This is a genomic window from Streptomyces spinosus (genome assembly GCF_020400655.1).
GTDB classification, from domain to species: domain Bacteria; phylum Actinomycetota; class Actinomycetes; order Streptomycetales; family Streptomycetaceae; genus Streptomyces; species Streptomyces argyrophylli.
This window is the reverse complement of record NZ_JAINRC010000020.1, coordinates 1-115,343: the sequence shown is the minus strand read 5'-3', so window position 1 is coordinate 115,343 and position 115,343 is coordinate 1. Positions and strand designations below refer to the sequence as shown.

The following is a 115,343-nucleotide window of genomic DNA, read 5'->3' as shown; positions in this document are numbered from 1 at the left end:
CGCCCGGCCTCACGGGCCAGCGCGGCGGCCTCCGGGTGCCCGGCGGCCAGCAGGTCCCGCACGTCCGAGCCGGAGGCGGCCGGCACCCCCGCGGCGGCCAGCCGGCGGGCCACGGCGCCGCCGCTCGCCACCGCCGCGAGACAGCCGTAGGAGCCGCACCGGCACAGCGCGTCGGCGCCGACGCGGATGTGCCCGATGTCGCCCGCGCCGCCGTCGACGCCCCGGTAGAGCGAACCGTCCACCACCACCCCGGCACCGATGCCCGTCGACACCTTGACCAGGACGAAGGCCCGGCAGTCGGGGTGCCCGGTGCGCTGTTCGCCGTACGCCATGAGGTTGGCGTCGTTGTCGACCAGTACCGGGACCGCGGGGGCTCCGGTGCGGTCGGTGAGGGCACGGGAGAGCCGGCCCGGTATGTCGTAGCCGTCCCAGCCCGGCATGATCGGCGGCTGGACCACCCGGCCCGTCTCGCTGTCCACCGGGCCCGGCACCGCCAGCCCGATCCCGCACACCTCCCCGGCGCTCCGCCCCGCCTTGGCCAGCAGCTCGGCGAACCAGTGGCCCAGCTCGCCGAGGACCGCGTCGGGGCCGTCCTCGACCACCAGCGTGCCGGCCTGCTCGGCGAGGATCTCGCCGGTCAGGGTGAGGACGGCCGCGCGGGCGTGCCGGGTGTCCAGGTCGGCGGCGAGGACCACGGCGTGGGAGTCGTCGAACTCCAGGGTGATGGAGGGGCGTCCGCCGAGCGGCGAGTCGACCGGGCCGCCGGCGCCCTCGCGCAGCCAGCCCGCCCGGAACAGCCGGTCCAGGCGCTGGCCGACGGTGGCCCGGGACAGTCCGGTCGCCTGCTGGAGCGCGCCGCGTGTCACGGCCCGCCCGCTGCGCACCAGTTCGAGCAGGTCGCCGGCACCCGCCTGGCTCCCGCTCTTGCCGGTCCTTCCCGGACGTCCGGTCATGCGCACCCCCTTGTGCTTCTCAAGTTTGCCTTACATATTGAGTTTTGCGTGTTAAATAGGCGTAACCCTACGGTGGCCGGGGCTGAACCGCGTCGGCCGGACGTCTTCGGGGAGCCCCGAGTGGACCGCACCGCCCAGCTCACTGCCCGTTCCACCCCGTACGAGACGGCATACGATCCACCGGCCACGGCCGCCACCCCGGTCCCGACGTCCCTGCCCGCGAGGGCCGCCGGGGTGCTGGAGGCGAACTGGACCGGCGCGTCGACGGTGCCCTCCCGCGCCCTGTACCCGCACCAGTGGTCCTGGGATTCGGCGTTCATCGCCATCGGGCTGCGGCACGTCTCGCCCCGGCGGGCCCAGACGGAACTGGAGACGCTGCTCGCGGCCCAGTGGGCCGACGGCCGCGTCCCGCACATCGTGTTCAACCCCTCCGTACCGCTCGACGCGTACTTCCCGAGCCCCGACTTCTGGCGCTCCTCCACCGCCGGGCGCACGGCGGGCGCCTCGCGCACGCTACAGACCTCCGGCATCGTGCAGCCACCAGTGCACGCGCTGGCGGCCTGGCTGGTGCACCGCGCCGACCCCCGGCTGTCCCGGGCCCGCGGCTTCCTGGCCCGCGTCCACCCGCGGCTGGCCGCCTGGCACCGGTACCTGCTGCACCGCCGGGACCTGGGCGGTGCCGGACTGGTCTGCGTGGTCCACCCCTGGGAGCAGGGCATGGACAACAGCCCCTGCTGGGACGCCCCGCTGGCCCGGATCACCCCGGCCCCGGCCCACTCCTTCCGTCGCGCCGACCTCGAGCACGGCGCGGCCGGGGACCGGCCGACGGACCTGGACTACGGGCGGTACGTGCGGCTGGCCGCGGACTACCGGGACGCCGGGTACGCGGACGGCGGCGGCGAGTTCGCCGTGGAGGACCCGGCGTTCAACGCCCTCCTCATCGCCTCCGAGCTCGCGCTGGCCCGGATCGCCGAGGAACTGGGGGCGTCCGGCTCCGCCCGCCGGGCCCGCGCGCACCGGCTGACGGCGACGCTGGTGGAGCGGCTGTGGGACGCGGAGGCGGGGATGTTCCTGTGCCGGGACCTGCGGGACGAGGACGCCGCCCCCGTGCGGGGTCACTCCGGTCCGGGGCAGGATCCTTCCGGCACCGGCCCCGCGCCCCTCCCCTCCCCCGGGCACGGCGGCTCGGGGCGTTCCCGCCTCCTCCGCGAGCGCGCCGTCTCCGGATTGGTGCCGCTGGTCCTGCCCGGACTCCCCCGCGGCATCGCCGCCACCCTCGTCCGTACCCTGCGCGGGCCGCACTTCTCGGTCGGTGACCGCACCCGGCTCGTGCCCAGTTACGACCTGCTCGGCGCGGCCTTCGACCCGCACCGCTACTGGCGCGGGCCGGCCTGGTTCAACACGGGCTGGCTGCTGGAGCGGGGCCTGCGCACCCACGGTGAGACGGCGGCGGCCGACGCCCTGCGCCGGGCCGTGCTGGACCTCGCCGGCGCCACCGACTTCGCGGAGTACGTCGACCCGTACACCGGCGCGCCCTGCGGAGCCGGCGGCTTCAGCTGGACGGCGGCCCTCGCGCTCGACCTGTGCCACCGGCCGGCCGCGCACCACGAGCGTCAACATCTGGACAAGAGCGGACAAAAAGGCGTACCCCCCACGGACACCGGAACGTTCGACAGGAGTGACAGAGGAGGGGACCGGGAATGACGGACCGGCATCATCTGCTCGTGCACGGCGCCACCTTCGCCGCCGTGGGCGACCGTGGCGACATCAGCGGGGTGCGGGGCGGCAGTTCCCCGGACGGGTTGTTCGTCCGGGACGCCCGGCACCTCAGCCGCTGGCAGCTCACCCTCGACGGCGCGGTGCCCGAGGTGCTCACACCGGTCACGGACGGGGACGAGGCCCGCTGTGTGCTGGTCCCGCGCGGCGGCCGGCAGGAGCCCCCGGCGTACACCCTCTTCCGTGAACAGGCCGTCGGGGACAGCTCCTTCGTGGAGTCCGTGAAGGTCACCAGCAACCGCCCGGTGCCCACCACCGTGCGGCTCGCGCTCACCGTCGACGCCGACTTCACCGACCAGTTCGAGCTCCGCTCCGACCACCGCACCTACGCCAAGCCCGGCGCCCTGCGCTCCCGCGACGTCCTGCCGGACGGCATCGAGTTCACCTACCGGCGCGCCGAGTGGCGGTCCTGTACGACCATCACGGCCGACCCGGCCCCCGACGCCGTGGAGGAGACCGGCACCGGCGCCCGCCGCCTGGTGTGGACCCTCGGCCTCGCGCCCCACGGCACGACCGAGCTGCTGCTGCGGGTGATCGCCCGCCCGCACGGCGAGAAGCGCGCCCTGCGCGTGCCCCGCGCCCCCGCCGCCGTACAGGAGCACCTCCTCGCCGAGGAAGCCCGCTTCACGGAGGGCGTGGCCTTCCCGACCGGCTGGCCTGAGCTGGCCGCCGCCTGCGCCCGGGGCCTCGCCGATCTGGCGGCGCTCCAGGTCCCGGCCACCGGGCCGGACGGCGAGGACCTGCGCGTACCGGCGGCCGGCGCCCCCTGGTTCCTCACCCTGCTCGGCCGCGACGCGCTCCTCACCTCCCTGTTCGTGCTGCCGTACCACCCCCGCTCCGCCGCCGCCACGCTCCTCGCCCTGGCCGCCACCCAGGCCACCGGCACCGACGGGTCCCCGGTCGCCCAGCCCGGCAAGATCGTGCACGAGGTACGCCACGGCGAGCTGGCCCACTTCGGCCAGGTGCCGTTCGGCCGCTACTACGGCTCGGTCGACGCCACCCCGCTCTTCCTGATCCTGCTCGGCGCGTACGTCGAGCGGACGGGGGACACGGAGCCGGCCCGGCGCCTGGAACCGCACGCCCGGGCCGCCGTCGGCTGGATGCTCGACCACGGCGGCCTGACCTCGCGCGGCTACCTCGTCTACCGCGCCGACGAGGGCGGCCTCGCCAACCAGAACTGGAAGGACTCGCCCGGCGCGATCTGCTGTGCCGACGGCACCCGGCCCACCGGCGCGGTGATGGCGGCGGGCGCCCAGGGCTACGCTTACGACGCGCTGCGCCGCACGGCCGGGGTGGCGCGGACGGTGTGGGGGGACGAGACGTACGCCGCGCTGCTGGAACAGGCGGCGGCCGACCTCCGGGACCGGTTCCAGCGGGACTTCTGGATGCGGGAGCGGTCCTTCCCGGCGCTGGCCCTGGACGGGCGGGGCCGGCAGATCGACGCGCTGGCGTCCGACGCCGGGCACCTGCTGTGGTCGGGGCTGCTGGACAAGGAGTACGGCGAGGTGGTGGGCCGGCGGCTGCTGGAGCCGGACTTCTTCTCGGGCTGGGGCGTCCGCACGCTGGCCTCCGGCCAGGCCGCGTACCACCCGCTGTCCCACCACCGGGGGTCCGTCTGGCCCCATGACAACGCGCTGATCGCGCTGGGCCTGGCGCGGTACGGGCTGCACGACGAGGCCCGCACGGTCGCCCACGCCCTGATCGACGCGGCGACGGTGGGCGGGCACCGGTTGCCGGAGGTACTGGCCGGGTACGGGCGTGCTCCGCACGGTTCGCCGGTGCCGTATCCGCACGCGTGCGGGCGGGGTGCCCGGTCCGCCGCCGCACCGCTCGCCCTGCTGACGGCGGTGGGGGGCGCCTAAGGGTCTTTCGTCCGGATCAGGCCGGATCAGGCCGGATCAGGGAGCGGTGCCAGGGCCCGCGGGCCCGGAACGATCCGAACGAGAGGCCCCGGTGCTCCGGCGTCACCACCATCCGGCAGTTCCTCGACGCCGGCCTCGTCGACACCGTGCAGGTGGCGGTCTCGCCGGTGGAGCCGGGGTCCGGACTACGTCACCGGGAGTCACCCGATGAGCTGCTCGACCGGTTCCGCCTGGAGGCCCTCCCCAGCCCGAGCGGCGTGGCGCGCCACCTGTTCCGGCACAGATGAGGCGAGGGCCATCCGAGTCCAGGCTGCGACGGGTCGTACCGCCCGCTGTGTTGACCAGGTGTTTGCCCGGCGGTCCTGAACGGTGCCCGGCCGTGGGCCGTACGGGAGGGCATGAGCGCGCTCCAGCCTGCCTCTGCCGCCGCCTCTGCCGATTCCTCCGCCGAGGGTGTGCCCGAAGAGGTCACCGAACCCGCCGTACGCACGTTCCGCCGTCCCTGGGCCGCGTGGTCGGCCTGGCGCGGGCGCTGGCGGGAGGGGCACCCGGAAGCCGCGCGGGCCCTGTCCGTCACCGTCACCGTGCTCGCCGCCGCGCTGGTCGTCGCCGCGCTGGTGATGCCGAACACGGTCGTCCGGCTGGGGCCCGCGAAGTTCCTCCGCATACCCGCCGAGGCCGTCATCGGGGCGGCCGTGCTGCTCGCGCTGCCGCGGCGGCCCCGGGTGGTGCTGGCGGCGGTGTCCGGGGTGCTGCTCGGGGCCATGACCGTGCTCAACGCGCTGGACATGGGGTTCGGCCAGTACCTCGGCCGAGACTTCAACGTCGTACTGGACTGGGGTCTGTTCGGGGACGCGGAGTCGTATCTGGAGGACTCCCTCGGCCGGACGGCCACCCTCGCCGCCGTGGCCGGACTGATCGTGGCCGTCCTGCTGCTCTTCGTGCTGCTGGCCCTCGCGATGGTCCGGCTGGGCAACCTCCTCGCCCGGTACCCCGGCACCGCGACCCGCGGCACCCTGGTCGCCGGGGTCGTCTGGATCACCTGTTCCTCGCTCGGGCTCCAGGTGGCGGGCGTGCCGATCGCCTCGTCCCGCACCGCGAACGCGCTGAAGGTCCAGGCCCGCCGGGTGTCCGACACGCTGAAGGACGAGGCGGAGTTCCGGAAGGTGGCCCGGGTCGACGCGTTCGGGAACACGCCGGGCAGCCAGCTGGTCCCCGACCTGCGCGGCAAGGACGTGATCTTCACCTTCATCGAGAGCTACGGCCGCAGTGCGATCGAGGACCCGATCATGGCGCCCGGCGTGGACCGGGCCCTCGACGTCCGCACCAAGGCGCTGGCTAGGGCGGGCTACCACGCCAAGAGCGGCTGGCTGACCTCGGCGACGTACGGGGGCAGCAGCTGGCTCGGCCACTCCACCACCATGTCGGGCCTGTGGATCAGCAACCAGCAGCGCTACCGCACCGTGATGGCCAGTGACCACCTCAGCCTGACGGAGGCGTTCCGGAAGACCGGCGCGTTCGACACGGTCGGGGTCATGCCGGGGGTGCAGAAGGGGTGGCCCGAGCAGAAGTGGTACGGCCTGGACAAGGTCTACAACGCCTTCCAACTCGGCTACCGGGGGCCGAAGTTCAGCTGGTCCACCATGCCCGACCAGTACGCCCTCCAGCAGTACCAGGAGCGGGTGCACAGCAAGCCGCCGGCCGCCGGCAAGGCACGGATGTCCCTGCTCATCCTGACGTCCAGCCATCAGCCCTGGGCGCCCATCCCCAAGAGGGTCGACTGGGACCGGCTCGGCGACGGCTCGGTCTTCAAGGACATCCAGGCGGCGGGGAACAAGCCGGCCGACGTCATCGCCGACACCACCAGGTCCCGCGAGGAGTACGGCAAGTCGGTCCAGTACTCGGTGACCGCGCTGACCGAGTGGCTGGAGCGGTACGGCACCGAGGACACCGTGCTGGTCTTCCTCGGCGACCACCAGCCCATCGCCCGGGTCAGCGGCAACCACGCCAGCCGTGACGTGCCGGTGTCGATCGTCGCCAAGGACCCCAGGATGCTGGACAAGATCGCCGACTGGAACTGGACGGACGGGCTCCGTCCCGCCCACGACGCCCCGGTGTGGAAGATGAGCTCCTTCCGCGACCGCTTCCTGACGGCCTACGGCTCCACTCCGCACCCGAAGAACGGCTGAGGCGGCCGGGGTCCGGGAGCGGAGCCCCGGCGGGGGCCGGGGCGCAGCCCCGGGGGCGCTCACCCACCCGACGTGTCGAGCTCCGCTTCCTCGGTGATCCCGGAGCAGTCGTACGGATCCTTCAGCCACCCGTCCGGCAGCACCACCCGGTTGTTGCCGGACGTACGCCCCCGAGGCCCCTCCGCACCGGCCGGCCACGCCTGGTCCAGATCCAGCTCGTCCAGCCCCGCCCGCAGTTCCTGGAGCGACGACGTGATCGCGAGCCGCTTGCGCATCTCGGACCCGACCGCGAACCCCTTCAGGTACCAGGCGACGTGCTTGCGGAAGTCGACCACACCCTTGGACTCGTCCCCGAGCCACTCCCCGAGCAGGGTCGCGTGCCGCACCATGACGTCGGCGACCTCCCGCAGCGTGGGCCGCAGGAAGTCGTCCCGTCCCTCGAACGCGGCGACCAGGTCCGCGAAGAGCCAGGGCCGCCCCAGGCACCCGCGCCCCACGACCACGCCGTCGCACCCGGTCTCCCGCACCATCCGCAGCGCGTCCTCGGCCGACCAGATGTCACCGTTGCCGAGCACGGGGATCTCCGGCACGTGCTCCTTCAGCCGCGCGATGGCGTCCCAGTCGGCGGTGCCGCCGTAGTGCTGGGCGGCGGTGCGGCCGTGCAGGGCGATGGCCGTCACGCCCTCCTCCACGGCGATGCGGCCGGCGTCGAGGTAGGTGATGTGGTCGTCGTCGATGCCCTTGCGCATCTTCATCGTCACCGGCAGGTCACCGGCCCCGGACACCGCCTCCCGCAGGATCGCCCGCAGCAGGTTCCGCTTGAACGGCAGCGCGGACCCGCCGCCCTTGCGCGTCACCTTCGGCACCGGGCAGCCGAAGTTCAGGTCGATGTGGTCGGCCAGGCCCTCCTCCGCGATCATGCGGACGGCCTTGCCGACGGTCGAGGGGTCGACGCCGTACAGCTGGATCGAGCGCGGCTGCTCGCTCGGGTCGAACCTGATCAGCTGCATGGTCTTCTCGTTGCGCTCGACCAGCGCCCGAGTGGTGATCATCTCGCTGACGAACAGCCCCTTGCCGCCGCTGAACTCCCTGCACAGGGTACGGAAGGGCGCATTGGTGATCCCCGCCATGGGTGCGAGCACGACGGGCGGTGTCACGGCGTGCGGGCCGATGGAGAGCGGGTGGGTCATCGTCAGGACTCCGGAGGATCTACGGCACGGGACGGACAGGGGAACTCTGGGCAAGCACCCATTGTCCCTCACCCGCCGGGCGGCTCCGCCGGCGCCACCGGCCGGCACCCGGAGACCATGTATGACTCATTAGTTAGACGCACTATTGAGTTCGGCGTACGATGGGACCCATGCCAGAGCTGAGCCCTCGCCGACGCCTGCTCGTGCTCCTGATCTGCTGTATGAGCCTGCTGATCGTGAGTCTCGACAACACCGCGCTGAACGTGGCCCTCCCCTCCATGCAGCGCGACCTGCACGCCACCACCTCCGGCCTGCAGTGGACGATCGACGCCTACACGCTGGTCCTGGCCTCGCTGCTGATGCTGGCGGGCTCCACGGCCGACCGCATCGGCCGCAAACGCGTCTTCATGGCGGGCCTGGTGGTGTTCACGGCCGGCTCCGCGCTGTGCTCCGTCGCCCCGAACCTGGAACTGCTGATCGTGTTCCGCATGGTCCAGGCGGTGGGCGGCTCGATGCTCAACCCGGTCGCCATGTCGATCATCACCAACACCTTCACCGACGCCCGCGAACGCGCCCGCGCGATCGGGGTGTGGGGCGCGGTGGTCGGCATCTCCATGGCGGCGGGCCCGCTGGTCGGCGGGCTGCTGGTGCAGTCGGTGAGCTGGCGCTCCATCTTCTGGGTCAACCTCCCGGTCGGCCTCGCGGCCCTGCTGCTCACCCTCCGCTTCGTCCCGGAGTCGCGCGCGCCCAAGGCCCGCCGTCCCGACCCGGTCGGACAGGTACTGGTGATCGCCCTGTTCGGCTCGCTGACGTACGCGATCATCGAGGCGCCGGAGTCGGGCGCCGGCCCGGTGGCGCCGTTCGCCGTGGTCGCCGTGGCCGCGCTGCTGGCCCTCCTGTGGTACGAACCCCGCCGCGACGAACCCCTCATCGACCTGCGCTTCTTCCGCTCGGCCCCGTTCAGCGGCGCCACCGTGATCGCGATCAGCGCGTTCGCGGCCCTCGGCGGCTTCCTGTTCCTGTCCACCCTGTACCTGCAGAACGTCCGCGGCCTGGACGCCCTGCACGCGGGCCTGTGGATGCTCCCGATGGCCCTGCCGACGTTCCTGTGCGCCCCGCTGTCCGGCCGCCTGGTGGGCAGCCGCGGCCCACGCCTGCCGCTGCTGGTGGCGGGCACGGCGATGACCGCGAGCGGTGTGCTGTTCGCCGCGTTCGAGGCGGAGACCTCCGACATCACCCTGCTGCTCGGCTACGTTCTCTTCGGCATCGGCTTCGGCTTCGTGAACGCGCCGATCACCAACACGGCCGTCTCCGGCATGCCGCGCACCCAGGCCGGTGTCGCCGCCGCCGTCGCCTCCACCAGCCGGCAGCTGGGCCAGACACTCGGCGTCGCGGTCGTCGGCGCCGTCCTGGCCTCCGGCATCGGCTCGTCCCCGTACCGGCAGGTGTTCGTCTCGGCGGCCCGCCCCGGCTGGTGGATCCTCACCGCCTGCGGCCTGGCCGTCCTGATCCTCGGCTTCCTGACCAGCGGCCACTGGGCCCGCCGCACCGCGGAACGCACGGCAGAGAGCCTGAGCTCCCCGGAGGTCCGCCAGGTCGTGGAAACCGCGAAGCAGGCGTAGCGGCGAGGCCCGGCGGCCGCCGTCCGGGAAGCCGGCCGGCGCGGCCCGCGCCCCCACCGCCACCGGGGTGGCAGACCGAGGGGTCAGCGGGCGCGGGCGATCTCGTACAGCCTCTCCAGCCGCTCCCGGGTCTCCTCGTTCCTCGGTGTGTACGTGACCATCCGGGCGCCCACCTCGGGGGCGAGCCACAGGTCCGTGTGCTCCAGGCTGAGGAGGCCGACGTGGGGGTTGAGGAACTCCTTGGACTTGGAGCGGGTGTCGACCACCTCGTAGCGCCGCCAGTTCTCGCGGAAGGCGGGTGACTCGTCCAGCCGTTTCAGGAGCACCTTCCAGGCGGGCTCGCCGAGATGGCCGGCCAGGGCGGCGCGCAGCCGGGCCGCCATCAGGCGCTGGGTCTTCTCCAGGTGGACCACCGCCGCCTGCCACTCCCTGTTGGTGTGGACGAGCAGCATGCAGTTGCGGTCCTCGGGCGGCACCGCGTCCAGGTCGCCCAGGAGGCGGGCGTAGGTGCGGTTGTAGGCGAGGATGTCGTACCGGCTGTTCTGGATGCAGGCCGGGATCGGCTCCAGCCCGGTCAGCATCGCGCGCAGCGCGGGGGTGACGCTCGGGCAGTTCGCCGCCGGGGTCGGGTCCGTCGCGCCGGCCAGCTGGAAGAGGTGGGCGCGTTCGCTGGCGTCCAGGCGCAGGGCGCGCGCGAGGGCGTCGAGGACCTGGACGGAGACCTGGATGTCACGTGCCTGTTCGAGCCAGGTGTACCAGGTGACGCCGACCGCGGAGAGGTGGGCGACCTCCTCGCGGCGCAGCCCGGGGGTGCGCCGGCGGGCCCCGCGCGGCAGGCCCACCTGCTCCGGTGTGATGCGCTCGCGTCTGCTGCGCAGGAACGCGGCCAGCTCGTGCCGACGGATCTCCGCTCCCCGGGCGGGCGCCCGGGTTTCCTGGACCGAGGTCGTCATGGGTCCAGGGTGCCGGTCGGGCCAAGCTGTTTCCAGGTGCTTCCAGTACCAGGACAAGGACCGCCGACCACCAGCATGACCCGGAGCCCGGCCCGGAATCCGCCCCGGCCCCCGGGTGGTGCCGGGTAGTCCGGCTACCAGGATGAGGAGACTCTGGTACCAGCCTGGGCGGTCTTCCAGGCTCGGGAGCATGAGTGAAACCGTCACCGCCCCCGCCGTCCGGCCGACGGCGGCGCCGCCCGCGCTGACCGGGCCCGGGCTGTTCACCGTCCTGCTGGCCGCGGCGCTGCCGCTGGTCGACTTCTTCATCGTCAACGTCGCGCTGCCGACCATCGGCGCCGATCTCGCCGCGGGCGAGGCCGTGCTGGAGCTGGTCGTCGCCGGGTACGGGGTCGCGTACGCCGTGCTGCTCGTGCTCGGCGGGCGGCTCGGGGACCTGTTCGGCCGGCGCCGGCTGTTCCTCGCCGGGATGGCCGCCTTCGGGCTCACCTCACTGGCCTGCGGGCTCGCGCCCGGCGCCTGGAGCCTGGTCGCGGCCCGGGTCGCGCAGGGCGCCTCGGCCGCCGCGATGCTGCCGCAGGTGCTCGCCACCATCCAGTCCGCCACGAGCGGCACGCGCCGGGCCAAGGCCATGAGCCTGTACGGCGCCACGGCGGGGCTGTCCATGGTCGCCGGGCAGATCCTCGGCGGGGTGCTGGTCGCCGCCGACATCGCCGGGACCGGGTGGCGGGCCATCTTCCTCGTCAACGTGCCGGTGGTCGTGCTGGGACTCGTGCTCGCCGCCCGGTTCGTGCCGGAGACCCGGTCGCACCACCCCGAGCCCGTGGACGGGCCGGGCACCGTGCTGCTCGCGGTCTCCCTGCTGACGCTGCTCGCGCCGCTCACCGAGGGGCGGGCGGCCGGCTGGCCGCTGTGGACCTGGCTGTCGCTGGCCGCGTTCCCCTTCGCTGCGGGCGCGTTCTGGATGGTGGAGCGGCGGGCGGACCGGTCGGGGCGGACGCCGCTGGTGCCGCCGAGCCTGTTCCGGGTGCCGTCGATGCGGCGCGGTCTGGAGCTGATGGTGCCGTTCTCCATCGGCTTCAGCGGGTTCATGTTCATGATCGCGCTCGCGTTGCAGCAGGGTGCCGGGCTCGGTCCGGTGCCGGCCGGGCTGGCGCTGGCGCCGATGGCCGTGGCGTTCCTGCTCGTCTCGCTCGCCGGGCCCCGGCTGATCGCCCGCTTCGGCACCCGCGTGGTCACGGCCGGGTCGGTGCTCCAGGGGGTGGGCGTGCTGCTGATCGTGCTGGCCGCGTGGCGGGACTGGCCGCGGCTGGACATCGTCTCCCTGCTGCCGGGCGCGGCGGTGGCCGGCGCGGGGCAGGCGCTGCAACTGCCCAACATCATGCGGCTGGTGATGTCGGAGGTGCCGCCCGCGCGGGCCGGGGTCGGCAGCGGGGTGATGGTGACCACGCAGCAGTCGGCGCTGGCGCTGGGCGTGGCGACGCTGGGCACGCTGTTCCTGACCCTGGTACCGCACGTGGGCATGCGGGACGCGCTGGTCGGCACGTTGCTGGTGCAGCTGGCCGGGATCGTGCTGACGGGGCTGCTGAGCCTGCGGCTGCCGCGGACCGTGGGCTGAGGCGGTTCGCCTCCGGCTCAGCCCTGGCCGTCGGCCGTGCGCAAGCCCCGTACCAGCAGGTCCACGACCGCCTCGAACTCCTCGTCGATGCCCGGCGCGGTCCACTCCCGGGCGTGACCGGGGTCGTGGAAGCGGCTGGTGGCGTGGAAGACGGCACGGGCCGCGATGGCCGGGTCGGACAGCGGGAAGGCGCCCGCTTCGACGCCCGCGGCGATGATGCGGGTCAACTGGCCGGTGAGGTCGGCTATGTGGTCCCGGACCACGCCGCCGAGTTCCTCCACCAGCACGCTGTAGGTGGCGAACAGCTCGGGATCGTCGCCCGCCTTGTGCCGCTTGGCGGCGAACAGGGCGGCGAGCCAGTCCCGCAGCCGCTGCTCCGGTGACCGGTCGTCGGCGCCGGCGATCCCGGCGAGCCGCTGCGCGGTCCGGTCCAGCCAGCGCTTGGTGACCGCTTCGCGCAGCGCCGCCTTGGTGCGGAAGTGCCGGTAGACGCTGCCGTGGCTGACGCCGAGCGCGCGGGCCACGTCGACCACGGTGGCCTTGGCGGGCCCGTGGCGGCGCAGCACCTCCTCGGTGGCTTCGAGGATGCGCTCGGCGGTCAGGGTCTCGCTGGTCGGTGGCATGACTAGACGGTACCCGGCGTGCCGGTCACCGCTCGCTGTCGAGCTGGGCCATCTGTTCCGAGGCGTACCGCTCGCCGGCCGCCGCGTCCGCCGGTACGGCGCGTTCGATGGCGGCGAGGTCGTCCGCGTCCAGCGTCACGTCCAGCGCGCCCAGCGCTTCGCCGAGCCGCTCGCGGGTGCGGGCGCCGACCAGCGGCACGACGTCCTCGCCGCGCGAGAGCACCCAGGCGATGGCGATCTGCGCGACCGTGACGCCCTTCTGCTCCGCGACCTTGCGCAGGGACTCGACGAGGGTGAGGTTGTGCTGGAGGTTGTCGCCCTGGAAGCGGGGCGAGTGGGCGCGGAAGTCGTTCGCGGCGAACTGCCGGCCGGCCGTGACGTGGCCGGAGATCAGTCCCCGCGAGAGCACGCCGTACGCGGTGACGGCGATGCCCAGTTCCCGCAGGGTGGGCAGGATCTCCCGCTCGGGGCCGCGGGAGATGAGCGCGTACTCGATCTGGAGGTCGCAGATCGGGGCGGTGGCGGCGGCCCGGCGGATGGTGTCCGCGCCGACCTCGCTGAGGCCGATGTGCCGGACCCAGCCCTTCTCGACCAGTTCGGCGATCGCGCCGACGGTCTCCTCGATCGGCACGTCCGGGTCGAGCCGGGCCGGGCGGTAGACGTCGATGTGGTCGACGCCGAGGCGCTGGAGGGAGTACGCGGCGAAGTTCTTCACGGCGGCCGGGCGCCCGTCGTAGCCGGACCAGCCGCCGTCCGGATCGCGCAGGGCGCCGAACTTCACGCTCAGCAGCGCGTTGTCGCGCAGCCCTGCCGGGGCGGAGCGGAGCGCCTCGGCGATCAGCAGCTCGTTGTGTCCCATGCCGTAGAAGTCGCCGGTGTCGAGCAGGGTCACTCCGGCGTCCAGCGCGGCGTGGAGGGTGGCGATCGACTCGGCGCGGTCCGCCTCGCCGTACATGCCGGACATGCCCATGCAGCCGAGGCCGAGGGCGGAGACCTGGGGGCCGGTGGTGCCGAGGGTTCGGGTTCGCATCGTCATGACACCACTCTCGCATGACAGCTGACAGATTTCAATATCTGTCACTCCAATCTTGTCAGCGGCTCCCCGCGCCCACCGGCGCCCCTCTCGATCGATTGGTCCAGACCTATTGACGAGAGGTCTGGACCACCCGCACTGTCATGACTACGACACCTCACCGCACCCCCACCGGGAGGCTCCGCATGATCAGACGACTGCTCGCCACCGCGCTCACCGCGGCGTTCCTCGTCCCCCTCGGCATCGCCACCGCGCCCACCGCCTCCGCCGCCGAAACCTGCGCGGTGAAGCCGAAGCCGGCGGGGAAGGTGCTCCAGGGGTACTGGGAGAACTGGGACGGCGCTGCCAACGGGGTCCACCCGCCCTTCGGCTGGACGCCGATCACCGACTCCCGCATCGCCGCGCACGGCTACAACGTGATCAACGCGGCCTTCCCGGTGATCCGCTCCGACGGCACGGCCCTGTGGGAGGACGGCATGGACGCCGGCGTGAAGGTGGCCACGCCTGCCGAGATGTGCGCGGCCAAGGCGTCCGGCCAGACGATCCTGCTGTCCATCGGCGGCGCGGCGGCCGGGATCGACCTCAGCTCCTCCGCCGTCGCCGACCGCTTCGTGGCGACGATCGTGCCCATCCTGAAGAAGTACAACTTCGACGGCATCGACATCGACATCGAGACGGGCCTGGTCGGCAGCGGCAGCATCGGCCAGCTGTCCACGTCCCAGGCCAACCTGATCCGCATCATCGACGGCATCCTCGCGCAGATGCCGTCCGGCTTCGGCCTGACGATGGCCCCGGAGACGGCGTACGTCACCGGCGGCAGCGTCACCTACGGCTCCATCTGGGGCGCGTACCTGCCGATCGTCAAGAAGTACGCCGACAACGGCCGTCTGTGGTGGCTGAACATGCAGTACTACAACGGCAGCATGTACGGCTGCTCCGGCGACTCCTACGCAGCCGGCACGGTGCAGGGCTTCACCGCCCAGACCGACTGCCTGAACAAGGGCCTGGTGGTGCAGGGCACCACGATCCGGGTGCCGTACGACAAGCAGGTGCCCGGCCTGCCCGCCCAGTCCGGCGCGGGCGGCGGCTACATGTCCCCGTCGCTGGTCTCCCAGGCGTGGAAGCACTACGGCACGTCGCTCAAAGGCCTGATGACGTGGTCGGTCAACTGGGACGGCGCGAAGAACTGGACCTTCGGCGACAACGTCAAGGCGCTCCAGGGCCGCTGAACCAGGGGCGGACACACGGATGCCGGGCGGCCCCGCATCGGCGGGCCCGCCCGGCATCCGGTGGTGTGACTAGGCGCCGACGAGACGCTGGGCCAGGTAGCCCTCGATCTGGTCGAGCGACACGCGCTCCTGCTTCATGGAGTCACGCTCGCGGACGGTGACCGCGTTGTCCTCGAGGGTGTCGAAGTCGACGGTCACGCAGTACGGCGTGCCGATCTCGTCCTGGCGGCGGTAGCGGCGGCCGATGGCACCGGCGTCGTCGAACTCGATGTTCCAGTTCTGCCGCAGCGCCTGGGCGAGGCCCTTGGCCTTCGGGGACAGCTCGGGGTTGCGCGACAGGGGCAGCACGGCGACCTTCACCGGGGCCAGGCGGTGGTCGAGGCGCAGCACCGTGCGCTTCTCCATCTTGCCCTTGGCGTTGGGAGCCTCGTCCTCGACGTAGGCGTCGAGCAGGAAGGCCAGCATGGTGCGGCCGACACCCGCCGCCGGCTCGATGACGTACGGCGTCCAGCGCTCGCCGGCCTCCTGGTCGAAGTAGGAGAGGTCCTGGCCGGAGGCCTTGGAGTGCGCCGAGAGGTCGTAGTCGGTGCGGTTGGCGACACCCTCCAGCTCACCCCACTCCGAGCCGCCGAACTGGAAGCGGTACTCGATGTCGGCGGTGCGCTTGGAGTAGTGGGAGAGCTTCTCCTTCGGGTGCTCGTACCAGCGCATGTTCTCCTCGCGCAGCCCCAGGCCGGTGTACCAGTTCCAGCGCTGCTCCATCCAGTACTCCTGCCACTGCTCGTCCTCGCCCGGCTTGACGAAGAACTCCATCTCCATCTGCTCGAACTCGCGGGTGCGGAAGATGAAGTTGCCCGGCGTGATCTCGTTGCGGAAGGACTTGCCCATCTGGGCGATGCCGAACGGCGGCTTGCGGCGCGAGGTGGTCTGCACCTGGGCGAAGTTGGTGAAGATGCCCTGGGCGGTCTCGGGGCGCAGGTACGCGACCGAGCCGGAGTCCTGGGTCGGGCCGAGGTGCGTGGAGAGCAGACCCGAGAACTGCTTGGGCTCGGTGAACTGGCCCTTGTTGCCGCAGTTCGGGCAGTTGATGTCCGCGAGGCCGTTCGCCGGGGCGTGGCCCTTCTTCTCCTCGTACGCCTCTTCCAGGTGGTCGGCGCGGAACCGCTTGTGACACGCGGTGCACTCGGTCAGCGGGTCCGTGAAGGTGGCGACGTGGCCGGAGGCCACCCAGACCTCGGGGGCCAGGATGACGGACGAGTCGATACCGACGACGTCCTCGCGCGACGTCACCATGTAGCGCCACCACTGACGCTTGATGTTCTCCTTCAGCTCGACACCGAGCGGTCCGTAGTCCCAGGCGGCACGCTGTCCGCCGTAGATCTCACTGCAGGGGAAAACGAAGCCACGGCGCTTGCTCAGGCTGACGATGGTGTCGATCTTGTCGGCGGCCACGGTGCTCTCTTCATTACGACGACGGGCGTTGAAGCGAGATGCTTCCAGCGAATGATTCAGGTTACCGGCGCATGCTCCCCCACGGCCAAATCGGCCCCTGCCCAGACCGCCTGACGAGCGTTGTTGACAACGGTTTCCATCTTTGTTGAAAATGACTGTCATGAACGTACGACGACGCACCCGGTCCCGCGCGCAGCGCCTCATACCCGCCGCCGCGGTCGCCGCGGTCACCGCCCTCGGGATCGGCACGCTGTCCGCCTGCTCCGGCGACAAGGCGGTCGCGGCCAACACGAGCAAGTTCGACGTCGTCGCGTCCTTCTACCCGATGGCCTTCCTCGCCGAGCGGATCGGCGGGGACCACGTCCACGTCACCACCCTCACCTCGCCCGGCCAGGAGCCCCACGACCTGGAGATCAGCCCCCAGCAGATCGCCTCGCTGGAGGAGTCCGACGCGGTGCTCTACCTGAAGAACCTCCAGCCGTCCGTCGACGACGCGGTGGCCCAGTCCTCGGTCGGCACGAAGATCGACGCGGCCTCCCTGACCACGCTGGAGAACCACGGCAGCGAGGTCGGCGGCCACGCGGCCGGGCACGAGAGCCACGAGGACGGGGAATCCACCGGCAAGGACCCGCACATCTGGCTCGACCCGGTGCGCTACGCCCAGGTCGCCGAGGGCGTCGGCAAGGCCTTCGAGAAGGGCGACCCGAAGCACGCGGCCGACTACAGGAAGAACACCGCGGCCCTGGTGAAGCAGCTGAACGACCTGAACACCGCGTTCGAGAACGGCCTCGCCCACCCCAGGAGCAAGGTCTTCATCACCACGCACGCCGCCTTCGGCTACCTCGCCGAGCGCTACGGCCTCACCGAGGAGGCCGTCAGCGGCCTCGACCCCGAGTCCGAGCCGAGCGCCGCCCGCGTCCGGGACCTGGAGAGGATGGCCAGGGCCGACGGCGTCTCCACGGTCTTCTACGAGACGCTCGTCAGCGACAAGACCGCCAGGACCCTCGCAAAGGACACGGGTCTGAGGACCGACGTCCTGGACCCCATCGAGGGCATCACCGGCAAGTCCCGCGGCAAGGACTACTTCGCGGTCCAGCGGGCCAACCTCAAGGCGCTCCAGCAGGCGCTGGGCGCCAAGTGACAGGAGACGAGATGACCAGCGAGCCTGTCATAGCCCTGCGCGGCGTGACCGCCGAACTCGGCGCGCGTCCCGTGCTGCGCGGCGTCGACCTCACCGTCGGCCGCGGCGAGGTCGTCGCGCTGCTCGGCGCGAACGGTTCCGGCAAGTCCACGGCGATCCGCACGATCATCGGCCAGGTGCCGGTGAGCGGCGGCACGATCGAGCTGTTCGGCACCCCGCGCCGGTCCTTCCGGGACTGGGCGCGCGTGGGCTACGTACCGCAGCGGACGACGGCCGCGGGCGGGGTCCCGTCGACGGTCACCGAGATCGTCTCCTCGGGCCGCCTGTCCCGCACCCGCTTCGGCCTCTTCCGCAGGAGCGACCGGGAGGCCGTGCGCCGGGCCCTGGAGCTGGTCGGCATGGCGGACCGCGCCAAGGACTCCGCGGGCGCCCTCTCCGGCGGCCAGCACCAGCGGGTGCTGATCGCCCGCGCGCTGGTCGCCGAGCCCGAGCTGCTGATCATGGACGAGCCGATGGCGGGCGTCGACCTGGCCAGCCAGGAGATCCTCGCGCGCACCCTGGAGCAGCAGGTCGAGGCCGGTACGACGGTCCTGCTCGTGCTGCACGAACTGGGCCCGCTGGAGCCCCTGATCGACCGGGCGGTCGTCCTGCGCGACGGCTGCGTGCTGCACGACGGCCCGCCCCCGCGCGCGGTCGGCCAGCACGCGCTGCCCGGCCACGACCACGTACACCCGCACGCGCCGGCGGGCACCGAACCGATCCGCACGGGACTGCTGAGCTGATGGACTTCCTGAACTACGCCTTCATGCAGCGGGCGCTGCTGGCCGCCGTGCTGGTCGGCATCACCGCGCCCGCGATCGGCATCTACCTGGTCCAGCGCCGCCAGGCCCTGATGGGCGACGGCATCGGGCACGTGGCCATGACGGGTGTCGGCCTCGGCTTCCTGCTGTCCACGTCCCCCGTGTGGATGGCGACGGCCGTCTCCGTCCTGGGCGCGGTCCTGATGGAACTGATCCGCTGGTACGGCAGGACCCGCGGCGACATCGCCCTCGCCATGCTGTTCTACGGCGGTATGGCCGGCGGCGTCATGCTGATCAACCTGGCGCCGGGCGGCTCCACCGCCAACCTGACGTCGTACCTGTTCGGCTCCCTGTCGACGGTGTCCGAGTCCGACGTGACCGCCATCTGCGTGCTCGCCGCGCTCGTCCTGCTGGTCACCCTGGGCGTGCGCCGCCAGTTGTTCGCGGTCAGCCAGGACGAGGAGTTCGCGCGGGTCACGGGCCTGCCGGTGCGCGCGCTGAACCTGCTGACGGCGGTCACCGCGGCCGTCACCGTGACGGTCGCCATGCGGGTCGTCGGTCTGCTGCTGGTGTCCGCGCTGATGGTCGTCCCCGTGGCGGCGGCGCAGCAGCTCAGCCGCAGCTTCACCGTCACCTTCGTGATCGCGGTGGCGATCGGGGTGGTGGTGGCCGTCAGCGGCACGGTCACGTCCTACTACCAGGACGTCCCGCCCGGCGCCACGATCGTCCTGCTGACCATCGCCGCGTTCCTCGCGCTGACCGCGCTGGCCGGTCCGCTGGCCCGGCGACGCGCCCGCGCGGCCGCCGCGGCCCAGCCCGCCGGGGACCCGGCGGAGTGCGTGATTCCGCCCGCGCGGGGCGCCGGAGACGAGGTCGGCGTCTGACCGCCGACGGCCCGGACTGGCACAATGGCCCGGGCAGCAGCAGACGTGAGGAGGCAACGGTGACGACCGCTGGACCGCCCGTGAAGGGCCGCGCGACCCGCCAGCGTGCAGCCGTGGCGGCGGCCCTGGACGAGGTCGACGAGTTCCGCAGCGCGCAGGAACTGCACGACATGCTCAAGCACAAGGGCGACTCCGTCGGCCTGACCACGGTCTACCGCACCCTCCAGTCCCTCGCCGAGGCCGGCGAGGTCGACGTCCTGCGCACGTCCGACGGCGAGTCCGTCTACCGCCGCTGCTCCAGCGGCGAACACCACCACCACCTGGTCTGCCGCGCCTGCGGCAAGGCGGTGGAGGTGGAGGGCCCGGCGGTGGAGAAGTGGGCCGAGGCGATCGCCGCCGAGCACGGTTACGTCAACGTGGCCCACACGGTGGAGATCTTCGGCACGTGCGCCGACTGCGCCGACTGCGCCCAGGGCTGACCGCCGGGCTCCCGCTCCGGCTCACCACCGCCCGAAACAGCGCTCCAGCTCGTCCAGGTCGTAGAAGGCGCTGCCCTTCGCGACCGGACGGCAACCCGCCTTGAAGGGCGTCTCCTTCTCGTTGTAGAGCATCCGTACCAGCCAGCGGCTGCCCCCGCGGTAGACGTCCCACTGGATGTTGGCGCCCAGCGGGGAGACGGCGGCGCCCCGCCACGCGTTGTCCGCGTAGGTGTACGGCTCCCCCGGCGTCGCCGGCTTCGTGCTGCCCGGCAGACCCATCAGCGCGGCCAGCGGGATGATCTCCTCGGCGTGGGTGAAGCGCAGCTCGGCGCCGATCCGGCCGGTGCCGGCGCGCTTGGCCTCGACCTGCCGGAACAGGTCGTCCAGCAGGACGTCCGCCATCCTGTAGGTGATGTCGCTGTCGGCGAAGCCGGGACCCTTCTCGTAGAAGTCCTCCGCGTCCCCGAGATACCCGAACCAGGCCGCGTCCGCGGCGGAGACGAACCGCTCCATGCCCCAGCCCGCGCCGCCGGGACTCTCCTCGGTCATCGCGGGGGCGATGGCGTACAGGTTGTAGACGGCCTCCGCGGCGCCCGTCTGGTCGGCGATCCGCTCCACGAAGGCGTCCTTGAAGATCTTCCGCAGCACGCTGCGGGCGGCCCGCTTCGTTCGGGGCTGACCGGTGATCCGGCTCAGGGTGTCCTTGAGGCGCTGGTCGTTCGCGATGTAGTCGCGGTAGGCGGCACCGCCCGCCGCCTTGTGGAAGTACAGCAGGTCCTTGTCGGTGCGGGCCGGCCCGATGAGCGGCTCCAGCGCCGGGTCGGCCTCGGCGAGGGCGTCCGTGAACGCGGTGCCGCTGTCCACGGCCCGTCCCTGCCCCGAGCTGACGACGTCGATCCGCTCCCCGGCGTCCGCGATCTCCTTGAACAGGGCGGGCAGCCGCCGCTGCATGCGGACGGCCGTGTCCGTCAGTTCCCGCTTGCCGCGCCCGCTGAGGCTGCCGTAGCCGACCCTGGCCATGGCGGCCTCCAGGGCGCGGACCGTCGGGCCGAACTCCTCTCCCCTGCGGGTGAGTTGTCCCTCCGCCTCGGCCTGGTCCCACAGCGCGAGGACCAGTTCCCCGTCCTCGCCGTCCGTGGCCGCGCGGGAGCCGTGCCGGGAGACGCTCTCGGTGAAGACGGGCTCGAAGCCGACCGGGGGCCGCTGGTAACCGTGCGGGTCCTGCTGCGGCGCGTAGGGCGCCTTGGTGCCGTAACTCTCGCGGTGCGCGGGACCTTCCGCCGCGTGCGCGGGCAGGGCTGCGAGCAGCAGGGCGCCGAGGGCGAGGACAGGGGTCAGACGTCTCATGAGTCCCGTATCCTCGGCGGCCCGCGTGAACCGACGATGGCTACGAGGTGGAATCACCCTTCATGGCGGCTTCCATGGCGAGCAGTTCCTCGTTCGGGACGGCGCCGCCGAAGCGGCGGTCGCGGGAGGCGAACTCGACGCAGGCCCGCCACAGGTCACGGCGGTCGAAGTCGGGCCACAGCACGTCCTGGAAGACCATCTCGGCGTACGCGCTCTGCCAGAGCAGGTAGTTGGACGTGCGCTGCTCACCGCTCGGCCGCAGGAACAGGTCGACGTCCGGCATGTCCGGGTAGTACAGGTACTTCTGGAGGGTCTTCTCGTTGACCTTGGACGGGTCGAGCCGGCCCGCCTTCACGTCCTCGGCGAGCCGCTGCGCCGCGTCGGCGATCTCCGCACGGCCGCCGTAGTTCATGCAGAAGTACAGGGTGAGCAGGTCGTTGCCCTTGGTCTGTTCCTGCGCTACCTGGAGCTCCTTCGCCACCGACTTCCACAGCTTCGGCATCCGGCCCACCCAGCGCACCCGCACGCCCAGTTCGTCGAGCTGGTCGCGGGTCTTGCGGATGAAGTCGCGGTTGAAGTTCATCAGGAAGCGGACCTCCTCGGGCGACCGCTTCCAGTTCTCGGTGGAGAAGGCGTACAGGGAGATGTTGCGGACGCCGACCTCGATGGAGCCCTGGAGCACGTCCAGCACCCGCTCGGCGCCGACCTTGTGCCCCTCGGTGCGCGGCAGCCCCCGTTCCTTGGCCCACCGCCCGTTGCCGTCCATGACGATCGCCACGTGGTTCGGGACCAGCTCACCCGGGAGCTTGGGCGCGCGGGCACCGGAGGGATGCGGCTCCGGCGCCTTGTACTCGCGCCGCTGGCGCCCCAGGATCCCGCGTACGACCATGTGCTTCTCGTCTCCTCGAACGTGCCGTGCTTACTTCTCTACGTACCGCAGGGAGCGCAGTCCGCGCTCCAGGTGCCAGTGCAGGTAGGCGGACACCAGCCCGCTGCCCTCGCGGACGTACCGTGCCTCGCACGCGTCCGCCGTCTCCCAGTCTCCCGTAAGCAGCGCCCCCAGCAGCACGAGGGTCTGCGGGGACGGTACGACACTGCCGGGCACCCGGCAGTCGGCGCAGACGGAGCCGCCGGAGGCGACGGAGAAGAACCGGTTGGGGCCGGGCATCCCGCACTTCGCGCAGTCGCCGAAGCTGGGCGCGTAGCCGTTGACGGCGAGGGAGCGCAGCAGGAAGGCGTCGAGGACGAGGTGCGGCGCGTGCTCGCCCCGGGCGAGCGTCCGCAGGGCCCCGACCAGCAGCAGGTACTGCTGGACGGCCGGCTCGCCCTCGTGGTCCGTGAACCGCTCGGCCGTCTCCAGCATGGCGGTCCCGGCGGTGTAGCGCGCGTAGTCGGTGACGATGCCGCCGCCGTAGGGCGCGATGGTCTCGCTCTGCGTGCACAGCGGCAGTCCGCGTCCGACCAGTTCGCTCCCCCGCGCGAAGAACTGCACGTCGACGTGGGAGAAGGGTTCGAGCCGGGCGCCGAACTTGGACTTCGTACGCCGCACGCCCCGGGCGACGGCCCGCACCCGGCCGTGACCGCGGGTGAGCAGCGTGATGATCCGGTCCGCCTCACCCAGCTTCTGGGTGCGCAGCACGATGCCGTCGTCGCGGAACAGGCTCATGGACCCATTCTCGCCCATGCCGGGGGCGGCACTGTCGCGCGCGGGGCGGGGAGGCCGGAACCGGCGCGGGTGCGGCCGGGCCGGCGGTGCGCGGGACCGGCACGGCCGGGGTGAACGGGGCCGCCCGGACTCCGCCGGACAGCTCGGCCGGACCCGGCGCCCGGCACGGGCGGGCCGCCGGCGTGCTGCCCGCTGGCGGCCGGAGGCGAGCCGCGTGCGTCGGTGCGGAGGCCGGAACCGGCGCGGATGCGGCCGAGCCGGCGGCGGCGCCGGCCTGCTGCCCGCTGGCCGCCGGACACGAGCCGCGTGCGTCGGTGCGGAGGCCGGAACCGGCGCGGGTGCGGCCGAGCCGGCGGTGCGCGGGACCGGCACGGCCGGGGTGAACGGGGCCGCCCGGACTCCGCCGGACAGCTCGGCCGGACCCGGCGCCCGGCACGGGGGGCCGCCGGCGGCGCCGGCCTGCTGCCCCCTGGCGGCCGGAGGCGAGCCGCGTGCGTCGGTGCGCGGTCGCTCGGCCGGCGGCGCGGGCCGGCAGGACGCGCGGGATCGCCGGCTCCCCGCCGGGTAACCAGGACGGGCGCGAACACGGACGACGATCCGGCGGGAAGGCCACCGGCGCCCCGCCGCATGCGACCGACCGGGGCCCTCGCCCCCCGGCCGTCCGGGACGCGACGCCGGCTAGGGCCCGGGCACCTGCGAGACGCCCGCCGGCGCTCAGCAGCCGCGCGGCCCTCGTCCGGGCGGGGTCCGGTGTCCATCCCGTCTCGCCGCCCGCCCATGGGGGCGGCCTCTGGCGGATGCCCCATTCGTGTGCGCCGTCTTGACCGGTCCCGGGGGCGCTCCTATGGTCGCGCTACCGGCCGGACGTAGGACGTAGGACGTCGTATCACCCCCGCTCTCACCCCTCCCCCACCCACCCGCTGGAGGACCCGTGCGCGACGACGACGTGAACCCCGGCGCACCGGCACCGCTTCGCCGGCAGTTCCTGAAGTACTCCGGCGCGCTCGGCGCCGCCGCCGCCCTGACCCCCGCGCTGGCCGCCTGTTCCGCCGGTCCGGAGTCGACGAACGACACCGGGGGCGGTGGCGGCAAGGACCGCACGCTGACCGCCGTGATCGGGTACGGCAACGACGGCAGCTGGGACCCCACGCAGACCGCGTCGGCGTTCGCGATGGCCGCCAACAACCACATCTACGAGGGGCTGCTGGACACGGACCCGATCACCCGGGAGCCGTATCCGGCGCTGGCCACCGCGATCCCCCGCGACCCGTCCGCCACCACCTGGCGTTTCTCGCTGCGCCCCGGCGCCACCTTCCACGACGGCACGCCCGTCACCGCCGACGACGTCGTGTTCGTCTTCGACCGGATCCTCGATCCGCACACCCAGACGCTCGCCAAGGGTTTCTTCGCCCCCTGGCTGGACTCCGTGCGGAAGACCGACGCCCGGACGATCGAGCTCGTCCTCAAGTTCCCCTTCCCGGACGGTCTGGCCCGCCTCACCCTCGCCAAGGTCATGCCCCGGCACGTCTTCTCCCGGCCCGGCGCCTGGGACGACGCGGTCAAGGGGCTGGCGGTGGGCTCGGGGCCGTACCGGCAGACCGCGCACCACCCCAAGTCGAACACCACCTTCGAGGCGTTCGCCGCCTACAACGGACCCCGCAGGCCCGCCTTCCACAGGATGAACTGGCTGACCATCGTGGACGCGGCACCCCGCGTCGCGAAGATCTCCGGGACCGGCGCCGGCGCGCAGATCGCCGACAACATCCCCTACGCCAACATCCCCCGGCTGGAGCAGGGCGGGCTGAAGGTGGCCGGCGGCGCCGGGATGAACAACCTCTTCCTGATGTTCAACACCCGGCACAAGCCCTTCGACGACGTCCGCGTCCGCCAGGCGCTGCACTACGCCATCGACACCGAGAAGATGGTGCGGGTCGCGCTGAAGGGCCACGGCAGGCCCGCGTCCTCGTTCCTCAACGAGGGAAATCCCGGCTACCGCCGGGCGAAGACCGTCTACGACCACGACCCGGACAGGGCCAGGGCCCTGCTGAAGGCCGCCGGGGTCACCGACCTCAGCGTCGAGATCCTCGCCGTCAACGTCAGCTGGATCGTGGACTGTCTGCCGACCGTCAAGTCCTCCTGGGACGCGATCGGAGTGCGGACCACCCTGGCGCCGCAGGAGACCACGGCCGTCTTCACCAAGATGGACCAGAAGCAGGACTACCAGGTGGTCGCGGCGGCCTCCAACCCCAACCAGTTCGGGCGCGACGCCGACCTGATCATGCACTACAACTACGGGCCCGGGAACCTGTGGATGCGGTACACGCGGTGGGAAGGCCACCCCGTCGCCCGGCGGCTCTTCAGGGACATGGACCGGGCGACCCGGGAGCCGGATCCCGCGAGGAAGAAGGCGATGATCCAGGACTACGTCGACGTCGTCGCCGAGCAGGCGGTGCTCTACCCGGTCGTCCACAACGAGCTGATGACCGCCTGGGACCCGCGTCAACTCAGCGGGATAAGGGCCCAGCCGTACCCGGGCCTCAACCTGCTCCAGGCCACGTGGGCCTGACGGCATGACGGCCGTCGTACGCATCCTGCTGCGCCGCATCGCCCTGCTCGTGCCCCTGCTCCTCGGCATCGTGCTCTTCGTGTTCCTGGTGATGCGGTTCTCGGACACCGACCCGGCGTCGGCGTTCTTCCAGGGCGCCAACCCGACCCCCGGGCAGCTCCACGAGTTCCGGGAACGCAACGGGCTGCTGGACCCGCTGCCCCTGCGGTACGTCCACTTCGTCGGCGGCCTGCTCCACGGCGACCTCGGCACCAGCGCCCTGACCCGCGCGCCCGTGGCCGACCAGGTCACCACCGCGCTGCCGCTCACCCTCCAGCTGACCTTCCTCGGTCTCGCGCTCGCGGTCGTGCTGGCGCTGGCGGGCGGGGTGACGGCGGCGGTGTACCGGGACCGGCTGCCGGACCAGGCCATCCGGGTCGTCTCACTGGTCGGGGTGGCCGCGCCCGGCTTCTGGCTGGCGCTGCTGATGATCCAGTACCTGGCCGTGGACCGGGGCTGGTTCCCGACCGGCGGCTACGTCAACCCCGCCGACTCCCTCACCGGCTGGCTGAGGACCATGGCCCTGCCCGCGTTCGCGCTGTCCCTGCCGGTCGCCGCCCAGCTCACCCGGATCGTGAGGACCTCCGTGGTGGAGGAGCTGGACAAGGACTACGTCCGGACGGCGATCGGGAACGGGCTGCCGCCCCGGGTCGTCGTCGGCCGGAACGTGCTGCGCAACGCGCTCGTCAATCCCCTCACCGTGCTCGGGCTGCGGGTCGGCTACCTCCTCGGCGGTGCCGTCGTCATCGAGACGATCTTCTCGCTGCCCGGCATGGGGAAGCTGATGATCGACGCCGTACAGAACGGCGACCCGGCCGTCGTGCAGGGGGTCGTACTGACCACCGCGACCGGATTCGTCGTCGTCAACCTCGTCATCGACATCCTGTATCTGCTGGTCAACCCACGTTTGAGGGCGGCCTGATGGTGACGCGCGCGCATCTCGGCAAGCGGCTCTCCCGGCCCGGCGGAGTCCGGCCGCGCGGCCTGCGCCGGCTGCCGCCGCTGTCCAGGGCCGCCGTCTGCTTCCTGGCCGTCGTCATCGTCGTCGCCGTCCTCGCCCCCGTCCTCGCCCCGCACGACCCGCTCGACCAGCAGGACCCGGCCGGCGGGACCGGGGCGCCGTCGGCGGCGCACTGGCTGGGGCAGGACAGCCTCGGCCGGGACGTCCTGAGCCGGCTGATGTACGGCGCCCGCTGGTCCCTCGCCATCGGGCTGGGCGCGACCGCGCTCGCGCTGGCCGTCGGCGCCGTCGTCGGCGCGCTGGCCGCCACCTCCCGCAAGGCGGTGGACGAGACGCTGATGCGCTGCCTGGACGTGGTGATGGCGTTCCCGGGCATCGCGCTCGCGGCCGTGCTGGTGGCCGTGTTCGGCGGCGGCATCGGCGTGCTGATCTGTGCCATCGCGTTCCTCTTCACCCCGCCCGTGGCGCGGGTCGTGCGCGCCAACGTGCTGGACCAGTACGGCGAGGACTACGTCACCGCCGAGCGGGTCATCGGCGCCCGCACCCCGCACATCGTGCTGCGGCACGTGGCCGTCAACTGTGCCGCGCCGGTGCTGGTGTTCTGCACGGTCCAGGTCGCCGAGGCCATCGTGTTCGAGGCGTCGCTGTCCTTCATCGGCGCGGGCGTGCGGCCCCCGGACCCGTCCTGGGGCAGTGTCATCGCCGACGGCAAGAAAATGGTGCTGACCGGCGGCTGGTGGGCGACCGTCTTCCCCGGGCTGCTGATCCTGCTCACCGTGCTGGCGCTGAACATCCTCTCCGAGGGCGTCTCGGACGCGTGGGCGGCGCCGGCGCCCCGCGAGGTGGACGCGCCCCCGGCGGACCGGCTGGAGACCCCGGAGCCCGGCACCGGCGAGGTGCTGCCGCTGCCCGGTCTCACCGAGGCCGCCCGGCGGCTGCGCTCCCGGGCCCGGCCGCTGCCGGACCGCGGCGGACAGCCGGTGCTCGCCGTGGAGGACCTCGCCATCGGCTTCCCGGACCGGCACCGGGGCGTGGACGTCGTGGCCGGGGTCGGCTTCGAGGTGTACCCCGGTGAGGTGCTGGGGCTGGTGGGCGAGTCGGGCTGCGGTAAGTCGCTGACCGCGCTGACCGTCATGGGGCTCCAGCCGAAGGGCGCCCGGGTCGCCGGCCGCATCCGGTTCCGGCAGCGGGACCTGCTCGCCGAGCCGGCGCGGGCGCGGCGGCGGCTCCTCGGCCACGAGATGGCCATGGTGTACCAGGACGCCCTGTCCTCCCTGAACCCGGCCATGACCGTCCGGGCCCAGCTGAAGCAGCTCGTCCGGCGCGGCGGCAGGCGCGGTCCGCGCGAACTCGTGGAGCTGGTCGGCCTGGACCCCGACCGCACCCTGCGCAGCTATCCGCACGAGCTGTCCGGCGGGCAGCGCCAGCGCGTGCTCATCGCGATGGCCCTCTCCCGCGACCCGAAGCTGATCGTCGCCGACGAGCCGACCACCGCCCTGGACGTCACCGTGCAGGCCCAGGTCATGGAGCTGCTGCTGCGGCTGCGGGCCGAGCTGGGCTTCGCACTGGTCCTGGTCTCGCACGATCTGGCACTGGTCGCCGACGTCACCGACCGGGTGATGGTGATGTACGGCGGGCAGATCGTGGAGACCGGGGTGACCGCCGGCCTGGTCGCGGCACCGGCCCACCACTACACGCGCGGGCTGCTCGGCAGCGTGCTCTCGCTGGAGTCGGCCGAGGAGCGGATGACCCAGATCAAGGGGGTCGTACCGGCCCCGGCCGACTTCCCGGCGGGCTGCCGCTTCGCCGACCGCTGCCCGCTGGCCACCGAGGTGTGCCACACCACCGCCCCGGTCCTCACGGGCACCCCCGCCCACACGGCCGCCTGCCACCACCCGGCGGTCGACCTGACGTCGGCGCAGAGCGAGGAGGCCCTGCGGTGAGCGCTGTCGCGGAGGTGCGGGAGGCGCACGTCGTCCACCGGGCGCGCAGCGGCGGCCTGTTCCGCCGGGACCGGGTGTACGCCCTGACCGGCGCCGCTCTGCGCGTCGCGCCCGGTGAGACGGTCGGGGTGGTCGGCGAGTCGGGGTGCGGGAAGTCGACGCTGGCGAAGGTGCTGGTGGGCATCGAGCGGCCGGTGTCCGGGACGGTGGCGTTCCGGGGGCGGGACCTGTGGGCGATGCCGGCCGCCGAGCGCAGGGCCACGGTCGGCGCGGGCACCGGCATGATCTTCCAGGACCCGTCGACCGCGCTGAACCGCCGGCTGACGGTCCGCCGGATCCTGCGCGATCCGCTGGACGTCCACCGGCGCGGTACGCGGGCCGAACGCGAGGAACGGGTACGGGAGTTGATGGCCCTCGTCGGCCTGCCCCGGGCGCTCGCCGACGCCCTGCCCGGGCAGCTCTCCGGCGGACAGCGGCAGCGGGTCGCCATCGCCCGCGCGCTCGCCCTCGACCCGGAGCTGGTCGTCGCCGACGAGCCGACCAGCGCCCTGGACGTCTCGGTCCGCGCGCAGATCCTCAACCTGCTGCTCGACCTGAAGGAGCGCCTCGGTCTCGCCCTGGTGTTCGTCTCGCACGACATCCAGACCGTACGGCGGATGAGCGACCGGGTGATCACCATGTACCTCGGCCGGATCGTGGAGGAGACCCCGGCGGACCGGGTCACCGCCGCGGCCCGGCACCCGTACACCCGTGCCCTGTTCTCGGCCACGCCGGGCCTGCTGGACCCCGTCGACCCGATCCCGCTGACCGGGCCGGTCCCCTCGGCGACCCGCCCGCCGAGCGGCTGCCCGTTCCGCACCCGCTGCTGGAGGGCCGACGAGGTCTGCGCCGCGTCGATGCCGGACTTCTCGGCCGCGTCACGGCCCGGACACCGCTACCGGTGCCACCATCCTGTCCAGGAGGACCAGCCGAACCGAGACCCAGCGCCCCAGGAGCCGTGAATGTCCCTTCCGACCCCGCTCACCGGTGTCGTCCCGCCCGTCTGCACGCCCCTGACACCGGAACGCGAGGTGGACGTGCCCTCGCTGCTGCGCCTGGTGGACTTCCTGGTGGAGGCCGGGGTGCACGGGCTGTTCCTGCTGGGCTCGACGTCGGAGGCGGCCTTCCTGACGGACGCGCAGCGCGAGCGGGTGGTGGCGGCCGTGACCGCGCACGTGGGCGGTCAGCTGCCCGTGCTCGCCGGGGCCATCGACATGACCACCCCGCGCGTCCTGGAGCACGTCGCGGCGGTCGCCTCGGCGGGGGCGCGGGCCGTCGTCGTGACCGCGCCGTTCTACGCCCGCACCCACCCGGCGGAGATCGTCCACCACTACCGCCGGATCGCCGCCGCCAGTCCGGTCCCGGTGATCGCCTACGACATCCCCGTCGCCGTGCACACCAAACTCCCCGCGGACCTGCTGCTGGGGCTCGCCGGGGACGGCGTGCTGGCCGGGGTCAAGGACTCCAGCGGGGACCTGGCGGCCTTCCGGGAGGTGGTCACCGGCGCCCGCGCCCACCCCGGGTTCAGCGTGCTGACCGGCTCGGAGCTGATCACCGACGCGGCGCTGGCGCTGGGCGCCGACGGGGCCGTGCCGGGCCTGGCCAATGTCGACCCGCACGGCTACGTGCGCCTGTACCGCCAGTGCCGGGCGGGCGACGCGGAGGGGGCGCGGGCCGAACAGGAGCGGTTGTGCGCGCTGTACGGGATCACCGGTGTCGGTGACCCCGCGCGGATGGGCGGCAGTTCGGCGGCGCTGGGCGCGTTCAAGGCGGCGCTGCATCTGCGCGGGATCATCGACTGCCCGGTGACCGCCGAACCGCAGGTCCCGCTGAGCGGCGCGGAGGTCGAGCAGATCGGCAAGCTGCTGGCGGCGGCCGGCCTGCTCGGCCTCGACGGCTAGGCCGTCCCGCGCCACCCCCCGCCGGGCCCTGGAGCGCCCAGGCGGAGTCTGCGGAACCGGAGGGACTCGTACGGGCCCCGGACGCCGGTCTCGTACAGGACGCCGATCGTGCCGGGGGCGAGCTGGACCAGGTCGGAGTAGGCGGCCGGCCGGTCGGAGAGGGTGAGCAGCCTGCGGAAGGTGCGGCCGGCGTCCGTGCTCGCCCAGAGGGCCGCGGCACGCCGTGCGGTCGGTACGGAGGGCGCGGAGAACAGCAGGGGCGCGCCCGGTTCCCGCGGCTGGAGGACGCTGCCCTGGACCACCGGGACGGCGTCCAGGGCGGGCTGGACGGTGTAGGGGCGGTCCAGGGTCAGGCCGCCGTCACCGGAGTAGGTGTCGAGGCGGTTGCCGGGGGCGGTGCCGTTCTGGTCGCGGGAGCTGAGGTAGACGCGTCCGTCCGGGAGTTGCGCCGCGCTGGTCTCGTTGGCGTTGGTCACGCCGTCGTATCCGTCGTCCACGGCCCCCAGGTGCCAGGTGCGGCCGGAGTCGTCGCTGTAGAGGACGTGCGCGCCGTAGTACCTGGCCTCCTGGCCGGTGTCCCGGGAGCCGGCGGGCGGGGCCGCGGAGTGGTCGGCGGAGACCAGCAGACGGCTGGGGGCGCCCCCTCCGGGCGAGTGCGGGCCGCGGGTGAGGGCGACGGCGTGGCCGGGACCGGTGGCGTACCAGCGCCAGCCGGGCCGGGTCACCTGGGCCGTGATGTCCCGGGGTGCGGTGAAACGGCGGCCGTCGTCCGTGCTGCGCTGCACGAAGACCCGGCGGCCCTGTTCCGCGGTGACCTCGCCGCGCATGATCCGCGCCTCCGTCACGGTGCCGCCGTTGGCGCAGGTGAGCAGGACGACCGCGCCGGTGTGCGGGTCGACCACGGGCGCCGGGTTGCCCCTGGTGCGGCCCTGCCCGGCGGCCACCACGGTCAGCGGGCCCCAGGTGCAGCCGCCGTCGGTGGAGCGGCGCAGGACGACGTCGATGTCACCGGTGTCTCCCGCGCCGTCGCGCCGGCCCTCGGCGAAGGCCAGGACGGTGCCGCGCCGGGTCTTCACCGCGGCCGGGATGCGGTAGACGGTGTACCCGCCCCGCCCGGACACGTACGGCACCGAGGAGGCGCAGCCGGCGGTCGCCGCGTGGGCGGGCGGCCCGGTGGTGAGCGGGGCGAGGAGCGCCAGGCTGGTGAGGAGGGAGCGGCTGCGCGGGGTCACGCCCTGATGCTCCCCACGATCACCGGGGCGGTCTTACTCCGTCCGGGTGATCAGGGGGGAGGATCAGGGCGGGCGGTCGGGCGGTCCCGACGGGTGGTCAGGACGGGGTGCGGGCCGCGGCCAGGAGGCGGGTCACGTCGTCGGAGCAGATGGTGAGGGCGGCGCCGACGGTGGCGAGGGCGTCGCGTTCGGCGGGGGTGTAGGGGCCGTCGGCGAGGGCGATGCGGGCGGCCTGGAGCAACAGGGACTCGCGTCCGGCCGGCGCCAGGTGCGGGGCGAGCGGGTCCAGGGACTCGTGCAGCTCTATGGTCAGCCCGGCCCCGCACGGCTGCTCGAAGTACCGGCCGGTGTCGGCGGCGAGGGCGTCGACCAGGGCGGCCAGCTGGTCCTCGGTGCACTCGGCGAAGCCGGCCGCACGGACCGTGGCGGCGGCCGTCTCCAGGGCCGCGCGGGAACTGGTGCCGCCGGCGGCGAGCACCGCGAGGGCGACGGTGTGCACGGCGTCCCGGAGCATCGCGGAGAAGCGGCGGGTGGTGGGGTGGTCCAGCACCTCGGTGCCGAAGTGGTGCTCGCAGGCCGCGCACTCCACGACCGGTCCGGCCGTCCCGCGCGGCAGCACGGGCATGCCGAGCAGGGTGAGCCGGCGTCGTCCGGTGAGCCGCTGGTAGTTGCGGTCGCCGCCGCAACCGGGGCAGAAGAACTCGCCGTCTCCCACGGACGTCCACGCGGTGCGGGTGCCCAGGATGCGCGCAGCCCTGGCGGCACGGCCGTCTCGTCCCCGTACTGGCAGCACGTCGCACCTCCGTAACCGCACGGCAACATCGCCGCGCTGGCGTGATGTTAGCCACATCACCGAGGCGGAGTCAGTACCCCGTAAGAGACCTTTCTGTGACCTGGGGGGCGCGTTGGCCGGAAACAGGCGGTCCCCGCCCACCGGTGCACGGTGGGCGGGGACCTGTGGACGCCGGGCGGGGCAGCGCCCCGAAGGGGCGCGGGGAACGGCGCGACCAGCCACGACGGCGCCGCGCCCGCCCGCCGACCGACGCCCCTGGTCCGCTGCGGGCGAAGCGCTAGCGCGTCGCGCGGTTCACGGCGGAGACGACCGCCTTCAGCGACGCACGCGTCGTGTTCGCGTCGATGCCGATGCCCCACAGGACCTTGCCGTCGATCGCGCACTCGATGTAGGAGGCGGCCTGCGCGGAGGCTCCCTCGCTCATCGTGTGCTCCTGGTAGTCCAGCAGGCGTACGTCGATGCCGATGGACTGCAGAGCGTCGAAGAAGGCCGAGATCGGACCGTTGCCGGAACCGGTCAGGACCCGGTCCTCGCCGTCGACGGTGGCCTCGACGGTGAGGGTGTCCACACCGTCGGTGTCGGTGGTCGACTGGCCGGTCCTGACCTGGACGCGGCCCCACGGGTTCGCGGGGTTCGGCAGGTACTCGTCCTGGAAGACCTCCCAGATCTCCTTCGGCGTGATCTCGCCGCCCTCGGCGTCGGTCTTCGCCTGGATGATCCTGGAGAACTCGATCTGCATCCGGCGCGGCAGGTCGAGCTTGTGGTCGTTCTTCAGGACGTAGGAGATACCGCCCTTGCCCGACTGCGAGTTGACGCGGATGACGGCCTCGTAGGAGCGGCCGACGTCCTTCGGGTCGATCGGCAGGTACGGCACCGCCCACTCCAGGTCGTCCACGGTGACCCCGCGGGCCGCCGCGTCGGCCTCCATGGCGTCGAAGCCCTTCTTGATGGCGTCCTGGTGGGAGCCGGAGAAGGACGTGTAGACCAGGTCGCCCACGTACGGGTGGCGCGGGTGGACCTCCATCTGGTTGCAGTACTCCCACGTACGACGGATCTCGTCGATGTCGGAGAAGTCGATCTGCGGGTCGACGCCCTGGGAGAACAGGTTCATGCCCAGGGTGACCAGGTCGACGTTGCCGGTGCGCTCGCCCTGCCCGAACAGGCAGCCCTCGACGCGGTCGGCGCCGGCCATCAGCGCCAGCTCGGCGGCGGCCACGGCCGTGCCGCGGTCGTTGTGCGGGTGGACGGACAGGCAGACGTACTCGCGGCGGGTCAGGTTGCGGTGCATCCACTCGAAGCGGTCCGCGTGCGTGGACGGCGTCGAACGCTCCACGGTGGCGGGCAGGTTGAGGATGATCTCGCGGCCCGGACCCGGCTGGTAGACGTCCATCACCGCCTCGCAGACCTCCAGCGCGAAGTCCAGCTCGGTGTCGGTGAAGATCTCCGGGGAGTACTGGTAGCCGAACTCGGTCTCCGGGCCCAGCAGCTTCTCGGCGTACTCCATCACCAGGCGGGTGCCGTCGACGGCGATCTGCTTGATGTCGTCCCTGGAGCCGCGGAAGACGACCCGGCGGAAGACCGGGGCGGTGGCGTTGTACAGGTGGACGGTGGCGCGGCGCGCGCCCTTCAGGGACTCCACGGTCCGCTCGATCAGGTCCTCGCGGGCCTGGGTGAGGACGGAGATGGTCACGTCCTCGGGGATCGCGCCCTCTTCCTCGATGATCGAGCGCACGAAGTCGAAGTCGGTCTGGCCGGAGGCGGGGAAGCCGACCTCGATCTCCTTGTAGCCCATCTTGACCAGCTGGTCGAACATGCGCCGCTTGCGCTCGGGCGACATGGGGTCGATCAGGGCCTGGTTGCCGTCGCGCAGGTCGGTGGAGAGCCAGCGGGGCGCGGTGGTGATCCGCTTGTTCGGCCAGGTGCGGTCCGGGATGTCGACCTGCTCGTAGCGGCCGTACTTGTGGATCGGCATGGGGCTGGGCTGCTGGCGGTTGGCCATGATGGCGTGGGCTCCTCAGGATGTCTTGGATATCCGAGTGGACGGCCGACGACGCAACGCCAAGCTCCGCGGGGAGGGAGTCGGCCTCGACTACAGGCCCTCGCCGCGGCAGCTAAGAAGAAGCAGCCATGAACGCATGATGCTCCGCAGCCTAGCCGAGCCGTTCCGGGTGCGCGGGCCTGTCCCAGTATGCGGGACCGCGCGGCAAATGCGGACAAAAAGTGCGACGTACCACATCGCCCTATCACACAGTCACGATCCGTCGCGGTGGGTGTCCTGGTATTTCACCAATCATGGTGGCAGGTAGTGACAGCCACATCACGCAGTGCAATGGTGCGGAACATGACGACCAACGGGGGCTCCCAGCCCGTCTTCTGCACGATCGTGCCGCCGCACGTCCTCGACAGGCTCGCCCGCAACGAGGACCCCGCGCTGTCCGGTCCGGCCCGCCGGTCCCTGGAACACGACGCCTACCAGCGCACCAAGCGCCGCCTGACCACAGTGATCGGTGCCGCCTCCGCCGCCCCGCCCGCGGGCGCCGCCGCCGACAAGCCGCACCGCACCGTCTACGACGCCGGGCACACCCAGGACCTGCCCGGCACCAAGGTCCGCGAGGAGGGCTCCGAGCCCGGCTCCGACGCCACGGTGAACCGCGCCTACGCGGGCCTCGGCGCCACCTTCGAGCTGTACCTCAAGGTCTACGGCCGGCACTCCATCGACGACAGCGGGATGCCGCTCGACGCCACCGTGCACTTCGGCGAGAACTACGACAACGCCTTCTGGAACGGCGAGCAGATGGTGTTCGGCGACGGCGACGACGAGATCTTCCTGGACTTCACCATCCCGGTCGACGTCATCGGGCACGAACTGACCCACGGCGTCACCCAGCACACCGCGAACCTGGAGTACTACGGCCAGTCGGGCGCCCTGAACGAGTCGGTGTCGGACGTCTTCGGCTCGCTGATCAAGCAGTACACCCTCGGCCAGACCGCCGCCGAGGCCGACTGGCTGATCGGCGCCGGGCTCCTCGCACCGCGCGTCACCGGCACCGCCCTGCGCTCGATGAAGGCCCCGGGCACGGCGTACGACGACGACGTCCTCGGCAAGGACCCGCAGCCGGCGAAGATGGAGGACTACGTCCGCACCGGCCGCGACAACGGCGGCGTGCACATCAACTCCGGCATCCCCAACCACGCCTTCTACCTGGCCGCCACCGCCCTCGGCGGCTACGCCTGGGAGAAGGCCGGGCGGATCTGGTACGACGTGCTGACCGGCGGCGATCTGAAGGAGGACGCCCTCTTCGCCGACTTCGCCACGCTGACGGTGAAGGCGGCCAGGGAGCGGTACGGCACGGGAGACGAACTCCAGGCCGTGCAGAAGGCGTGGGAACAGGTCGGGGTGCGGACGCTGTAGTTCCGTACTACACAGGGACCCATGCGTATTCGAGTGCGGCGCACGGGCGGTTTCGCGGGCATCGAGCGCCGGGCCGAGATGGACACCTCGGGCCGGCCCGACGTCGAGGAGTGGCGGTCCCTGGCCGAACGCGCCCTCGCGTCCGGCCGGGACACCCCTCCGGCGGGCGTCCCGGACGGATTCAGGTACGAGATCACGGTGGACGGCCGCACGGTGTACGCGGCGGATCCCCTGCTGACCGAGGCCCAGCGGGAACTGGTCTCGCGGGTGCTGAAGGAGGGCGCGTAACGGCCGTCCCACGCACGGGCGTTGACTTCCGTTACCGCCGGTACGGATGATCCGGCCATGGCGACTGACACAGGCACGGCGATCCCCCGGTTCCCGCCCGGCTTCCTGTGGGGCGTGTCGACCTCCGCCCACCAGATCGAGGGCGCGGCCGAGGAGCGGGAGCCGTCCGTCTGGGACGTGTTCACGGCCGGGCCCGGGCGGGTGAAGGACGGCTCGACGGCCGCGGTGGCCTGCGACCACTACCACCGCTACCGGGAGGACGTGTCCCTCCTCGCCGGTCTCGGCGTGGACGCCTACCGCTTCTCGGTCTCCTGGCCCCGGGTGAACTCCCCCGGCGGCGCGGACTTCTATGACCGCCTGGTGGACGCGCTGTGCGAAGCCGGCGTCCGGCCGGTGCCGACCCTCTTCCACTGGGACCTGCCGGCGCACCTGGACTGGCTGGACCGGGACACGGCGGCCCGGTTCGCCGACCACGTGGCGGTGGTGGCGGACCGGCTCGGCGACCGGGTGCACACCTGGATCACCCTCAACGAGCCCGCCGAACACACCCTCCTGGGGCACGCGATCGGCGCCCACGCCCCCGGCCGGCACCTGCTCTTCGACGCCCTCCCCGTCGCCCACCACCAGCTCCTCGCCCACGGCCTCGCGGTCCGGGCCCTGCGCGCGGCCGGCGCCACGGACATCGGCATCGCCAACTCCCACGGCCCGGTCTGGCCCGCCTCACCGGAGCAGGCGGACGAGGACGCGGCCGGCTTCTACGACCTGCTGCTCAACCGCCTGTTCGCCGAGCCGGTCATCCTGGGGGCGTACCCGGAGGGCATGGGCGAGCTGATGCCGGGGGACGTCGAGGCCGACCTGGAGGTGATCGCCGAGCCGGTCGACTGGTACGGCGTCAACTACTACGCCCCGACGCGGGTGGGCGCCCCGCAGGGCACCGACACCGAGTTCGGCGGACTGACGGTGCCGGCCGGACTGCCCTTCTCCGTGCGGGAGATCGAGGGCCGGCCGGTGACCGACTTCGGCTGGCCGGTCGTACCGGAAGGGCTGACGGACGTGCTCACCGGGTTCCGTGAGCGCTACGGCGACCGGCTCCCGCCCGTCGTCATCACCGAGAACGGCTGCTCCTACGAGGGCGTCGACGACCAGGACCGCATCGCCTACCTGGACGCCCACGTCCGGGCCCTGCACCGGGCGATCGAGGCCGGGGTCGACGTGCGCGGCTACTTCGTGTGGTCCCTCATGGACAACTTCGAGTGGGCCGAGGGCTACGCCCGCCGGTTCGGCCTGGTGCACGTGGACTTCGAGTCGCTGGAACGCACGCCCAAGGCCTCCTACCACTGGTTCCGGGAGCTGCTGCGAGCCCAGCGCCCGCCCTCATAGGGCGCCGGCGTCCCGCGCCGCCCACAGGGTCGGGAAGTGCGGCCGGTACCCCAGTTCGCGGCGGACGCGGTCGGTGGACGCGATGCCGTACCAGGGGTCCGGGTCCGGTCCGTCCGCCGGCGGTTCGGCGCCGAGCAGCTGGTGGATCTCCAGCACGGTGACGGGGGCGTCGTCGGCGATGTTGTAGACACGGCCGTCGGCGCCGGGGGCGTACAGCAGGCGTAGCAGGCCCTGGGCGGCGTCGGCGACGTGCACCAGGTGGTGCCGCTTGGTGGCCGGCTGGGTCGCGGTCCAGCGGGTGATGCCCGGCAGGTGCGGGTCGCCCTCGCCGTACACGAAGGCGAGGCGGCCGATCCGGACGTCCAGCCCTTCCAGCGCGAGCAGCCCGTGCTCGGCCTCCAGCTTGGACTCCGGGTACGTCATCCACATCGGCCCGCCCGGCACGGACGGGTCGTCCTCGACGTGCGGCCGGCCTCGTCCCTCGCCGTACACCAGGATGGTGCTGGCCTGCACGAACCGCCGTACTCCGGAGGCGACGGCCGCCCGGCCCAGCTCCACCGCGGCGTCCCGGTTGACGGCCCGTATCTCCTCGTCCGGCACGCCCCGGAAGGAAGCGGCGATGTTCACGACGGCGTCCGCCCCGGTGAGCGCCTTGCCGAGGACGTCGGTGTCGCGCAGGTCGCCGACGACGACCTCGGCGCCGCGCTCGGCGAGGGCGGCGGCGCGGGTCTCGTCGCGGACGATCACCCGCACCCGCTCGCCGGGGCGGGCCTGGGAGAGCAGGCGGGGGACGAACCCGCGGCCCACCTGTCCGGTGGCGCCGGTGACCAGGGTCAGCATGGTGGTGCTCCTTCTCGATCGGGTCTCGTTCGGTGCGCCCAGCCTCGGCGGTGGGCGGCGCCGCCGGGAGAGACCTCCTGATCGGGGGACCGGCAGTCCCTGGATAAGCCGGCCGGTCTGCCGCAGCCTGGAGGGGTGAACCGAGCCGAACTCGCCGACTTCCTGCGCCGTGGCCGCGCCCGTCTGGAACCGTCCGACGTGGGCCTGGCGCCCGGCGCCCGCCGCCGCACGCCCGGACTGCGCCGGGAGGAGGTGGCGGCGCTGGCCGGGATGTCGGTCGACTACTACACGCGCCTGGAACAGTCCCGGGGCCCGCGTCCGTCCCGTCAGATGCTCACGGCGCTGGCGCGGGCGCTGCGGCTGACCGAAGACGAACGGGACCACCTGTTCCACCTGGTGGGCGAGGAGCCGCCGCGCCGGGACGCGGCCTCGGCGCACGTCCGGCCGGGGCTGCTGCTGGTCCTGGACCGGCTGTACGACTCACCGGCGCAGGTGGTCACGGACCTGGGGGCGGTGCTGGCGCAGAACGCGCTGGCCAAGGCGCTGGTCGGGGACGTGCTCACCCGCCCGCCGCGCGAGCGGAACCTCACCCGCCGGTTCTTTCTGGATCCCACGGCTCGCGCGCTCTTCCCGCCGGAGGACTACCCGGCCCACGCCCGGGACCACGTGGCCAACCTCCGCGCGGTGGCCGCGGCCCGCCCCGACGACCCGGAACCGGCGGCCCTGGTGGCCGAACTGCGGGCGGAGAGCGAGGAGTTCGCCCGGCTCTGGGAGGAACACGAGGTGTCCCTGCGCCGCCCGGGCACCAAGCGCTTCCTGCACCCGGTGGTGGGCCTGCTGGAACTGGACTGCGAGGTCCTGCTGAGCCACCACAGCCGCCACCACCTGATCATCCACACGGCCCGCCCGGGCACGGAGTCGCACGAGAGGCTGGAGCTGCTGCGGGTGGTGGGGACGCAGGACATGACCCCGACGGAAGCCGTCGGCTAGGGTCTTTCGTTTGGATCAGGCCGGATCAGGGAGCGGGGTCTGGTGCCGTGCATCGCAAGGCGGAGGAGGGCGCCATGGCGGAGCCATGGCAACCGACGACAACGCGGCGAGGCGCGGTGCCAGGGCCCGCGAGCCCGGCATGATCCAAACGAAAGACCCTGAAACCGGTCCTCCAGGCGGCGCGAAGGGTCAGAAACCCAGCCTGCGCAGCTGCTTGGGGTCGCGCTGCCAGTCCTTGGCCACCTTCACGTGCAGGTCGAGGAAGACGGGCGTGCCGAGCAGTGCCTCGATGTGCTTGCGGGACTTGATGCCGACCTCCTTCAGGCGCTTGCCCTTGGGGCCGATGATGATGCCCTTCTGGCTGGGGCGCTCGATGTAGACGTTGGCGTGGATGTCCAGCAGCGGCCGGTCGGCGGGCCGGTCCTCGCGCGGGAGCATCTCCTCGACGACGACCGCGATGGAGTGCGGCAGCTCGTCCCGGACGCCCTCCAGCGCGGCTTCCCGGATCAGCTCGGCCACCATCACCTGCTCGGGCTCGTCCGTCAGGTCGCCCTCGGGGTAGAGCGCGGGTCCCTCCGGAAGCAGCGGGACCAGGAGGTCGGCCAGGAGGTCCACCTGCTTGGACCCGACCGCCGACACCGGCACGATCTCCGCCCACTCGATGCCCAGCTCCTTGCCCAGCTGGTCGATGGCGATGAGCTGCTCGGCGAGAGCCTTGGAGTCGACGAGGTCGGTCTTCGTCACGATGGCGACCTTCGGGGTCTTCTTGATCCCCGCCAGTTCCTTGGCGATGAACCGGTCGCCCGGGCCGATCTTCTGGTCCGCCGGCAGGCAGAAGCCGATCACGTCGACCTCGGCCCAGGTCGTGCGGACCACGTCGTTGAGGCGTTCGCCGAGCAGCGTGCGCGGCTTGTGCAGCCCAGGGGTGTCGACCAGGATGAGCTGGGCGTCGGGCCGGTGCACGATGCCCCGCACCGTGTGCCGGGTGGTCTGGGGGCGGTTGGAGGTGATCGCCACCTTCTGCCCGACCAGAGCGTTCGTGAGGGTGGACTTGCCCGCGTTGGGGCGGCCCACGAAGCAGGCGAAGCCGGCGCGGTGGACGGTCTCGGCCGGCTGCTCGGAAGTCTGGGTACGAACGCTCATGCCGCCCATTCTCCCTGATCCACAGAGCGGCGCCGCACCACGGCCGCCGCACACCCCGCGCGGTGAGCTTCCGGAAACCCGCACGCAACGAAACGTCACGGAAACACACCCGTACGCGACCGGAAACGCACACCGGTGACCCTCTGACGCAGCCCCCACCCGTTGGAGACGCCCGTGACCCACGCCGCAGCCCACGTGAACACCGGCGACACCGCCTGGCTGCTCGCCGCGACCGCCCTCGTCCTGCTGATGACCCCGGGCCTCGCCCTGTTCTACGGCGGCATGGTCCGCACGAAGAGCGTCCTCAACATGCTGATGATGAGCTTCGTGTCGATCGCCCTGGTCACGGTGGTGTGGCTGGCGGCCGGCTACTCCCTCGCCTTCGGCGACGACGTCGGCGGCGGGCTGATCGGCGGCCTCCACCAGGCCGGGATGCGCGGGCTGGGCCCGGACAGCGTGCACGGCACGGTCCCGGCCGTCCTGTTCGCCACCTTCCAGCTGACCTTCGCGATCGTCACGGCCGCTCTGATCAGCGGCGCCGTCGCCGACCGCACGAAGTTCTCGGCGTGGCTGGTCTTCGTACCGCTGTGGACGCTCCTCGTGTACGTCCCGGTCACCCACTGGGTGTGGGGCCCGGGCGGCTGGATCCTCGGCAGGCTGGGCGCCCTGGACTTCGCGGGCGGCCTGCCCGTCGAGATCACCTCCGGCGCCTCCGGGCTGGCGCTGTGCCTCGTCCTCGGCCCCCGCCTCGGCTTCAAGAAGGACGCCATGCGCCCGCACAACCTGCCGATGGTCGTCCTCGGCGCCGGTCTCCTCTGGTTCGGCTGGTTCGGGTTCAACGCCGGCTCCGCGCTCGGCGCGAACGGCCTGGCCGCGGCCGCGTTCCTCAACACGCTCGCCGCCGGCTGCACCGGCCTGCTCGGCTGGCTCTTCGTCGAGCAGCGCCGCGACGGCCACCCCACCACCCTGGGCGCCGCCTCCGGCGCGGTGGCCGGCCTGGTCGCCATCACCCCCTCGTGCGGCACGGTCTCCCTGCTCGGCGCCCTGGTCGTGGGCCTCGCCGCCGGTGTCGTCTGCTCCTACGCGGTGAGCTGGAAGTTCCGGCTGAACTACGACGACTCCCTGGACGTCGTCGGCGTCCACCTGGTCGGCGGCGTCATCGGCACCCTGCTGATCGGCCTGTTCGCCGAGAAGGCGATGACCGGCGGGACCGAGGGCCTGTTCTACGGCGGCGGGCTCGCCCCGCTCGGCAAGCAGCTGCTCGCCGTGGCCGTCGTCGCGGGGTACGCCTTCTCGGTGACGTACGGCCTGGGCAAGCTGCTCGACAGGGCGCTGGGCCTGCGGGCGAGCGAGGAGCAGGAGCACACCGGCCTCGACCTTACGGTGCACGCCGAGACCGCATACGATCACGGCGTCCTGGGCCACGGCGCCCCGGTCGGCTCGTCCCTCCTCTCCCCCTCCGCCCAGAAGGTCAAGTAGCAGGCATGAAGCTCATCACCGCGATCGTCAAGCCGTACCGGCTGGACGAGGTCAAGACCGCCCTGCAGGAGCTGGGGGTGCACGGGCTGACCGTGACCGAGGCGAGCGGCTACGGCCGGCAGCGCGGCCACACCGAGGTGTACCGGGGGGCCGAGTACCGCGTCGACCTGGTACCGAAGGTGCGCATCGAGGTCGTGGTGGAGGACGCCGCCGCCGACGACGTGATCGACGCCGTCGTCAGGGCCGCGCGGACGGGGAAGATCGGGGACGGGAAGGTGTGGGCCGTTCCCGTGGAGACGGTCGTCCGGGTGCGGACCGGCGAGCGCGGACCCGACGCGCTCTGACCGGCAGCGCCCCGGCGGCGCGCACCGGCGCCACCGGCGGCCGGGGCAGCGCGGAAGCCCGGCGGACCGCTCAGCCGGCGGGGACGGTGACCCGCACCGTGCCGTCGGGTGAGGCCAGCAGCACCGGCGTCTTCGGACCACCGAGGTCGGCGACGGCGGCCAGGTCCTCCGCCGGCAGGGACTCCGCCTCGCTCACCACGGCCGCCGCCTCCAGCGACCGGGCCCCCGAGGCCACGGCCATGGCGACCGCGGTACGCAGCGCGCTCAGCTTCAGCGAGGCCAGCTCCACCGACCCGGCGACGTAGGTGCGCCCGGTCTCGTCCCGCACGGCCGCACCCTCCGGCACGCCGTTGCGGGCCCGCGCGGAACGGGCCAGGGTGACGATCTTGCGGTCCTCGGGATCAAGCGCGGTGCTCTCGGTCATGCCCCGAGCATACGAAGCCCCGGCGGAGCCGCCCGGCACGGGTGTGCTCACGGACGGTCGAGCCGCAGCCGCTCGGCCCGCGGCAGACCCGCCACCACCAGGTCGTACGAGTCCTCGACCAGCTCCCGGACCAGCCGGTCCGGCAGCCCCCCGTCGACCGTCACGGTGTTCCAGTGCCGCTTGTTCATGTGCCAGCCGGGGACGATCAGACCCTCGTGCTCGCCGCGCAGCCGGACGGCGTCCTCCGGGTCGCACTTGAGGTTGACCGTCAGGGGCCGCGCGTCCAGGTGGGTCAGGGCGAACATCCTGCCCAGCACCTTGAAGACCGAGATCTCGGGGCTGAACGGGAAGTCCTCCACGGCCGCGTTGAAGGACAGGCACAGGGCGCGCAGCTCCCGGGGCTTCACTCGGCCGTCTCCTCCTCGGCGACGGGCACGGGCACGGGCTCCACCAGCACCGTGACGATCTTGTTGCGGCGGCCGGCCGCGGCCTCCGCCGTCAGCCTCAGCCGGCGCTCGTCGGGCAGCTCGACCTCGGCGGACGCGCCGGCGATGGGGACGCGGCCGAGTGCCTTGGCGAGCAGCCCGCCGACCGTCTCCACGTCCTCGTCGTCGTACTCCTCCAGGCCGTACAGCTCGCCCAGGTCGGTGATGTCCAGGCGGGCGGTGACCCGGAAGCGGTCGTCGCCGAGCTCCTCCACGGGCGGGAGCTCCCGGTCGTACTCGTCGGTGATCTCGCCGACGATCTCCTCCAGGATGTCCTCGATGGTGACGATCCCGGCCGTGCCGCCGTACTCGTCGATGACGACGGCGACGTGGTTGCGTTCCTTCTGCATCTCGCGCAGCAGGTCGCCGGCGTTCTTGGTGTCGGGCACGAACACCGCCGGGCGCATCGCCGTGGACACCAGGTCGCCCTCCGCCTCCCGGCTGATGTGCGTCTTGCGGACCAGGTCCTTCAGGTACACGATCCCGACGATGTCGTCCTCGCTCTCGCCGGTGACCGGGATGCGGGAGAACCCGGAGCGCAGGGCGAGGGTGAGGGCCTGCCGGATGGTCTTGAAGCGCTCGATGGTGACCAGGTCGGTCCGCGGGACCATGACCTCGCGCACCAGCGTGTCGCCCAGCTCGAAGACCGAGTGCACCATCCGGCGCTCGTCGTCCTCGATCAGCGACTCCTTCTCGGCGAGGTCGACCAGCGCGCGCAGCTCCGCCTCGGAGGCGAAGGGCCCGCGCCTGAAGCCCTTGCCGGGCGTGAGCGCGTTGCCGATGAGGATCAGCAGGGAGGGGACGGGGCCCATGATCCGGGCCAGCGGCAGCAGCACGTAGGCCGCCGCCGTCGCGGTGTTGACCGGGTGCTGGCGGCCGATCGTGCGCGGGGACACCCCCACGGCGACGTACGACACGAGGACCATCACCCCGATGGCGACCAGCAGGGCCTGCCAGGTGGCGGCGAACTCCTGGAGGCAGGCGTACGTCACCAGGGCCGCGGCGGCCATCTCGCAGGCCACGCGGACCAGCAGGGCCACGTTCAGGTAGCGGGTGGGATCGGCGGCCACCTGGGCGAGCCGGGCGCTGCCGCGCCGGCCGGACTTCACGGCCTCCTCGGCGCGGAAGCTGGAGACGCGGGCGAGGCCCGCCTCCGCGCAGGCGGCGAGCCAGGCCACGACGACCAGCGCGATCGCGCCGATCACGATCTGCGGAGACATGCGGCCCCTACGAGACGGTCGGCGCCGGGGACGGCCCGGTCAGACCGTGCTCGGCCCGCCATCCGTCCACGATGGCGGCCTGGAGCCCGAACATCTCGGCCTTCTCGTCGGGCTCCTCGTGGTCGTACCCGAGCAGGTGCAGCACCCCGTGGACGGTGAGCAGCTGGAGCTCCTCGTCCATGGAGTGCCGCGTCGGGGCCTCCGCCCCCTGCTTCGCGGCGACCTCCGGGCACAGCACGATGTCACCGAGCAGGCCCTGCGGCGGCTCGTCGTCGTCCTTGGACGGCGGCCGCAGCTCGTCCATCGGGAACGACATGACATCGGTGGGGCCCGGCAGGTCCATCCACTGGATGTGCAGTTGCTCCATGGCGTCGGCGTCCACGACGATCACCGAGAGCTCGGAGAGCGGGTGGATGCGCATCCGCGCGAGCGCGTAGCGGGCGATGTCGAGGATCGCCTGCTCGTCTACCTCGGTGCCGGACTCGTTGTTGACGTCGATCGACATGGTCGTGCTGGTCTACTTCCCCTTGGTGCCCTTGGCGGCGCCCGACTTGCCACGGACGCCCCTGGGGGCGCCGTTCTCGGTGCCGTTCTTGCTGTCGTACTTCTCGTACGCGTCGACGATACGGCCCACCAGCTTGTGCCGTACGACATCGTGGGACGACAGCCGGGAGAAGTGGACGTCCTCGACGCCCTCCAGGATCTCCTGCACCTGCCTGAGGCCCGACTTCTGCCCGTTCGGCAGGTCGACCTGGGTGACGTCACCCGTGATCACGATCTTCGAGTCGAAGCCGAGGCGGGTGAGGAACATCTTCATCTGTTCGGGGCTCGTGTTCTGGGCCTCGTCCAGGATGATGAAGGCGTCGTTCAGCGTGCGGCCGCGCATGTAGGCGAGCGGCGCGACCTCGATCGTCCCGGCGGCCATCAGCCGCGGGATCGAGTCCGGGTCGATCATGTCGTGCAGCGCGTCGTACAGCGGGCGCAGGTACGGGTCGATCTTCTCGTAGAGCGTGCCGGGCAGGAAGCCGAGCCGCTCGCCCGCCTCCACCGCCGGACGGGTCAGGATGATCCGGTTGACCTGCTTGGACTGCAGGGCCTGTACGGCCTTGGCCATGGCCAGGTAGGTCTTGCCGGTACCGGCGGGGCCGATGCCGAAGACGATCGTGTGCTTGTCGATCGCGTCGACGTACCGCTTCTGGTTGAGGGTCTTCGGGCGGATCGTACGGCCGCGCGAGGACAGGATGTTCTGCGTCAGCACCTCGGCCGGGGTCTCCAGGCCGTCGCTCGTCCCTGCCTCGCTCGCCTTCAGCATGGCGATCGAGCGTTCCACTGCGTCCTCCGTCATCGGCTGCCCGGTGCGGAGCACCAGCATCATCTCTTCGAACACGCGCGAGATGAGGGCGACGTCGACCGGGTCGCCGACCGCGCTGATCTCATTGCCCCGGACGTGGATGTCGGCCGCCGGGAAGGCCGTCTCGATCACGCGCAGGAGGGAGTCGCCGGAACCCAGCACGGTCACCATGGGGTGCTGGGCGGGGACGGTGAACTGCGCTCTCGCCTGCTCCTGCGCGGGGGTGCGAGCTGTGGGTGTCTGTGTCATGGGCCGGCTCTTAAGGCCTGCGCTTCCTCCTCGTCACGGCCGCGTAGCTGAGGGCGGCCTCGCACTGTCCAGAGTACGACGGGGGGCTGACAACACCGTAGGGCTTTTCATACGAGTCACCCGCCGCAGGGTTCCCAGCAGCCCCAGCCCCGGGCCGCGCCCGGCCGCCCGAGCACCACCAGTGCCCCGGCCGCCCGAGCCCCACCCCGTGCCCCTCGCCCCAGCGCCCGAGCGGCACTCCGCACGCTTGCCGACTGCCCAGACCACAGCCCACCCCCTGTCTCCCGGCCGACCGGGCCACCAGCCACGCCCGTCCCCAGCCGCCCGCGCCACACCCGCACGCCCCAGCCACGCGAGCCCACCCCACCGGCTACCTCTCCGCCGACCGAGCCACCCACGCCTGTCCCCCGCCACCCGACCCGCGCGGTTCCCGGGCCGAGTCGGGCGTGGGCGTGGGCAAGAACGGCGAACCCCGCGGAGCCCCCGGTCAGCCGGAGCGGCGGAAGCCGATCGTCGGGACGGCTCGCCGCAACGGCCAGGGCCGGTCCAGTTCCTCCGGCACCAGCCCTTCCAGGAACTCGTACCGCCGAAGCGCCGCCGGCGACTGCCCCGGCAGGGACTGCACGCGCCGCCACCACGCCCCGATCTCCGACCATCCCGGCGCCGACAGGGACCCCCCGAACTCCTGCACCGACAGCGCCGCCGTGAGCCCGGCGAAGGCCAGCCGGTCGGCCAGCGGCCACCCCGCCAGGGACCCCGTCACGAACCCGGCGACGAACACGTCCCCCGCCCCGGTCGGATCCAGCGCCTCCACCTCGATGGCCGGCACCTCCGCCGTCTCCCCGGTCCGCCGGTCCACCGCGTAGGCGCCGTCCGAGCCCAGCGTGACCACGGCGACCGGCACGTACTCGGTCAGGGCGTGCGCGGCGAGCCGCGGACAGTCGGTGCCGGTGTACCGCTTGGCCTCCTCCGCGTTGGGCAGGAAGGCCTCGCAGTGCTCCAGGTCGGCCAGCCCGGCCAGGTCCCACGCGCCCGTCTCGTCCCAGCCGACGTCGGCGAAGATGCGGGTCCCCGTGCGGGCGGCCTGCGCGATCCAGGGCGCGCCGCGGCCGGGCGTGAGCGAGGCGACGGCGGCCCGCGCGCGGGGCGGCCGTACGGTGGCGTCCTCCTGGAGGAGCACGGCCTCCGCCGGCGGCTCGTGCCCGTGGGAGACCATGGTCCGCTCGCCCTCGTAGGCCATGGAGACGGTCACCGGCGAGTGCCAGCCGGGCACCGTCCGCGAGGCGGACAGGTCGATGCCCTCGCCCTGTTCCAGCGCGTCCCAGCAGTACTCGCCGTAGTGGTCGTCGCCGAAGGCCGCCGCGAGCGCGGTCCGCAGGCCGAGCCGGGCCAGGGCGGCGGCCATGTTGGCGACCCCGCCGGGGCTGGAGCCCATGCCCCGGGCCCAGGACTCGGTGCCGCGCACCGGCGCCGAGTCCAGGCCGGTGAAGATGATGTCGAGGAAGACGGTGCCGGTGAGGTAGACGTCCCAGGGCGGGTCACCGGGGGCGCGCAGCGCGGCGAGCGGGTCGACCTGGATCTGGCAGCGCGCTGCCTGGGTGAGGTGTTCCGGTTCCTCTCCGGTGAGGGTGTACGACGACGTCACGGTGCGCTCCCTGGCGTGGTGCGGTTCTGGCCAGTGTGCACCAGGCCACGCACCGGGATGCCGTGTGGCGCCGGGTCACCAGCGCGGCATCGCCGGCGTCCGCCAGTCCGGTTCGGCGGTGCGCATGGCCGCCGCGTCGTCGCGGTCGCGCAGCGAGCCGTCGTCCTCGGCCCACCGCCGGTGCAGCCGGGCCAGTTCGTCCCGGTCCAGTTCGACGCCGAGGCCCGGAGCGTCGGACACCGCGACCCGGCCGCCGTCGAAGGCGATCCGTTCGGTGAGGACGTCCTCGGACTGCCAGGGGTAGTGGGAGTCGCAGGCGTGGTGGAGGTTGGGGACCGTGGCCGCCACCTGGGTCATCGCGGCGAGGCTGATGCCGAGATGGGTGTTGGAGTGCATCGACACCCCGACCCCGAAGGCGGCGCAGATCGCCGCGAGGTGCTGGGTGTTGCGCAGCCCGCCCCAGTAGTGGTGGTCGGACAGGACGACCTGGACGGCGTCCTTCGTGAACGCCTCCTTGATCTCGCCGAAGGTGGTGACGCACATGTTGGTGGCCAGCGGGACCTCCGTGCGGGCCGCCACCTGTGCCATGGCGGGTGTGCCGAGCGCCGGGTCTTCCAGGTACTCCAGGACGTCGCCGAGTTCGGCCGCGACCTTCAGCGAGGTCTCCACCGACCAGGCGCCGTTGGGGTCGAGCCGCAGCGGGTGTCCGGGGAAGGCGGCGGCGAGGGCGCGGACGGCGGCGATCTCCTCGTCGGGCGGGAACACGCCGCCCTTGAGCTTGAACGAGCCGAAGCCGTACCGCTCCTGGAGCCGGCGCGCCTGTTCCACCACGCCGGCCGGGTCGAGCGCGGCGCCCCACTCGTCCGGTTCGGCGCGGACGCCCGCCGGGTGCCGGTCCCACTTGTAGAAGAGGTAGGCGCTGTACTCGACCGCGTCCCGCACCTTCCCGCCGAGCAGCGCGTGCACCGGCAGGCCGAGCGCCCTGCCCTGGGCGTCGAGGCAGGCGACCTCGAAGGCGGACAGCACGGACAGCCGGAGCTTGTCGGCGGTCTGCACCCCGCGCAGCCCGCCCGCGTCCGCCTGCCCCTCCACCCGGGTGGCGTCCACGTCGAGGTCGATGCCGAAGAGGCCGTTCACGTCCATGACCGACCGTCCGGTGAGCCGGTCGGCCAGCGGCCGGGCCAGCTCCAGGTACTTGGTGTCGCCGTAGGTCTCGCCGAGCCCGGTGGTCCCGTCGGCGGTGACGATCTCCACGATCAGCCGGGGGGTGTACGGCTGGTGCACGCCCTGGGTGTTGAGCAACGGCGGGTCGGCGACCAGGATCGGGGTCAGCCGCACCTCGGCGATGGTCAGGTCACGGGTCACGGGGAGCTCCTACGAGGTCGGGTCCGGCGGCGAGGAGGGCCTTCGGGCCGGCGAGGCCGACGGGCGAGGGGTCGGCGAGCTTCCCTCCAACCATCTCCCCTTATGAATGACATCCACATATGAGAACGGAGGCTAAAGCCTCCTACCCGCACGCGCCACCCCCAAACGCCACCGTGATCCGGATCACACCCACCGGTCTTCTTCGGGAACCACGTGCTTGATACAACTTGCTCGCGCGTTCCTGTCCGTCGACGGCCGCAGCCCCCTCCCCCTCTTTCCGAGCCGCACCTCGCGCCTGCCCTGGGAACGCCCGTGTCCGCCCCCCGCACCCCGCCCTGGTCCCTCGTCGCCCTGTTCGCGACCGGGTACCTCGCCCCCTACCTGCTGCCCACGACCGTCGGCAGACTCGACAGCGGCCTCCCGCTCAGCGCGACCCAGGCGGGGGCCGTCGGCAGCGCCCTGCTGCTGAGTTCGGCGAGCGCCGGCTTCCTGCTGGCCTCCCGGGTCGACCGGACCGGCCCCCGTCTCCTCGCCCGCGCCGGCCTCGCGCTCGCCGCCCTCGGCTACGGCGGCGCCGCCCTGACCGGCGCCGTCCCGGCCGTCGTGGCGGGCGCCGTCGTCGGCGGGCTGGGGTCCGGCACGGTGACGGCGGTGGCCGCGAGCGGCATCGCCGGTCAGCGTGACCCGCACCGGGTCACCACGCTCGGCCTGCTCGGCGTCTCCGCCCTCGCGGGCGCCCTGTACCTGACCATCCCTCACCTGGGGCCCGGACACGGCCTTCCGCTCGCCGCCCTCGCGCTGACCGCGCTCGCCGTCTGGCCGCTCACCGGCCGCCTGTCCGGTCGCGGTGCCCCCGCGCGCCCGGCCGTCGGCTACGACCGGCTCCCCCATCCGCGCTCCGGTCTGCTGCTGGCCGCTTCGATGCCCTGCTGGTCCCTCGCCCAGAACGCCCTGTGGGGCGTCAGCGGCCGGATCGGCCTGGAACAGGCGCACCTCACCGAGGTCACCGTCGGCGCGGTCTTCGCGGTCGCGCTCGGCGCCGGACTCCTCGGCGTGGTGGGCGCGGGCGCGCTCGGCCCACGGCTCGGCCGGGCCCTGCCCATCGGCGCCGGGACCGCCGCCATCGCGGGGTGCGTCGCGCTCGGCGCGGCGGCCACGGACCTGCCGGCCTTCGCGGCGGGCGAGATCGCCTGGAACCTGCTCTACCCGGTCGTGCTGTCCTACGTCATCGCCCTGGCCGCGTCCCTGGACCCGCGCGGCCGCTGGACGGTCCTGGTCGGCTCGGCGTCCTCGCTGGGGACGGCGGCGGGACCGCTGGCGGGCAGCGCGCTGGCGGCCGGGGCGGGCTTCCCGGCGATGGGACGGGTGCTCGGCGCCGGGCTGCTGCTGATCGCCGTACCGATGACGGCGGTGGCACTGCGGACGGGCGGGCGCCCCCTGCCGGTCGCACAAGCACCGGTCGCGGAAGTACCGGTCGGGGAAGCACCGGTCACCGAAGTCCCCGCCCCCGAAGCCCCCTTCGCCGGCATCCCGGTCGTCGAGGTCCCGCTGGAGACGCCCGCCGTACCCGCCCGGCGTGCCTACGAGACGGCGTCCCCGAACTCGTAGGCGTCGACCTCGGCGAGATAACGGGTCCTGCGCTCCTCGTCGTCCTCCAGGAAGGAGGCGAGGAAGGAGTTGCGGGCCAGGTCGCGCAGCCGGTCCCGCGACAGCCCCAGGGCCTCGTGCACGGCCGCGAAGTTGTCGCCCGCGTACCCGCCGAAGTACGCGGGGTCGTCGGAGTTGACCGTACACAGCAGACCGGCGTCGAGCATGGCCGGCAGAGGGTGGTCGGCGAGGGTGTCGACGGTCCGCAGCCGGACGTTGGACAGCGGGCACAGGGTGAGCGGGATCCGCTCCCGCACCAGCCGCTCGACCAGCGCCGGGTCCTCCACGCAGCGCAGGCCGTGGTCGACGCGCTCCACGCCGAGCACGTCCAGCGCCTCGGTGACGTACTCCGGCGGCCCCTCCTCACCGGCGTGCGCGACCCGGCGCAGCCCGAGCGCGGCGGCGGCCTCGTAGACCTCCCGGAACTTCGCCGGCGGGTGCCCGACCTCGGCGGAGTCCAGGCCGACACCGGTGATCCGGTCCAGGTACGGCTTCGCGGCGTCCAGGGTGGCCAGCGCCGACTCGGCGGACTCGTCCCGCAGGAAGCACATGATCAGCCTGGTGGAGACGCCGTGGGCGGACTCGCTGTCGCCCAGCGCCCGCCACAGCCCCTCCACGACCGTACCCATGCTCACACCCCGGGCCAGGTGGGCCTGCGGGTCGAAGAAGATCTCCGCGTGCCGCACGCCCTGCGCCGCGGCACGCGCGAGGTAGGCGTTCGCCAGGTCGGCGAAGTCCTGCTCGGTGCGCAGGACGGCCATCAGCTCGTAGTAGAGGTCCAGGAAGGACTGGAGGTCCTCGAACCGGTAGGCCTCGCGGAGGGCGTCGGTGTCCGGGTAGGGGAGGCTCACGCCGTTGCGGGCGGCGAGCTCGAAGGCGAGCTCCGGCTCCAGGGTGCCTTCGATGTGGAGGTGCAGTTCTGCTTTCGGGAGGGGCATCAAAGCATCGTACGGGTGTTTTACCGGCGTTTCGGAACCGGCACCCGCAGCAGGTCGTAGGCCACGGTCAGCTCCCCCGTGAACCCGGCCGCCCGCGCCTGCCGCTCGAACTCCCCGGGGTCGGTGTAGCGCTGGCTGAAGTGGGTGAGCACGAGGTGGCGCACCCCGGCGTCCCGGGCCACGGCGGCGGCCTGTCCGGCCGTCAGGTGTCCGTGCTCGATGGCGAGTTCGACGTCCTCGTCGAGGAAGGTGGACTCGATGACGAGCAGGTCGCAGCCCTCCGCGAGCGCGTGCACGCCGTCGCAGAGCCGGGTGTCCATGACGAACGCGAACCGCTGCCCGCGCCGTGCCTCGCTGACGTCCTCCAGGGTCACGTCCCCGAGCCGGCCCTCGCGCTGGAGGCGGCCCACGTCCGGTCCCCTGACGCCGTGCGCGGCGAGCCGGTCGGGCAGCATGCGGCGGCCGTCGGGTTCGATCAGCCGGTAGCCGTAGGACTCGACCGGGTGCGAGAGCCGGCGGGCCTCCAGGGTGTACGACCGGGTCACCGCGAGGATGCCGTCGGCGGCGACCGGGGCCTCGGTCAGGCCGACGGTCTCGCGGTAGGCGGTCGCGTAGCGCAGCCGGTCGAAGAAGCGTTGGCCTGAGCGCGGGTAGTGCGCGGTGACCTCGTGCGGCACCTGGTCGAGGTTGATGCGCTGGATGACCCCGGCGAGGCCGAGGCAGTGGTCACCGTGGAAGTGCGTGACGCAGATCCGGTTCAGGTCGTGGGCGGCGACCCCGGCGTGCAGCATCTGCCGCTGCGTGCCCTCGCCGGGGTCGAACAGGAGGCCCTCGCCGTCCCACCGCAGCAGGTAGCCGTTGTGGTTGCGGTGCCGGGTCGGGACCTGGCTGGCGGTGCCGAGGACCACCAGTTCACGGACGGACACGGCTGCCTATCCGGGCGGCCACTGCAGGCCACGGCCGCCGAGGACGTGGGCGTGGGCGTGCCAGACGGTCTGGCCGGCGCCGCTGCCGGTGTTGAAGACGAGGCGGTAGCTGTCGAGCTTCTCCTCGTCGGCGACGGCCTTGGTCTCGGCGAGCACGTCGGCCGCGATCCGCGGGGCGCCCGCGGCGAGCTCGGCCGCGTTCTCGTAGTGGGCCTTGGGGATCACCAGGACGTGCGTGGGGGCCTGGGGGTTTATGTCCCGGAAGGCGACGGTCGTCTCCGTCTCGCGGACGATCGTCGCCGGGATCTCGCCCGCGACGATCTTGCAGAACAGGCAGTCGTTCTGCGGCTCTCCGGCCATGGGTGTGCCTCCTGTGATCAATACCGTGGGCATCGTAGCCGCTCAGACGGGCATGTCCGGCGGTGTTTTGGCGGGCCTGCTCTCCAGCGCCTCCAGCGCCAGCCTGATCGCCTCGTCGAGCTGGGCGTCCCGGCCGGCCACCCAGTCCTGCGGGCGCTGGACGACCTCCACGTCGGGGTCCACCCCGTGGTTCTCCACGTCCCAGCCCACGCCCTCCAGCCACATGGCGTACTTCGGCTGGGTGACCAGGGTGCCGTCGAGCAGGTGGTAGCGGCTGTCGATGCCGATGACACCGCCCCAGGTGCGGGTGCCGACGACCGGGCCGATGCCGAGCGCCTTGATCGCCGCGTTGACGATGTCGCCGTCGGAGCCGGAGAACTCGTTGGCGACGGCGACGACCGGGCCGCGCGGGGCGTCCAGCGGATAGCTGGTGGGACGCATGCCGCGCGGCAGGTCCCAGCCGATGATCCGGCGGGCCAGTTTCTCGACCACGAGCTGGGAGGTGTGGCCGCCCCGGTTCTCCCGGACGTCGACCACGAGGCCCTCGCGCGCGACCTCGACGCGCAGGTCGCGGTGGATCTGCGCCCAGCCGGGGGCCTGCATGTCCGGGACGTGGAGGTAGCCGAGGCGGCCCGCGGAGGCCGCGTGGACGTGGGCGCGGCGATCGGCGACCCAGGCGTGGTAGCGCAGGGCCTCCTCGTCGGCGACGGGGACGACGACCGTGTGCCGGGGTTCGCCGCCGCCGGCCGGGGAGACGGTCAGCTCCACCGGGCGGCCGGCCGTGCCGACGAGCAGCGGGCCCGGGCCCGTCACCGGGTCGACCTGGTGGCCGGCGACCGCGATGATCGCGTCTCCGGGACGGACCGCGACGCCGGGCGCGGCGAGCGGGGAGCGGGCCTCCGGGTCGGAGGTCTCCGACGGCAGGATGCGGTCGATGCGCCAGCTGCCGTCCTCGTGGCGGGAGATGTCGGCGCCCAGCAGACCCTGCCGGGCGCGGCGGCCGGAGCCGCCGCGCGGGATGACGTAGGCGTGCGAGGTGCCCAGTTCGCCGTGCACCTCCCAGAGCAGGTCGACCAGGTCGCTGTGGGTGGCGAGGCGGGCCAGGAGCGGGCGGTAGCGGGCGAGGACGCCGTCCCAGTCGATGCCGCCGAGGTCGGGGCGCCAGAAGTGGTCGCGCATGAGGCGGCCGGTCTCGTCGTACATCTGCCGCCACTCGGCGGCCGGGTCGACGGTCTGCCGGACCCGGGTGAGGTCGACGGTGACGCTGGTGTCGCCGTCGTCGTCGGTGCCGGTACGGCGGTCGCTCGGGACGACCCGGAGCCGGCCGTCGGCCCACAGCAGGACGCGTTTGCCGTCGCCGCTGACCTCGAAGTGGTCGGCGTCGGAGGCGAGGTGCTCCAGCCGGCGCTGGGCGAGGTCGTAGCGCTCCAGCTCGGTGTGCGGATCGGGGTCCTCGGGGTGGGCGCGGGAGGCGCCGAGGACGCCCTGCACGGGGTGGCGCAGCCACAGGACGCCGTCCTTGGCGGCCCGGAGCGTGGAGTAGCGGCCGGCCTCGACAGGGAAGGGGACGATGCGGTCGGCCAGCCCCTCCAGGTCGATGCGGGTGGCCGGGGTGCCCTCGCCGTCGGGGGTCTCGTCCTTGTCGGAGGTCTCGAAGGGGCGGCCGTGGCGCTGCGGGCCGAACGGCGAGGGGGTGGTGGCGGCCAGCGTGATCAGGTGCGGGCGGGCGCCGACCACGAACGCGAGGTCGAAGACGTGCTCGTCGTAGACCGGGTCGAAGGCGCGGTTGGAGAGGAACGCGAGGTGTTTGCCGTCCAGGGTGAAGGCGGGCGCGTAGTCCTGGAAGCGCAGCGGGGTCGCCTCGGTCACCGACAGGTCGGTGGTGTGGGCGACGCGCAGCTGGGACAGCGGGCGGGGGCCGGGGTGGGACCAGGCGAGCCAGGCGGAGTCGGGGGAGAAGGCGAGGCCGGACACCTCGCCGTCGGCGCTGCGGTCGACCTCGCGGACCTCGCCGGTCTCCCGTTCCACCATCAGCAGTCTGCCGTCGTGCGCGGCCACGGCGGCCCGGCTGCCGTCGGGTGCCATGGCCAGCTCCAGGACCCGGCCGAGCTGTCCGGCGGCGAGCCGGCGCGGCGGGGCGCCGGGCACGGTGCCGGTCGCGGGCGCGAACTCCAGGGCGTCGTCGCCCTCGGCGTCCGTCACCCACACCACCCACTCCTCGCCGTCGGCGCGGAAGACGCGCGGCGTCCGGGCGCGCACGCCGGGGGTGGCGGCCAGGGCGCGGGCGGGGCCGTTGCGGTGGGTGACCCAGTGGATGCCGCCGCGCACGCAGACGGCGCTGCCGCGCGCGGTGTGGTCGGGGGCCGCCTCGCCGAACCAGCGGGAGGCGTTGACGGGGTACGGCCGCAGGTCGACACGGGGTCCGCCGAGCCGTACGTCCAGCCGGCGCGGTTCGGCGCCCTCCAGGTCGTCCAGCAGCCAGAGTTCGCCGGCCGAGCTGTAGACGACACGGGTGCCGTCTCCGGCCGCGTGCCGGGCGTAGAAGCCTCCCCCGCGCTCGGCATCGCTCGCGCGGGAGGTGCCCCCAAGCGGGGTGTGCCGGCGCAGGTCGGAGCCGTCGGCGAGGGAGGAGTAGAGCGCGCCGGTGCCCTCGTGGTCGGAGAGGAAGGCGATGCGGTCCCCGGCCCACACCGGGCACTCGATGTTCCCGTCGAGGTCCTCGTGCAGCCGGACGAACTCTCCGGCACCCTCTCCGCCCCCAGCGGCACGGTCGATCCACAACTTGCCCGCCGTGCCGCCCCGGTAGCGCTTCCAGTGCGCGGCCTCACGGCCCATCGGCGCGGACAGCAGCACGGTGGCCGGGCCGAGGGCCACGTCGCCGACCGGGCCGTACGGCAGGGCCTCGGCGGGTCCGCCGTCCAGCGGGACGGCGTGCGCCCAGGTCTGCCGGAGGCTGTGCCGGCCCTGCGCGCCGAGCACGAGCACCCGCCCGTCCGGGGTCCAGCCGCGCACCTCGGTACGGCTGTTGCCCCAGTACGTCAGCCGTTCGGCGGGACCCCCGTCGACCGGGGCGACGTGCACCTCGGGGGCGCCGTCCCGGGTGGAGGTCCAGGCCAGGTGCCGGCCGTCCGGGGAGATCCGGGGCCGGGTCACCGGCACGTTGTCGGCGCTGACCCGCCAGGCCCGGCCGCCGACGAGCGGCGCGAGCCAGACGTCGTCCTCGGCGACGAAGGTCACCAAGTCCCCGTGCGGATGGGGGAATCGGAGGTAGGCGGAGTCTGCCGTGGTTCCCGTCGAAGCACCCTGAGTCACGCCGTCACTCTACGCAGCGACCGGGTGCCTCCGCTGCCGGTTTCCGATCACTTGCCCGGCACGGGCCAGACGGTGCGGGTGACGGTGACGGTCACGGTCGGCCGTCCCCCGGCGGGCGGCCGGTACGTCGGCCCGGCCGGGGCCGAGCAGTTGCCGAGCCCGGCGACGCGGAACACCTGTCTGCCGCCGACCTTGGCGGTCAGGTCGCCGCGCACACAGGCACCGTCGACGGCCTTGGTGACCACCCCGGCGACGACGATCTTCCGCCCGTCGTCCGTCTCGCCCTGGCAGTCGACGGAGACGACGGTGGTCTCGCTCGGGGCGGGCGAGCCGCGGCGCGCGCCGTCGTCATCGCGGTAACCGCCGGTGCACGTGAGCCAGGCGACGTTCACGTGCCGGTACTCCAGCGCGGCGGTCGCGGTCTGGTCGGTGGTGAAGGCGACGCTCGCGGAGCCGAGTCCCCCGCCGGGCTGACAGGCCACGACGGCCCCGCCGCCCACCACGACGAGTCCCGCCACGGCCACCGCTCGCGCCCGCCCCCGTGTCCGCCTCGAAGCCCCCATACAGGGCAGCGTGCCACCGGCCCCCACCGTGGGGAAGCCCGGATACGGCCACTCACCCGTTCGGGGGGAGCGCCCGCAGGGGCGCCGGGGACGAACCGGACGTCAGCCGCGCAGCAGCAGCCACTCCTGGAGTTCGACCAGGTTGCCCTCCGGGTCCTTGAGGTGGGCCACGCGCATGCGGTCGGTCATGGGGGCCGGTCCGTGCAGCACGGTCGCGCCCCGGGCGGTGATCCGCGCGCAGTAGGCGTCGAGGCCGTCGACGCGCAGGACGACCAGGGACCGGTGGCCGGTGGCGGTGTCGCCCAGCTCGGCCGGCAGCCCGGCCATCATCGCGCGGTCCTGCAGCGCGATCCCGGCCGAGCCGGCGTGCGGGCTGAACTTCTCGTACGGCCCCTCCACCGCGCCGGACTGCGGCGCGAGGCCGAGGACGTCGGCGTAGAAGCGGTAGCAGGCGGCGAAGTCGGTCACCAGGAGCCGTACCTGGACGAGTTCCACGGTCTCTCCAGAGGTCAGGACCAGCGGCCGGTGCGGCCCAGCAGCAGGGCCACGGCGGCGGTGCCGGCGGTGGAGGTGCGCAGGACGCTGGGGCCGAGGACACAGGCCCTCGCACCCGCCTCCTCGAAGAGCGCCAGCTCGTCCCGGGACACACCGCCCTCGGGACCCACGACCAGGACGATCTCGCCCTCGGCGGGGAGTTCGGCCGTCGCCAGGGGCTCGCTGACGTGGTCGAAGTCGGAGTGGAGCACGGCGGCGAAGTCCGCCGCGGCGAGCAGCGCGGCGACCTGCTTGGTGGCCGCCAGGTCCGCGACCTCCGGGAAGCGCAGCCTGCGGGACTGCTTGCCGGCCTCCCGCGCGGTGGCACGCCACTTGGCGAGCGCCTTCAGCCCCCGGTCACCCTTCCACTGGGTGATGCACCGCGCGGCCTGCCAGGGCACGATCGCGTCGACGCCGGTCTCCGTCATCGTCTCCACGGCCAGTTCGCCCCGGTCGCCCTTGGGCAGGGCCTGGACGACGGTGATACGGGGGCGGGGCTCGGGCTCCACCGGGAACTCGAACGGCTCGACCACCAGGTGGTCCTTACCCGACACGCTCACGACGACCCCGGCCGCGCCCCGGCCCCTGCCGTCGGTGAGCACCACGTTCTCGCCCGGCTGCAACCGCCGTACGGAGACCGCGTGCCGTCCCTCGGGGCCCCGCACGTCGACGACCGAGCCGGGGCCCACGCCCTCCAGGGAGTCGACGACGAACACCGGCGCGGTCATCGGGAACCACCCCCGGCCGACAACGCTGTCCGGGCCTCGGCGAGTTCGGCCGCCAGCACCTCCACCAGCCGGGCCGCGGGCAGTTCCCGGGCCATCCGGTGGCCCTGCCCGGCCCACATCGCCATGCCCTGCGCGTCCTGGGCCTTGGCGGCGGCCTTGCGCAGCGGCGCGGTGAGGTGGTTGACCTCAGGGTAGGCGGCGGGGGCGTACCGGCCGTGCTCGCGCAGGAAGCGGTTGACCAGCGCACGGGCCGGGCGGCCGGTGAAGGCGCGGGTCAGCTCGGTGCGCGGGAACAGCGGGTCGGTCAGCGCCCGCTTGTGCAGGGGGTGCGCGCCGGACTCGTGGGCGGCGACGAACGCGGTGCCCAGCTGGGCCGCGCTCGCGCCCGCCGCGAGGACGGCGGCTATCTGGCCGCCGCGCATGACGCCGCCGGCGGCGACGACCGGGATGCGCACGGCCTCGCGGACCTGCGCGAGCAGCGACAGCAGGCCGACGCCGGCGCCGTCGTTCTCGGGGAGGTCACGGTGGGTGCCCTGGTGTCCGCCGGCCTCCACGCCCTGCGCGATCACCGCGTCGGCCCCGGCCCGCTCGACCGCGCGGGCCTCCTCGGCGGTGGTGGCGGTGACCAGGGTGAAGGTGCCGGCGCGGTGGAGCTTGTCGAACACCTCGCGGGGCGGCACCCCGAAGTGGAAGGAGACCACCGGTACCGGGTCGTCGAGCAGAACGGCGAGCTTGGCGTCGTAGCCGTCGTCCCGGTCGCTGTCCGGGTCGCCCAGCTCGGTCTCGTACCAGGCGGCCTCGCCGGCCAGCTGGTGCGCGTAGAGGTCGACGGCCCCCGACTCCGCGTGCTCGGGCTGCGGCATGAAGAGGTTCACGCCGAAGGGGCGGCTCGTGAGCCCGCGCAGCTGCTTGATCTCCTGGTACATGCCGTCGGCGGTCTTGTACCCGGCGGCGAGGAACCCGAGGCCACCGGCCTCGGAGACGGCGGCGGCGAGCTGCGGGACGGAGACGCCGCCCGCCATGGGGGCCTGCACGATCGGGTGGGGGAAGAGATCGGTCAGCGCGGAGGACATGACCGCATGTTGTCACGTCCTCCGGACAAGTCCGAATCCGGGCATCCACCGGCACATGCCTGTGGCACACGGGGTGCCGGAGCACCCCGTCCGCCATCGCTCAGCGCCCGTTGAACGCGTCCTTCAGCCGCGAGAACAGCCCCTGCTGACCCGGCTGGAACTGGCCCTGCGGCCGTTCCTCGCCGCGCAGCTTGGCCAGCTCGCGCAGCAGCCGCTCCTGCTCCGGGTCCAGCTTGGTCGGCGTCGTCACCTCGACGTGCACGATCAGGTCGCCCCGGCCGCCGCCGCGCAGGTGCGTGACGCCCCGGCCGTGCAGCGGGATCGACTGGCCGGACTGGGTGCCGGGCCGGATGTCGACCTCCTCCAGGCCGTCCAGCGTCTCCAGCGGCACCTTCGTGCCGAGGGCCGCCGCCGTCATCGGGATCGTGACCGTGCAGTGCAGGTCGTCGCCGCGCCGCTGGAACGTCGGGTGCGGCAGCTCGTGGATCTCGACGTACAGGTCGCCGGCCGGGCCGCCGCCGGGGCCGACCTCGCCCTCGCCGGCGAGCTGGATGCGCGTGCCGTTGTCGACGCCGGCCGGGATCTTCACGGTCAGCGTCCGCCGCGAGCGCACCCGGCCGTCGCCGGCGCACTCCGGGCACGGCGTCGGGACGACCGTGCCGAAGCCCTGGCACTGCGGGCACGGCCGCGAGGTCATGACCTGGCCCAGGAAGGAACGGGTGACCTGGGAGACCTCGCCCCGGCCGCGGCACATGTCACACGTCTGGGCGGACGTGCCGGGCGCCGCGCCCTCGCCGTTGCAGGTGTTGCAGACGACGGCCGTGTCGACCTGGATGTCCTTGGTGGTCCCGAAGGCCGCCTCGTCCAGCTCGACCTCGATCCGGATCATCGCGTCCTGGCCGCGCCGGGTGCGCGAACGCGGCCCGCGCTGCGACGCCGTACCGAAGAACGCGTCCATGATGTCGGAGAAGTTGCCGAAGCCGCCGGCCCCGAAGCCGCCCGCGCCCGCGCCGCCCGACTGGGAGAGCGGGTCGCCGCCGAGGTCGTAGACCTGCTTCTTCTGCGGGTCCGACAGCACCTCGTAAGCGGCGTTGATCTCCTTGAACCGCTCCTGGGTCTTCGGGTCCGGGTTGACGTCCGGGTGCAGCTCGCGCGCGAGCCGGCGGAACGCCTTCTTGATCTCATCCTGCGACGCGTCGCGGCGCACGCCGAGAACGGCGTAATAGTCCGTGGCCACTTACGACTCCGCCAGGATCTGTCCGACGTACCGTGCCACTGCGCGTACCGCTCCCATCGTTCCCGGGTAGTCCATGCGGGTCGGTCCGACCACGCCGAGCTTGGCAACCGCCTCGCCGCCCGAACCGTAGCCGACCGACACGACGGAGGTGGAGTTGAGCCCCTCGTGGGCGTTCTCGTGCCCGATACGCACGGTCACGCCCGGATCCTTCGCCTCGCCGAGGAGCTTGAGGAGCACGACCTGCTCCTCAAGGGCCTCCAGGACGGGCCGGATCGTGAGGGGAAAGTCATGTCCGAAGCGGGTCAGATTGGCGGTGCCGCCGATCATCAACCGCTCCTCGTTCTCCTCCACGAGTGTCTCCAGAAGAGTGGAGAGCACCGTGGAGACCGTACCGCGGTCCTCCGGCTCGAAGGCGTCCGGGAGGTCCTCGACCAGCTTCGGCACGTCCGTGAACCGGCGACCGGCGACCCGGCTGTTGAGCCGCGCCCGCAGGTCGGCGAGCGAGGCCTCGCCGAACGGCGCCGGGCAGTCGACCATCCGCTGCTCGACCCGGCCGGTGTCCGTGATCAGCACCAGCATCACGCGCGCGGGAGCCAGCGAGAGCAGCTCCACGTGCCGGACGGTGGACCGGGTCAGGGACGGGTACTGCACGACGGCGACCTGCCGGGTGAGCTGCGCGAGGAGCCGCACGGTCCGCGCCACGACGTCGTCGAGGTCGACGGCGCCCTCCAGGAAGTTCTGGATCGCCCGCCGCTCGGGCGCGGTCATCGGCTTGACGCCCGCGAGCTTGTCCACGAACAGCCGGTAGCCCTTGTCGGTGGGGATCCGCCCCGCGCTGGTGTGCGGCTGGGCGATGTATCCCTCGTCCTCCAGGGCCGCCATGTCGTTGCGGACGGTCGCCGGGGACACGCCGAGGTTGTGCCGCTCGGTGAGCGCCTTGGAACCGACCGGCTCCTCGGTGCCCACGTAGTCCTGGACGATGGCGCGCAGTACCTGAAGCCTGCGTTCACTCAGCATTCGCGCGCACCTCCAGCACGTCGTCCCCTCGTCCGCTCGGGTCGTCCGCCTGGCACTCCACCCATGCGAGTGCCAGCGGTCCCCGGCCAGTGTACGGCTGCCGGGTACACCCTGGGCAAGGTCGGGCCGCCGTACCGGCTCGTACCGCTAGCGTCGCGGGTATGACCGTGACTTGGGAAGAGCTGGGGTGGGAGCGGCTGGCCGCGGGGGTGGGCCGGTGCCGGCTGCCGGGCTGGGACTGCACGGCGGGGCTGGTCCTCGGGGAGGGCACGGCCCTGCTCGTGGACGCCGGTTCGAGCCTCGCGGAGGGGGTCCGGCTGCGCGGACAGGCCGAGGCGCTGGCGGGCGGCCGTGTGACCCATCTCGCGCTCACCCATCCCCACTTCGACCACGTCTTCGGCGCCGCCGCCCTCGCCGGGACGGAGGCGTACGGGGCGGTGGGGCTGGACGCGGTGTTCGCGTACGAGCGCGCGGAGCTGCGGCTGGACGCGATCCGCAACGGACTGCCGGTGACCGACGCCGACGAGGCGGTGGACGCGCTGGTCCCGCCCCGCCACGCGGTCTCCGGCGAGTGGACGCTGGACCTCGGCGACGGCCGCCAGGCGCTGCTGGCCAACGTGGGCCCCGGCCACACGGCGCACGACCTGGCCGTGCTGGTCCCGGGCGATCCGGAGGTGGTGTTCTGCGGCGACCTGGTGGAGGAGTCCGGCGAACCGCAGGCGGGCCCCGACGCGGTCCCGTCCCGCTGGCCGGACGCGCTGGACCGGCTGCTGGCGCTCGGCGGCGAGGACGCGCTGTACGTGCCCGGTCACGGAGCGGTGGTGGACGCGGGGTTCGTCCGGCGTCAACGCGACGCCCTGGCAACGCGGTTCGGCGTGATCTGAGCGGCTCTTCCCGGCGGGCTCCGGCGTGTCGTACGCCTCGGCGTACGGCTTCTCCTATCGTCATCCGAATGCGCCCACCCGTCTCCCGCCACCGCCCTTCCCACGAGGGCCCCTCGGGCCCGCGCCCTCGTGTGTACTCCTCCGACCTGACCCCGCCCTGGAAGAAGCAGAAGCCCGTCCCCGAGGTCCCGGCCGAGCCGGGTCTGGTGGTGGAGGAGCCCGGCACCGGGTTCTGCGGCGCGGTGATCCGCTGTGAGGCGGGCACGGTGACCCTGGAGGACCGCTTCGGCAAGCACCGGGTGTTCCCGCTGGAGCCGCGCGGCTTCCTGCTGGAGGGCCGCGTGGTGACGCTGGTCCGCCCCGCCTCCGGGGCCCCGGTACGTCCCGCCCGTACGGCGTCGGGCTCGGTCGCCGTCCCCCAGGCACGCGCGCGCGTGGCCCGCGCCGGACGCATCTACGTGGAGGGCCGGCACGACGCCGAGCTGGTCGAGAAGGTGTGGGGCGACGACCTGCGGATCGAGGGCGTGGTCGTGGAGTACCTGGAGGGCGTGGACGACCTTCCGTCGATCGTGGAGTCCTTCGCCCCGGGCCCCGACGCCCGCCTGGGCGTCCTGGTGGACCACCTGCTGCCGGGGACGAAGGAGTGGCGCATCGCGCAGTCGGTGACCAGCGAGCACGCACTCGTGGTCGGCCATCCCTTCATCGACATCTGGCAGGCGGTGAAGCCGGCGTCGCTGGGCATCGAGGCGTGGCCGGCGGTGCCGAAGGGGCAGGACTGGAAGACGGGCGTGTGCCGGGCGCTGGGCTGGCCGGCGGAGAACACCGGGGCGGTGTGGCAGGCGATCCTGAAGCGGGTGGGCTCCTACAAGGACCTGGAGCCGGAGCTGCTGGGGCGCGTGGAGGAGCTGATCGACTTCGTCACGGGTAGCGGTGGGGCCTGACGTCGGGCAACGTCCCGAACTCGCTGGTACCGAGTCCGAGCCCGAGAGCGTCCAACGGGACCGGATCATCGAACCTGACGATCTCCTGGCCGAGAGAGTCGGCGTCCTCCCCCTGACCCGCCGGCTTCGTCAGCGGGGGGTTCACCCGCCGGGTTGATCAGTCCACCAGGTCCCGCACCACCGCGTCCGCCAGCAGCCGCCCGCGCAGCGTGAGCACCGCCCGCCCCTCCTCGTACGGGGCCTCCTGAAGCAGACCGTCCGCCAGCGCGCGCCGGGAGGCCGCGAGCCCCTCCTCCCGCAGCAGGGACAGCGGGACCCCTTCCCGCAGCCGCAGCTCCAGCAGGACGCGCTCCACGCGCCGGTCCTCGTCGGACAGCAGCTCCCGGCCCGCGCCCGGCGACTTCCCCGACGCCAGCGCCGCCGCGTAGGCGCCCGGGTGCTTGACGTTCCACCAGCGGACCCCGCCCACGTGCGAGTGGGCCCCGGGGCCCGCGCCCCACCAGTCGGCGCCCCGCCAGTACAGCTCGTTGTGCAGGCAGCGGCCCGCCTCGGAGGTGGCCCAGTTGGAGACCTCGTACCAGTCGAAGCCCGCCGCGCTCAGCGTCTCCTCGGCGATCAGGTACCGGTCGGCGTGGACGTCGTCGTCGGTCATCGGGATCTCGCCCCGGCGGATCCGGCGGGCCAGCTGGGTGCCCTCCTCCACGATGAGCGCGTAGGCGCTGATGTGGTCGGGGCCGGCGCCCAGGGCGGCCTCCAGGGACGCCCGCCAGTCGTCGTCGCTCTCCCCCGGCGTGCCGTAGATCAGGTCGAGGTTGACGTGCTCGAAGCCCGCCGCCCGCGCCTCCGCGACGCAGCGCTCGGGGCGGCCGGGGGTGTGGGTGCGGTCCAGGATCCTCAGCACGTGCTGCCTGGCGCTCTGCATGCCGAAGGAGATCCGGTTGAAGCCGCCCTCCCGGAGGGTGGCGAGGTACGCGGGGTCGACGGACTCCGGGTTCGCCTCCGTGGTGATCTCCGCGTCCGGCGCCAGCCCGAACTCGTCCCGGATCGCCCCCAGCATCCGTACGAGGTCGTCGGCGGCCAGCAGTGTCGGCGTACCGCCGCCGACGAACACCGTGCGGACCTCGCGCGGGTCGTCGCCCAGCACCTTCCGGGCCAGCCGGATCTCCTCGGTCAGCGTGTCCGCGTAGTTGTCGCGGGAGGCCAGCACCCCGCCCGTGCCGCGCAGCTCGGTCGCGGTGTAGGTGTTGAAGTCGCAGTATCCGCAGCGGGTCGCGCAGTACGGGACGTGCAGGTAGAAACCGAGCGGGCGGGTGGCGGCCCCGGCGAGCGCGTGGGCGGGCAGGGCGCCGTCGGTGGGGACGGGCTCGCCGTCGGGGAGTGCGGAAGGCATGCCTTCCATTGTCCAGCACCGCGGGGCTTACTCCGCCTGGAGCACCAGCAGGGCCAGGTCGTCCTCGGGCAGGCCGCCGCCGAAGTCGTGGACCAGGCGGCGGATCCTTTCGGCGATCAGCTCGGCGCCGAGCCCGGCGCAGCCGGACAGGGCGCGGGCGAGACCGTCGCCGTCGTCGAACTGGCGGGTGCCGGAGCGCCGCTCGGTCACGCCGTCCGTGACGCAGAGCAGGCTGTCGCCGGGGCGCAGGTCGAGGGTCTCGCTGGTGTAGGTCTCGTCCTCGACCACGCCGAGCAGGGTCTGCGGGCGGGCGGCGGTGCGCACGGTGCCGTCGGGGCTGAGGACGAGCGGCAGCGGGTGGCCTGCGGAGGCGAGGGTGCACCGGACCCCGCCGTCGTACGGCGTCAGCTCGCCGTACAGGAGGGAGAGGAAGCGGGTCTGCGGGCCCTCCCCGGTGGCCAGCGGCCGGCCGCCGACGGCGACCAGGGCGCGGGCGGCGGCGTCGGCGGCCTCGGTGGCGTCGTCCAGGAGGAGCTGGTTGAGGCGGTCGAGGACGTCGGCGACCCGGTAGCCCTCGCGGGCCAGCAGGCGCAGCCAGGGGCGGGCGAGGCCGATCACCACGGCGGCCTCCGGGCCCTTGCCCTGGACGTCGCCGACGGCGAAGCACCAGCGGCCGTCGCCCGCCGGGAACAGGTCGTAGAAGTCGCCGCTGGGGCCGCCCTTGTCGCATGGCTCGTAGACGAGCGCGCTGCGCACGCCGGGGATCTCGGCGACGGCCCCGGGCAGCAGGCCGCGCTGGAGGACGGCGCTGATGGTGGCCTGGCGGGCGTACTGGCGGGCCGCGCCGATGGCCAGGGCCACCCTGCGGCCGAGGTCCTCCACGAGCCCGGTGATCTCGTCCGGGAAGCCCGTCAGCCCGCACCGGCCGATGACCAGGGTGCCGAGCGGCCGGCCGCCCGCGATGAGCCGGTACGACAGCGCCGTCCCGTCGGCGCCCTGCGGGCCGAGCGCGTGGCCGGGCCAGGGGTAGGGCTCGGGGCCGGAACGCAGCCCGCCCGGCGGGCACGGCGGTTCCTTCTCCAGGGCACACCGCAGCTCCTCGATCCGGGCCTCGCTGGCGTGCCAGACCCGGGCGGGTCCGCCGCCGGCGCCGCCCCGGACGGTCGCCTCGTCCTCCAGCCAGACCGCGCACCAGTCGGCGAGCCGGGGCACGATCAGCTGTCCGGTGAGCGCGGCGACCAGGTTCTCGTCCAGCTGTCCGGCGAGCAGGTCGGAGGCCTCGGCGAGGAAGGACAGGGCGCCCCGGCCGAGCCAGTCCCGGTCGCCCTCGGCGCGGTGCGGCTGCGGGGCGAGGTCTTCGGCGACCTCCAGGGCGGGCTCGGGGCCGGGTCCGTCCAGGGCCTCGCTGCCGCCCGGGGGCAGCCGCGCCCAGACGGTCTTGGCGCCGGTGCGGTAGGTGACGCCCCACGACTCGGCGAGCGTGGCGACGAGCCGCAGGCCGCGCCCGTACTCGGGGGTGTCGTACGGCCCCTCGCCGCTCGTGGCGTCCCGCGGGGCGCGGGACGGGTGCTGGTCGTGCACCTCGACCACGAGCGCGCCGGTGTCCTCCAGCCGCCACTCGACCTGCACCTCGGTGCCGGCGTGCACGACGGCGTTGGTGACCAGCTCGCTGACGACGGCCATGGCGTCGTCGGCGAGCCGCGCGCAGACCCCGGGCATCGCGTCCAGCGCGGCCCGCACGAGCGCGCGGGCGGAGCCCGGGGCGAGGGGACTGCCGGGCAGCGTGGCCCGCCCCCGCGTCTCCCCGGGCTGCGTGCCGCTCTCCCGCTGCGTGGGTATGGCCGCCATATCCATGCGGCCAGGGTGACAGACGGGGGGCGGCTATAAGCGGTGAGTCACCGAAGTGGCCAGAAGAGGGAACGTTTCGGGCGCGGGTGAGCAGGAATGGGGGTGCGGAACCCGTCGACAGGGATCGCGCTACACCTCCTTCGTCCCCGCGTACATCTCCTCGATGAGGTGCTTGTACTCCCGCTCCACCACCGGCCGCTTCAGCTTCAGGCTCGGCGTGATCTCCCCGTGCTCCACGTCGAGGTCCCGCGGCAGCAGCCGGAACTTCTTGATGGTCTGCCAGCGCTGGAGACCGGAGTTGAGCTCCCGCACGTACCCGTCGACCATCTCCACCGTCTGCGGCGCGGCGACGATCTCGGCGTACGGCCTGCCCTCCAGACCGTTCTCCTTCGCCCACTCCTGGATCGCGATCTCGTCCAGGGCGATGAGGGCGGTGCAGTAGTTCCGGTCGGCCCCGTGCACGAGGATGTTGGAGACGTACGGGCACACCGCCTTGAACTGCCCCTCGACCTCCGCCGGGGCGACGTACTTGCCGCCGGAGGTCTTGATGAGGTCCTTCTTGCGGTCGGTGATGCGCAGGTAGCCGTCGGGCGACAGCTCACCGATGTCCCCGGTGTGGAACCAGCCGTCGGACTCCAGCACCTCGGCGGTCTTCTCGGGCAGCTTGTGGTAGCCCTCCATGACGCCGGGGCCGCGCAGCAGGATCTCGCCGTCGTCGGCGATACGGACCTCGGTGCCGGGCAGCGGCTTGCCGACCGTGCCGGTGCGGTAGGCCTCGCCGGGGTTGACGAAGGAGGCCGCGGAGGTCTCGGTGAGGCCGTAGCCCTCCAGGATGTGGATGCCGGCGCCGGCGAAGAAGTAGCCGATCTCCGGGGAGAGCGCGGAGGCTCCGGAGACACAGGCCCGCAGCCGGCCGCCGAAGGCCTCGCGGAGCTTGCCGTAGACGAGGGTGTCGGCGACCTTGTGCTTGGCGGCGAGACCGAACGGCGCGGAGGCGGTGCCGGTGCGCCGGAAGTTGTCCTGGCTGGCCTTGGCGTACTCGCGGGCGACCTCGGCGGCCCACTGGAAGATCCTGTACTTGGCCGCGCCGCCCTCGCGGGCCTTGGCCGCGACGCCGTTGTAGACCTTCTCGAAGATCCGGGGGACGGCCGCCATGTACGTCGGCCGCACCACGGGCAGGTTCTCGATGATCTTGTCGACCCGCCCGTCCACGGCGGTGACGTGCCCGACCTCGATCTGTCCGGAGGTGAGCACCTTGCCGAAGACGTGCGCGAGCGGCAGCCACAGGTACTGCACGTCGTCCATGGTCACCAGGCCGGTCGCGGCGATGGCCTTCGCCATGTAGGCCCAGTTGTCGTGCGGGAGCCGCACGCCCTTGGGGCGGCCGGTGGTGCCGGAGGTGTAGATGAGGGTGGCGAGCTGGTCCTTGGTGATCGCGCCGACCCGCTCCTTGATCAGCTGCGGGTGCTGCTCCAGGTAGGCGGCGCCGCGCCGCTCCAGCTCGGCGAGGGTGATCACCCAGTCGTCCGTCTCCACGCCGGCCGGGTCGATGACGACGACCTTCGTCAGGTCCGGCAGCTCGGCGCGCTTCTCGACGGCCTTGGCGAGCTGGGCGGCGTCCTCGGCGATCAGCACCCGGCTCTGGGAGTCGGAGAGGATGAACGCGGACTCGTCGGCGTTGGTCTGCGGGTAGACGGTGGTGGTGGCACCGCCGGCGCACATGATGCCGAGGTCGGCGAGGATCCACTCGACACGGGTGGAGGAGGCGAGCGCCACCCGCTGCTCGGGCTCCACGCCCAGGTCGATGAGCCCGGCCGCGATGGCGTACACCCGGTCGGCCGCCTGCGCCCAGCTGAGCGACTCCCAGTCGTCGGGGCCCTGCCCGGCGGACGGCGGGACGGGGTAGCGGTAGGCCTCGGCGTCGGGTGTCGCCGCCACGCGCTCCAGGAAGAGGGCCGCCACGGACGGCGGACGGTTCTCGATCAGGGTCTGTGTGTCGCTCACGACATCCTCCGGGGGCCCGCGACGGTGCGGCTGACTCGGTGCGGCTGGGTTAACTCACGGTGGGGTATCGGTCTGTTGTTTAACTCGCGAGTAACTATCGAGCAGGGATCAGGGTAAGGGGCGACCGCCCGCTGCGTAAGGGGCCTCGGCCTGTCACTTTCCACTCAGAGCGACGTTACGCACGCGTAGGGCCCGCCGCACTTTCGCACGACGGGCCCCCACATGCCCGGATTACGGACGTCGCCGGCAGTTACCCCCGGTTACTTCTTGCTCTTGGCCGACCCCGCGCTGTCATCGCTGGACAGCACGGCGATGAAGGCTTCCTGCGGAACCTCCACGGAACCCACCATCTTCATCCGCTTCTTGCCTTCCTTCTGCTTCTCCAGCAGCTTCCGCTTACGGGAGATGTCACCGCCGTAGCACTTGGCGAGGACGTCCTTGCGGATGGCGCGGATGGTCTCGCGGGCGATCACCCGGGAGCCGATGGCGGCCTGCACCGGCACCTCGAAGTTCTGCCGCGGGATCAGCTCCTTGAGCTTGGCGACGAGCCGCACGCCGTACGCGTACGCCTGGTCCTTGTGGGTGATCGCCGAGAACGCGTCCACCTTGTCGCCGTGCAGCAGGATGTCGACCTTGACGAGGCTGCTCGACTGCTCGCCCGTGGGCTCGTAGTCCAGCGAGGCGTAGCCGCGCGTCTTGGACTTCAGCTGGTCGAAGAAGTCGAACACGATCTCCGCGAGCGGGAGCGTGTAGCGGATCTCGACCCGGTCCTCCGAGAGGTAGTCCATGCCGAGCAGCGTGCCGCGCCGGGTCTGGCACAGCTCCATGATCGCGCCGATGAACTCGGTGGGCGCGAGGATCGTCGCCCGCACGACCGGCTCGTACACCTCGGCGATCTTCCCCTCGGGGAACTCGCTCGGGTTGGTGACGGTGGCCTCGGTGCCGTCCTCCATGATCACGCGGTAGACCACGTTGGGGGCGGTGGCGATCAGGTCGAGACCGAACTCCCGCTCCAGCCGCTCCCGGATCACGTCCAGGTGCAGCAGGCCGAGGAAGCCGACGCGGAAGCCGAAGCCGAGGGCCGCGGAGGTCTCCGGCTCGTAGACCAGCGCGGCGTCGTTGAGCTGGAGCTTGTCCAGTGCCTCGCGCAGCTCCGGGTAGTCGGAGCCGTCCAGCGGGTACAGACCCGAGAAGACCATCGGCTTCGGGTCCTTGTAACCGCCGAGCGCCTCCGTCGCGCCCTTGTTCTGGCTGGTGACGGTGTCACCGACCTTCGACTGCCGGACGTCCTTCACGCCGGTGATGAGGTAACCCACCTCACCCACGCCCAGGCCGTCCGCCGGCAGCATCTCGGGCGAGTTGACGCCGATCTCCAGCAGCTCGTGCGTGGCGCCGGTCGACATCATCCTGATGCGTTCGCGCCTGTTGAGCTGACCGTCGATGACACGGACGTACGTCACGACACCGCGGTAGGAGTCGTAGACCGAGTCGAAGATCATCGCGCGGGCGGGCGCGTCGGCGACCCCGACCGGCGCCGGGATCTCCTTGACGACCTTGTTCAGCAGCGCGTCCACGCCGAGCCCGGTCTTCGCGGAGACCTTGAGCACGTCCTCCGGGTCACAGCCGACCAGGTTCGCCAGCTCCTCGGCGAACTTCTCCGGCTGGGCGGCCGGCAGGTCGATCTTGTTCAGCACCGGGATGATCGTGAGGTCGTTCTCCATCGCCAGGTAGAGGTTGGCGAGGGTCTGCGCCTCGATGCCCTGGGCGGCGTCGACGAGGAGGATGGTCCCCTCGCAGGCGGCGAGCGACCGCGAGACCTCGTAGGTGAAGTCGACGTGCCCCGGGGTGTCGATCATGTTGAGGATGTGGGTCGTGCCCTGGTCGGGGCCCTCGGTCGGGGCCCAGGGCAGCCGCACCGCCTGGGACTTGATCGTGATGCCGCGCTCGCGCTCGATGTCCATCCGGTCGAGGTACTGAGCACGCATCTGCCGCTGCTCGACCACACCGGTCAGCTGGAGCATCCGGTCGGCGAGGGTGGACTTGCCGTGGTCGATGTGCGCGATGATGCAGAAATTGCGGATCAGAGCCGGGTCGGTACGGCTCGGCTCGGGCACATGGTTAGGGGTCGCGGGCACGCAGGGTCCTGTCTCTTGAGGCGCCTTATGCCTCGGGTCGGATCGTTACGTAGTCTCCATGGTCCCACGCGCAGGGACCGGGGGCCGTTTTGGGCCGTCCGGAGGGCCACTGGTACTGTAGATGGCTGTGCCTCATGCCCTCTCAGCGCGAGGCACGGCAAATAATTTTGGATCACCGGCACGGGACCCACGCGGCCCCGCGCCTGAACCTGAAAAGGCTCCTTCGTGGCGAACATCAAGTCCCAGATCAAGCGGATCAAGACCAACGAGAAGGCCCGGCTGCGCAACAAGGCCGTCAAGTCCTCCCTGAAGACCGCGATCCGCAAGGCCCGCGAGGCCGCTGCCGCGGGTGACGTCGAGAAGGCCACCGAGCTGCAGCGCGCTGCCGCGCGTGCGCTCGACAAGGCCGTCTCGAAGGGCGTCATCCACAAGAACCAGGCCGCCAACAAGAAGTCGGCGCTTGCTTCCAAGGTCGCGTCCCTCAAGGGCTGAACTCCTTTCTGATCTGACCGCCGGAAGGACCCAGAGCGGGCCCTCTCTCATCCGCTCCCGCCCGGCACCCCGAGCCTGTTCGCGGCCTGCGTTCGCCACGCGGGAACGGGCTCACCAGCTTGAACCGAGGACCCCGGTCCCCTCGCCCTTCCCCAGGGCGGGGACCGGGGTTTTCGGTTGTCTGCCGTCTGAAGAACACCCTTGAGACCGGGCGAGGGTGTCCTGAGACCGGGCCAGGGTCCTGAGACCGGGTCAGGGTCCTGAGATCGGGTCAGGGTCCTGAGACCGGGCGAGGGTGTCCTGAGACCGGGCGAGGGTGTCCTGAGAGCAGGCCACGGTGTCCTGAGACCAGGCCAAGGTGTGCTGAGACCGGCCCGCGTGCCCGGAAGCGGGCGGGGTGTTCGGGGTGCGGCCCAAGGGCTGGTCGCCCCTCTCCGCACTCCTTCCGTGCGGCGCCCGGTCCCGGCGCCGGCTACCCGCGTCCGCGGGAGCGGGCGGCCCGGGCGATCGTCACGACCGCCTTCTCCAACGCGTACTCGGGATCGTCCCCGCCCCCCTTCACTCCGGCGTCCGCCTCGGCGACCGCCCTGAGCGCCACCGCGACCCCGTCCGGCGTCCAGCCCCGCATCTGCTGCCGGACCCGGTCGATCTTCCACGGAGGCATGCCCAGCTCACGCGCCAGGTCGGCCGGCCGGCCGCCCCGGGCCGAGGACAGCTTCCCGATCGCCCGCACGCCCTGCGCCAGCGCGCTGGTGATCATCACCGGTGCCACGCCCGTCGCCAGCGACCATCTGAGCGCCTCCAGCGCCTCCGCCGTCCGGCCCTCCACGGCCCGGTCGGCGACCGTGAAGCTGGACGCCTCGGCACGCCCGGTGTAGTACCGCCGGACGACTGCCTCGTCGATCGTCCCTTCCACGTCGGCGACCAACTGAGAGACCGCCGAGGCCAGCTCCCGCAGATCGCTCCCGATGGCGTCGCAGAGCGTCTGGCACGCCTCGGGCGTGGCCGACCGCCCGGACGAACGGAACTCCCCCCGCACGAAGGCCAGCCGGTCCGCCGGCTTGGTCATCTTCGGGCAGGCCACCTCCCGCGCCCCCGCCTTGCGCGCGGCGTCCAGCAGCCCCTTGCCCTTGGCGCCGCCGGCGTGCAGCAGCACCAGCGTGATCTCCTCGGCGGGCGAACCGAGGTACGCCTTCACGTCCTTGACCGTGTCGGCGGACAGGTCCTGCGCGTTGCGTACGACCACGACCTTGCGCTCGGCGAAGAGCGACGGGCTGGTCAGCTCGGCGAGCGTGCCGGGCTGCAGCTGGTCCGGGGTCAGGTCACGTACGTCCGTGTCGGCGTCGGCGGCCTTGGCGGCGGCCACCACCTCCCGCACGGCACGGTCGAGCAGGAGGTCCTCCTGGCCCACGGCAAGGGTCACCGGGGCGAGAGGGTCGTCATTCGCAGTCTTCCTGGCCATCACTGAAAGCATCCCACGCGGCACTGACAACGAAGCGCTCCCGGCACCCTGACCGGGCCCGGAGCGGACCCTGAGCACGGTTCGGGGCCGGCCCCGACGCGAGCGGCGCGCCGGGCACGGGCTCAGGGCTCCTCGCGCCAGCCGTCCCACTCCCCCGCGAACGCGTCCAGCTCGGCGGGGTCGAGCCGCTCGTCCTCGTCCCGCAGCACCACCAGCCACTGGGCGTCCTCGGCGTCGTCCTCGCCGGCCAGCGCGTCCCGGACCAGCCGGGGTTCCTCGTCGATGCCGAACCGCCCCCCGAGCGCCTCGGCCGCCTCCTCGGCGGCGTCGCGATCCGGCAGCACCAGCACATGTCTCACATCACTCACGGGGCCATTCTCCGGCACCACGACAGAGAAGAAGGGGCAGGTCGGTCCGGGGCAAGCGGGACGGGCGCCGATGCTCTGCCCGGACAGGGCGCTCCCCACGGCAGCCCGCCGGCGCGCTCACGCTCCGTGCGTCGGCCCCTGGGCATACGGCACACGTCAGCTCCAGGGAGTTGCGACGCGCGTCAGCTCCCGGGAGTTGCGACGCGGCAGCCCCCGGGGGTTGCGCACGGCACCCGGTGCGCGTCAGCGTTTCGGCGCAGTCCCGGTCTCCCCGCCACCCGGCCGAGTTTCACGATGACCGGTTCGTGTACAAGGGCGGGAACCGGTGGGCGGTCACGGGAACGCTGTCGCTGCACGGCGTGACCCGCGCGGTGCACGGCGTCACCCGCGCGGTCATGCTCGGCACCGAGTACCCCGGGCCCGGCGACGGCATGGAGGGCGAGGCGTGGGCCGCTTGCCGGGCCACCGAGCCGCACCGGGACGACGTCACGGTCGGCCGGGATCGCGCACCGTCGGCACACGGCTCAACTCGATGCCGAAGCACTCCCGGTAGACCGCCAGCATCTCTTCGTCCGTCTCCAGCTCCCGCGTCTCCTGCGTGCCGTCCACGGTGGTCGTCTTCAGCCTGCGCCCGCTGAGCGTGATCCTCTCCCCGTCCTGCGTGAGCCGCGAACAGACCAGCGACCGGGTGAAGTGCGACCGCGGCGACGTGCTGTGCCACCATGCGCCGGCCGCGAAGTCCCCGAGCGCTCGGGGGCGGGTCTCCAGCCGGTACTGCGGCGTGCCGTCCCGCACGACGTCCAGGTCCCCGGTGCCCGGCCCGGCACCACCACGCGCCCCGGCCGGATCCGGACCGGCGTCCACCACCCGGAAACTTCCACCGGGGTCGTCCTGCTCCCCGCGTTCCGCATAGGCGAGCGGCCAGTGGCTGTGCGTCCCGAACCCGACGTCGGCGAGCCAGGTGTCCCCCTCCGCCGTCCGCACCCGCAGCGCCAGATGGTCGTGAGGGATCCCGAGCCGCCCCTCGTCGCCGTACACCCGTCCGGCGAGCAGTTCGACCTCGTAGCCGAGGGCGGCGAGCAACGTCCCGAACGCGCCGTTCAGTTCATAGCAGAAGCCGCCCCGCCGGACCTCGGTCACCTTGTCCAGCAGCCGCTTCTCCTCCAGGGTGATCTCCTCCCCGAGGTGGACCGACAGGTTCTCGAAGGGAACGGTCCGCAGATGGCGCAGGTGCAACTCGCGCAGCGTCTCGCTGGTGGGCCGCGGCGGGTGTGTGAGGCCGAGCCGGCGGAGGTAGGCGTCGATCTGTAACGAGGTCATGGGCCCAGTCTGCTCCAGCCTCCGCTCGTCCTCACTGAGCGGGGGCGTCTCCCTTCCCGCTGGGTCCGGCCCTTCCCGCCCCCCTTTCCCTGTGCCCGTCGCCCCTGTGTCCGCCTTCCTCGTCAGTCCTCTCTCGTCCTCGTCAGTCCTCTCTCGTCCTCGTCAGTCCTCTCTCGCCACCCCTATCCGCCCGTTCCTCCCTCCGGTCCCGGTGACCGCGAGCGCCCCGTCACGGTCGGTGCGCAGGACCACCGTGCCGCCGGCCCGCAGCGCGGCCATGGTCACCGGAGCCGGGTGACCGTAGGGGTTTCCCACGCCCGCGGACACCAGCGCCACCCGGGGTGCCGCGAGGCGCATCAGCTCCGGCTCCTGATAGGCCGAGCCGTGATGGGCCACCTTCAGGACGTCCACTCCGGCCAGCTCGGCCGCCGCCGGGGACCGCACCAGCGCCTGCTGGGCGGGGGGTTCTAGGTCTCCGAGCAACAACAGCCGCAGCCCGCCCGTGCGCACGAGCAGTACGACACTGGCGTCGTTCGGACCCTCCGGCTCCCACCCGGCACCCGCGCCCTGCCATGGCTGGGGTACGCGCGGTCTCTGCGGTGGCGAGGACGGTGGCAGGGGCGAGGGCTGTGGCTCTGGCGGTGGCTGTGGCTGTGGCTGTGGCTGTGGCTGTGGCTGTGGCTGTGGCTGTGGCTGTGGCGATGATGGCGGTGGCGGCCACAGCACCCGCCAGGTGAGCGGTCCGGTGCGCCGTTCCTCTCCGACGACGGCGGACGTGACCGGGATGTGCCGCTCGGCCGCCTCTCTTCGGACGAACTCCGCCTGCTCCGGGGGTTCCGCGAACGCCGTGGTCTCGATCGCGGCCACCGCGCGGCCCCGCAGCACGCCGGGCAGGCCCGCCACATGGTCGGCGTGGAAGTGGGTGAGGACGAGGAGGGGGACACGCGTGATGCCCAGCCGTCGCAGGCAGTCGTCGACCAGCACCGGATCGGGTCCGGCGTCCACCACCACGCCGGCGCCCTCGCCCGCCGCCAGCACGGTGGCGTCGCCCTGGCCGACATCGCACATCGCGAACCGCCAGCCCGGTGGTGGCCAGCCCGTGATCACCCGGGTCAGCGGCGCCGGCCGCGTCACCAGCAGCACGAGCAGCACTCCGAGCAGTCCGCACCACCCCGGGTGCCGCAGCAGTCTCCGGCCGGCCAGGACGACGGCCACGGTGACCACCGCCAGCGCCAACGCTCCCGTCCAGCTCCCGGGCCAGTCCACTCCCGCGCCGGGCAGTGCCGCCCCGGTCCGGGCGACACCGGCGATCCACCGGGCCGGCCAACTCGCGCACCACGCCAGCACCTCGGCCACCGGCATCGCCACCGGCGCCGCCGCGAGCGCCGCGAACCCGAGGACCGTCGCCGGCGCCACCGCCACCTCGGCCAGCAGGTTGCACGGCACCGCCACCAGGCTCACCCTTGCCGACAGCACCGCCACGACGGGCGCGCACGCGACCTGCGCGGCGGCGGCCGTCGCCAGCGCCTCGGCGAGCCGCGGGCGTACCCCGCGCCGCCGCAACGCCTCGCTCCAGCCCGGCGCCAGCACCAGTAGCGCACCGGTGGCCAGTACGGACAGCAGGAAGCCGTAACCGCGGGCCAGCCACGGGTCGTAGAGCACCAGCAGCAGGACGGCCGTGGCCAATGCCGGCACCAGTGATCTACGGCGCCCGGTGGCCAGGGCGAGCAGCGCGACCGCGCCGCAGGCGGCGGCCCGCAACACGCTGGGGTCGGGTCGGCAGACGACCACGAAGCCCAGTGTCAGCGCTCCCGCCAGCAGGGCCGTCGCACGCAGGGAGAGGCCCAGGCGTGGCGCCAGGCCACGGCGTTCGGCGCGTTGAGCCAGGCCGGGCGGTCCGATGAGCAGTGCGAGCAGGACGGTGAGGTTGCTGCCGGAGACGGCGAGCGTGTGCGCCAGGTCCGTCTCCTCGAAGGCATGGTCCAGCTCGGGCGTGATCCGCGAGGTGTCCCCGACGACCAGCCCTGGCAGCAGTGCCCGCGCGTCACCCGGCAGGTCTTCGGTCGCTTCCCGCAGGCCGGCCCGGAGCCGCCCCGCCAGACGTTGCGGCCCGCTCGGCCCGGCCACGATCCGCGGCTCCGGACGGCCGCGCACCCGCAGCACGGCCGCGATCCGGTCACCGCCGCTCAGCCCGGGCGCCAGCCGCCCTGTCACCCGCAGCCGCGTGGACGGCAGCACACCGAGCCAGGAGGCTCGCCCAGCCGGCGCGCTCTGTCCGGCGCGGTCCGGTGGCGGCCGGGAACCGCGGCTCGCCGCGATGCTCTCCAGCGGTGCCGGGACGTCCGGGTCGACGATCAGCAGCACGGGGGTCCGCGTCCGCGCACGTCGTCCGTCGGCCTCCTCGACGCTCCGCACCTCAGCCGGGGCCAGCACCGCCACGGGTGCCGCGTGATCACCGCGCACGTGCGGCCTGCTCAGCCGGGGATCGCCGCTCAGTTCGACCTCGGCGGTCACGGTCGCGAACCGCCGGGCCAGGTCGGGCAGCGGCCCGCGCCGCACATCGGCCCCGTGCAGCCCTGCGGAGGCAGCTGCCGCGGCGGCACAGAGCAACACCGCGGCGATGGCGGCACGCGCCCATTCGAACCGAGCGCGTACGCAGCGGGCCCGCGCTGCCCACAGAGCCCGGTGAGTCCGCTCCGCCCCGTGGTGCCGCTCCGCCCGGCGGCCCGGCCAGGTCAGCGCCGTGTCCGGCACCGCCGTTCCCGACGCTGCCGTTCCCGACGCTGCCGTCCCCCTCAGGGCGGTCCTCCTCAGGGCGGTCCCCCTAACGGCCGGCAACGTCACCGCCGCCCCTGCCACCGCCGTCCCTGCCACCCCCGTCCCTGTCACCGCCGTCCCTGTCGACGCCGCCGCTGTCACCGCCGTCCCTGTCGACGCCGCCGCTGTCGACGCCGTCCCTGTCGACGCCGTGCGAGGAGCACCAACCGCGTCCGCCGGCGGGTTCGACTCTGCCCGTCCGGCCCCGCTCGCCCCGCCCGCTCTTCCCGGCCGCCGCACCGACAGCAGGAGCACCCCTCCGACCAGGCAGACGGCGGCGGTCACCGCGGTCCAGGCCCCCGGTGCGTCCACGGTCAGGGCCGCAGTGGCCCAGGCCGCGAGTGCGGGCGGTACCAGGCGCAGGTCCATGGGACCGCTCCGGCCGGTGCGCGCGGTGCCGTCCTCCTCGGGCGCGGAGCGCGGTCCGGTCCCGTCGAGTACGCGGCTCATGGCCGTACCAGGTCGCGCAGGTCGGAAAACCGGCGGTCGCCGATGCCGTTGACCTCGCGTAGTTCGTCCACCGAGCGGAAACCGCCGTGCTGGGTGCGGTAGTCGATGATGTGCTGGGCCAGTACCGGGCCGACTCCGGGCAGGGTGTCGAGCTGGTCCACCGTGGCCGTGTTCAGGGGGACCGGTGCCGGCGGGCCCGTGCCGGCGGATCCGGTGAGCGACCCTCCTGCCGTGGCGGGCTGAGCGGCGGCCCCGGCGGGGGCGCCGACGACGACCTGTTCCCCGTCGACGAGGAAGCGGGCGCGGTTCAGTCCTTCCGTGCTCACGCCCGGCCGGACCCCGCCCGCCGCCCGCAGCGCGTCGGCCACCCGGGCGCCGGCCGGCAGCCGGCGGATCCCCGGCTCGCGGACCTTGCCGCTGATGTCCACGACGATCTCCGCGCCCGGTGTCGCCGGCGTGCTCGCGGCCGGTCCGGCGGTCGCTCCCTCTCCCTTCTTGGCGAAGGGCGCCTGGGCACGTACCACCTGAGGGGGGCTCACCTGCTGGGGCCGGCCCGCCCAGAAGTGCTGCACGGCGAAGACAGCGGCGGCCAGGAGAACCACGGCGAGCGCCACGGCTCCCCGCCGCTCCATCCCATACCGGGTCTGGAGCCACACCGGCATCCGCTCGCGCAGTGCCAGCCCGGCCCGCTCCCGCCAGCCCGGGGCCCGGGGCCCCGTCGGCACGGGCTCCTGTTCCGGCGGGGGCGCGGGCGCGGGCTCGGGCTCGGGCTCGAGGGCAGGCTCCGGCGACCGCATCGCACCGCCCGGCTCGGGCGCGGCGACAGTCGCGGCCCGCTCTCCGCTCCAGCCGGACGCCGACGTGGCCGCTGTCACCGTCCGCCTGGAGCCCGAGCGCGCACTCAGGCCGGGTGCGAGGCCGGTCACCGTCGCCGTCGGTGTGTTCCCGGTGCCGTCCGGGGCCGGCGGCGCGTTTCCCGACTCCCGCCACTGCACGGCCCGTTCACCGAAGAGGAGTTCCGCTCGGCGGCGCAGTTCCTCCGCCGGTGCGGACGGACGACGGTGGGCAGGGCGGCGGCCGGTGGAGTGGCGCTGCCGGGCCCGGCCGTCGGAGGCGGGGTCACGGCCGGGGCCGCTGGTCGCGGTTGCTGTGCGTGGGCGTGAGCGAAGTGTCATGCGACGAGGATGGGGCATTCCGCCCGGTCGCGATGATCTTGGTGAATTCCCGTGGAAGGCCGTCAGGTTGTGGAAAACTCCGTCACTCACACGAGTGAAGCCGGTCGGCCCTCGCCTCGGCGGAACGGGCCGTACTCAGGTTGCCGCCCCTGTCAGCGGGGCGAGACGACCGCGCCCAGCAGCCCGGGTCCGGTGTGCGCCCCGATGACCGCTCCGACCTCGCTGACGTGCAGGTCCGCCAGGCCCGGGATGCGCGCCCGCAGCCGGTCGGCGAGCGCGGCGGCACGGTCGGGGGCGGCGAGGTGGTGGACGGCGATGTCGACCTCGGCGCCGCCCGCCCGCTCGGCGGCCAGCTCCTCCAGGCGCGCGATCGCCCTGGACGCCGTACGGACCTTCTCCAGCAGGTCGATGCGGCCTCCGTCCAGCTGGAGCAGGGGTTTGACGGCGAGCGCGGAGCCCAGCAGTGCCTGCGCGGCACCGATACGGCCGCCGCGGCGCAGGTAGTCGAGGGTGTCGACGTAGAAGAAGGCGGACGTGCCGCCGGCGCGCTTCTCGGCGGCCGTCACGGCTTCGTCCAGCGTGCCGCCCGCTTCCGCGGCCTGGGCCGCGGCGAGCGCGCAGAAACCGAGCGCCATCGCGACCATTCCGGTGTCCACCACCCGAACGGGCACCGGTGCCTCGCGCGCGGCCAGGACCGCCGCGTCGTAGGTGCCGGACAGTTCCGCGGACAGGTGCAGGGAGACGATGCCGCACGCGCCGGAATCGGCGACCTTGCGGTAGGTCTCCGCGAACACTTGGGGGCTGGGGCGGGAGGTGGTGACGGGGCGTCGCTTCTGCAGTGACTGGGCCAGGGAGCGGGTCGAGATCTCGGTGCCCTCTTCCAGGGCCTGGTCGCCGAGGACCACGGTCAGCGGGACCGCGGTGATGCCGTGACGCTCCATCGCCCGGGGCGGCAGGTAGGCCGTTGAATCGGTGACGATCGCGACATGGCGGGACATGTGCTGGAGGTTACCTGGCGTAGTGCTCACTCGGCAGCCCGGCCCCTGCCCCACGGCCCGGGTCCGGGTCGCTCATGTGGTGCTTTCGGGGCGGCGCTTCTTCTGCCAGGGGGCGGTGGGGCGCCAGGACGGCGGAGCGATCGCCTCGGGAGCCGGGCCCTCGGCCGCGGAAGCCCCGGGCGCCTGGGGCCAGGTCTGTTCGGTGGTCTGGCGATCGGCCGTGGCGGGCGCGTCGGGCCACGGCGGGGGTGCCTGGCCGGGCTCGGACCGCGTCCAGTGGCGCAGGGCATCCGCTTCGACGTGGATCTGCGCGCTGAGGGTGCCCAGATCGTCGTCGGCGAAGCGGCGGGCCCGGTCTCGGACGGCCCAGCGCAGGGAGTCCGCGGACTTGGTGATCCGCTCGGTGCGGTCGCGCAGTTCGGGCAGGCGCGCGGTGAGCGTGGCCCGGTCCGGCTCGGACTCCAGACGCTTGAGGTCGGCGTCCAGCTCGTGTCCGTGCGCGCTGAGCCGTTCGAAGAGGCCGAGGGACTCCTTCAGCGACTCGTCCTCGGCGACGCCCGCGTGCAGCGCGTCCTGTGTGGCGCGCATGGACGTGCGCAGCGCGAGCCGCAGCTGGGCGATCTCACCGGCGGGTCCGGTCTGCGCGAAGGACTTGGCGCGCAGGGTGTGGTCCTCGACGGTGCGGCGGGCCTGTGCGATGGTCCGGTCCACGCCGCGCTTGGCGGCGCCGACCGCCTTGACCGTGGCGTACGCGCCCAGGGCGACGAACAGCAGGAAGAGCAGGGCGAACACGGTCAGCACGACTTCCATGGCGCTCCTCCTCCGGCCGGTGCGGCACGAGCCGCTGTGCTCTCCACGGTAAACGCAGCGGGCAGGTCCGGAGTTCCGGAAGAACCCCGAACCTGCCCGTAGGGGACTACCCCGAGCCGGTGAGAAGACCCCCGCTCGTCACGCCGGAACGATGTTGACCAGCTTCGGCGCCCGCACGATCACCTTGCGGATGCCCGCGCCGTCCAGCGCCGCGACGACCTTCTCGTCGGCCAGCGCCACCTTCTCCAGGTCCTCCGCGGAGATGGTGGGCGGCACCTCCAGCCGGGCCTTGACCTTGCCCTTGATCTGCACGACACAGGTCACGGTCTCGTCCACGACGTAGGCCGGGTCGGCCACCGGGAAGTCCTGGTGGACGACCGAGTCGGTGTGACCCAGCTTGCGCCACAGCTCCTCGGCGATGTGCGGGGCCAGCGGGGCGACCATCAGCACCAGCGGCTCGGCCACGGACCGCGGCACGGCGGCGCCGGCCTTGGTCAGGTGGTTGTTCAGCTCGGTGACCTTGGCGATGGCGGTGTTGAAGCGCAGGCCCTCCAGGTCCTGGCGCACGCCGTCGATCGCCTTGTGCAGGGCGCGCAGGGTCTCCTCGTCGGGCTCGGCGTCGGTGACGGTGACCTCGCCGGTGTTCTCGTCGACGACGTTGCGCCACAGCCGCTGCAGCAGCCGGAACTGGCCGACCACCGCGCGCGTGTCCCACGGGCGGGAGACGTCCAGCGGGCCCATGGCCATCTCGTACAGCCGCAGCGTGTCGGCGCCGTACTCGGCGGCGATCTCGTCCGGAGTCACCGCGTTCTTCAGGGACTTGCCCATCTTGCCCAGCAGCCGGCTGACCTTCTCGCCCTGGCAGTAGTAGGCGCCGTCGCGCTCCTCCACCTCGGCGGCCGGCACCGCGATGCCACGGCTGTCACGGTAGACGTAGGCCTGGATCATGCCCTGGTTGAACAGCTTGTGGAACGGCTCCGCGGAGGAGACGTGCCCCAGGTCGTACAGCACCTTGGACCAGAAGCGCGCGTACAGCAGGTGCAGCACGGCGTGCTCGGCGCCGCCGACGTACAGGTCGACACCGCCGTGCGGCCGGCCCTCGCGCGGGCCCATCCAGTACCGCTCGATCTCCGGGTCGACCAGCTTGCGGTCGTTGTGCGGGTCCAGGTAGCGGAACTCGTACCAGCAGGAACCGGCCCAGTTGGGCATGGTGTTGGTCTCGCGGCGGTACTTCCTGGGGCCGTCGCCCAGGTCCAGGGTGACGTTGACCCATTCCTCGTTGCGCGACAGCGGCGTCTCGGGCTTGGTGTCGGCGTCGTCCGGGTCGAAGGTGCGCGGGCTGTAGTCCTCGATCTCGGGCAGCTCCAGCGGCAGCATCGACTCGGGCAGCGCGTGGGCGACGCCGTCCTCGTCGTAGACGATCGGGAAGGGCTCGCCCCAGTAGCGCTGGCGGCTGAACAGCCAGTCGCGCAGCCGGAAGTTGACGGTGCCCTCGCCGATGCCCTCGCGCTCCAGCCACTCGGTGATGCGCGCCTTGGCCTCGACCACGCCCAGGCCGTTCAGCCGCACGTCGTCGCTGTCGGAGTTGACGATCTTCGCGTCGTAGGAGACGAAGGCGTCGTCCCAGGTGGACGCGTCGGTGCCACGGCCGTCGGTCGGCTCGACCACGCAGCGGATCGGCAGTTCGAAGGCGCGCGCGAAGGCGAAGTCGCGACTGTCGTGGGCGGGCACGGCCATGATCGCGCCGGTGCCGTAGCCCATCAGGACGTAGTCGGCGATGAAGACCGGGACCTGCTCGCCGTTGACCGGGTTGGTCGCGTACGCGCCGGTGAAGACGCCCGTCTTGTCCTTGGCCTCGGCCTGCCGCTCGACGTCGGACTTCGAGGCGGCCTGGGCGCGGTAGGCGGCGACGGCCTCGGCCGGGGTGGCGTGGCCGCCGGTCCACACCTCGTGCGTGCCCTCGGGCCACGCCTGCGGGGTGAACTTCTCGACCAGCGGGTGCTCGGGCGCCAGCACCATGTAGGTCGCGCCGAACAGGGTGTCCGGGCGGGTGGTGAAGACGGTGATGCGCTCGCCGTCGATCGGGAAGTCGACGCGGGCGCCCTCGCTGCGGCCGATCCAGTTGCGCTGCTGCAGCTTGATGGCCTCGGGCCAGTCCAGCTCCTCCAGGTCCTCCAGCAGCCGGTCGGCGTAGGCGGTGATGCGCATGTTCCACTGGCGCAGCTTGGCCTTGAAGACCGGGAAGTTGCCGCGCTCGGAGCGGCCGTCGGCGGTGACCTCCTCGTTGGCCAGCACGGTGCCCAGGCCCGGGCACCAGTTGACCGGCGCGTCGGAGGCGTAGGCCAGCCGGTACTCGCCCAGGACGTCGGCGCGCTCGGTGGCGGTCAGCTCGTCCCACGCGCGCGTGGTGCCCGGAATCGCGCGCTCACCGGACTCGAACTGCGCGATCAGCTCGGAGATCGGGCGGGCCTTGCGCGCCTCCTCGTCGTACCAGGAGTTGAAGATCTGCAGGAAGATCCACTGGGTCCACTTGTAGTAGTCCGGGTCGATCGTGGCGAACGACCGGCGCTTGTCGTGGCCCAGACCCAGCCGGCGCAGCTGGGACTTCATGTTGTTGATGGCGGCCTCGGTGGTGATCCGCGGGTGCTCGCCGGTCGTGACGGCGTGCTGCTCGGCGGGCAGGCCGAAGGCGTCGAAGCCCAGGGTGTGCAGGACGTTGTGGCCGGTCATGCGCTGGAACCGGGCGTAGACGTCGGTGGCGATGTAGCCCAGCGGGTGGCCGACGTGCAGGCCCGCACCGGAGGGGTACGGGAACATGTCCATGATGAACTTCTTGGGCTTGGCGACCAGCTCCGGATCCCCCGCCAGGTCGCCCGTGGGGTTCGCCGCCGCGTAGGTGCCGTCCGCGTCCCAGAAGTCCTGCCAGCGTGCCTCGATCTCGGCTGCCATGGCGGCCGTGTAGCGGTGCGGCGCGGCCTCCGCCGACGCGGCGGTGGCAGCGGGGTTCGTCTCGCTCATGATCCTCAAAGCTCCATCGATCGTCTCTGCCTGCGGCTGTGACATCCAAAGAAACGAAAAAACCCCTCGCACAGGAGGGGACGCCGCGCCGATGCCGACCTCACGGGTGGACCGGGGTCGGTACTGATCAGCGCGGCCCGCTAAGCAGAAGGCGTACGGCACGCATGGCGTTAGGGTACCGCAGCCCTTGAGCAAGCGGCGAGGCGCTTCCGTATCCCTGGTGGACATGTCACGAAGCCCGCCGGAACTGAACGAAGGTCAACGATTACTTCGCGTAACGTCCCCTACAGGACACCTCCCCCAGTCGCATGGTCCGTTGATAACAACGCAATAACTCAAACCCCGTACTGATCGGTATGGCGCCACTTAGAGTGCGGCAGCGGGACCGCTTTCCCGAAACTGCTCGGAGTTGCCCCCATGAACCCTCGTCGTAGTACCAGTTCGCTCCCCAAACCGGGCCGCTCGGCCTACGGGGTGGCGTCCGCTGTCGTCCTGCTGCTCATACCCGTGGCCGTACTGGTCGGAGGCAGCCAGTTCCGCGAGTTCCTGAACTTCGGCGCGGGCGTGCTGTCCCTCGTCTCGCTGAGCTGCTCGGTGATCTGGGGCCTGTTCGCCCAGGACCGGATCTTCCTCAACACGCGGCAGCGGATCATCGGACAGGCGGTGCACCGGACGACCGCGGTCGCCTCGATCGCGTTCCTGTTGCTGCACATCACCACGAAGATCGCGCTCGGCCACACGAAGCTGATCGCCGCCATCATCCCGTTCTCGCTCGGCGTCACCGGAATCGCCGGCCTGATCGGGCTGGGCTCGCTCGCGGGCCTGCTCATGATCTTCGTGGGCATCACCGGCGCCCTGCGCAGCAACTTCGCCACCCCGGCCCCGGTCGCCGCCCGCTGGCGGGCCATGCACATGCTGGCCTACCCGGCCTGGTGCGCCGCGCTCGTGCACGGCCTCTACGCGGGTCGCTCGGCCAAGCCGGTCTTCGTGATCCTCTACAGCCTGTCCCTGCTCGGCGTGATGGGCGCCCTCGCGCTGCGCGCCGCGCCGCGCCCGGTCAAGCGGAAGGTCGCCGACCGGCTGGTGGCCCTGTTCGGCAGCTCGGAGCGGCCCGGGCTCGACGAGCTGGACGCGAGCCGCTCGCGGGTGGCCGAGTCGGCACTGCCCGGCTTCGACAGCCGGCGCGAGCCGCGCACGGCCTCCGCGGACACGGTGACGTCCCCGCTCTACCAGACCCCGGCCGCCCCCGCCGGCGAGCCCGGCCCCGGCTTCGCGGCGGCCTACCGCACGGTCTCCGCCCCCGGCCGCCCCCAGCAGTCGTACGCGGCCGACCAGACCGCCCGCATGGACCTGCCGGTGGATCTGCGGCCCACGGAGGCCGTCCCGCGCGTGGACGGCCCCTCCAGCACCTCGGGCAGCTGGCCGATCCCGTCCCCGCCGCCCGTCGGCGAGGCCCCGCCGTCCGCGTACGACCCGCTCCAGGACACCGGATACACCATCCCGGTCTACGGCAATCCGGGCACACCCGGATACGGCGGAAGTGACGTGTACGACACCGGTGAGACAAACGGCCTCTATGGCACGTACAACCCGGGTGACACGTTCAACAGCGGTCCCGCCACCGAAACGCTGCCCGGCTCGTCCTACGAGACACCGGGCTCGGGCGAACCCTGGAACACGCCTTCCGGAGGCTTTAAGTGAACGAGGCCCTGCCCGACGTCCCCGAAGTCCGCGTGGTCGGGCTTCCCCAGCTCACGTCGGGCTTCGACCTTGTGGAGCGGCTCGATCTGGCCATGCACCTGAAGGTGCACGGGCCGCTCGACCCGCTGGGCGGCGAACAGCTCGCCCAGCTCGCCGAACGCATCAACCTCAGGGGCCGCGGCGGCGCCGGCTTCCCCTTCCACAAGAAGCTGCGCTCGGTCGCCGAGTCGGCGATCAAGCGCGGGGTGCGGCCGGTCGTCGTGGTCAACGGCAGCGAGGACGAACCGGCCTGCCGCAAGGACACGGTGCTGATCAACCGCGCACCGCACCTCATCCTCGACGGCGCGCTGCTGTGCGCCGAGGCGCTCGGCGCGCGCACGCTCGTCATCGGCGTCACCCGGGAGTCCACGCAGCGCTCCATGGAGGCCGCGCTCGCCGAACGCGGCCTGAGCAACAGCCGAAGATCGGCGCTGCGCGCGTGGGTGCAGCGCAATCCGGTGCGCATGGTCACCGGCGCCGCCGCCTCGCTGATCCGCTCCGTCGACGGCGGGCCGGCGATCCCGCCCGGCCGCAAGATCAGCGCCTCGCAGAGCGGCGTCGGCGGCGCGCCCACGCTGCTGTCGAACGCGGAGACGTTCGCGCAGCTGGCCATCGCGGCCCGCATCGGCCCGGAGCGCTACGGCAACACCGGTCTGTACGACGAACCGGGCACCGTGATGCTCACGGTGTCCGGCGCGGTGGCCCGTCCGATGGTGATCGAGGTCCCCACGGGCGTGCCGCTGCGCTACGTGCTGCAACTGGCCGGGGCCCCGCCGGTGCCGCAGGGCGTGCTGACCGGCGGCTACCACGGCAAGTGGATCGACGCGGCGACCGTCAACGAGGCGATCGTCTCCCGCAACTCGCTGGACGCGGTGGGAGGTTCGCTGGGCGCGGGCGCGATCCTGCCGATCAGCCAGGAGACGTGCCCGCTGGGCGAGTCGTTGCGGGTCGCGCAGTGGCTCGCCGAGGAGAGCGCGGGCCAGTGCGGGCCCTGTTACCTGGGGCTGCCCGCCGCCGCGCGCGGGATGGAGGACATCCTGAACGGCGGTGGACCGGCCGCCCTGGAGGCGCTGAAGCAGGTCGCCAAGAACGTGAAGCGGCGCGGGGCGTGTTCGCATCCGGACGGCTCGGCGATGTTCCTGGAGTCGACCATCAAGGCGTTCACCGACGACCTGGCCGCGCACGTCCTCGGGAACGGCTGCGGACGGCCCGTGGAGGGCGTGCTGCCGCTCTTCGAGGGGGGCAGGGCCCCCACGGGCGTGCCGGGCGGCGCAGAGCCCGCGGAGACCGGCGCCAGCCGCCAGAAGATCTACGTCGACTGGACGCTCTGCCGGGGTCACGGGCTGTGCGCGGACATCCTGCCGGAGGTCTTCGAGCTGGGCGCCGACGGCTTCCCGACGGTGGCCCAGGCGCAGGTGCCGCGCTACGCGGAGGCCAAGGCGCTGCGCGCGGTGCGCCGCTGTCCGGCACTGGCCCTGCGCATCGAGGAGGACACGCGCGGGCAGGCGCCGTCGCGCAACCTGCCGGTCCTCTCCCAGGGCCGCGGCCGGCGCGCGCTCGGCCGCTGAACACACGCGAAGGGGGCGGGTCACCGTAACGGGTGATCCGCCCCCTTCGCCCGGCCGCACCGAATGGCGACACACCGAAGGCGGACCATCCGTCAGGATGATCCGCCTTCGATTTCTGTGGAGCTAAGGAGAATTGAACTCCTGACCTCCTGCATGCCATGCAGGCGCTCTACCAACTGAGCTATAGCCCCTTGTTCTGTTGTTTCGCCCGGTTCCCCCGGCGACGACGTAAACATTACAGGGAGGAGGGCGCAGCACAAAATCGGTTTCGGCTCCGCACCGATTCGCCCGCTAATGTCGGTTTTCATGGCCATGATCGCGTCGCCCTCAGTCCATCGCAGGGCCCCGGTCGCGCTGGGCGTGTGCCTGCTGTCCTTCGCGGCGTTCTGGGCCGCTCAGCGGGCCGCACATGTGTCCATGATCGATCTGATGGTCTACCGCGCGGAGGGCGCCACCGTGCGCGCCGGCGGCGACCTGTACGAGCTGCACGCGACGGCCGCACGCCTGCCCACCACCTACCCGCCGTTCGCGGCCCTGCTGTTCACGCCGCTGCCCCTGCTGGACACCGCGCTGCTGCGGGAACTGGCGACGACCGGGAACCTCGCGCTGCTGGTCGTCTTCGTCCGGCTGTCGCTGAGACTCGTCGGCCACGCGCGCGTGGAGACCGCGTGGTGGGTCGCGGCCTCCGCCGTGTGGTGCGAACCGGTGTGGACGACCGTGCGCTACGGCCAGATCAACCTGCTGCTGGCCGTCCTGGTGCTGTGGGACCTGACCCGCCGCCCCGCCGGCGGGTCCGACCGCTGGTCGGGAGTGGGCCTCGGGCTGGCCGCGGCGGTCAAGCTGACGCCCGCGCTGTTCCCGGTGTTCCTCCTGGCCACGGGGGTGGTGGCCCGTCTGAAAGGCGGTCAGGGCGAGCCGTGGCTGCGGCACGCGCGCGGGGCGGCCGCCGCGTTCACCGGGGCGACGCTGCTGGCGGCGGCCGTCCTGCCGTACGACTCCTGGCGGTTCTGGACGGAGGCGCTGTTCCGCGCGAGCCGGGTCGGGCGTGCCGAGGACACCGCCAATCAGGCCCTGCGCGGCGCCCTGGCGCGCCTTCTGCACACGCCCGAGCCGGGAGTGCTCTGGACGGCCTGTGCGGCCGTGGTGGCCGTCCTGGGCCTCGCCGTGGCCGTCCGGGCGGAGTTGCTGGGGCAGCGGGCCTGGGCGGTGTGCGTCTGCGCGGTCACCGCCCTGCTGATCAGTCCGGTGTCCTGGACCCACCACTGGGTGTGGTGCGTGCCGCTGGCGCTGCTGCTGTGGACACACGGGCAGCGGGCGGCGGCCCTGGGCACCGTGCTGGTGTTCTGCTCGTACGTCCCGTGGTGGGTGCCGCACGGGGCCGGACGGCCGGAACTGCACCAGTCGGCCGCGGAGTTGGCGCTGTCGGCCGCCTACGCGTGCGCGGGCGCGGTGTTCCTCGCGCTGGCCCGGACATCGTTGCCGAAGGCCGGGCCGGGCGGGGCCCGCGTCAAGCCGTGACGAACTGGTAGAACCTCTTGAGCGTGCAGTGCTCCTCCAGGAGGCGGCCGTAGATCGGCTCGCCCTCCAGTTCCCGGTACGTCTCGATCGGGTCGCCTTTTATGATCAGCGCCCGCGCGCATTCCTCGCACCAGTACTGGTAATCGGGATTGATCGGCTCCATGTCCCGCACGATCGGGGTACCGCTCCCGCACCAGTCGCACTTTCGCCTGTGTGCACCCATCGATCAGCTCCAGCTGTGGCCGCAGGCCGTGCACACGTAGGAGATTCCGCCGTTGTCGCCGAGGACCTGCGCCACATGCGCGGAACCGCAGGAAGGGCAGCTCAGCCGGGTGGTCGTGTCCCGTATCAACGCCGCACCGAGGAGGTGGCCGACCTCCTCAAGGATGCTCGCAGGCATCGCTACTCCCTCCCGTCGGGCCGCGCCCCCTTCCGGCCGTTTGATTCTGCCACGACCGGACCGATACGGTCAGCGACGCCTCAGTACCAGTCCGGACACGGCTCCCGCCGCGGCCGTCGCGGCCAGCGCCCAGGCGCAGACCGAGAACGCCTCCGCCGAGGGATACGGGCGCAGCGCCCCGAACGACTCAAGCCGGTTCAGGAACAGTGTGCCGAAGGCCGCGACGCCGATCAGCTGACCGAGTTGCGTGACCGTCGCCAGCAGGCCGCTGGCGTCCGCCGCGTCCCCGGGCCGCACGGTGGCCAGGGCCCCGGTGAGCGTCGGGCTGAAGGCGAGCGCCAGTCCGGCACCCGTACCCACGTACCCCGCGTACAGGACCGCTCCCCCGTCACCGCCGCCGCGGAAGGCGAGCCCGACGGCGGCGACGGACACCGCGGTGAGCGCGAACCCGGCCGGCACGAGAGCCCGCTGCCAGGCGGCCGGCCACTTCCGCCAGGTGAGGCTGACGGCACCGAAGACGGCCGCGGTCGGCGCGAAACCCAGTCCGGCCCGCAGGGCGCTGTGGCCGAGTCCGCCCTGGACGTGCAGGGTCAGCGCGAACAGGAAGCCGGCGTTGACCGACATCACGGCGAGGATGCGGACGACGGCGAGACCGATGCCGGGATGCCGCAGCACCCGGGGCGTCAGGAGCGGGGCGCCGCCGCGCCGGGCCAGCCGGGACTCGTGGCCGCAGAACAGGGTGAACAGCACGGCGGCCGTGGCCAGCGACAGCCAGGACCACAGCGGCCAGTCCTCCTCCTGCCCGAGCACCAGCGGCACCGTCAGCAGCGACACGGCGGCGCCGAGCAGCACCAGCCCTGGCAGGTCGAGCGCCCGGGCCCGCTCGTGTCCGCCCACTCGGCCCAGCGGCAGGACCCGCCGGCCCAGTACCAGCAGCAGCGCGCCCACCGGCACGTTGACCAGGAACACCGGTCGCCAGCCCATGCCGAACAGGTCGGCGCTGACCAGCAGCCCGCCGGCGACCTGCCCGGCCGCCGCGCCGACGGCCAGGACCGCCGAGTAGGCGCCGAGCGCCCGGGCCCTGGCCTCCCCGGTGAAGGTGCGCTGGATGAGGCTGAGCACCTGCGGGATCATCAGCGCCGAGCCGGCGCCCTGCACCAGCCGGAACACGATCAGCCCGGTCGAGCCCCGCGCCAGTCCGCAGGCGAGCGACGCCGCGGTGAACAGGGCCAGTCCGGCGAAATGGACCCGGCCGTGGCCGAGCCGGTCGCCGAGCCGGGCCCCGGTGACCAGGAGCACGGAGTAGGTGATGGTGTAGCCGGCGATGACCAGTTGCAGGTCGGCGCCGGAGGCACGCAGTTCGGAACCGATCGTGGGGGCGGCGACGTTCACGATGAAGACGTCGAGGGCCGCCATGAACAGGGCGGCCAGCAGCACGCCGAGCAGCAGCCGGGGCCGAGTGTCAGTGGTGGGTGCTTCACTGTCCGTGACGGATGAGGCGGCCTGGCGGACACCGGGAGCGTCACTGTCAGTGGCGGGTGCTTCACTGATTGCAGGATTCGGCACGGGCCCGGTGCCCGGGCCGGTACGGGATGTCGTGGTCATGGCGTCGAGCGTGACGACGGGCCGGTACCGGCGCCGAGTGCCTGCCGATGCTGGTACTGCCAGCACCTGGCAGGAGCGGCGCCGGGTGCCGACGATGGGACGGGGACGACGGGGGATGACGATGGGGACGAGGACACAGCGGCGCAGGCCCGAACTGGCGGCCTTCCTGCGCAGCAGGCGGGCCCGGGTCACACCGGCCGACGTGGGGATGCCGCCGGGCCTGCGGCGGCGCACTCCCGGGCTGCGCCGGGAGGAGGTCGCCCAGCTCTCGGGCGTGGGCGTGACCTGGTACACGTGGCTGGAGCAGGGCCGGCCGATCAACGCCTCGCCGCAGGTGCTGGACGCGGTCGCGCGGACGCTGCGGCTGGACCCGCCGGAGCGGGAGCACCTGTACCGGCTCGCGGAGGTGCCGTTCGAGCCGGACCCCGAAGGGCTGACCCGGCGGATCAGCCCGGAGGTGCAGGGCGTCGTCGACGCCCTCGACCCGATGCCGGCGACGGTCTACAACGCGCGGTACGACGTCCTGGCCACCAACGCGGCCTACCGGGACCTCTTCCTCGTCCCCGAGACCCTCGCGCCCGGTGTGCCGAACGTGCTGTGGACGCTGTTCACGCTGCCGGACCCGCTCAGTCCGCTGGTGCACCGCGAGAAGGAGCTGCCGTTGATGGTGGCCACCCTGCGGTCGGCCTACGGCAGACACGTGGGCGAGCACGCGTGGGAGGAGTACATACGCGGGCTGTCGGCGGCGAGCCCCTGGTTCGCCGAGCTGTGGGCGAGCGGTGAGGTGGTCACTCCCGGTCCCCGGGTGAAGGTCTTCCGCCACTCGGCGGTGGGCGAGATGCGGATGACCTCGCAGTCGCTGTCCATCGACGGGATGCCCGAGTGCCGGATCGTGGTCTACACGCCGGAGGACGAGGAGACGCGGGCGAAGACCGCGGCACTGCGGGAGCGGAGAGAGCGGCTGTGGCCGCCGGCCCTGAACAACTGATGGCAGCCGGAACGCAGAAAATCCCGCCCCCTCGGGGACGGGATCCTCATCAACCGATCTTTGACAACTCAACAGAGTGTCGATCAGTGGAGCTAAGGAGAATTGAACTCCTGACCTCCTGCATGCCATGCAGGCGCTCTACCAACTGAGCTATAGCCCCTTGCGTTCTTCCCGCTCGGCGGGGCGAACAAGAAGAACTTTAGCCTGTGACCTGCCGGAAAGTGAAATCCGGGGTCGGGGGGCTCGGGACGGTCAGTCGTCGTCGCCGAGGACGGGCTCCGGGAGGGTGCCCGCGTTGTGCTCCAGCAGGCGCCAGCCGCGGGCGCCCTCGCCGAGCACGGACCAGCAGCAGTTGGAGAGCCCGCCGAAGCTCTCCCAGTGCCGGGCCTCCAGACCGAGGAGCCGGCCGATCGTGGTCCGGATGGTGCCGCCGTGGCTGACGACGACGAGCGTGCCGTCCTCGGGCAGCTTCTCGGCGTGCCGCAGCACGACGGGGGCGGCTCGGTCGGCGACCTCGGTCTCCAGTTCGCCGCCGCCGCGGCGGACCGCCTCGCCGCGCTTCCAGGCGGCGTACTCATCGCCGTGGCGGGCGATGATCTCCTCGTGCGTCAGCCCCTGCCAGACGCCCGCGTAGGTCTCGCGCAGCCCCTCGTCGTGGGTGACTTCGAGACCGGTGAGGGCGGCCAGCTCGGCGGCCGTGTGCGCGGCCCGTTGCAGGTCCGAGGAGACGATCACGGCGGGTCGCAGGGAGGCGAGCAGCCGGGCGGCGCGACGGGCCTGGCCGATGCCCGTCTCGGTCAGCTCGACGTCCGTGGTGCCCTGGAAGCGGCGCTCCACGTTCCAGGAGGTCTGGCCGTGCCGCCACAGGATGATGCGGCGGCCCCGGCCCTTGCGGTCGGTCACCTCGCCGGTGGCGCTCATCACCAGGCCCCGTCCGGTTCCTGGTCGGCCTCGGCGGCCTGCGCCCGGGCGTGCTCCTCCGCCTTGCCGCGGGTGGCCTTGGCGTCGGCGGGCAGCTCCAGCTCGGGGCAGTCCTTCCACAGCCGCTCCAGGGCGTAGAAGACGCGCTCCTCGCTGTGCTGGACGTGGACGACGATGTCGACGTAGTCGAGCAGGATCCAGCGGGACTCCCGGTCGCCCTCGCGGCGGACCGGCTTGGCCCCGAGGTCCTTCAGGAGGCGCTCCTCGATCTCGTCGACGATGGCCTTGACCTGGCGGTCGTTCGGCGCGGATGCCAGCAGGAAGGCGTCCGTGATCGACAGCACGTCGCTCACGTCGTAGGCGATGACGTCGTGGGCGAGCTTGTCGGCCGCCGCCTGGGCGGCGGTGTTGATGAGCTCAAGGGAACGGTCGGTGGCGGTCACTACATGGCTTTCCGTCGGCGGTCTTTTGTCATCAAGGGTCTCACGGACCGCCGGGCGCACCCCACGTCATTACGGCATCACGGGGGGTGCCCCCGGCCGCGCCCCTGTCCGGAGGCGGCCCGGGGTCAGGATGAGGACGGCTTGTAGTCGCCGCCGAGGATCACCGAGACGTCGGCGCCGGAGGAGACGCTGCCCTTGGCCACGGAGCCGGCGGGCAGCCCCAGGGTCTTCGCGACCTCGGCGGCGTCCGCCTTGTCGGCGGCGTCCGCGTAGAGCACCTTCGAGGTGGCCTGGGTGCCGGAGGCGGTGCCGCCCTCCAGGAAGGTGAAGCCGCCGTTGAGGAGGACCACGCGGGCCTTCTCCGTGTCGTCCTTCACACCGGTGGCGTTCTGGACGGAGACCCGGACCGAGGAGCCGGCGTCGGGGCTCTTGGCGGTGCCGCCGAGGATGTCCTTCACCACGCTGTCGCTGGTCTGCGCGGTGAGCGTGCCGTCGGACTGCACGGGCAGCAGGGCGGTCCTGTAGTCGCCGCTCTTGGCGAGGTCGGCGAGCTTGGCGAGGAAGCCGCCGAGGTCCTTGTCGGTGAGCGGCGGGTCGAGGATCTGCGCGAGGGTCTGCACGGTGGTGGTGGCGGACGCCGGGTCGGAGGACATCTTGCGCAGCACGCCCTGCATGACCTGGCCGAACCGCTCGAGCTGGGCGTTCTGGGACTCGCCGGCGGCGCGGTAGGTGGCGTAGGCGACGGCCATCTTGCCGCTGAGGGTCTGGCCCTTGCCCTTGTGGACGAGCGGGCCGGTGCCCTTCTTCTTGGTTCCCGGGTCGGGCACGTCGGTGTCGGTGTCGATCTCGATGTTGCCGACGAGTTCGACGAGGTTCTGCAGGTAGGGGGTGTCGAGGCGCCAGGTGCCCTGGATGCTGGTGCCGAGGACCGTGTCGAGCTGGTCGCGGGTGCCGGAGGCGCCGTCGTCGTCCACGGACTTGGCGAGGGTCGTGGTGGAGCCGTCGTCGGTCAGGGCGAGGGAGTTGGGCAGCAGGACCGTGGTGCCCTGCTTGGTGGTGGTGTTGTCGACCAGCAGCGCGGTGGAGGTGCCGCTCTTGCCGGTGTTGTGCAGGTGGACGACGATCACGTCGCGTTTCTGGGCGGTGACGGGTGTGGCGGTGCCGGTCTTGCCGTCGGACGAGGACAGGCCGGGCAGTTTCCCGGCGAACCAGAGGTAGCCGACACCGCCGACCGCGACGAGGGCGAGGACGACGAGAAGGGCGATGATCCGGCTGCGGGCGCGGCGGCGGGCCTCCTCGCGGCGCTCGGTGCGGTTCTCGGTGAACTTCAGCCAGTCGATGACGTCCTCGGAGTCGCCGTCGGGCTCCTCGACGAAGGCGAACTGCTCGGTGTGGTAGTCCGGTTCGCCCGTGGCGGGCTCGTGGTCCCCCGGCGTCCCGGTGTCCTGCGGGATCCGGGCCTCCGGGATCCGGGTGTCGTCCGGGACGTGGGCGTTCTGCTGGCCGTGGGTGTTCTCCGCGGGGCCGGCCTGCTGCGGGATGTAGGCGGTCTGCCCGGCGGCCCGGGGCTGCTGTCCGCTGTTCGCCGACTGCCCGTAGGGGTCGTAGCCCGTGGTCTCCTGGGTGCCGGTGGCGTACGGGTCGTACGGGGCCTGGGTGCCGTAGGGGTCGTAGGCCTGCGGTTGTTGGAACGAGCCGTAGGAGGGCGCCTGCGGCTGCCCGCCGGCGGCGTAGGGGTCGTAGCCGTAGCCCTGCTGCCGGCCGTACGGGTCGTAGGTCGCCTGCTGGGACTGCGGAGCCTGCTGTGCCGGGACCTGCCCGTACACGGGCCGGCCGTACTCGTCGTAGCCGACGACTTCGTACGGGCCGCCGCCGTAGCCTGCGTCACCCGCGTCGTATCGGTCGTTCACCGGTGCCCCTCTCGGCTCACTCGCCGCGGTACAGCTCGCGCTTGTCGATGTAGCGCACGACTCCGTCCGGCACCATGTACCAGATGGGGTCTCCCTTGGCGACTCTCGCACGGCAGTCTGTGGACGAGATGGCGAGGGCGGGCACCTCGACGAGCGAGACGCCGCCTTCCGGCAGGCCCGGGTCGGTGAGGTTGTGACCGGGGCGGGTGACGCCGATGAAGTGCGCGAGGGAGAACAGCTCCTCCGAGTCGCGCCAGGTCAGCAGCTGGGCGAGGGCGTCGGCGCCGGTGATGAAGAAGAGGTCGGTGTCGGGATTGAGGGCGCGCAGGTCGCGCAGGGTGTCGACGGTGTAGGTGGGGCCGCCGCGGTCGATGTCGATGCGGCTGACGGAGAACTGGGGGTTCTCGGCGGTCGCGATGACCGTCATCAGGTAGCGGTCCTCGGCCGGGGAGACCTTGCGGTGGGACTTCTGCCACGGCTCGCCGGTGGGGACGAACACCACCTCGTCCAGGTGGAACTGCGCGGCGACCTCACTGGCCGCCACGAGGTGCCCGTGGTGGATCGGGTCGAACGTTCCGCCCATGACGCCGAGACGCCGTTTGCCCGTGTGGGCGGGGCCGTTGCCCGGTCCGTGCTGCGGGTGCTTCACCGTGTCCTCGGCGGTCTCGTGCGCCGGACCGGTAGGCATGTCCTGCTCTCCCATGCGTGCAGACCCTACCGGCCCGGCCTCGGACGTCCGGCCGGGGACGGGTTCCCCGCTCAGCGGTCGCGGTTGAAGCGCGTGGTGATCCACAGCAGCAGGAGCAGGATGAACAGGGCGCCGCCGCCGGTGAGGGCCGGGTTCAGGCTTTCATGGTTTCCGCCGTGCTCGCCCTCGGCGGCAAGGGTGACCAACTGGGCTGCTGCGCTGTGGAAGCTCATCTTCGGCAGGACCTATCGCGTGTGGGCGGAATAAAGATGTCGGCTCATCGTAAGCGGGTGGCCGTACGGCGATCACGCCGACTCCGCCGTTGGCACCGCAGGGCGCCGACGGCTCGCCGGGAGGGCGGGCCATACCCGGCGGCGGGGAACCTTCGCCGCCCGTCAGTCGTCCTTCCGCTTGTAGCCGCGCAACAGGAACCACGCGGTCAGTACACAGCCGAGGACCATCATGATCAGTACGACGCGGAGCAGGTTTCCTGACCCGTGCTGCTGGACGGCGCTCGAGGCGGCCTCGGTCAGCCAGGCGGCTGCGGGGTGGTGCTCCATGGCGTGGACTCCTTCGCGTGTACTGCCCGTCCAAGGTATCTCCGCCTAGGCTGGGCTCCGCCTCGGGGGCACGGTGGGCACTCACACGCATGGGGGAAGACATGTCCGACGACGGCCACCAGCACGCAGGGCACGAGCGGGTGCCGAGCAGGCAGCGCAGGCGCTTCCCCGGGATCTCCACGCGCGCGTACGAGCACCCGGCCGACCGCTCGGCCCTGGTCGCGCTGCGCAAGCTGAGCGGGTTCGACACCGTCTTCAAGGCGCTCAGCGGGCTGCTGCCGGAGCGGAGCCTGCGGCTGCTGTTCCTGTCCGACTCGGTGCGGGTCTCCGAGCGGCAGTTCTCGCACCTGCACGACATGCTGCTGGACGCCTGTTACATCCTGGACCTGCGGAAGGTCCCGCCGATGTACGTCACGCAGGACCCGCAGCCGACCGCGATGTGCATCGGTCTGGACGAGCCGATCATCGTGGTCAGCACGGGGCTGGTGGAGCTGCTCGACGAGGAGGAGATGCGGGCGGTCGTCGGGCACGAGGTGGGGCACGCGCTGTCCGGGCACTCGGTGTACCGCACGGTCCTGCTGTTCCTGACGAGCCTCGCGCTGAAGGTCGCCTGGATCCCGCTGGGCAACCTGGCGATCACGGCGATCGTCACGGCCCTGCGGGAGTGGTTCCGCAAGTCGGAGCTGTCCGCGGACCGGGCGGGCCTGCTGGTGGGCCAGGACGTCCGGGCCTCGATGCGGGGGCTGATGAAGATCGCGGGCGGCAACCATCTGCACGAGATGAACGTGGACGCGTTCCTGGAGCAGGCCGAGGAGTACGAGTCCGGGGGCGATCTGCGCGACTCGGTGCTGAAGATCCTGAACGTGCTGCCCCGCTCGCACCCGTTCACCACCGTGCGGGCCGCCGAGCTGAAGAAGTGGGCCGAGTCCCGGGACTACCAGCGGATCATGGACGGGCACTACGCACGGCGCAGCGAGGACGGGGACGCCTCGGTCAGCGACTCCTTCCGCGAGTCGGCGGCCAGCTACGCGAGCGATGTGAAGTCCTCCAAGGACCCGCTGATGAAGCTGGTCACGGACCTCGCGGGCGGCGCGGGCGACCTGGGCGGCCGGGTCCGGCGGGGCTTCGACGGCTTCCGGAGCCCGCCGGCCAAGGGGGACGCTCCCGGGGGCGGCGAGGAGTAGGCGCCGGGCCGGCAGGAGACCACGGCCTGAGGAGCCGGCAGGAGACCACGGCCCGAGGAGCCGGCAGGCGGCCACGGCCCGAGGAGTCCGCGGGGGAACCACGGCGTGAGGAGCCGTTCCGTGGGCCGTTCCCCCGCCCCGCCCCTCACACCTTGGGCTGGGCCCCGGGGGCCAGGGTCCCGCACAGGGCGGTGGCGCTGTCCGTCTCGTAGGGGTTGGTGCCCGCGGGGCCGCCCGACCGGGCCGTCTGGCCGGCCAGGAGGGGGCGGAGGTAGGCCGAGGCGTCCTCCGCGCAGGCGAGGGGGCCCGCCTGGACGTAGGACACGACCAGCTGGACCTGGTGGGTGCGCAGGTCGTCACGGTCGAAGCGGAAGGTCACCTCGCGGCGGACCGTGAACAGCGAGGCGGGGGCCTTGGCTGCGGCGCCGGTGGGTCGCAGGGCGTAGACGAAGGTGTGGTCGGCGGTGACCTCCAGGGTGGCCGGGTCCGCTTCGGCGGCGTGCAGGCTGCCGAAGACGCGGATCCTGTCGTCGGCCAGCTGGGCCCGGGCCGGGTCGATGCGGACCACCCAGCCCGTGGCCGCGTGCCGGCCGTCCGCCGCGGGGTGGTCGATGCTCTGGTCGAACTGTTCGAGCTGGTCGGAGTCGATCAGGGCCCGGGCGGGGCGGACCTCTCGGCCGCTGAGCACCTCGGGGTAGAGCGAGGAGCGGACGATGTAGTCCTTGGCGGTGGTGAGGGCGGCCACCACCTGACTGTCGGAGAAGTGGGCGGTACCGCGCGAGACCGGCAGGGGGATGCCCTCGGCGCCGGCCTCGTACGGGGCCGCGGGGCTGCGCGCGTAGAGCCTTTCGGGGTCCGTGGCGCCGGGCACCTTGCCCTGGGGAGCGAGCGGGATGACGGTCATCCTGAGGGCCTCGACGGGCCGCCGGGTCTGCGGGGAGCCGTAGGGGTGGCGGACGCCCATGTAGATCGCGGTGGCGAAGGCGACGGCGATCAGCAGGACGAGGACGAGGGCCTGCCGGGTGAGGCCCCGGTGCAGGGGCGGGCGGCGGCGGACGGCGGGGGCGTGGTCGGCCATCCGCTCCTCGGCGGAGAACTCCTGGAGGCGGGCAGCGCGGACGAACGACTCGTCGAAGACGACGGATCGGTATTCGTCCTCCGCACCGCCGGGGCCGCCCTCGGGTGTCCCCTCCGGTGGGTCTCCAGGCCCGCCCATACCTTCAGAGTAGGTCTCGTGAGCCCCGGGTAAACGCCCCGCTGCGCGACAACTTCTGACAGGTTCTCACCAAGAACGGGCGGGGCGCTCAGGGGGAGGGCGGGATGGCCGAGACGGCCGGCCGGGCGGGCTCGGTGGCAGAGCCGGGGGCGGACGCGCCGCCCTGTTCCAGGCCGGTGGAGGCGGGGGCGGGAACGCGGTCGCGGGTGCCCGAGGAGCCTCCCCGGTAGACGGCGGCGAAGGCCAGGGCGACCATGCCGATGCCCATCACGACGGCGAGGAGCCAGGCGACGGGCCGGTGCCAGCGGACCTGCTTGCCGTAGGCGCCGAAGAGGCCGTGGCGGTCGCCGAGGACATAGGTGTCGTCCAGCTCGTCATCGTCGTGGTCCCGGCCGAAGGCGGTGCCCTCGGGGCCGTAGCCGTCGTCGAAGCGCTCGCCCCGGGCGCGGGCGCGGCGGGCCTCGGCTTCGGAGGCCTCGGCCCTGGCCTGGGCCGCAGCCAGGAGGCGTTCCACGGCGGTCGGCTCGTGGAAGGTGGCCGCCCGCACGAAGGCCTCGTCGAAGACCACGGAGGCGAACTCTTCGTCCGACACCCCGTGGTCGTGGTCGTCGTCGGGCTCCCAGCCGTCAGGGAACGGCGCGCCCCCCACGTCCTCCGGCACGGGTCCAGAGTAGACCTGGGGGGTCAATTTGGGCAGACGGTATGGAAATTCGTCTGCCTGGTGAGACGCCTCGGGGGGCCTGGGCCGCGGGACGGTTCCCGGGACGGGGTCCGGGCGGCGGGCCCGCGGCCGGACGGGTGAACCTCAGCGGCGGACGTGTCCGTCGCCGGTGACGATGTACTTGGTGCTGGTCAGCTCGGGCAGGCCCATGGGGCCGCGGGCGTGCAGCTTCTGGGTGGAGATGCCGATCTCGGCGCCGAAGCCGAACTGGCCGCCGTCGGTGAAGCGGGTGGAGGCGTTCACGGCGACGGTGGTGGAGTCGACCAGCTGGGTGAAGCGGCGGGCGGCCTGTTGGGAGGTGGTCACGATGGCCTCGGTGTGGCCGGAGGTCCACAGCCGGATGTGCTCGACGGCCCTGTCCAGCGAATCCACCACCGCGGCGGCGATGTCGTACGACAGGTACTCCGTCTCCCAGTCCTCGGTGGTCGCCTCGACCACGGTGGCCTTGGAGTCCTTGGCGTAGGCCATGACCCGCTCGTCGGCGTGGACGGTGACGCCGGCCTCGGCGAGGGCGTCCAGGGCGCGCGGCAGGAACTCGGCGGCGATGTCCTGGTGGACCAGGAGGGTCTCGGCGGCGTTGCAGACGCTGACCCGCTGGGCCTTGGAGTTGATCAGGATCTCGACGGCCGTGTCGATGTCGGCCTGGGCGTCGACGTAGACGTGGCAGTTGCCGGTGCCGGTCTCGATCACGGGGACCGTGGACTCGTTGACCACGGTCTGGATGAGGGAGGCGCCGCCGCGCGGGATGAGGACGTCGACCAGGCCGCGGGCGCGCATCAGCTCGCGGACGGAGTCACGGCTCTCCCCGGGCACGAGCTGGACGGCGTCGGCGGGCAGCCCGGCACCGCCGACGGCGTCGCGGAGCACCCGGACGAGGGCGGAGTTCGACTCGTAGGCGGAGGCCGAGCCGCGCAGCAGGACGGCGTTGCCGGACTTGAGGCAGAGGGCGGCGGCGTCCACGGTGACGTTCGGGCGGGCCTCGTAGATGATGCCGACGACGCCGAGCGGGACGCGGACCTGGCGCAGGTCGATGCCGTTGGGCAGGGTGGAGCCGCGGACGACCTCGCCGACCGGGTCGGGCAGCTTCGCGACGTCGCGGACGTCGGAGGCGATGGCGCGGACCCGCTCCGGGGTGAGGGTGAGCCGGTCGACGATGGCCTCGCTGGTGCCGTTCTCCCGCGCCTTGGCCACGTCCTTGGCGTTGGCCTCGACGATCTCGGCGGTCCGGACCTCCAGGGCGTCGGCGATGGCGAGCAGCGCGTCGTCCTTCACGGCGCGCGGGAGCGGCGCGAGGTCGGCGGCGGCGGCCTTGGCCCGGTAGGCGGCCTGGGTGACCGGGGACATCGAGTCGTACGGCGAAAGCGTGGTCATGAGGGAAGGGTAGTGCGCGGGGCGCGGCGGTTCAGCGGTCGTCCCACACCCCGAGACACCCCAAATGGGGTGAACCTTCCCCGGCGGGGAACGCCCGGTAGCTCACCCCGGCACGGCGCACCCACCCGGCACCCGCTGCCTCCGGCGCGGCACACCCACCCGGCATCCGCCCCCTCCGGCACAGCGCACCCACCCGGCATTCGCTACCCCCGTACAGCGCACCACCCGGCGCACGCTCACCCGGACCCGGACCCGGACCCGGACCCGGACCCGGATCGGCGGGCGGGCCGGGCCCGGATCGCCGCCCCGGTTCCGGCCTGCCCCGGTTCCGGCCCGGTTCCGGCCCGTCCCGGTTCAGAACGGGTGCACCCCCACCGGTGTCGCCGGGGCGGGGCCGTAGCCCTCGGCGATGCGGTGGTGGTAGGTCTCGCGGTCGATGACCTCCAGGCCGACGATCTCCCAGGGCGGCAGACCGGCGCTCTGCCGGTGCTCGCCCCACAGGCGCAGTGCCACGGCGGCGGCGTCGTGCAGGTCGCGGGCCTCCTCCCAGTACCGGATCTCGGCGTGGTCGGTCGCGTATCTGCTGGTCAGCAGGAAGGGGTGGTCGTGGGCGAGCTGTTCCAGGGCCCGCCGCAGTTCGGGCAGGGGGACCTTCTCCCCGGAGACGCTGAGGGTGACGTGCCACAGCCTGGGCAGGTCCTTGGGCTCCTCATAGGTGTCCCCGGCCGCGACACTCGTCAGAGCACCGCGGGACGCCGCCCCCGGGCGCACTCGTCTCACGACGGCCTCCTTCACGCACGGCACGCACGGCTCCCGCACGGCTCGCACGGCTCGCATGCTCGTATGGCTCGCTCGGCCCCTTGACGGAACCCGTCCCTTCAACATGTCCCCCGACAAAGTTGAGCAGGCCGCAGGGCTCCGCGTGGTGGTTTTACGGAACGTCCCCCACCGGGGTCGTTCCGTGCGCCCCGTTTCCCGAGCGGTTCCGCGGGCCTTCAGGTGTGCAGGAGGACCAGGTCGTCCCGGTGTACGACCTCGCGTTCGTACTCCGGGCCCAGCTCGCGTGCCAGCTCCCGGGTCGAACGCCCGATCAGCAGGGGGATCTCCTTGGCGTCGAAGTTGACGAGTCCCCGGGCCACCGCGCGGCCCGTGGTGTCCCGCAGCTCGACGGGGTCGCCCGCGCTGAACTCACCCTCGACGGCGGCGATCCCGGCGGGCAGCAACGACGTGCGCCGCCTGACGACCGCGTCGACCGCGCCGTCGTCCAGGATCAGGGCGCCCTGCGGGGTGGAGGCGTGCTGGAGCCAGAGCAGCCGCTCGGCGGAGCGCTTGCCGGTGGCGTGGAAGTAGGTGCCGGTGTCGCCGCCGGCCAGGGCCTCGGCCGCGTGGACGGCGCTGGTCAGCACCACCGGGATGCCGGCGGCGGCGGCGATCCGGGCGGCCTCCACCTTGGTGACCATCCCGCCGGTGCCGACGCCCGCCTTGCCCGCGCTGCCGATTTCGACGCCGGCGAGGTCCTCCGGGCCCCTCACCTCCGCGATCCGGGAAGTGCCGGGCCTGCTGGGGTCGCCGTCGTAGACGCCGTCGACGTCGGAGAGGAGGACCAGCAGGTCGGCGTGGACGAGGTGGGCGACGAGGGCGGCGAGGCGGTCGTTGTCGCCGAAGCGGATCTCGTCGGTGGCGACGGTGTCGTTCTCGTTGACGACCGGGAAGGCACCCATCGCGAGCAGCTGGTCGAGGGTGCGGGAGGCGTTGCGGTGGTGGGCGCGGCGGCTCATGTCGTCGCTGGTGAGCAGGACTTGGCCGACGCGGACGCCGTAGCGGGCGAAGGAGGCGGTGTAGCGGGCGACGAGCAGTCCCTGGCCGACGCTGGCGGCGGCCTGCTGGCGCGCGAGGTCCTTGGGGCGGCGGCGCAGACCGAGCGGGGCGAGGCCGGCGGCGATGGCGCCGGAGGAGACCAGCACGATCTCCTTCTCGCCACCGCTGCGGATCTTGGCGAGGACGTCGACCAGCGCGTCGACGCGGTCGGCGTCGAGGCCGCCCGCGGCGGTGGTCAGCGAGGAGGAGCCCACCTTGACGACGATCCTGCGGGCCTCGCCCACGGCCTGCCTTGCCCTTGCCACCTGCGGTCCGTCTCCTTCACGTGCGCGTTCCGGCACCGTGCTTCCCGGCGTCCTCAATCTACGGGAAGCCGGGTGCGGCGTGCCCCCGCTGCCCAACCGCCGGACAGGGTGCGGCGTGCCCGCGCTGCCCAACCGCCGGACAGTCCCGGGCCGGCCCCGCCGGGGTCACCGCGATGCGAGGCCCCCGGGGGGACGAACGCCGAGCCGGGGGCACCCTCGCCCGCACCGCCCGGACGTCACGTCCGTCCGGGTCGCAGCCGTCGCCGTCGCCGTAGCCGAAGCCCTCGTAGGTGTCGTCGACACCGGCACCCGCACCGCCTCACCGACATCACCCGGCCCGCCGGCCTAGCCCCACGCACCGCCTCGCCCACTCACCGCCCCGCCCAACCCGCCGGCTCACCCAGCCCGCCGCGCCCCCAACCGGTCTGCCCACGCGGCGGTTTGGCCGGCGCCGGGCAGGGCGGTACGGCCGCGTTCGCGGCGGTCTGCGACCATGGACCCCATGCGGAGAAGAGGTTCGGCACGGGCAGGGTTGGGCGCGGTCGTCGGCGGGCTGCTGGTGATGTCCGTGGCGGCGTGCGGCGGTTCGGACCACGGCAGTGCCGCGCCGCGGGACAAGTCCGACGACACGCAGCCGCGCAAGACGGCGCTCAAGCGCGTCCCCGGCATCGGCGACCGGCTGTGGCGGCAGGTACCGGCCGGCTCCCGCCAGGTGGTCGCGGTGTACGGCGCGGGGAAGAACTCCCCCGACTCCACCGTCGCCCTCTTCACCAAGCACGGCGCCGTCTGGAAGCAGGAACGCTCCTGGGCGGCGCACAACGGGCGGAAGGGCTGGACGACGGACCATCACGAGGGCGATCTGCGCAGCCCGGTGGGAGTGTTCACGCTCAGCGACGCGGGCGGCGTCCTCGCCGCCCCGGGGACCAGGATGCCGTACACCCGGTCCGCGGCCTTCCAGGCGCCCCGCTACTGGAAGAAGGCGTACTGGCACGACTTCGACTACGTCATAGCCATCGACTACAACCGGGTCAAAGGGACCGCGCCCAACGACCCGACGCGGCCGCAGGGCCAGTCGAAGGGCGGCAGCATCTGGCTGCACATGGACCACGGCAGCGGCACGTCGGCGTGTGTGAGCCAGTCCGAGTCGGCGATGCGGTACCTGCTGCGCACCCTCGATCCCCGGCTGCACCCCGTCGTGGTGATGGGCGACAAGGCCGACCTGAAGGCCTGACGGGGGCTCAGGGGCGCGAGTCCGGGGCGCGGCCGGTCCGCGCCCCGGGGCGAGCCGGGAGAGCCGGCGAGAGCCGGGCCGCAAGCGCTCAGGTGTGCCGGTGACGCCACCCGCCCGGCCGCGAGCGCTCAGGCGTGCCGGTGACGCCACCCCAGCCACGCGGACTCGACCATGTCGTCCAGGCCGAGACGGGCCGTCCAGCCCAGTTCCGCCCGGATGCGGTCCGCCGACGCGACCACCCTCGCCGGGTCTCCGGGCCGGCGGCCGGTGACCTCGGGCGCCAGCCGCTCGTTGCCGGTCACCTTCAGGATGCGGTCCACCATCTCCCGGACCGAGCTGCCCTCGCCCCGGCCGATGTTGAGGACGAGCGAGGTCCCCTCCGGGGCGTCGCGCAGACGCGCCGCGGCCGCCTGGTGGGCGGAGGCGATGTCCTGGACGTGAATGTAGTCACGTACGCAGGTGCCGTCCGGCGTGGCGTAGTCGTCGCCGAAGATCCGCGGCGCCTCGCCGGCCTCCAGCCGCTCGAACACCATGGGGATGAGGTTGAAGACGCCCGCGTCGGACAGTTCCGGGGCGGCGGCACCGGCCACGTTGAAGTAGCGCAGGGACACGGCGCGGATCCCGTGGGCCCTGGCCGCGGCGGCGATCAGCCACTCGCCGACCAGCTTGGTCTCGCCGTAGGGGCTCATGGGGACACAGGGGGTGTCCTCGGTGACGAGGTCGACGTCCGGCATGCCGTAGACGGCGGCGGACGAGGAGAAGACGATCCGGCCGACGCCGGTGGCAGTCATCGCCTCCAGCAGCGTCTGCAGACCGGTGACGTTCTCGCGGTAGTAGTGGAGGGGCCGCTCCACCGACTCCCCCACCTGCTTCTTGGCGGCGATGTGCACCACACCGGTCACGGCGTGGTCACGGATCGTCCGCTCCAGGAGGGCCTGGTCCAGCACGCTGCCCACGACCAGCGGGACATCGCCGGGCACCCGGTCCGCACTGCCGGTCGACAGGTCGTCGTAGACGACCACGTGCTCGCCGTTCTCCGTCATGGCGCGCACCACATGCGCACCGATGTACCCGGCGCCGCCCGTGACCAGCCAGCTCATTCCCGTGCCTCCTCGGTCTGTGTCGGTAGGAGAGCAGACTCGTCCATGGGCTACGGAAAATCGAATCGGGTGATTTCGGGCAACTTCGGCGAAAACCCTGCGTGGTGAGGCGGGGTGGAATGGCCCGCCGGTCGGGGTGGGACAATGTTCCGAGCAAGTAAAGGTCCGGCCTCCGCGGCTGTTCCGCGCCCCGACCGCCCCGCTACCTTGCTCACGGAAACATCAAGTGAATCCTTTACTCTGATGCGACGGCGCGCTGCGCCGCCGGCGGGCGGAGCGTGCTCTGGCCTCGGCCCACGCTCTCGTGATCAGTCTCGGAACAGGTTGTAAGGATGCCCAGACTCTCTCTCGTCATCCCTGTCTACAAGGTGCAGGGCTACCTCACCGAGTGCCTGGACTCGGTGCTCGGGCAGGACTACACGGACTTCGAGGTCATCGCGGTCGACGACTGCTCACCGGACGGCTCGGGCGCCATTCTCGATGAATACGCGGAGCGGGACGCGCGCATTCACGTGATTCACCTCACGGAGAACGTGGGGCTGGGGCGCGCGCGCAATGCGGGCATGGAGAAGGTTCAGGGCGATTACGTACTTTTCCTGGACAGTGACGACACTCTGACCGACGGCGCGCTGCGGGCGATAACCGACCGGCTCGAAGCGGCCGGGGACCCCGAGATCCTCGTCTACGACTACGCACGCAGCTACTGGGACGGCCGGGTCCGCCCCAACCAGCGCGCCGAACTGCTCCAGCCCGACGGGCCGGAGGCCTTCCCCCTCGCCGAGCGGCCGAAGCTGCTGGACCTCCTGCAGATCGTCTGGAACAAGGCCTACCGCCGGGACTTCGTCCTGCGCCACGAGCTGACCTTCCCGCCGGGCTACTACGAGGACGCCCCCTGGACGTTCTGCTCCATGATCAGTGCCGAGCGCATCGCGGTGCTGAACCGGGTCTGCGTGATGTACCGCCAGCGCCGCGAGGGCGGCAACATCCTGAAGACGGTCAGCCGCAAGCACTTCGACGTCTTCGACCAGTACCGCCGCGTCTTCGACTACCTGGACGCCCACCCCGAGTTCGCGCAGTGGCGCGCACCGCTGTTCCGCAAGATGGTCGACCACTTCCTGACCATCCTGGACCGGCCCGACCGGCTGCCGGCCGACGCGCGGGCGGAGTTCTTCCACCGCGCCTCCGCCGACTACCGCGCCCGGCTCCCCGAGGGCTTCCAGCGCCCGGGCGGCGGCCGCGGCCACAAGTACGCGATGCTGGAGAAGGACGCCTACGCCGCGATGGCCGGCGCCACCGCCGCCGTCAAGCTCCGCAAGGCGGTCAGGACCCGCACCCGTACGGCCGTCAACCGCTCCAAGCGCAGCGCGATGGGCGTCTACTACCAGTCGCAGCTCCGGCTGCCGCTGGACGAGAACCTGGCGCTGTTCTCCGCCTACTGGAGCCGCAGCGTCTCCTGCAACCCGGCCGCCATCGACGCCGAACTGGCGCGGCTCGCCCCGCACGTCCGCCGGGTCTGGGCGGTCCGGCCGGACGCGGTGGACCGGGTGCCCGAGGGCGTGCGGTACGTCCGGGTCGGCTCCAAGGAGTACTGGGCCGCGCTCGCACGGGCCAAGTACCTGGTCAACAACGTGAACTTCGCCGACAGCGTGGTCAAGCGCGAGGGCCAGGTCCACCTGCAGACCCACCACGGCACCCCGCTGAAGACCATGGGCCTGGACCAGCGCAAGTACCCCGCCTCGACGGACATGGACTTCGACAAGCTCCTGGAGCGCTGCGACCGCTGGGACTTCAGCGTCAGCTCCAACCGCTTCTCCACCGCCGTCTGGGAGCGGGTCTACCCGTGCTCCTACGTCTCGCTGGAGACCGGCTACCCCCGCAACGACGTCCTCGTCAACGGCACGTCGGAGGACGTCCGCCGGGCCCGCGCGGCCCTCGGGCTCGCCGACGGCACCCGGGCGTTCCTGTACATGCCCACGCACCGCGAGTACCAGCCGGGCTTCGTGCCGAGCCTCGACCTCGCCCGCCTCGCCGACGAGCTGGGGCCGGACGTCACCCTGCTGGTGCGCGGCCACTACTTCTACGGCGGGTCGGCCCACGTGGCCGAACTGCGCCGCAGCGGACGGATCGTCGACGTGTCGGCGCACCCCCGGGTGGAGGAGCTGTACCTCGCGGCCGACGCGCTGATCACGGACTACTCCTCCGCGATGTTCGACTACGCCGTCCTGGACCGGCCGATCATCATCTACGCGCCCGACTGGGACATCTACTCCGCCGTGCGCGGCACCTACTTCAACCTGCTCCAGGAGTCGCCGGGCGCGGTGGCCACCTCGCAGGCCGAGCTGATCGACCTGCTCGGATCGGACGAGTACCGCGGGCAGGACGCGGCCGCGCGCCGCGACGCCTTCCGCCGTCGGTTCTGCGAGTTCGACGACGGACGTGCCGCCGAGCGCGTGGTGCGCCGCGTCTTCCTCGGCGAGACGGAGCCGCTGCCCTTCGTGCCGTTCGCAGAGCGTTCCCACGCACCGACCCCCGCCCAGGCGCTCGCAGCCGTCGAGCGGGCCTGACCCCCGAGAAGGAGATCGACAAGCATGGCCCCTCGGCTCAGTGTCATCGTCCCCATGTACGACGTCGAGCACTATCTGCCGGCCTGTCTCGACTCGCTGGCGGCGCAGACGTTCGAGGACTTCGAGGTCCTCATGGTGGACGACGGCTCACCCGACAACTCGGCGGCGATAGCCGAGTCCTACGCGGAGCGTGACCCGCGGTTCCGGCTGATACGCAAGGAGAACGGAGGGCTGGGGGCCGCCCGCAACACCGGTATCTCCCACATGTCCCCCGAGGCGGAGTTCCTGACGTTCGTCGACAGTGACGACCTCATCCCGCCGGACGCCTACCGCCTGATGGTGGGCAGCCTCGACGAGACCGGTTCCGCCTTCGCCACCGGCAACGTCTTCCACCTCCGGGGCGAGAAGACCTGGCAGGTGCCGCTGATGCGGATGCTCGCGGGCGAGGCACGCCAGCGCACCCACATCTCCGAGTACGCCAAGCTCGTCGCCGACCGGATCGCCTGCAACAAGGTGTTCCGCCGGACGTTCTGGGAGAAGCACGGCTTCGCCTTCCCCGAGGCCCGCCTGTACGAGGACATCCCCGTCACCATGCGGGCGCACTACCTCGCAGAGGCCGTCGACGTGATCTCCGAGCCCTGCTACTACTGGCGGCTGCGCGAGGGCGAGTCCGGCCCCTCCATCACGCAGCGCCGCACCGACCCGGGCGCGGTGAGCGACCGCACCACCTCGGTCCTGGAGATCAGCGAGTTCCTGAGCAGGCAGCCCGGCGAGACCTTCGCGCGCCTCAAGCGGGAGTACGACGCCCGCGTCCTCACGGACGACCTCCGGCTGTTCCTCAATGTGGTGCCCGACGGTGACGAGGAGTACCGCGAAGAGTTCCTGCGCTCGGCCAACCGCTTCCTGGACCACATCGACCCCAAGGTCGTCATGTCGCTGCCGACCCACCTGCGGGTGCAGTGGCTGCTGGTCCGCAAGCACCAGCTCGACGAGCTGATCGCCCTGCTGGCCTCGCAGCGACGCAAGGAGCCCATCGAGGTCACCGGTCTGGTCCGCAAGTACGCCTCCTTCCCGGCCCTGGCCGACGCCGAGCTGGACGTCCCTCGCAAGGCCCTGCGCATCGACCCGGACCTGCGCATGCGCGCCCCGCTGAAGGACGTCAGCTGGTCCGAGGGCAAACTCGTGCTGATCGGGCACGCCTGGATCGACAAGATCGACCTCCCCTCGAAACGCTCGTCCGTCAAGGTCCTGCAACTGCGCAAGGACAAGTCCCGCCGGCGCATGGTGCTGCCTGCCCGGAACGTGGAGCGGCCCGAGGCGACCACCGACTCCGGCCAGGAGCGCTACAACTACGACTGGGCCGGCTGGGAAGTGACCATCGACCCGGCGAAGCTGCGCAAGGGCGGTGAGTGGCAGGAGGGCCTGTGGCACGTGGGCCTCGGCCTGTACGCCTCCGGCCTCGTGCGCCGTAGCGCCGTGCAGTCCAGCGGCGGTGCCGCCTGCAACTTCCCCCCGTACCGCTGGCTGGACTCCGACTTCCGGATGCTGCCTTCGGTCGAGCGCGGTGCGCTCAAGCTGCGCATCGAGAAGGTCCGCGCCCTGATCACCGGCTGGACCATGGAGGGCGACCGGCTGCGGGTGACCGGTGACATCCGGGTCCCGCTGCACGCCGGCGAGCGGGTGGCGCTGCGGGTGAAGAACCAGAAGGGCGCCGAGGTCCACGAGTACCCGGTCGACGTGACCGAGCAGGGCGGCACGCGCCGGTTCTCGGTCGACGTCCCGGTGGCCGACGTGGCGCTGGTCTTCAGCGAGGGTGTCGACGCCCTGACCCGGCCCGAGAAGCGCGTCTGGTCCACCGTGCTGGTGGCCACGGACCCCAAGGGCGGCGAGCGCCAGTTCAGCACGGTCCTCCAGGAGGGCCTGGCGGACGGGCGGTACGACCTGCCCGCCTCGCTGGGTGAACACGCCGAGCACGGTGAACTGGCCGTGATCGGCGGGCACAACGGGTACCTGAAGCTGGCCGGCCGCACCCGGCGGGCCGTGATCGACCGGGTCGCCCTGGAGGACGGCCGGATCGTCATCACCGCGCGCACCGACGCCCGGCTCACCGGTGCCCGGCTGCTGCTCAAGCCCCGGGCGCGGTTCGAGGAGCGCTTCGTGGAGCCGCGCTGGCTCGAGGACGGCCGCTTCGAGGTCGCCTTCGACCCCTCCACCCTCGGCGGCGACGGCAACGTGCCGCTGCGCGCGGGCCGCTGGAACCTCTTCCTGCGCCCGGCCGACGGTGAGGGTCCCGACGTGCCGTTCGTCACCGACCGCCTCGCCGCGGCGCAGTTCCCGCTCCGTGCCGAACTGGGCGGCCGCCGCTACTGGCTGGAGAACCGCTGGGCCGACTTCCCCCAGCTGAACTGCCGTTCGGAGCTGGACGACCTGGAGCGCGGCCCGTACCGCCAGCGGCAGCTGCGCGAGCAGGTGTACGCGCCCCTGCGGCAGCAGCCCCTGAAGGACCAGGTCTTCTACCTCAGCTACAACGGCAAGCAGTTCTCCGACAGCCCGAAGGCGATGTACGAGGAGCTGGTCGCCCGCGGCTCGCGGCTGAAGCACCTGTGGGCCGTGCGTGACGGTCAGGTCCTGCTGCCGGAGGGCGTGGAGCCCGTCCGCATGTGGGGCCGCGAGTGGTTCGAGGCGCTGGCCTCCAGCCGCTACATCGTCACCAACGGCCACCTGCCGTTCTGGATCGAGCGGCGCCCCGGCCAGGTCATCGTGCAGACCTGGCACGGCACGATGCTGAAGAAGATCGGCCACGACATCGACACGCTGCACTTCGACCGCCGCTACCAGGAGAAGCTGGCGCTGGAGGCGAAGCAGTGGAGCCTGGTGGTGTCCTCCAACCGGTTCAGCACGCCGATCCTGAAGCGCGCCTTCTCCTACGACGGGGAGATCCTGGAGGCGGGCTACCCGCGCAACGACTACCTGTACTCGCCGGAGAAGGACGCCATCGCGGAGCGGGTGAAGAAGCGGCTCGGCCTGCCGAAGGGCAAGAAGGTCGTGCTGTACGCGCCGACCTGGCGCGACGACCAGGCGCACAGCCAGGGCCAGTTCCGGTTCGACCTGCGGATCGACATCGAGGACGCGCAGCGGCGGCTCGGTGACGACCACGTCCTGCTCATCCGCCGGCACTCCAACGTGGTGGACCTGGTGCCGGGCGCCGGCAACGGCTTCGTGTGGGACGTGTCCGAGTACCCGGACATCGCCGAGCTGTACCTGGCGGCCGACATCATGATCACGGACTACTCGTCGGTCATGTTCGACTACGCCCACCTGAAGCGGCCGATGCTCTTCTTCACCTACGACCTGGAGCACTACCGGGACACCCTGCGCGGCTTCTACTTCGACTTCGAGCAGGACTCGCCCGGTCCGCTGGTGTTCACCTCGAAGGAGCTGGTCGACGCGCTCCTGGACATCGACGAGGTGTCCGCCGAGTACCAGGACCGCTTCGACCGCTTCCACCACCTGTTCTGCGACCTGGACGACGGCCACGCCTCCAAGCGGGTCGTGGACCGGATGCTGGAGCAGGCCAAGGAGCTCTGAGCGGGCACGGGACAAGGGGCGGGGCCCGGAGGTTCGACCTCCGGGCCCCGCCCTGTGCCGTCCGGGAGGACGGCGGCCGGTCAACGCCCCCGGCGCAGACGCCGTTTGAGTGCCTTCAGCACCCGGGCGGGGGTGTACCGGGCGAGCCGCCGGCTCCGTGCGGACGCCGGCCCGGCAGAGGGCGCGGGCGGCTGCTGCGGCTTCGGCTCCGGCCTGGGGACCAGCGTGGTGAGGGCGGTGAGCTCCTCGACGAGCCCCTGGGAGATCAGCAGGCAGCGCAGCCGGGAGAGCGGCGGCAGCTGGTCCACGAGCCTCTGCGGCATGAAGGCGCGCAGCAGCTCCCCCGCCAGTTTCACGTGCAGGGCGCGGACCTCCTCGGGCAGATCGGCGAAGCGTCCGTCGAAGCGGCCGAGGATCTCCAGGGTGAGCCACCGGTACAGCAGCTTCTCGCGCCGGGCGCCGGGCGGGACGTGCGTCGTCACGACGGTCAGCACGTCCCGCACGTTCGCGTAGAAGGGGGCGGGGTCCGGCACCTCGTGGGTCAGGTGCGGGAAGTCGTCGCGGCGGACCAGGTAGTAGCAGTCGTAGTCGGACACGACGGAGATCGACCGCGCGTGCAGGTAGGCGGGCACGACGAAGATCTGTTCCTCGGCCAGCCGCAGGCCCTCCGCGAACCGCAGTCCGTGCTCCTCGACCAGCGAGCGGCGGAACAGCTTGTGCGCGGTGAGGGACCAGACGCCCTTGGAGGTGAAGATGTCACCTCCGTCGACGTTCTCCCGGAACGGGGTGACCGGTGCCTTGCGCCCCACGCCCTTGATCTTCCCGAGGACCACGTCGGAGTCGTTGCGCTCGGCGGCGGCGACCAGGCGTTCCAGCGCCTCGGTGCCCAGGTAGTCGTCGGGGTCGGCGAAGAACAGGAACTCGCCCCGGGCCATCCGGACGGCCCGGTTGCGCGGGCCCCCCGGTGCGCCGGAGTTCTCCTGGTGCACCACCCGGACCCGGCCGGGGTGGCGTTCGGCCCAGGTGTCGAGCAGTTCGCCGCCGCCGTCGGTGGAGCCGTCGTCCACCGCGATGATCTCGATCTGCTCGAACCCGATCGACTGGCCGACGATGGACCGCAGGCACTGCGGCAGATGGTCGACGGCGTTGTAGACGGGAACGATCACGGACACGACAGGACGCTCGGCGGGCGCGGAGCCCATATGTCTTCCCCCCACGGGACACGACGTGCACGCGGCGGGGAGCGCTGGTCGAACGCTCCCCGTCCGCAACGGTCATGTCACCGTAGCGCCCGCCACACTTCGGCTCGGTGTCACCCGTACGGCGATCGGCGCGAAGTTGCGTAAAGGTGCTGTAACAGCCGAAGCGCCACTCCTCCGCGCCCGAAGCGGCCCGCCTAGAAGGGCTCGAAGTCGTCGAACTCCCGCTGGGAGTCGTCCCGTTCGGCCTGCCGGTCCCTGCGGCGCTGGGCCGCGGGCCGGGGAGCGTCGAAGCGGTGGTCCTCGCCACGGCGGCCGAGCATCTCCGCGCCGGCCATGGCCGTCGGCTCCCAGTCGAAGACGACCGCGTTCTCCTCCGGACCGATGGCGACGCCGTCACCCGCGCGGGCACCCGCCTTCATCAACTGCTCCTCCACACCGAGGCGGTTGAGCCGGTCGGCGAGATAGCCGACGGCCTCGTCGTTGTTGAAGTCGGTCTGCCGCACCCAGCGTTCGGGCTTCTCGCCGCGCACCCGGAACAGCGGCTCACCGCCGGCCTCCTCACGGGTGACGGTGAAGCCCGCGTCGTCCACGGCCTTGGGCCGGATGACGATCCGGGTCGCCTCCTCCTTCGGCTTGGCGGCACGCGCGCCCGCCACCAGCTCACCGAGGGCGAAGGTCAGCTCGCGCAGCCCGATGTGCGCCACCGCCGACACCTCGAAGACGCGGTAGCCGCGGGCCTCCAGGTCGGGGCGGACCATCTCGGCGAGGTCCTTGCCGTCCGGCACGTCCACCTTGTTCAGGACGACGATGCGGGGCCGGTCGCCCAGGCCTCCGTACTGCCGCAGCTCCTCCTCGATGACGTCGAGGTCGGAGGCGGGGTCACGGTCGGACTCCAGGGTCGCGGTGTCCAGCACGTGCACCAGCACGCTGCACCGCTCCACGTGCCGCAGGAACTCCAGGCCGAGGCCCCGGCCCTGGCTGGCGCCGGGGATGAGACCCGGCACGTCGGCGATGGTGTAGACGGTGGAACCGGCGGTCACCACGCCCAGGTTCGGGACCAGCGTGGTGAAGGGGTAGTCGGCGATCTTCGGCTTGGCCGCGCTCAGCACGGAGATCAGCGAGGACTTGCCGGCGCTTGGATAGCCGACGAGGGCCACGTCCGCGACGGTCTTCAGCTCCAGGACGACGTCCTGGACGTCACCGGGCTCGCCGAGCAGCGCGAAGCCGGGCGCCTTGCGTCGGGCGGAGGCCAGCGCCGCGTTGCCGAGGCCGCCCCGGCCGCCCTGCGCGGCGATGTACGAGGTGCCGTGGCCGACCAGGTCGGCGAGCACGTTGCCCGCCTTGTCCAGGACGACCGTGCCGTCCGGCACGGGCAGGACCAGGTCCTGGCCGTCCTTGCCGGAGCGGTTGCCGCCCTCGCCGGGCTTGCCGTTGGTGGCCTTGCGGTGCGGGGAGTGGTGGTAGTCGAGCAGCGTCGTGACCGACTGGTCGACCGTCAGGATGACGTCACCGCCCCGGCCGCCGTTGCCGCCGTCGGGGCCACCGAGCGGCTTGAACTTCTCACGGTGGACGGAGGCACAGCCGTGGCCCCCGTTACCCGCGGCGACGTGCAGTTCGACGCGGTCCACGAAGGTGGTCATGGTTCAGTGCCTCCAGAAGGAACGTCCGGGTATGTCTTGTGGGTAACACGCGAAAGGCGGACCCGCCTTCCCGACCGGGAAGTGAGGTCCGCCTCGCGAAAGCTTCCGATCAGCCGACTCAGGCGACCGGAACGATGTTCACGACCTTGCGGCCACGGTGGGTGCCGAACTGCACCGAACCGGCCTGCAGGGCGAACAGCGTGTCGTCGCCGCCACGGCCGACACCGGCGCCCGGGTGGAAGTGGGTGCCACGCTGGCGGACCAGGATCTCACCCGCGCTCACGACCTGACCGCCGAAGCGCTTCACGCCGAGCCGCTGGGCGTTGGAGTCGCGACCGTTCCGGGTGGACGATGCGCCCTTCTTGTGTGCCATTTCTCCTCAGTCCCTTACTTCGCAGCCGCGGGGATCTCAGTGACCTTGATCGCCGTGTACTGCTGGCGGTGGCCCTGACGACGGCGGTAGCCGGTCTTGTTCTTGTAGCGCAGAATGTCGATCTTCTGGCCCTTGTGGTGGTCCACGACCTCGGCCTGGACCTTGATGCCGGCCAGCACCCACGGGTCGCTGGTCACGGAGTCGCCGTCGACAACGAGCAGGGTCGAGAGCTCGACCGTGTCGCCAACCTTGGCAGTGGAAATCTTGTCAACCTCAACGATGTCGCCGACAGCAACCTTGTGCTGGCGACCACCGCTGCGCACGATGGCGTACACGCGGATCTCACTTTCGCTCGAAGAAACGGCACCCCCGCAGGCCAGTCACCCGGGAAGACCACGGACGACCTCTCCCGGCCAGCCGTGTGCCCGGGAGGAAGAGGTTTACGGGGATGTGGCGTGGTCAGTGGACACGCCGACGGTCAAGGTTACGGGCCCGGACCGTAGGGGTCAAACCGGGCCCCGGCTCAGCCGGCGACCTCGGCCACGTAACCGGCGTACGCCTTCCTGATGCCCTCCGCGGACAGCTCCAGGTGCTCCAGGACCGTGTAACGGCCGGGCCGGGTCTGCGGCGCGTACTCCACGGCGCGGACGAACTCGTCGTCGTCGAAGCCGATCTCCTCCGCCACCACGGGCAGCCCGTGCCGGCGCAGCGTGCCGGCCATCAGCAGGGCGCGCTCGGTGTCGCCCCGCAGGTGCATGGCGAAGGCGGCACCCAGCCCCACCTGCTCGCCGTGGCTCGCCGCCCGCTTGGGGTAGAGCAGGTCGAGCGCGTGACTGATCTCGTGGCAGGCGCCGGAGGACGGGCGGGTGTGCCCGGCGATCGACATGGCGATGCCCGACAGCACCAGCCCCTCGGACAGCACGGTCAGGAACTCGTCCTCGCCGCATCCGCCCGGGTGCCGCAGCACGGCCTCGCCCGCCTGGCGTGCCATGGCGGCGGCCAGGCCGTCGATCTTCTCGCCGTTGACGCGGTTGGCCAGCTCCCAGTCCGCGACCGCGGAGATGTTGGACAGGGCGTCACCGATGCCGGACCGCACGAACCGCATCGGCGCCTCACGGATCACGTCCAGGTCGATGAGGAGGGCGATGGGCGTGGGCACCCCGTAGGAGCCACGGCCGGCGTCGTTGTCCAGGATGGAGACGGGCGAGCAGATCCCGTCGTGGGAGAGGTTGGTGGCGACGGCGACCATGGGCAGGCCGACGCGCGCCGCGGAGTACTTCGCGCAGTCGATGACCTTGCCTCCGCCGAGGCCGACGACCGCGTCGTAGTGACCCGA

Annotated in this window: 96 protein-coding genes, 2 tRNA genes and 2 pseudogenes (1 of these 100 running past the window's edge); 35 read left to right on the top strand and 65 right to left on the bottom strand. The window is 72.4% G+C overall.

Annotation, left to right across the window (positions count from 1 at the left end):
• Positions 1-953, bottom strand: partial view of an ROK family transcriptional regulator gene (locus tag LG395_RS33005; RefSeq protein ID WP_171156554.1) — the 5' portion only. It extends 268 nt beyond the left edge of the window; the window shows 953 of its 1,221 coding nt (coding positions 1-953); the start codon lies at positions 951-953; its stop codon lies beyond the left edge, outside the window.
• A gap of 120 nt (positions 954-1,073) precedes the next feature.
• Here LG395_RS33005 and LG395_RS33000 point away from each other — a divergent pair, with 120 nt between their 5' ends.
• From LG395_RS33000 to LG395_RS32985, 4 genes and pseudogenes are all read left to right on the top strand, one after another.
• Entirely contained in the window at positions 1,074-2,657 is a 1,584-nt protein-coding gene (locus LG395_RS33000) for an MGH1-like glycoside hydrolase domain-containing protein (RefSeq protein WP_225812294.1), read from the top strand.
• The gene (locus LG395_RS32995; RefSeq protein ID WP_171156550.1) at positions 2,654-4,591 is read left to right on the top strand and encodes an amylo-alpha-1,6-glucosidase; all 1,938 of its coding nucleotides are present in this window, start codon (positions 2,654-2,656) and stop codon (positions 4,589-4,591) included. Before LG395_RS33000 ends, LG395_RS32995 begins: the two co-directional genes overlap by 4 nt.
• A 98-nt stretch (positions 4,592-4,689) precedes the next feature.
• A pseudogene (locus tag LG395_RS32990) lies at positions 4,690-4,878 on the top strand (dihydrofolate reductase family protein); the annotation flags it as partial.
• Positions 4,879-4,989: 111 nt separating this feature from the next.
• On the top strand, positions 4,990-6,780 hold the full coding sequence (locus tag LG395_RS32985; protein WP_225812293.1) for an alkaline phosphatase family protein: 1,791 nt from the start codon (positions 4,990-4,992) through the stop codon (positions 6,778-6,780).
• 59 nt (positions 6,781-6,839) lie between these two features.
• Here LG395_RS32985 and dusB read toward each other — a convergent pair whose 3' ends face one another.
• Positions 6,840-7,970: a tRNA dihydrouridine synthase DusB gene (gene dusB / locus LG395_RS32980; RefSeq protein ID WP_171156549.1), complete on the bottom strand. Its 1,131-nt coding sequence runs from the start codon at positions 7,968-7,970 to the stop codon at positions 6,840-6,842.
• 170 nt (positions 7,971-8,140) lie between these two features.
• On the opposite strand from dusB, the gene LG395_RS32975 reads away from it, so the two are divergent.
• Positions 8,141-9,592: an MFS transporter gene (locus tag LG395_RS32975; RefSeq protein WP_225812292.1), complete on the top strand. Its 1,452-nt coding sequence runs from the start codon at positions 8,141-8,143 to the stop codon at positions 9,590-9,592.
• 83 nt (positions 9,593-9,675) lie between these two features.
• On the opposite strand, the gene LG395_RS32970 is transcribed toward LG395_RS32975, so the two are convergent.
• Positions 9,676-10,545 carry a helix-turn-helix transcriptional regulator gene (locus LG395_RS32970; protein WP_225812291.1) on the bottom strand — a complete coding sequence of 290 codons (870 nt, stop codon included), beginning with the start codon at positions 10,543-10,545 and terminating at the stop codon, positions 9,676-9,678.
• 190 nt (positions 10,546-10,735) lie between these two features.
• On the opposite strand from LG395_RS32970, the gene LG395_RS32965 reads away from it, so the two are divergent.
• Positions 10,736-12,163 carry an MFS transporter gene (locus LG395_RS32965; RefSeq protein WP_171156539.1) on the top strand — a complete coding sequence of 476 codons (1,428 nt, stop codon included), beginning with the start codon at positions 10,736-10,738 and terminating at the stop codon, positions 12,161-12,163.
• A 17-nt stretch (positions 12,164-12,180) separates the two neighbouring features.
• Here LG395_RS32965 and LG395_RS32960 read toward each other — a convergent pair whose 3' ends face one another.
• Together LG395_RS32960 and LG395_RS32955 are read right to left on the bottom strand one after the other, a co-directional pair.
• On the bottom strand, positions 12,181-12,786 hold the full coding sequence (locus tag LG395_RS32960) for a TetR/AcrR family transcriptional regulator (RefSeq protein ID WP_171156537.1): 606 nt from the start codon (positions 12,784-12,786) through the stop codon (positions 12,181-12,183).
• A 25-nt stretch (positions 12,787-12,811) separates the two neighbouring features.
• Entirely contained in the window at positions 12,812-13,822 is a 1,011-nt protein-coding gene (locus LG395_RS32955; protein WP_225812290.1) for an aldo/keto reductase, read from the bottom strand.
• Between the two features lie 182 nt (positions 13,823-14,004).
• Here LG395_RS32955 and LG395_RS32950 point away from each other — a divergent pair, with 182 nt between their 5' ends.
• Positions 14,005-15,048 carry a chitinase gene (locus LG395_RS32950; RefSeq protein ID WP_225812289.1) on the top strand — a complete coding sequence of 348 codons (1,044 nt, stop codon included), beginning with the start codon at positions 14,005-14,007 and terminating at the stop codon, positions 15,046-15,048.
• A 69-nt stretch (positions 15,049-15,117) separates the two neighbouring features.
• Here the strand turns inward: LG395_RS32950 and LG395_RS32945 are convergent, their stop codons facing one another.
• Positions 15,118-16,500: a glycine--tRNA ligase gene (locus LG395_RS32945; protein WP_014672583.1), complete on the bottom strand. Its 1,383-nt coding sequence runs from the start codon at positions 16,498-16,500 to the stop codon at positions 15,118-15,120.
• 160 nt (positions 16,501-16,660) lie between these two features.
• On the opposite strand from LG395_RS32945, the gene LG395_RS32940 reads away from it, so the two are divergent.
• Genes LG395_RS32940 through LG395_RS32925 form a run of 4 tightly spaced genes read left to right on the top strand, consistent with a single transcriptional unit; the run spans position 16,661 to position 19,804 of the window.
• A complete protein-coding gene (locus tag LG395_RS32940; protein ID WP_225812288.1) occupies positions 16,661-17,641 on the top strand; it encodes a metal ABC transporter substrate-binding protein in 981 nt (326 codons plus the stop codon).
• 11 nt (positions 17,642-17,652) lie between these two features.
• The gene (locus tag LG395_RS32935; protein ID WP_171156530.1) at positions 17,653-18,423 is read left to right on the top strand and encodes a metal ABC transporter ATP-binding protein; all 771 of its coding nucleotides are present in this window, start codon (positions 17,653-17,655) and stop codon (positions 18,421-18,423) included.
• Positions 18,423-19,325, top strand: a complete 903-nt coding sequence (locus LG395_RS32930; RefSeq protein WP_225812287.1) for a metal ABC transporter permease — start codon at positions 18,423-18,425, stop codon at positions 19,323-19,325. The genes LG395_RS32935 and LG395_RS32930 overlap by 1 nt, the downstream gene beginning before the upstream one ends.
• Positions 19,326-19,384: 59 nt before the next feature.
• Complete coding sequence (locus tag LG395_RS32925; protein WP_103810821.1) at positions 19,385-19,804, top strand: Fur family transcriptional regulator; 420 nt, start codon at positions 19,385-19,387, stop codon at positions 19,802-19,804.
• 21 nt (positions 19,805-19,825) lie between these two features.
• Here LG395_RS32925 and LG395_RS32920 read toward each other — a convergent pair whose 3' ends face one another.
• From LG395_RS32920 to recO, 3 genes are read right to left on the bottom strand one after another with little or no spacing between them, the layout of a single operon-like run.
• Entirely contained in the window at positions 19,826-21,151 is a 1,326-nt protein-coding gene (locus tag LG395_RS32920) for a histidine-type phosphatase (RefSeq protein ID WP_225812286.1), read from the bottom strand.
• 40 nt (positions 21,152-21,191) lie between these two features.
• Positions 21,192-22,040, bottom strand: coding sequence for an isoprenyl transferase (locus LG395_RS32915; RefSeq protein ID WP_171156527.1), 849 nt, complete (start codon positions 22,038-22,040; stop codon positions 21,192-21,194).
• Between the two features lie 30 nt (positions 22,041-22,070).
• The gene (gene recO, locus LG395_RS32910; RefSeq protein WP_132783564.1) at positions 22,071-22,817 is read right to left on the bottom strand and encodes a DNA repair protein RecO; all 747 of its coding nucleotides are present in this window, start codon (positions 22,815-22,817) and stop codon (positions 22,071-22,073) included.
• Positions 22,818-23,748: 931 nt separating this feature from the next.
• Between recO and LG395_RS32905 the strand changes: the two genes are divergently transcribed.
• From LG395_RS32905 to LG395_RS32885, 5 genes are read left to right on the top strand one after another with little or no spacing between them, the layout of a single operon-like run.
• Positions 23,749-25,383, top strand: a complete 1,635-nt coding sequence (locus LG395_RS32905) for an ABC transporter substrate-binding protein (RefSeq protein ID WP_225812285.1) — start codon at positions 23,749-23,751, stop codon at positions 25,381-25,383.
• 4 nt (positions 25,384-25,387) lie between these two features.
• Positions 25,388-26,344, top strand: coding sequence for an ABC transporter permease (locus LG395_RS32900; protein WP_225812284.1), 957 nt, complete (start codon positions 25,388-25,390; stop codon positions 26,342-26,344).
• A complete protein-coding gene (locus LG395_RS32895) occupies positions 26,344-28,326 on the top strand; it encodes a dipeptide/oligopeptide/nickel ABC transporter permease/ATP-binding protein (protein ID WP_225812283.1) in 1,983 nt (660 codons plus the stop codon). The genes LG395_RS32900 and LG395_RS32895 overlap by 1 nt, the downstream gene beginning before the upstream one ends.
• Entirely contained in the window at positions 28,323-29,327 is a 1,005-nt protein-coding gene (locus tag LG395_RS32890; protein ID WP_225812282.1) for an oligopeptide/dipeptide ABC transporter ATP-binding protein, read from the top strand. Before LG395_RS32895 ends, LG395_RS32890 begins: the two co-directional genes overlap by 4 nt.
• Positions 29,328-30,266 carry a dihydrodipicolinate synthase family protein gene (locus LG395_RS32885; protein WP_171156516.1) on the top strand — a complete coding sequence of 313 codons (939 nt, stop codon included), beginning with the start codon at positions 29,328-29,330 and terminating at the stop codon, positions 30,264-30,266.
• Here LG395_RS32885 and LG395_RS32880 read toward each other — a convergent pair.
• The 3 genes from LG395_RS32880 to leuA all read right to left on the bottom strand — a co-directional run bounded on the left by LG395_RS32880 (position 30,263) and on the right by leuA (position 34,290).
• A complete protein-coding gene (locus tag LG395_RS32880; RefSeq protein WP_225812281.1) occupies positions 30,263-31,498 on the bottom strand; it encodes a sialidase family protein in 1,236 nt (411 codons plus the stop codon). The two genes, LG395_RS32885 and LG395_RS32880, sit on opposite strands and share 4 nt — an antisense overlap.
• A 97-nt stretch (positions 31,499-31,595) precedes the next feature.
• Entirely contained in the window at positions 31,596-32,291 is a 696-nt protein-coding gene (locus LG395_RS32875) for a tellurite resistance TerB family protein (protein WP_171156512.1), read from the bottom strand.
• Positions 32,292-32,568: 277 nt separating this feature from the next.
• Positions 32,569-34,290: a 2-isopropylmalate synthase gene (gene leuA / locus LG395_RS32870; protein WP_225812280.1), complete on the bottom strand. Its 1,722-nt coding sequence runs from the start codon at positions 34,288-34,290 to the stop codon at positions 32,569-32,571.
• Between the two features lie 342 nt (positions 34,291-34,632).
• Here leuA and LG395_RS32865 point away from each other — a divergent pair, with 342 nt between their 5' ends.
• The 3 genes from LG395_RS32865 to LG395_RS32855 are packed head-to-tail and all read left to right on the top strand — an operon-like array spanning position 34,633 to position 37,371.
• Entirely contained in the window at positions 34,633-35,703 is a 1,071-nt protein-coding gene (locus LG395_RS32865; protein WP_225812279.1) for a M4 family metallopeptidase, read from the top strand.
• A gap of 21 nt (positions 35,704-35,724) precedes the next feature.
• Positions 35,725-35,991, top strand: a complete 267-nt coding sequence (locus LG395_RS32860) for a protealysin inhibitor emfourin (RefSeq protein WP_225812278.1) — start codon at positions 35,725-35,727, stop codon at positions 35,989-35,991.
• 57 nt (positions 35,992-36,048) lie between these two features.
• Positions 36,049-37,371 carry a GH1 family beta-glucosidase gene (locus tag LG395_RS32855; protein ID WP_225812277.1) on the top strand — a complete coding sequence of 441 codons (1,323 nt, stop codon included), beginning with the start codon at positions 36,049-36,051 and terminating at the stop codon, positions 37,369-37,371.
• Here the strand turns inward: LG395_RS32855 and LG395_RS32850 are convergent.
• A complete protein-coding gene (locus LG395_RS32850; protein ID WP_225812276.1) occupies positions 37,366-38,211 on the bottom strand; it encodes an NAD-dependent epimerase/dehydratase family protein in 846 nt (281 codons plus the stop codon). The two genes, LG395_RS32855 and LG395_RS32850, sit on opposite strands and share 6 nt — an antisense overlap.
• Before the next feature lie 135 nt (positions 38,212-38,346).
• Here LG395_RS32850 and LG395_RS32845 point away from each other — a divergent pair, with 135 nt between their 5' ends.
• Positions 38,347-39,201: a helix-turn-helix transcriptional regulator gene (locus LG395_RS32845; protein WP_225812275.1), complete on the top strand. Its 855-nt coding sequence runs from the start codon at positions 38,347-38,349 to the stop codon at positions 39,199-39,201.
• Between the two features lie 189 nt (positions 39,202-39,390).
• Here the strand turns inward: LG395_RS32845 and era are convergent, their stop codons facing one another.
• Positions 39,391-40,344, bottom strand: coding sequence for a GTPase Era (gene era, locus LG395_RS32840; protein ID WP_171156499.1), 954 nt, complete (start codon positions 40,342-40,344; stop codon positions 39,391-39,393).
• A 174-nt stretch (positions 40,345-40,518) separates the two neighbouring features.
• On the opposite strand from era, the gene LG395_RS32835 reads away from it, so the two are divergent.
• On the top strand, positions 40,519-41,823 hold the full coding sequence (locus LG395_RS32835; RefSeq protein ID WP_171156497.1) for an ammonium transporter: 1,305 nt from the start codon (positions 40,519-40,521) through the stop codon (positions 41,821-41,823).
• A 5-nt stretch (positions 41,824-41,828) separates the two neighbouring features.
• Positions 41,829-42,167, top strand: coding sequence for a P-II family nitrogen regulator (locus tag LG395_RS32830; protein ID WP_171156495.1), 339 nt, complete (start codon positions 41,829-41,831; stop codon positions 42,165-42,167).
• A 70-nt stretch (positions 42,168-42,237) separates the two neighbouring features.
• On the opposite strand, the gene LG395_RS32825 is transcribed toward LG395_RS32830, so the two are convergent.
• The 7 genes from LG395_RS32825 to LG395_RS32795 form a co-directional block, all read right to left on the bottom strand.
• On the bottom strand, positions 42,238-42,591 hold the full coding sequence (locus tag LG395_RS32825; protein WP_171156494.1) for a cytidine deaminase-like protein: 354 nt from the start codon (positions 42,589-42,591) through the stop codon (positions 42,238-42,240).
• 47 nt (positions 42,592-42,638) lie between these two features.
• The gene (locus tag LG395_RS32820; protein ID WP_171156492.1) at positions 42,639-42,998 is read right to left on the bottom strand and encodes an MmcQ/YjbR family DNA-binding protein; all 360 of its coding nucleotides are present in this window, start codon (positions 42,996-42,998) and stop codon (positions 42,639-42,641) included.
• Positions 42,995-44,296 carry a hemolysin family protein gene (locus LG395_RS32815; RefSeq protein WP_171156489.1) on the bottom strand — a complete coding sequence of 434 codons (1,302 nt, stop codon included), beginning with the start codon at positions 44,294-44,296 and terminating at the stop codon, positions 42,995-42,997. Before LG395_RS32815 ends, LG395_RS32820 begins: the two co-directional genes overlap by 4 nt.
• Positions 44,297-44,303: 7 nt before the next feature.
• Entirely contained in the window at positions 44,304-44,801 is a 498-nt protein-coding gene (gene ybeY, locus LG395_RS32810) for an rRNA maturation RNase YbeY (protein WP_189882633.1), read from the bottom strand.
• Positions 44,802-44,813: 12 nt separating this feature from the next.
• On the bottom strand, positions 44,814-45,896 hold the full coding sequence (locus LG395_RS32805; protein WP_171156486.1) for a PhoH family protein: 1,083 nt from the start codon (positions 45,894-45,896) through the stop codon (positions 44,814-44,816).
• A gap of 487 nt (positions 45,897-46,383) precedes the next feature.
• Entirely contained in the window at positions 46,384-47,541 is a 1,158-nt protein-coding gene (locus LG395_RS32800; RefSeq protein WP_372463501.1) for a carbohydrate kinase family protein, read from the bottom strand.
• A 75-nt stretch (positions 47,542-47,616) separates the two neighbouring features.
• Positions 47,617-48,906: a glucarate dehydratase family protein gene (locus LG395_RS32795; protein WP_225812274.1), complete on the bottom strand. Its 1,290-nt coding sequence runs from the start codon at positions 48,904-48,906 to the stop codon at positions 47,617-47,619.
• A gap of 312 nt (positions 48,907-49,218) precedes the next feature.
• On the opposite strand from LG395_RS32795, the gene LG395_RS32790 reads away from it, so the two are divergent.
• Positions 49,219-50,514 carry an MFS transporter gene (locus LG395_RS32790; RefSeq protein ID WP_225812273.1) on the top strand — a complete coding sequence of 432 codons (1,296 nt, stop codon included), beginning with the start codon at positions 49,219-49,221 and terminating at the stop codon, positions 50,512-50,514.
• Here LG395_RS32790 and LG395_RS32785 read toward each other — a convergent pair.
• The 10 genes from LG395_RS32785 to hrcA form a co-directional block, all read right to left on the bottom strand.
• Positions 50,487-51,491 (bottom strand): adenosine deaminase, encoded by a 1,005-nt coding sequence (locus LG395_RS32785; protein WP_225812272.1) that lies wholly within the window; start codon positions 51,489-51,491, stop codon positions 50,487-50,489. The two genes, LG395_RS32790 and LG395_RS32785, sit on opposite strands and share 28 nt — an antisense overlap.
• A 20-nt stretch (positions 51,492-51,511) precedes the next feature.
• Complete coding sequence (locus LG395_RS32780) at positions 51,512-52,417, bottom strand: ribonuclease Z (RefSeq protein ID WP_225812271.1); 906 nt, start codon at positions 52,415-52,417, stop codon at positions 51,512-51,514.
• A 6-nt stretch (positions 52,418-52,423) separates the two neighbouring features.
• On the bottom strand, positions 52,424-52,777 hold the full coding sequence (locus LG395_RS32775) for a histidine triad nucleotide-binding protein (RefSeq protein WP_171156474.1): 354 nt from the start codon (positions 52,775-52,777) through the stop codon (positions 52,424-52,426).
• Positions 52,778-52,819: 42 nt separating this feature from the next.
• Positions 52,820-56,089 (bottom strand): S41 family peptidase, encoded by a 3,270-nt coding sequence (locus tag LG395_RS32770; protein WP_372463500.1) that lies wholly within the window; start codon positions 56,087-56,089, stop codon positions 52,820-52,822.
• Between the two features lie 47 nt (positions 56,090-56,136).
• The gene (locus LG395_RS32765; RefSeq protein WP_225812270.1) at positions 56,137-56,652 is read right to left on the bottom strand and encodes a hypothetical protein; all 516 of its coding nucleotides are present in this window, start codon (positions 56,650-56,652) and stop codon (positions 56,137-56,139) included.
• Positions 56,653-56,754: 102 nt separating this feature from the next.
• Entirely contained in the window at positions 56,755-57,147 is a 393-nt protein-coding gene (locus LG395_RS32760; RefSeq protein WP_225812269.1) for a VOC family protein, read from the bottom strand.
• A gap of 14 nt (positions 57,148-57,161) precedes the next feature.
• Positions 57,162-57,914, bottom strand: coding sequence for a 16S rRNA (uracil(1498)-N(3))-methyltransferase (locus LG395_RS32755; protein ID WP_171156469.1), 753 nt, complete (start codon positions 57,912-57,914; stop codon positions 57,162-57,164).
• Positions 57,911-58,987, bottom strand: a complete 1,077-nt coding sequence (locus tag LG395_RS32750) for a nitronate monooxygenase (RefSeq protein WP_171156468.1) — start codon at positions 58,985-58,987, stop codon at positions 57,911-57,913. The genes LG395_RS32755 and LG395_RS32750 overlap by 4 nt, the downstream gene beginning before the upstream one ends.
• A 100-nt stretch (positions 58,988-59,087) precedes the next feature.
• On the bottom strand, positions 59,088-60,224 hold the full coding sequence (dnaJ, locus tag LG395_RS32745; protein WP_030653759.1) for a molecular chaperone DnaJ: 1,137 nt from the start codon (positions 60,222-60,224) through the stop codon (positions 59,088-59,090).
• Entirely contained in the window at positions 60,225-61,241 is a 1,017-nt protein-coding gene (hrcA, locus tag LG395_RS32740; protein WP_171156466.1) for a heat-inducible transcriptional repressor HrcA, read from the bottom strand.
• Between the two features lie 161 nt (positions 61,242-61,402).
• Between hrcA and LG395_RS32735 the strand changes: the two genes are divergently transcribed.
• Both LG395_RS32735 and LG395_RS32730 read left to right on the top strand, forming a co-directional pair.
• Positions 61,403-62,125 carry an MBL fold metallo-hydrolase gene (locus LG395_RS32735; RefSeq protein ID WP_225812268.1) on the top strand — a complete coding sequence of 241 codons (723 nt, stop codon included), beginning with the start codon at positions 61,403-61,405 and terminating at the stop codon, positions 62,123-62,125.
• A gap of 68 nt (positions 62,126-62,193) precedes the next feature.
• Positions 62,194-63,066, top strand: a complete 873-nt coding sequence (locus LG395_RS32730) for a DUF3097 domain-containing protein (RefSeq protein WP_263983314.1) — start codon at positions 62,194-62,196, stop codon at positions 63,064-63,066.
• Positions 63,067-63,223: 157 nt separating this feature from the next.
• Here the strand turns inward: LG395_RS32730 and hemW are convergent, their stop codons facing one another.
• The 4 genes from hemW to lepA all read right to left on the bottom strand — a co-directional run bounded on the left by hemW (position 63,224) and on the right by lepA (position 70,443).
• Positions 63,224-64,456, bottom strand: a complete 1,233-nt coding sequence (gene hemW / locus LG395_RS32725) for a radical SAM family heme chaperone HemW (protein WP_171156462.1) — start codon at positions 64,454-64,456, stop codon at positions 63,224-63,226.
• A gap of 27 nt (positions 64,457-64,483) precedes the next feature.
• Positions 64,484-66,304, bottom strand: coding sequence for an ATP-binding SpoIIE family protein phosphatase (locus tag LG395_RS32720; RefSeq protein WP_225812318.1), 1,821 nt, complete (start codon positions 66,302-66,304; stop codon positions 64,484-64,486).
• A 129-nt stretch (positions 66,305-66,433) separates the two neighbouring features.
• Positions 66,434-68,308: an AMP-dependent synthetase/ligase gene (locus LG395_RS32715; RefSeq protein WP_225812267.1), complete on the bottom strand. Its 1,875-nt coding sequence runs from the start codon at positions 68,306-68,308 to the stop codon at positions 66,434-66,436.
• A 260-nt stretch (positions 68,309-68,568) separates the two neighbouring features.
• Positions 68,569-70,443 carry a translation elongation factor 4 gene (lepA, locus tag LG395_RS32710; RefSeq protein ID WP_171156459.1) on the bottom strand — a complete coding sequence of 625 codons (1,875 nt, stop codon included), beginning with the start codon at positions 70,441-70,443 and terminating at the stop codon, positions 68,569-68,571.
• Positions 70,444-70,668: 225 nt separating this feature from the next.
• On the opposite strand from lepA, the gene rpsT reads away from it, so the two are divergent.
• The gene (gene rpsT, locus LG395_RS32705) at positions 70,669-70,935 is read left to right on the top strand and encodes a 30S ribosomal protein S20 (protein WP_004001350.1); all 267 of its coding nucleotides are present in this window, start codon (positions 70,669-70,671) and stop codon (positions 70,933-70,935) included.
• Positions 70,936-71,407: 472 nt separating this feature from the next.
• Here rpsT and holA read toward each other — a convergent pair whose 3' ends face one another.
• Together holA and LG395_RS32695 are read right to left on the bottom strand one after the other, a co-directional pair.
• A complete protein-coding gene (holA, locus tag LG395_RS32700) occupies positions 71,408-72,397 on the bottom strand; it encodes a DNA polymerase III subunit delta (RefSeq protein WP_212768282.1) in 990 nt (329 codons plus the stop codon).
• Positions 72,398-72,519: 122 nt separating this feature from the next.
• A complete protein-coding gene (locus LG395_RS32695) occupies positions 72,520-72,765 on the bottom strand; it encodes a hypothetical protein (RefSeq protein ID WP_171156455.1) in 246 nt (81 codons plus the stop codon).
• Positions 72,766-73,049: 284 nt separating this feature from the next.
• Here LG395_RS32695 and LG395_RS32690 point away from each other — a divergent pair.
• A pseudogene (locus tag LG395_RS32690) lies at positions 73,050-73,259 on the top strand (YceI family protein); the annotation flags it as partial.
• On the opposite strand, the gene LG395_RS32685 reads toward LG395_RS32690, so the two are convergent.
• From LG395_RS32685 to leuS, 6 genes are all read right to left on the bottom strand, one after another.
• On the bottom strand, positions 73,252-74,085 hold the full coding sequence (locus LG395_RS32685; protein WP_225812266.1) for an arylamine N-acetyltransferase family protein: 834 nt from the start codon (positions 74,083-74,085) through the stop codon (positions 73,252-73,254). The pseudogene LG395_RS32690 and the gene LG395_RS32685 sit on opposite strands and share 8 nt — an antisense overlap.
• 162 nt (positions 74,086-74,247) lie before the next feature.
• Positions 74,248-76,764, bottom strand: coding sequence for a ComEC/Rec2 family competence protein (locus LG395_RS32680; RefSeq protein ID WP_225812317.1), 2,517 nt, complete (start codon positions 76,762-76,764; stop codon positions 74,248-74,250).
• 584 nt (positions 76,765-77,348) lie between these two features.
• A complete protein-coding gene (locus LG395_RS41775) occupies positions 77,349-78,077 on the bottom strand; it encodes a ComEA family DNA-binding protein (protein ID WP_372463499.1) in 729 nt (242 codons plus the stop codon).
• A gap of 602 nt (positions 78,078-78,679) precedes the next feature.
• Entirely contained in the window at positions 78,680-79,525 is an 846-nt protein-coding gene (locus LG395_RS32670; protein ID WP_225812264.1) for a DegV family protein, read from the bottom strand.
• 72 nt (positions 79,526-79,597) lie between these two features.
• Entirely contained in the window at positions 79,598-80,335 is a 738-nt protein-coding gene (locus LG395_RS32665; RefSeq protein WP_225812263.1) for a hypothetical protein, read from the bottom strand.
• 138 nt (positions 80,336-80,473) lie between these two features.
• A complete protein-coding gene (gene leuS / locus LG395_RS32660; RefSeq protein ID WP_225812262.1) occupies positions 80,474-83,353 on the bottom strand; it encodes a leucine--tRNA ligase in 2,880 nt (959 codons plus the stop codon).
• A gap of 417 nt (positions 83,354-83,770) precedes the next feature.
• On the opposite strand from leuS, the gene LG395_RS32655 reads away from it, so the two are divergent.
• Both LG395_RS32655 and LG395_RS32650 read left to right on the top strand, forming a co-directional pair.
• Positions 83,771-85,054 (top strand): ferric reductase-like transmembrane domain-containing protein, encoded by a 1,284-nt coding sequence (locus LG395_RS32655; protein ID WP_225812261.1) that lies wholly within the window; start codon positions 83,771-83,773, stop codon positions 85,052-85,054.
• A complete protein-coding gene (locus LG395_RS32650) occupies positions 85,051-86,661 on the top strand; it encodes an NADH-quinone oxidoreductase subunit NuoF family protein (protein WP_171156434.1) in 1,611 nt (536 codons plus the stop codon). Before LG395_RS32655 ends, LG395_RS32650 begins: the two co-directional genes overlap by 4 nt.
• 118 nt (positions 86,662-86,779) lie before the next feature.
• Here the strand turns inward: LG395_RS32650 and LG395_RS32645 are convergent.
• A tRNA-Ala gene (locus LG395_RS32645) sits at positions 86,780-86,852 on the bottom strand.
• Positions 86,853-86,967: 115 nt separating this feature from the next.
• On the opposite strand from LG395_RS32645, the gene LG395_RS32640 reads away from it, so the two are divergent.
• Positions 86,968-88,179 carry a glycosyltransferase 87 family protein gene (locus LG395_RS32640; protein ID WP_225812260.1) on the top strand — a complete coding sequence of 404 codons (1,212 nt, stop codon included), beginning with the start codon at positions 86,968-86,970 and terminating at the stop codon, positions 88,177-88,179.
• Here the strand turns inward: LG395_RS32640 and LG395_RS32635 are convergent.
• The 3 genes from LG395_RS32635 to LG395_RS32625 all read right to left on the bottom strand — a co-directional run bounded on the left by LG395_RS32635 (position 88,169) and on the right by LG395_RS32625 (position 90,013).
• On the bottom strand, positions 88,169-88,402 hold the full coding sequence (locus tag LG395_RS32635) for a hypothetical protein (protein ID WP_030653820.1): 234 nt from the start codon (positions 88,400-88,402) through the stop codon (positions 88,169-88,171). The two genes, LG395_RS32640 and LG395_RS32635, sit on opposite strands and share 11 nt — an antisense overlap.
• 3 nt (positions 88,403-88,405) lie before the next feature.
• The gene (locus LG395_RS32630) at positions 88,406-88,579 is read right to left on the bottom strand and encodes a hypothetical protein (RefSeq protein ID WP_014672673.1); all 174 of its coding nucleotides are present in this window, start codon (positions 88,577-88,579) and stop codon (positions 88,406-88,408) included.
• A gap of 69 nt (positions 88,580-88,648) precedes the next feature.
• A complete protein-coding gene (locus LG395_RS32625) occupies positions 88,649-90,013 on the bottom strand; it encodes an MFS transporter (protein ID WP_225812316.1) in 1,365 nt (454 codons plus the stop codon).
• 292 nt (positions 90,014-90,305) lie between these two features.
• Here LG395_RS32625 and LG395_RS32620 point away from each other — a divergent pair, with 292 nt between their 5' ends.
• Positions 90,306-91,172: a helix-turn-helix transcriptional regulator gene (locus LG395_RS32620; RefSeq protein ID WP_225812259.1), complete on the top strand. Its 867-nt coding sequence runs from the start codon at positions 90,306-90,308 to the stop codon at positions 91,170-91,172.
• Between the two features lie 87 nt (positions 91,173-91,259).
• Here the strand turns inward: LG395_RS32620 and LG395_RS32615 are convergent.
• From LG395_RS32615 to LG395_RS32585, 7 genes are all read right to left on the bottom strand, one after another.
• Positions 91,260-91,332: transfer RNA gene (locus LG395_RS32615), tRNA-Ala, on the bottom strand.
• 92 nt (positions 91,333-91,424) lie between these two features.
• Positions 91,425-92,093: a histidine phosphatase family protein gene (locus LG395_RS32610; RefSeq protein ID WP_171156428.1), complete on the bottom strand. Its 669-nt coding sequence runs from the start codon at positions 92,091-92,093 to the stop codon at positions 91,425-91,427.
• Entirely contained in the window at positions 92,093-92,536 is a 444-nt protein-coding gene (gene rsfS / locus LG395_RS32605; protein ID WP_030653829.1) for a ribosome silencing factor, read from the bottom strand. The genes LG395_RS32610 and rsfS overlap by 1 nt, the downstream gene beginning before the upstream one ends.
• Before the next feature lie 125 nt (positions 92,537-92,661).
• Positions 92,662-94,446, bottom strand: coding sequence for an LCP family protein (locus LG395_RS32600; RefSeq protein WP_225812258.1), 1,785 nt, complete (start codon positions 94,444-94,446; stop codon positions 92,662-92,664).
• 16 nt (positions 94,447-94,462) lie between these two features.
• Complete coding sequence (gene nadD / locus LG395_RS32595; RefSeq protein ID WP_171156424.1) at positions 94,463-95,149, bottom strand: nicotinate-nucleotide adenylyltransferase; 687 nt, start codon at positions 95,147-95,149, stop codon at positions 94,463-94,465.
• 56 nt (positions 95,150-95,205) lie between these two features.
• Complete coding sequence (locus tag LG395_RS32590; RefSeq protein ID WP_171156422.1) at positions 95,206-95,367, bottom strand: hypothetical protein; 162 nt, start codon at positions 95,365-95,367, stop codon at positions 95,206-95,208.
• A gap of 162 nt (positions 95,368-95,529) precedes the next feature.
• Positions 95,530-95,694, bottom strand: a complete 165-nt coding sequence (locus LG395_RS32585; protein WP_171156420.1) for a hypothetical protein — start codon at positions 95,692-95,694, stop codon at positions 95,530-95,532.
• Between the two features lie 101 nt (positions 95,695-95,795).
• On the opposite strand from LG395_RS32585, the gene LG395_RS32580 reads away from it, so the two are divergent.
• Positions 95,796-96,878 carry a M48 family metallopeptidase gene (locus tag LG395_RS32580; RefSeq protein WP_225812257.1) on the top strand — a complete coding sequence of 361 codons (1,083 nt, stop codon included), beginning with the start codon at positions 95,796-95,798 and terminating at the stop codon, positions 96,876-96,878.
• Positions 96,879-97,023: 145 nt separating this feature from the next.
• Here LG395_RS32580 and LG395_RS32575 read toward each other — a convergent pair whose 3' ends face one another.
• The 5 genes from LG395_RS32575 to proB all read right to left on the bottom strand — a co-directional run bounded on the left by LG395_RS32575 (position 97,024) and on the right by proB (position 102,288).
• Positions 97,024-98,094, bottom strand: coding sequence for an SCO2583 family membrane protein (locus LG395_RS32575; protein ID WP_225812256.1), 1,071 nt, complete (start codon positions 98,092-98,094; stop codon positions 97,024-97,026).
• Between the two features lie 88 nt (positions 98,095-98,182).
• A complete protein-coding gene (locus LG395_RS32570; protein WP_443743016.1) occupies positions 98,183-98,755 on the bottom strand; it encodes an SCO2584 family spore wall biosynthesis protein in 573 nt (190 codons plus the stop codon).
• A gap of 144 nt (positions 98,756-98,899) precedes the next feature.
• Positions 98,900-100,186 (bottom strand): glutamate-5-semialdehyde dehydrogenase, encoded by a 1,287-nt coding sequence (locus tag LG395_RS32565; RefSeq protein WP_171156412.1) that lies wholly within the window; start codon positions 100,184-100,186, stop codon positions 98,900-98,902.
• A 354-nt stretch (positions 100,187-100,540) separates the two neighbouring features.
• Positions 100,541-100,966 carry a DUF8830 family protein gene (locus tag LG395_RS32560; RefSeq protein ID WP_103810746.1) on the bottom strand — a complete coding sequence of 142 codons (426 nt, stop codon included), beginning with the start codon at positions 100,964-100,966 and terminating at the stop codon, positions 100,541-100,543.
• 215 nt (positions 100,967-101,181) lie between these two features.
• Positions 101,182-102,288 (bottom strand): glutamate 5-kinase, encoded by a 1,107-nt coding sequence (proB, locus tag LG395_RS32555; RefSeq protein ID WP_171160026.1) that lies wholly within the window; start codon positions 102,286-102,288, stop codon positions 101,182-101,184.
• Positions 102,289-102,811: 523 nt separating this feature from the next.
• Here proB and LG395_RS32550 point away from each other — a divergent pair.
• Positions 102,812-103,540 (top strand): hypothetical protein, encoded by a 729-nt coding sequence (locus LG395_RS32550; protein ID WP_171156410.1) that lies wholly within the window; start codon positions 102,812-102,814, stop codon positions 103,538-103,540.
• Positions 103,541-103,668: 128 nt separating this feature from the next.
• Here LG395_RS32550 and galE read toward each other — a convergent pair whose 3' ends face one another.
• Positions 103,669-104,640, bottom strand: a complete 972-nt coding sequence (gene galE / locus LG395_RS32545) for a UDP-glucose 4-epimerase GalE (RefSeq protein WP_171156407.1) — start codon at positions 104,638-104,640, stop codon at positions 103,669-103,671.
• Positions 104,641-104,972: 332 nt separating this feature from the next.
• On the opposite strand from galE, the gene LG395_RS32540 reads away from it, so the two are divergent.
• A complete protein-coding gene (locus tag LG395_RS32540; RefSeq protein WP_171156405.1) occupies positions 104,973-107,204 on the top strand; it encodes a bifunctional glycosyltransferase/CDP-glycerol:glycerophosphate glycerophosphotransferase in 2,232 nt (743 codons plus the stop codon).
• A gap of 24 nt (positions 107,205-107,228) precedes the next feature.
• Complete coding sequence (locus LG395_RS32535; RefSeq protein WP_225812255.1) at positions 107,229-110,792, top strand: bifunctional glycosyltransferase/CDP-glycerol:glycerophosphate glycerophosphotransferase; 3,564 nt, start codon at positions 107,229-107,231, stop codon at positions 110,790-110,792.
• 80 nt (positions 110,793-110,872) lie between these two features.
• On the opposite strand, the gene LG395_RS32530 is transcribed toward LG395_RS32535, so the two are convergent.
• From LG395_RS32530 to LG395_RS32510, 5 genes are all read right to left on the bottom strand, one after another.
• On the bottom strand, positions 110,873-111,964 hold the full coding sequence (locus LG395_RS32530; RefSeq protein ID WP_225812254.1) for a glycosyltransferase family 2 protein: 1,092 nt from the start codon (positions 111,962-111,964) through the stop codon (positions 110,873-110,875).
• Positions 111,965-112,188: 224 nt separating this feature from the next.
• Positions 112,189-113,634 carry a GTPase ObgE gene (obgE, locus tag LG395_RS32525; RefSeq protein WP_171156400.1) on the bottom strand — a complete coding sequence of 482 codons (1,446 nt, stop codon included), beginning with the start codon at positions 113,632-113,634 and terminating at the stop codon, positions 112,189-112,191.
• Between the two features lie 118 nt (positions 113,635-113,752).
• A complete protein-coding gene (rpmA, locus tag LG395_RS32520) occupies positions 113,753-114,007 on the bottom strand; it encodes a 50S ribosomal protein L27 (RefSeq protein WP_014672692.1) in 255 nt (84 codons plus the stop codon).
• Between the two features lie 14 nt (positions 114,008-114,021).
• Positions 114,022-114,342 (bottom strand): 50S ribosomal protein L21, encoded by a 321-nt coding sequence (rplU, locus tag LG395_RS32515; protein WP_006132815.1) that lies wholly within the window; start codon positions 114,340-114,342, stop codon positions 114,022-114,024.
• Between the two features lie 188 nt (positions 114,343-114,530).
• Positions 114,531-115,343: iron-containing alcohol dehydrogenase family protein (locus LG395_RS32510; RefSeq protein ID WP_225812253.1), on the bottom strand; the 813-nt coding region annotated here is incomplete at its 5' end.

Excerpts from the sequence above, each read along its gene's own strand:
- LG395_RS32995 (WP_171156550.1), top strand. The coding sequence starts at position 2,654 with ATGACGGACCGGCATCATCTGCTCGTGCACGGCGCCACCTTCGCCGCC.
- LG395_RS32985 (WP_225812293.1), top strand. The coding sequence starts at position 4,990 with ATGAGCGCGCTCCAGCCTGCCTCTGCCGCCGCCTCTGCCGATTCCTCC.
- dusB (WP_171156549.1), bottom strand. The coding sequence starts at position 7,970 with ATGACCCACCCGCTCTCCATCGGCCCGCACGCCGTGACACCGCCCGTC.
- LG395_RS32975 (WP_225812292.1), top strand. The coding sequence starts at position 8,141 with ATGCCAGAGCTGAGCCCTCGCCGACGCCTGCTCGTGCTCCTGATCTGC.
- LG395_RS32970 (WP_225812291.1), bottom strand. The coding sequence starts at position 10,545 with ATGACGACCTCGGTCCAGGAAACCCGGGCGCCCGCCCGGGGAGCGGAG.
- LG395_RS32965 (WP_171156539.1), top strand. The coding sequence starts at position 10,736 with ATGAGTGAAACCGTCACCGCCCCCGCCGTCCGGCCGACGGCGGCGCCG.
- LG395_RS32960 (WP_171156537.1), bottom strand. The coding sequence starts at position 12,786 with ATGCCACCGACCAGCGAGACCCTGACCGCCGAGCGCATCCTCGAAGCC.
- LG395_RS32955 (WP_225812290.1), bottom strand. The coding sequence starts at position 13,822 with ATGACGATGCGAACCCGAACCCTCGGCACCACCGGCCCCCAGGTCTCC.
- LG395_RS32950 (WP_225812289.1), top strand. The coding sequence starts at position 14,005 with ATGATCAGACGACTGCTCGCCACCGCGCTCACCGCGGCGTTCCTCGTC.
- LG395_RS32940 (WP_225812288.1), top strand. The coding sequence starts at position 16,661 with ATGAACGTACGACGACGCACCCGGTCCCGCGCGCAGCGCCTCATACCC.
- LG395_RS32935 (WP_171156530.1), top strand. The coding sequence starts at position 17,653 with ATGACCAGCGAGCCTGTCATAGCCCTGCGCGGCGTGACCGCCGAACTC.
- LG395_RS32930 (WP_225812287.1), top strand. The coding sequence starts at position 18,423 with ATGGACTTCCTGAACTACGCCTTCATGCAGCGGGCGCTGCTGGCCGCC.
- LG395_RS32920 (WP_225812286.1), bottom strand. The coding sequence starts at position 21,151 with ATGAGACGTCTGACCCCTGTCCTCGCCCTCGGCGCCCTGCTGCTCGCA.
- LG395_RS32915 (WP_171156527.1), bottom strand. The coding sequence starts at position 22,040 with ATGGTCGTACGCGGGATCCTGGGGCGCCAGCGGCGCGAGTACAAGGCG.
- recO (WP_132783564.1), bottom strand. The coding sequence starts at position 22,817 with ATGAGCCTGTTCCGCGACGACGGCATCGTGCTGCGCACCCAGAAGCTG.
- LG395_RS32900 (WP_225812284.1), top strand. The coding sequence starts at position 25,388 with ATGACGGCCGTCGTACGCATCCTGCTGCGCCGCATCGCCCTGCTCGTG.
- LG395_RS32895 (WP_225812283.1), top strand. The coding sequence starts at position 26,344 with ATGGTGACGCGCGCGCATCTCGGCAAGCGGCTCTCCCGGCCCGGCGGA.
- LG395_RS32885 (WP_171156516.1), top strand. The coding sequence starts at position 29,328 with ATGTCCCTTCCGACCCCGCTCACCGGTGTCGTCCCGCCCGTCTGCACG.
- leuA (WP_225812280.1), bottom strand. The coding sequence starts at position 34,290 with ATGGCCAACCGCCAGCAGCCCAGCCCCATGCCGATCCACAAGTACGGC.
- LG395_RS32865 (WP_225812279.1), top strand. The coding sequence starts at position 34,633 with ATGACGACCAACGGGGGCTCCCAGCCCGTCTTCTGCACGATCGTGCCG.
- LG395_RS32860 (WP_225812278.1), top strand. The coding sequence starts at position 35,725 with ATGCGTATTCGAGTGCGGCGCACGGGCGGTTTCGCGGGCATCGAGCGC.
- LG395_RS32855 (WP_225812277.1), top strand. The coding sequence starts at position 36,049 with ATGGCGACTGACACAGGCACGGCGATCCCCCGGTTCCCGCCCGGCTTC.
- LG395_RS32850 (WP_225812276.1), bottom strand. The coding sequence starts at position 38,211 with ATGCTGACCCTGGTCACCGGCGCCACCGGACAGGTGGGCCGCGGGTTC.
- era (WP_171156499.1), bottom strand. The coding sequence starts at position 40,344 with ATGAGCGTTCGTACCCAGACTTCCGAGCAGCCGGCCGAGACCGTCCAC.
- LG395_RS32830 (WP_171156495.1), top strand. The coding sequence starts at position 41,829 with ATGAAGCTCATCACCGCGATCGTCAAGCCGTACCGGCTGGACGAGGTC.
- LG395_RS32825 (WP_171156494.1), bottom strand. The coding sequence starts at position 42,591 with ATGACCGAGAGCACCGCGCTTGATCCCGAGGACCGCAAGATCGTCACC.
- LG395_RS32815 (WP_171156489.1), bottom strand. The coding sequence starts at position 44,296 with ATGTCTCCGCAGATCGTGATCGGCGCGATCGCGCTGGTCGTCGTGGCC.
- ybeY (WP_189882633.1), bottom strand. The coding sequence starts at position 44,801 with ATGTCGATCGACGTCAACAACGAGTCCGGCACCGAGGTAGACGAGCAG.
- LG395_RS32805 (WP_171156486.1), bottom strand. The coding sequence starts at position 45,896 with ATGACACAGACACCCACAGCTCGCACCCCCGCGCAGGAGCAGGCGAGA.
- LG395_RS32785 (WP_225812272.1), bottom strand. The coding sequence starts at position 51,491 with ATGCCCCTCCCGAAAGCAGAACTGCACCTCCACATCGAAGGCACCCTG.
- LG395_RS32775 (WP_171156474.1), bottom strand. The coding sequence starts at position 52,777 with ATGGCCGGAGAGCCGCAGAACGACTGCCTGTTCTGCAAGATCGTCGCG.
- LG395_RS32765 (WP_225812270.1), bottom strand. The coding sequence starts at position 56,652 with ATGGGGGCTTCGAGGCGGACACGGGGGCGGGCGCGAGCGGTGGCCGTG.
- LG395_RS32755 (WP_171156469.1), bottom strand. The coding sequence starts at position 57,914 with ATGACCGCGCCGGTGTTCGTCGTCGACTCCCTGGAGGGCGTGGGCCCC.
- LG395_RS32750 (WP_171156468.1), bottom strand. The coding sequence starts at position 58,987 with ATGTCCTCCGCGCTGACCGATCTCTTCCCCCACCCGATCGTGCAGGCC.
- hrcA (WP_171156466.1), bottom strand. The coding sequence starts at position 61,241 with ATGCTGAGTGAACGCAGGCTTCAGGTACTGCGCGCCATCGTCCAGGAC.
- LG395_RS32735 (WP_225812268.1), top strand. The coding sequence starts at position 61,403 with ATGACCGTGACTTGGGAAGAGCTGGGGTGGGAGCGGCTGGCCGCGGGG.
- LG395_RS32730 (WP_263983314.1), top strand. The coding sequence starts at position 62,194 with ATGCGCCCACCCGTCTCCCGCCACCGCCCTTCCCACGAGGGCCCCTCG.
- hemW (WP_171156462.1), bottom strand. The coding sequence starts at position 64,456 with ATGCCTTCCGCACTCCCCGACGGCGAGCCCGTCCCCACCGACGGCGCC.
- LG395_RS32720 (WP_225812318.1), bottom strand. The coding sequence starts at position 66,304 with ATGGCGGCCATACCCACGCAGCGGGAGAGCGGCACGCAGCCCGGGGAG.
- holA (WP_212768282.1), bottom strand. The coding sequence starts at position 72,397 with ATGGCCAGGAAGACTGCGAATGACGACCCTCTCGCCCCGGTGACCCTT.
- LG395_RS32685 (WP_225812266.1), bottom strand. The coding sequence starts at position 74,085 with ATGACCTCGTTACAGATCGACGCCTACCTCCGCCGGCTCGGCCTCACA.
- LG395_RS32670 (WP_225812264.1), bottom strand. The coding sequence starts at position 79,525 with ATGTCCCGCCATGTCGCGATCGTCACCGATTCAACGGCCTACCTGCCG.
- LG395_RS32665 (WP_225812263.1), bottom strand. The coding sequence starts at position 80,335 with ATGGAAGTCGTGCTGACCGTGTTCGCCCTGCTCTTCCTGCTGTTCGTC.
- leuS (WP_225812262.1), bottom strand. The coding sequence starts at position 83,353 with ATGAGCGAGACGAACCCCGCTGCCACCGCCGCGTCGGCGGAGGCCGCG.
- LG395_RS32655 (WP_225812261.1), top strand. The coding sequence starts at position 83,771 with ATGAACCCTCGTCGTAGTACCAGTTCGCTCCCCAAACCGGGCCGCTCG.
- LG395_RS32640 (WP_225812260.1), top strand. The coding sequence starts at position 86,968 with ATGGCCATGATCGCGTCGCCCTCAGTCCATCGCAGGGCCCCGGTCGCG.
- LG395_RS32635 (WP_030653820.1), bottom strand. The coding sequence starts at position 88,402 with ATGGGTGCACACAGGCGAAAGTGCGACTGGTGCGGGAGCGGTACCCCG.
- LG395_RS32630 (WP_014672673.1), bottom strand. The coding sequence starts at position 88,579 with ATGCCTGCGAGCATCCTTGAGGAGGTCGGCCACCTCCTCGGTGCGGCG.
- LG395_RS32620 (WP_225812259.1), top strand. The coding sequence starts at position 90,306 with ATGGGGACGAGGACACAGCGGCGCAGGCCCGAACTGGCGGCCTTCCTG.
- LG395_RS32610 (WP_171156428.1), bottom strand. The coding sequence starts at position 92,093 with ATGAGCGCCACCGGCGAGGTGACCGACCGCAAGGGCCGGGGCCGCCGC.
- nadD (WP_171156424.1), bottom strand. The coding sequence starts at position 95,149 with ATGGGAGAGCAGGACATGCCTACCGGTCCGGCGCACGAGACCGCCGAG.
- LG395_RS32590 (WP_171156422.1), bottom strand. The coding sequence starts at position 95,367 with ATGAGCTTCCACAGCGCAGCAGCCCAGTTGGTCACCCTTGCCGCCGAG.
- LG395_RS32585 (WP_171156420.1), bottom strand. The coding sequence starts at position 95,694 with ATGGAGCACCACCCCGCAGCCGCCTGGCTGACCGAGGCCGCCTCGAGC.
- LG395_RS32580 (WP_225812257.1), top strand. The coding sequence starts at position 95,796 with ATGTCCGACGACGGCCACCAGCACGCAGGGCACGAGCGGGTGCCGAGC.
- LG395_RS32575 (WP_225812256.1), bottom strand. The coding sequence starts at position 98,094 with ATGGGCGGGCCTGGAGACCCACCGGAGGGGACACCCGAGGGCGGCCCC.
- LG395_RS32565 (WP_171156412.1), bottom strand. The coding sequence starts at position 100,186 with ATGACCACGCTTTCGCCGTACGACTCGATGTCCCCGGTCACCCAGGCC.
- LG395_RS32550 (WP_171156410.1), top strand. The coding sequence starts at position 102,812 with ATGCGGAGAAGAGGTTCGGCACGGGCAGGGTTGGGCGCGGTCGTCGGC.
- galE (WP_171156407.1), bottom strand. The coding sequence starts at position 104,640 with ATGAGCTGGCTGGTCACGGGCGGCGCCGGGTACATCGGTGCGCATGTG.
- LG395_RS32540 (WP_171156405.1), top strand. The coding sequence starts at position 104,973 with ATGCCCAGACTCTCTCTCGTCATCCCTGTCTACAAGGTGCAGGGCTAC.
- LG395_RS32535 (WP_225812255.1), top strand. The coding sequence starts at position 107,229 with ATGGCCCCTCGGCTCAGTGTCATCGTCCCCATGTACGACGTCGAGCAC.
- obgE (WP_171156400.1), bottom strand. The coding sequence starts at position 113,634 with ATGACCACCTTCGTGGACCGCGTCGAACTGCACGTCGCCGCGGGTAAC.
- rpmA (WP_014672692.1), bottom strand. The coding sequence starts at position 114,007 with ATGGCACACAAGAAGGGCGCATCGTCCACCCGGAACGGTCGCGACTCC.